Below are 112,538 nucleotides of genomic sequence, written 5' to 3'. Positions count from 1 at the left end.
CGCAGCGCGTCGACGAGCGCCGTGCGGTCGACCGAGTGGATCGCCGACGCGTAGGCTCGCGCCTGCCGGGCCTTCTTGCTCTGCAGCTGCCCGACGAAGTGCCAGCGCAGGTCGAGCTCCGCGAGCTCGGCGGCCTTCGCCTGCGCCTCCTGGTGGCGGTTCTCGCCCACGTCGCGCACGCCGAGCTCCGCGAGCTGCGCCACGAGAAATGCCGGGTGGAACTTCGTGACGACGATCGTCGTGATCTCGGCGGGGTCGCGACCCGCGTCGCGCGCGGCATCCGAGACCCGCCCGGCCACCTCCGCGAGGCGCCCGGCCAGCGAGTCCGCGGCCGGTGTCGCGTCGCTCACTTCAGGAAGTCGGGGATGTCGAGATCGTCGTCATCGGTGTCGAATGCGGGGTCCGAGACGATCTGGTCCGCCGTCGCCGACTCGACCTCGCCCCAGTTCGCCGTCTCGACGAGCTCGTCGATGTCGATCTCGGCGATGACGTCGGCAGCCTCGCTCGAGATGGCGCCGCCGCCGACCGCCGCGCCGACGGCTGCCGGCACGAAGTTCGTGCGACGCGCCTCGACGGGCTTCGCGTTCGGCTCGCCGCCGTCGAATCCGGCGGCGATGACGGTGACCCGCACCTCGTCGCCGAGCGTGTCGTCGATGACGGCACCGAAGATGATGTTCGCCTCGGGATGCACGGCCTCCTGCACGAGGCGGGCCGCGTCGTTGATCTCGAAGATGCCGAGGTTCGAGCCGCCCTGGATCGAGAGCAGCACGCCGTGGGCGCCGTCGATCGACGCCTCGAGCAGCGGACTCGCGACCGCGAGTTCGGCGGCCTTGATCGCACGATCGGCGCCCCGTGAGGAGCCGATGCCCATGAGCGCCGAGCCCGCGCCCTGCATGACGGACTTCACGTCGGCGAAGTCGAGGTTGATGAGGCCCGGGGTCGTGATGAGGTCCGTGATGCCCTGGACACCGGCGAGGAGCACCTGGTCGGCCGTGGCGAACGCCTCGAGCATCGAGATGCCGCGGTCGCTGATCTCGAGCAAGCGGTCGTTCGGCACCACGATGAGGGTGTCGACCTCTTCCTTCAGGCGCGCGACGCCCTGCTCGGCCTGGGTCTGGCGCCGCTTGCCCTCGAAGCCGAACGGCTTCGTGACGACACCGATGGTGAGCGCGCCGATCGACTTCGCGATGCGGGCGACCACCGGGGCTCCGCCGGTTCCGGTACCACCGCCCTCGCCCGCCGTGACGAAGACCATGTCGGCGCCGGCGAGCGCCTCCTCGATCTCCTCGGCGTGATCCTCGGCGGCGCGACGGCCCACCTCGGGGTCTGCGCCGGCGCCGAGGCCGCGAGTGAGATCGCGCCCGACGTCGAGCTTCACGTCGGCGTCCGACATGAGGAGCGCCTGCGCGTCGGTGTTGATCGCGATGAACTCGACTCCGCGGAGCCCGAGTTCGATCATGCGATTGACGGCGTTGACACCGCCGCCGCCGATCCCGACGACCTTGATGACAGCGAGGTAGTTCTGGTTTGTCGACATGACCGGCCTTCCGTGCGAACTCTGAACCCTGAACCTCTAGTCGAAGGTTAAAGTTTTGCTGAGTATGCAATTCCTGTGATGACGGTAGGCTCCCCGCGGCCTCTCCCGCGAAAGGATCGCCCGCGTGTCGCGAACCGCCGTGCGATTCGGGGTGGATCCACCCGATTTCCCGGTGCGCGCTACCGTGTCACGGCGCTCGCGGGCGACGACACGTCGTACTCTCCGACCGTGTCGGGCGGCGCCGCGACCATGAGCCTCGCGAGCACCGCCGCCTTCGCGGCGGACTCCTCGGCACTCCCCCACACGACGGTCGCCCCGGTCGACAACTCGAGCCGCACGTCGTCGGCCGTCTCCGCGGACGCGCCGACGAGCTGCCCGCGCACCTCGGCCGGCAGGCTCCGGATCACGGCGGCCGCGGCACGGAAGCCCTCGCCGGCGACGCCGTCGTCGGTGACGATCAACGGCTGCCCCTCGGGGCGCTCCGCCGGTCGGTCGATCACGACGCCGGCGGCGTCGACGAGCTCGAGGCCGGAACCCGTGTCGACGACGCCGACCGGCACTCGCTCGACGATGCGCACGACGAGCGTGCCGGGCGGGATCGTCTCGGTCGAATAGGTCTCGATGAGCGGAAACGCCGAGAGCGCCGCGAGTACGTCGGCGCTCGCGATGAGCGGCAGGGGTGTGCCCAGCGTGTCGTCGAACGCCGCCTGCACGTCGGCGACGGGGATCCGCGAAGCACCCTCGACCCGGACCTCGCGCAACGCCATGAGCGGCGAGTACGCGCCGACTGCGACCACGAGCACGAGCGCCACCACAGAGCCGAGCACGACAGACCACACGATCCGACGCCGACGCGACCGCTTCGTGAACCGTCGCACCTCCTGGCGCTCGTACCTGCGCCGCTCCCGGCTCGCCGCAGCGAGCTCCCGTTTGGCCGCCCTCGCGCTCTTCGGCGCCGCGGGCGCGTTCACGGCCTCGCCGGTCCCGGGCATGGCCGGATGCCCCGTCGCGGCACCGTCGACCGGCGTCCGGGCGGTGCCAGAGGCGAGCGGGACCACGGGCGTCGCGACGACGATCGCGATCGGCTCGGTCGAGACGCGGTCGGGATCAGCCGTTCGCCGCCCATCGGCAGGCTGTGCAGGAGCCGTCGCCGAACTCCGCCCGACGCCCTCCGCCGGCTGGCGCGCCGGACGGGAGGGTGGGGCGGAGCGCACGTCTGACGACCGCGGCCCGGCTGGCCCCACCCCGTCAGCGGCTGGACGCGGTGTGCGCGGCGCACGTGCGGCCGGCCCGTCGAACCCCTGAGGCCGTTTCACTCGTGCTCCGGCGTCATCCGCGCTCGCGCTCGAGGGAGCCGATCAGTTGGGGCACGATGCGGTAGACGTCACCGCAGCCGAGGGTGATCACGAAGTCGCCGTCGCGGGCGATGCTCGCCGTGTAGTCGGCGGCCTGCTGCCAGTCGGGCACGAACGCGACATGGGCGGGGTCGGCGAACCGCTCGCTCACGAGCGCCCCGGTGACGCCCGGCACGGGGTCCTCGCGCGCGCCGTAGACGTCGAGCACGACGGTCTCGTCGGCGTACTGCTCGAGCACCTCGGCGAACTCCTTCGCGAAGGTCTGGGTCCGGCTGTACGTGTGCGGCTGGTGCACGGCGATGATCCGGCCCTCGCCGACCACCGTGCGCGCCGCCGCCAGGGCTGCCGCGACCTCGGTGGGGTGGTGCGCGTAGTCGTCGTAGACGCTGACACCGCCGACCGTGCCGTGCAACTCGAATCGTCGGCCGGTGCCGGCGAACCGGGCGATGCCCTCGAGGGATGCCTCGGGGTCGAAGCCGAGGCCGACGAGCACGGCGAAGGCGCCCGCTGCGTTGATGGCGTTGTGCACCCCGGGGATGCGCAACGTCGCGCGATAGGTCGCGCCGGCGTAGTCCACGGCGAACGCGACGGGGCCCTCGGTCTCGACGGAGTGCACGCGCACCGTGGCATCCGCCGCCTGGCCGAACGTGACCACGCGCTCGTGCGACAGCCGCTCCGTGACCCGCTTGGCGCCCGCGTCGTCGGACGAGACGACGACGAGCTCGCGCGCCCCGTCGCCGAACGAGACGAAGGCCTGCTCGAACGCGTCGCGCGAGCCGTAGTGGTCGAGGTGGTCGGGGTCGACGTTCGTGATGAGGGCGACCGAGGTGTCGTACAGCAGGAACGAGCCGTCGGACTCGTCGGCCTCGACGACGAAGAGCTCGCCGTCGCCGGCAGCCGACGAGACGCCGAGCCCCTCGATGACGCCGCCGTTGACGAAGTTCGGGTCCTCGCCGAGGGCGAGGAGGCCGGTGACGATCATGCCGGTCGACGTGGTCTTGCCGTGCGCGCCGGCGACCGAGACGAGGCGACGCCCGGCGATGAGCGCGGCGAGAGCGAGGGAGCGGTGCAGCACGGGCAGACCGCGCTCGAGTGCGAGGCGGTACTCGGGGTTGTCCTCCCACAGCGCGCCGGTCACGACCACCGTGTCGATGTCGTCGGCGAGGTTCGCGGCATCGTGGCCGATCGAGATCTCGGCGCCGAGTTCGCGGAGGGCGGCGATGTTGGCGGAATCGCGGACATCGGACCCGGTGACCCGATGGCCGTCGCCGAGCATCAGGCGGGCGATGCCGCTCATGCCGGATCCCCCGATGCCGACGAAGTGCACGGCGCCGAGTTCGGCGGGGATCTGGGCTGAGAGGTCGGGCTTGATCGTCACGATTGCTGCGGTTCTTCCTGGCTGCGGTCGAGTGCGGACGGGTTCGAGGCGCCGGGGCGCCGGTTCGTGCGAGCGGATGCCGCGGCATCCGCTCACTCAACGTTACGCGCCTTGCGGGCCGGCGCCGCCTGGCTCGCCGAGCGCTTCGTCGACGAGGGCGACCATGCGGTCGGTGCCGTCGCGGAAGCCCACCGAGCTCGCCGCCGCCGCCATTGCCCGGAGGCGCCCCGTGTCCGAGAGCATCGGCAGCAGGGCGGCGTCGACCCATTCGGGCACGAACTCGGCGTCGTCGACGAGCACCGCACCGCCGGCGGAGACGACGCCGGCGGCGTTGAACCGCTGCTCGCCGTTGCCCACCGGGTACGGCACGAAGACCGCGGGGATGCCGAGCGCCGAGAGCTCGCACACCGTCGCGGCTCCGGCGCGGGAGACGGCGGCGTCGGCGACGGCGAGGGCGAGGTCCATGCGGTCGGCGTATTCGACCATTCGATAGTCGGCGACGCCGGGATCGTCGACCTCGGAGTTGGCGCCAGTGACGTGCAGCACCTGCCAGCCGGCTGCCGTGATCGCGTCGGCCGAGTCGACCATCGTGCGATTGATGCGCCGGGCGCCGAGCGAGCCGCCGGTGGCGAGGAGCACCGGCCGCGTTGCATCCAGGCTGAAGTGGGCGGCGGCCTCCGCCCGAAGCGCAGCCGGGTCGAGTGTCTCGATCTCACGTCGGAGCGGCATGCCCACGAGTCGCGCCCGTGGCAGCGGGGTGCCTTCGAAGGCGATGCCGACGGTCGCGGCGAAGCGCGCGCCGAGCCGGTTCGCGAGGCCGGGGCGGGCGTTCGCCTCGTGGATCGCGACGGGGATGCCGGCGCGTCGTGCTGCGAGATAGGCCGGGGTCGACACGTAGCCGCCGAAGCCGACGACGACGTCGACGTCGCGCTCCTCGATGATTCCGCGGACCGCCGCGATCGACGCCCGGAACCGTGCGGGGAACGCCACGGCCGCGCGGTTCGGCCGACGCGGGAACGGCACCTTCGCGATCGTCAGGAGCTCGTAGCCGCGAGCCGGCACCAGCCGAGCCTCGAGGCCCTCGGCCGTGCCGAGCACGAGCACGGATGCCTCGGGGTCGCGTTCGCGCAGGCGGTCGGCGACGGCGAGCAACGGGTTGACGTGGCCGGCGGTGCCCCCGCCGGCGAGGAGGTACGTGGTCATCGGGCGGTCCGCGATGCCGCCGGGCGGCCGCTCTTGCGGGCTGCGGCCCGGGCGGCGGCCCGCGCCGGGGCCTCCGGGTCGCGCGCGACCGACAACACGATGCCGATCGCGAAGAGCGTGGTGAGCAGCGCCGTGCCACCCGCGGAGACGAGCGGCAACGGCACACCGAGAACAGGGAAGACGCCGAGCACGACACCGATATTGACACACGCCTGGCCGATGATCCACACGAGCACCGCGGCGGAGGCCGCGCGACCGAACGGCGTGCGCGCCCCGCGGAGCACGCGGCCGAGCGCGACGGCGAGCACGACGAACATCGCGATGATCACGATCGCGCCGATCAGTCCGAGTTCCTCGCCGATGATCGCGAAGATGAAGTCGTTGTCGGCCGCGGGCAGCCACGACCATTTCGCAGCGGAGTTGCCGAGGCCCACGCCGAAGATGCCGCCGTTCGCGAGAGCGAACGACCCGTGCTGGATCTGCCAGCAGTCGCTGATCGCGTCGCCCGTGCCGCCGCTCTCGCAGTTCGCGTCGAGGAAGGAGGTGATGCGCCGCATGCGGTTCTCGCTGGAGACCGCGACGATCACGAACAGCACGATGGCCGCGAAGATCGGAGGAAGCAGCAGCCGCAGGCGAACGCCGATGAGGAACAGGGCGCCGAGCAGCATCGACCCCATGATCATGACCGTGCCGAGGTCGCCGCCGAGGAGGACGAGGCCGATGGCGCCGCCGCCGACGAGCACGATCGGCAGCACGCCGTGCACGAAGTCGCCGAGCAGCGCCTCCTTCTTGGTCACGATGAGGCCGAGCCACATGACGAGGGCGACCTTGATGAGCTCCGACGGCTGGAACTGCATCGGGCCGAGCTGGATCCAGTTCGTGTTGCCGCCGACCTCGATGCCGAGCGGGGTCGCGACGACGAGGAGCTGCAGGGCGCACGCGAGGATGAGCGTCGGCCAGGCGAGCCGCATCCAGAACTTCTCGGGCATGCGGCTCGCGATGAGCATGATCGGGATGCCGAACACCGCGAAGAGGCCCTGTCGCAGCGCCTGAGCGAAGAAGCTCTCGTCTTCGAGGTGCGACTGCACGACGGAGGCGGAGAGCACCATGACGAGGCCGAAGACGACCAGGAAGAGCGTCGTGCCGAGCAGCAGGAAGTAGTCGGCCGACTCGACGCGGAAGACACGACCGAGGCGGATCCTGGAGGCCGAGACGCCGGTGGGCTCAGGCTCCGGGTTGCGGTTCGCGCGGGGCGGAGTCGCCATCCGCCTCACCTCCCAGCATCGATCCGACTGCGTCGTGGAACCGCCGTCCGCGATCGCCGTAGTCGGCGAACTGGTCCATCGACGCCGCAGCGGGCGCGAGGAGTACGGTGTCGCCCTCTTCAGCGACCGCCGCGGCCAGTGCGACCGCGTCGGGCATCACCGTCTCAGTGTCATCCGTGACGACTTCGAAGAGCGGCAGCTCGGGCGCGTGTCGGCGGAACGCCGCGACGAGCGCTGCGCGGTCGACGCCGATCACGATCGCGGCTCGGAGCCGTGCGGCGTGGGCCGCGACGAGCGCATCCGCGTCGACGCCCTTCAGGAGTCCGCCCACGATCCACACGACCGTGCCGAAGGCGCGCAGCGAGGCCTCGGCCGCGTGCGGATTCGTCGCCTTCGAGTCATCGACCCACCGGATACCGCCGGACACGGCGACCGTCTCGATGCGGTGCGCGTCGAGACGGAACGTGCCGAGCGCGTCGTGGATGACGCCCACGGGCACGCCGAACGAGCGCGCGAGCGCGGAGGCCGCGAGGATGTTCGCCACCACGTGCGGTGCTGTGAGCCCTCGCGGCTCGAGCTCGTCGAGCGTGATCAGCTCGAGAGCGGCGGAATGACGGTCGTCGAGGAACGCCCGATCGCAGAGGATGCCCTCGACGACGCCGAAGTCGCTCGGCCCCGGCACGTCGAGTCCGAAGCCGATGGCGCGCGCGCCCTCCTCGACCTCGGCGTCTTCGACCATGCGACGCGTCGCGTCGTCGGCGCGGTTGAACACGCACGCGACCTTCGTGTTCTCGTAGACCGTCGCCTTGGCATCGCGGTACGCCTCGAACGAGCCGTGCCAGTCGAGGTGGTCGTCGGCGATGTTCAGCACGGTGCTCGCCCACGGGTGCAGCGCGCCGGGCCCCGCCTTCGGGAGGTGGTGCAGCTGGTAGCTCGAGAGCTCGACGACGAGCACGTCGAACCCGCCGGGGTCGCGCACCGCGTCGAGCACCGGCACGCCGATGTTGCCGCACGGCGCGGCGCGCAGGCCGTTCGCCGCGAGGAACGTCGCCGCCATCTGCACGGTCGTCGTCTTGCCGTTCGTGCCCGTGACGAGGATCCACTCGGCGGTGTTCACCTTGTCGCGCACCCGCCAGGCGAGCTCGATGTCGCCCCAGACGGCGATCGATGACTCGGCCGCCCATGCCAGCACCGGGTGATCGGGATGGAACCCGGGCGAGGCCACGATGAGCTCGGGAGCGAAGTCCACGACCTCGGCCGGCACCGAGTCGAGCGGATGCCGCAGCAGACCGGCCCCGATGACCTCGAGGATCCGCGCACGGTCGTCGTCGACCTCGGGCGCGGCGACGAGCACCGAGGCGCCCAGTTCGGTCAGGGTGTCGGCGACGGCGAACCCCGTGACGCCGAGACCCATGACGACGACGCGGAGGCCGCGCCAATCGGCATTCCAGCTGGTCAGGGCATCGAGACGATCGGAGAGGGCGGCAGCGGCATCCGTCATCAGCTCTGCAACCACTCGAAGTAGAACGCGCCGACGCCGGCCGCAACGAGGAGTCCGCCGATGATCCAGAAGCGCACGACGATCGTGACCTCGGCCCAGCCCTTCAGCTCGAAGTGATGGTGGATCGGGCTCATGAGGAAGATGCGCTTGCCGCGGGTGAGCTTGAAGTAGGCGCGCTGCACGATGACCGAACCGGTCTCGATCACGAAGAGGCCGCCGATGAGGAGCAGCAGCAGTTCGGTGCGGCTGACGATCGCGAGGGCGGCGAGGGCGCCGCCGAGCGCCAGGGAACCGGTGTCGCCCATGTAGATCTTCGCCGGGTTCGTGTTCCACCAGAGGAAGCCGATGAGGCCGCCGACGATCGCGGTCGCGACGATCGCGATGTCGAGCGGGTCGCGAACGTCGTAGCAGCGGTACTGGTCGTCGGGGTTCAGTCCGGGCGAACCGCACGCCTGGTTGAACTGCCAGAAGCCGATGATGACGAACGAGCCGATCGCGAGGATCGAGGCGCCGCCCGCGAGTCCGTCGAGTCCGTCGGTGACGTTCACCGCGTTCGACGTGCCGACGGCGAGCAGGCAGATCCAGACGACGTAGAGGATGATGCCGACGACCGCGCCGAAGACCATGAAGTCGAGCGGGAGGTCCCTGATGAACGAGATCTTGGTGTCGGCGGGCGTGACCCCGCGATCGTTCGGCCACTGGATCGCGAGCAGGGCGAACGCGCCGGCGATGATGACCTGCCCGACGACCTTCGCCCAGCCGCCGAGCCCGAGGCTCTGCTTCTTACGGGTCTTCAGGAAGTCGTCGATGAAGCCGACCACGCCGAGGCCGACCATCATGAACAGCACGAGCAGGCCCGACGCCGTCGGTTTCTCGTCGCTCACGAGGAGCGTCGCCACGAAGTAGCCGAACAAGGTGCCGAGGATGAAGATGATGCCGCCCATGGTGGGCGTTCCGCGCTTGACGTGATGGCTCTGCGGCCCGTCGTCGCGGATGAACTGCCCCCAGCCGAGCCGTGTGAACAGCCGGATGAACAGCGGGGTCAGGAACAGCGTGAAGGCGAGCGACAACGCCCCAGCGGTCAGCAGCGCTCTCATGCGAACCATTCTCCCAGTCGGTCGCCCAATAGGCGGAGACCCGCCGAATTCGACGATTTCACCAACACCGTGTCACCGGGGCGCACGGACGACGTGACGAGGTCGAACGCCTCGTCTGCGGACTCGACGAAGGCTGATTCGCCGTCCCACGAGCCCTCGTTGATCGCCGTGATGTGCAGGCGCCGAGCGCCCGCTCCCACGACGACGAGCTGCGAGATGCCGAGTCGCACCGCGAGCAGGCCGATGCGATCGTGCTCCTCGCCCGAGAACTCGCCGAGCTCGCTCATCTCGCCGAGCACCGCGATCGTGCGCGCCTCGGGGTTCTTCACCTGGGCGAGCGTCTTCAGCGCGGCCGACATCGAGTCGGGGCTCGCGTTGTAGGCGTCGTTGATGATCGTGACGCCGTCGCGACCACCCATGACCTGCATGCGCCAGCGCTCGGCGAGGGTCACCTGCTCGAGTGCGGCGACGGTGTGGGCGAGCGGCACGCCGAGTTCGACGGATGTCGCGATGGCCGCGAGTGCGTTCATCACGTGATGCTCCCCCAGCACCGCGAACTGCACGTGCGCCGTCTCGCCTCCGGGGATCGTCACGGTGAAGTCGGTGCCCCTGGCGTGGGCGCGGATGTCGGTGGCGCGCACCTCGGCGGACTCGCCGAATCCGAACCAGACGACGCGCGCCGCCGTGAGACCGGCCATGGGCACCACGCGCGGGTCGTCGGCGTTCAGCACCGCGACATCCGTCTCGAGCAGGTCGGTGACCATCTCGGACTTGGCGCGCACGGTCTGCTCGATGCCGCCGAACTCGCCGGCGTGCGCGAGGCCCACCTTCAGGACGATGCCGACATCGGGCCGGGCCATGCGCACGAGCCGTGCGATCTCGCCGACGCCCGATGCGCCCATCTCGGCGACGAGGAACTCGGTCTCGTTCGTCAGCTCGAGCATCGTGATCGGAGCGCCGACCTCGTTGTTGAACGAGGCGCGTGCGGCGACCGTCGGACCGACCTGTTCGAGCACGGCGCGGAGGAGGTTCTTGGTCGTCGTCTTGCCGTTGGAGCCGGTGACGCCCACGATCCGCAGTCGGCCGAGCGCGCGCACCCGGCGCACGACCTCGGTCGCGAGGGCGCCGAGGGCGTCGACCGAGTCGGCGACGACGATCTGGGGAACGGGCAGTTCGAGGGGGTGCTCGACGATCAGGAGCGCGGCGCCCTGCTCGCTCGCAGTGGGCGCGAACCGGTGGCCGTCGTCGAACTCGCCGCGCTTGGCGACGAAGACGCCGCCGGGCTCGATCTCGCGGGAATCGGTCGTCACGGCACCGTCGACGACGGTGTCGTGGGCCGCCGAGGTGCCGTCGAGTCGGAGCACGCCGTCAACGGCCGAGGCGATCTCGGCCAGGGTCAGTGCGATCATGCGAGCCACCCCGCGTCGCGCAGCGCCTGTCGGGAATCGTCTCTGGCGGAGTACGCGATCTTGATGCCCTTCACCTCGTGGTAGTCCTCATGGCCCGGGCCGGCGTACAGGATCGCGTCCCCTTCACCGGCGAGGGAGAGCGCGGCGCGGAACGCCTCGCGTGGATCGGCGATCTCGTGGATCTCGCGGTCGGGGACCGCCTCGCGTGCACCGGCGATGAGCGCGGCGCGAATCGCAGCCGGGTCCTCGAACCGCGGGTGGAAGTCCGTGATGACGACCACGTCGGCGCCGCGTGCGGCGATGGCGCCCATCTCGGCGCGCTTCGTCGTGTCGCGGTCGCCGTCGGCGCCGAACACCATCACGACGCGGCCGTCGGTCGCACGACGGATCGCGCCGAGCGTCTGCAGGAACGCGTCGGGGCTGTGGCCGTAGTCGATGTACACGACCGGGCCGCGATCGCCGGAGATGCGTTCCGCCCGACCGGGGATGTACGCGTCGACGCCGACGTCGCGTTCGAGCGCCGCAGCGATGAGGTCGAGGTCGTATCCGGCTTCGACGAGCATGACGATCGCGAGTGCGGCGTTCGCGGCCATGTACCAGCCGAGGAGCGGCACCTGGGTCTCGAGACGCCGGCCACCGGGGCCCTCGAGGAGGAACGAGGTGTGGTCGGCGCCCTCGTCGAGCACGGTGATGCGCCAGTCGGCGTCGACGCCCGCCACCGAGGCGAGCGTCGTCACCGGGATGCCGGACTCGGCGAGGAGGCGGCGACCCCACTCGGAGTCGACCGTGACGACGCCTCGTCGCGCGCGCTCGGGCCGGAACAGTTCCCGCTTGGCCTCGAAGTACTCGTCCATCGACGTGTAGTCGTCGAGGTGGTCGTGCGTGAGGTTCGTGAATCCGACGACATCGAAGACGAGGCCGTCGACGCGGTGGCGCGAGAGCGCCTGCGCCGAGACCTCGATGCCGACCGCGCTCACGTCGACCTCTCGCATGCGCGCCAGCAGGGCGTGCAGCTCGCTCGCCTCGGGGGTCGTCAGCGAACTCGTGACGGCCTCGTCGCCGATGCGTCGCTCGGCGGTCGAGGTGAGACCCGCGACGACGCCGAGCTGCCGGAGGATGCCGTAGAGCAGGTACACGACGCTCGTCTTGCCGTTGGTGCCGGTGACCGCGAACATCGTGGCGGGGTTGTCGGCGGTGCCGTGGATCCAGGCCGCGACGTCGCCGAGCGCGGCGCGCACGTCGTCGGTCACGAGGATCGGCAGACCAGCGTCGGCGGCGCGCTCGGCTCCGGCGGGATCCGTCAGCAGCGCGACGGCGCCGGCATCACGAGCCGCAGCGGCGTAGTCGGCGCCGTGGGCGTTGCGCCCGGGAACTCCGACGTAGAGGTCGCCGGGCTCCACGCTCTTCGAGGAGAGGCCGGCGCCGGTCACCTCGAGACCGTCGATCTCGCCGAGCACGGAGAATCCGAACGCTTCGGCGAGGCCGGGAAGCGATCGAGGACTCGGGTGCTTCGGCCGGAGAGCCGTGAGAGGCGATCCGGTCACGAACCCAACTTTCTCACCAGGTAGCTGGCAGCTCGGGCGCCGGGGCGCCGGATGGAACTGTCCGGTACTTCTTCAGCACCTGGCTCATCACCTCTTGGAAGACGGGAGCGGATGCGGCGGACGAATTCATCTTAACGGGATTCATGATGCTCACCGAAACGACGAACTGCGGATCGTCGGCCGGGGCGAAGCCCGACACCGAGACGAGGTAGCCCTTCAGGTAGCCGCCGTCGCCGTCGGGAACCTGAGCGGTTCCGGTCTTCGCGGCGACCCGGTACCCCGGGATGTTCCACTTGTCGGAGAGCCAGGCGTCCTGGTAGACGCGCTCGAGCATCTGGCTCGTCTCGGCGGCGGCTTCCGCCGAGATCACCTGCTCCCCCTGCGTCGGCGGGGTCGTCTCCGTGCCGTCGTCGTTCTCGCAGCCGTCGACGAGGGTGACCGGCATCCGGACGCCGCCGTTCGCGATGGTCTGGTAGACGCTCGCGATCTGCACCGCGGTGGTGGTCAGGCCCTGGCCGAACATGGTGGCGTACTTGGTCTGGTTGTCCCAGTCGTCGTCGGGGTCGCCGTGCAGGTCGCCGCTGGCCTCGGCCGGGAAGCCGACCTCGGTCTCGGAACCGAGGCCGAACTTCAGCATGTCGTCGTAGCGGGCCCGGTCGCTCATGAGCTCGCCGAACTGCGACATGCCGGTGTTGGAGGACTCGATGAGCACGCCCGTGAGTGTGAGCTGCTGGTCGTCATGACGGGCGCTGTCGTTGACGTTGGCCCCGTTCGGGAAGATGATCCGGTAGGGCGCCACGATCTTGCTGAACGGATCGGCCAGGCCCGCATTGATCACGGATGCCGCGGTGAGCGCCTTGAACGTCGAGCCCGGCTCGAACGGGGCGGTGAACGAGCGCGATCCCCGATCGTCCTCGTCGATCGCCGAGGGATTGTTCGGATCGACCGTGGGCACATCGGCCACGGCCAGCAGCCGTCCGGTCTTCGCCTCCATCACGGTCACGGTCGCCCAGTCTGCGCCGGTCGCCTGACGCTGCGCCTCGGCGATGCGCTGCACCTCCCATTGGAGGTCGGTGTCGATCGTGAGGTTCAGCGTGCCGCCGTCGTGCGCCTGCTTGTGCACGATCTCGGTGCCGGGGATCTTCACCCAGTCCTGCAGGCTGTGCAGGTAGCTGACCTCGCCGTTCTCGCCGGCCAGGCACTCGTCCTCGCCCAGCTCGAGCCCCGCGCCGGGGTTTCCGTCGGAGTCCATGAAGCCGATGAGGTTGCCCGCGACCGCGCCGTTCGGATAGCGGCGGCTCGGATGCTCGTCGGCGTACACCCACGGGATGCCGAGCTCCTTCACCCGCTCGTAGGTCTCCGTGTCGACGAGTTTGGCGACGTAGGCGTAGTCGGAGTTCGGATCCTCGGCGAGCTCCGCCGTGATGATCCCCTGCACCTGGTCGCCCGTCAGCCCGACGACGGCACCGAGCTCGGCCGCGAGTTCCGGAAGGGGTACGACGACGTCCGTCGTCTTCTCGGGATCCGCCGGATCGGGGACCTCGCGTTCCACGACCGCCTTCGAGGCCTGCTTGGGCGAGAGCACGATGTCGTAGCGCATCACGCTGTCGGCGAGCACCTTGCCGTTGGCGTCGACGATGTCGCCTCGCGCTCCGTACACGGTGACCGGCTGCGATCGCGCCTCCTGCGCCTGTTCGTTCAGCTCGGCCGCGCGCACGATCTGAATGTCGACGAGTCGCACGACGAAGACGCCGACCAACGCCACGAGCACGGCGGCGGAGAGCAGGATCCGACGCATCGGGTGGCGGCTGGTGCGGTTCATCGAGTGGGTCCTCGCAAGCGGTCGAGCGGTCGAGCGGTCAGTGCGTGGCGGGTGTCGGCAGGCCGCCGTCGACGGGCGCCGGGGCCCCGGCAGGAGCCTTGGTCGCTGCGTCGCCGGAGTGACCGGGACTCCCCTCGAGCGGAGTCTCCCCCGCCTTCGGTCCGTCGCCGAGCGGCACGCCGTCGATCAGCGCATTCGGGACGAGCGGCGCGGATGCCCCCGCGCCGCCCTCGGCCGCCGTCGGCTGCCCGAGCACCGCGCCGTCGGAGAGCCGGAGATAGACCGGGTCCGAGTTCGGAACCATGCCGAGTCCTTCCGCCTTCGTGGCGAGGAACTGGGGCGACTCGACGCGATCGAGGTCTTCGGAGAGCTTCTGCTCGTCACGCGTGAGCGTGGTCTGCTGCATCTGCAGGGCGTCGATCTCGTACGCGCCCTGCGTCACCGCGATCGAGAGCAGCAGCTGGGCCACGATGATGACGGCGACGCCGCCCAGAGCGATCACGGCGTAGGCGAGCCGCGGCTTCGCTCGGGCGGCCCGCTCGGGCGCCGGCCGGAGCCGTCGCTGCGGGCGCTCGTGATCGATCCGCCGGGGGGCGGGGAGGGACTGGGCCTGCACTGCGCTCACGATGCCCTCCTCAGTCTCTCGGCGGCCCGGAGCCGCACGGGCTTGGCCCGCGGGTTCTCGGCCTGCTCGTCTTCGCTCGCGAGTTCGGCGCCTCGCACCAGGAGCTTGAACTCGGGCCGGTGCTCGGGCAGCTCCATCGGCAGTCCGGCGGGAGCCGTCGAGCTCGACGCCGCGGCGAGCGATCGCTTGACGATCCGGTCCTCGAGCGATTGGTAGGCCAGCACGACGATGCGGCCGCCGACGGCGATCGTGTCGAGCGCGGCGGGCATCGCCCGCTCGAGCACCGACAGCTCTTCGTTGACCTCGATGCGAAGTGCCTGGAACACCCGCTTCGCAGGGTGACCCTGACGCTGGATCGCGACCGGGGTCGCCGCCTGGATGATGGTGACGAGCTCGCCGGAACGCGTGATCGGGGCATCCGCTCGCGCCCGCACGATCGCCCTCGCGTACCGCGCGGCGAGCTTCTCCTCGCCGTAGTCGAGGAAGATGCGGCGGAGCTCCTCTTCGCTCTCCTCCGCGATGACGTCGGCAGCGGTGCGCCCGCTCGTGAAGTCCATGCGCATGTCGAGCGGCGCATCCTTCGAGTAGGCGAAGCCGCGCTCGGCCCGGTCGAGCTGCAGGGAGGAGACGCCGAGGTCGAAGAGCACGCCGTGCACCTCGCGAAAACCCTCGCTGCGAACCGCGTCGACGATGCCGTCGTAGACCGTGTGCACGAACCGGGCCCGGTCGCCGAACTTCGCGAGTCGTTCGCGGGCGATGCCGAGTGCGTCGGTGTCGCGGTCGAGGCCGATGACGGTGAGCTTCGGGAAGCGCTCGAGGAAGGCGGCCGTGTGGCCGCCCATGCCGAGGGTCGCGTCGACCATCACGGCGCCGTCGGCCTCGAGGGCCGGGGCCAGGAGCTCGAGCGTGCGCTCGAGCATGACCGGGGTGTGAATGCGTTCGATGTCCATGATTCCGCCTTGCCTTCGTGGCCTCGGGTTCCGATCCCCATCCGTTCGTCCTGATGCGGGGAAGTGCACCAGGCGCGGCCGGCTGGGGGTCGGAGCCCGAGGACTAGAAGAGTCCGGGGATCACCTCCTCCGCCGTATCCGCGAAGGCCGCCTCCTGCTCGGCGAGGTAGGTCGCCCATGCCGTCGCATCCCAGATCTCCACCCGGCTGCCCGTTCCGATGACCGTGAGGTCGCGGTCGAGGCCCGCGTAGGCGCGGAGCGTGGCGGGGATGGTGACGCGATGCTGCTTGTCGGGGGTCTCCGCGGAAGCCCCCGAGAGGAAGACGCGCATGTAGTCGCGCGCCTGCTTGCTCGTTACCGGGGCTTGGCGGATCTTGTCGCTCATGCTCTCGAACTCCCGCGCGCTGAACACGTAGATGCAGTGTTCCTGCCCGCGCGTGAGCACGAGACCGCTCGAGAGCTCCTCCCGGAACTTCGCCGGAAGAATGACGCGGCCCTTCTCATCGAGCTTTGGTTCGTAGCTACCGAGGAACACCGCACCACCCCCTTTCCTCCGGCCAGAATCCAGGTAACCCCACTTTACTCCACTCTCATCCACCGATCAACGACATTCGCTCGTTTCAGCGTGTCGACGCCCGTGAAAGTGCCGTGAATGCTGGCATTCGAGCGGTGGAGCGGAGTGGAGGGATTCGGCTCGGAATGGCCGCGCGCGTTGCGCCGCGTCACCCTTCGATCAGCGGATGCCGCGTGCGGCACGGGCGATCGGCAGCGAGCCCGTGCCGGGGCGCACGAAAAACGGGCCGATCCGAAGATCGACCCGTTCAGGTGGTGCGAAGTGGAGGGATCAGCCCTGGTCGTCCTGACGACGGTCCCAGCGCTCGTTCATGCGATCCATGAAGCCGCCGCCCGAGGTGCTGCGGCCTCGTCGACCCGCGGCCGAGGGCTCTGCAGGCGGGGCAGCTGCGGCGCCGCGCTTGGAGGGCGTGATCGCGACGAGCACGCCGGCGAACATGAGCGCGAACCCGACGACTCCGATGATGAGGAGCTGCGAGGCCACGCCTGCGATGAGGGCACCGGCACCGGCGACGGCGAGCAGGACTCCGAGCACGATGGCCCGGTAGTTCGGTCGTCGACCACGAACACCGCCGACTGCTTGCACGAAGTCGGCGTCATTGCGATAGAGGTTCCGCTCCATCTCCTCGAGAAGACGTTGCTCCTGCTCTGAAAGCGGCATCTCATTCCCCTCAGGCTCGGGATCGACGCATCCGAGTCCATTCTAGCCCTGCTCAGCCTCGCTAGGCTAGGCGGGTGGCTCACGGTTCCCGACTGGTCGATTTGGTGCACGAACGCATCGAGGATTTCCTCGCCGAACGCACTTCCATTCTCCGCGAGATCAGCCCCGACCTCGAACCGCTCGACGCGTTCTCAAGGCGATTTCTCAGCGGGGGCAAGCGCTTCCGGGCCCTGTTCTGCTACTGGGGCTGGGAAGCGGTGGGCGGACGCGGTTTCGACCCGTTCGCCGAAGAGGGCGGGCGGGACAAGTTCCCGGTCGTCTCCGCGGCATCCGCGCTCGAACTCTTCCACGCCGCGGCGCTGCTGCACGACGACATCATCGACAACTCCGACACCCGACGGGGCGCCCCCTCGGGGCATCGCCTCTTCGAGCAGCTGCACGCCGAATCGGGCTGGGCTGGTTCCTCGCCCGAGTTCGGCCGCGCTTCGGCGATCCTCCTGGGCGACCTGCTGCTCGGCTGGAGCGACGAACTGTTCGACGAGGGTCTCGCGGCCCTCCCCGACCGCGACGCCGCACGCACCGCGCGCGCGGAGTTCATGCGCATGCGCACCGAGGTCACGGCCGGCCAGTACCTCGACATCCTCGCGGAGCGCGCGTGGCGGAGCCAGGCCGAATCCGAGCAGCGCCTGCGCGCCGAGCGCGTCATCGTCTACAAGTCGGCCAAGTACAGCGTCGAGGCCCCGCTCGTGATCGGCGGCGCCATCGCGGGCGCCTCGACGGCGCAGTTCGACTCGCTGCGCGCCTTCGGCCTGCCGCTCGGCATCGCGTACCAACTGCGCGACGACCTGCTCGGCGTGTTCGGCGACCCCGAGGTCACCGGCAAGCCGAGCGGCGACGACCTGCGCGAGGGCAAGCGCACGATGCTCATCGCGATCGCCCGCGAACGGCTCGCGCCGGGTCAGCGACGCCTGCTCGACGAACTCCTCGGCGACCCCGAGCTCGCGCCCGAACAGGTCAGGATGCTCCAGCAGACGATCCGCGAGTGCGGCGCCGTCGACGAGGTCGAGGCGCTCATCACGTCGAACGTCGCGACGGCGACGGCGGCGCTCGAAGCGGCCCCGATCAGCAGGGACGCCCGCACAGAGCTCGGCTCACTCGCCAGGGCCGTCACCCGCCGCACGAGCTGACCCCGGCGCCGCTCGCGAGCCGCCCAGCAGGGTCTGGTTCCGCAGGGGCTCGGCCGTGACGCGGCTCAGCCGGTCAGGCGAGCGCCTGCGCAACGCGGCGCACCTCGGCCTTGCGACCGGCGAGCAGCGCGGCGATCGGCGAGGTGCCGAGGCTGTCTTCCTCGGCGAGCATCCACTCGAGCGCCTCTTCGTCGGTGAAGCCGTTGTCGGCGAGCACGTTCGCCGTCCCGTAGAGCTCGGGCAGCGGGGCGCCGTCGCGGAGGAACACCGCCGGCACCTTGAGCACGCCGTCGACGCGGGCGGCGAGCAGGTGCCGGTCGTCGATCAGTCGACGGATGCGACTCGGGCTCTGCCCGAGCATCTCGACGAGGTCGGGAACGGTCAGCCAGTCGGTTTCGGCAGCATCGGTCACGTCTCAAGACTGCCACGAGCCGGGCATCTTGCGGAACCATCGGTCGCGACACGCCCCCGCCTGCATCCACCGTCCGCCTCACGGGACTCGCGTCGAGGTGTTTGACTCCCCCATTCCGCTATGCGACGGTTGCCGCGGGGGCCGGGAGCACTATGCCGGGCGAAGGGGGCAACGATGACGTACGACGCCGAGACCGCGAACGAGGCCGTCGACCATCCGCGTCGACAGGCGCGTGGCGCGAACGACCGTCGCCGGGGCATCCGTCGCCTCATCACCCTGCCGCTCGCCGTCGTCTCGACCATCGCGGTCACGCTCGGCATCGCGCAGCCCGCAGAGGCGGCCCCGCAGTCGGCCAAGCGCATGCCCAAGCCCAAGGCCTCGAACGACGGCCCCGACCGGCACGCCTCGACGACCGCGTCGACGGGCTCGGTGCCCGCGGAGGTGACGGTGGGCGACGGCGACACCGTCAGCGGCATCGCCGAACGATACGGCGTCCCCACCGCCGACATCCTCGCGCTCAACGGCCTGGGCTGGTCGAGCCTGATCTTCCCGGGGCAGCGACTCGCACTCCCCGGCAGCGGTGCTGCAGCGCCGGCACCGGTCCCGGTCGCCGCCGAACTCCCCCGTCACACCGTCGTCGCGGGCGACACCATGAGCGGCATCGCCGCCGCGTACGGCGTCGCGCTCGACCAGATGCTGAGTGCCAACGGCCTCAGCCGGCAGAGCCTGATCTTCCCCGGGCAGTCGATCGTGCTGCCCCCCGGCGGTACGGATGTCGCGGCTCCCGCCCCCGCAGCGCCGGCGCCGGCGCCCGTGCCCGCCGCGCCGAGCGGCGGTGAGGACTACACCGTCGTCGACGGCGACACGCTGTGGGACATCGCCGCACGGCACGAGCTCCAGGTCTCCGAGCTCGCCGCGATCAACGGGATCGACGTGTCCGCGGTGATCCGCGCCGGCCAGGTGCTCCGGGTCGCGCGGCCCGTCGCCGCGGTCAGCGTGGCCTCGGTCAGCGTCGCGCTCACCGAGGAGATGCGGGGGAACGCCCGCATCATCGTCGACGTCGGGCGGGCGCTCGGAGTCCCCGAACAGGGAATCGTCATCGCCCTGGCCGCCGCCGCGCAGGAATCGGGCCTGAAGAACCCGGAGTACGGCGACCTCGACTCGCTCGGACTCTTCCAGCAGCGCCCGAGCCAGGGCTGGGGCACCGTCGAGGAGGTGCTCGATCCCGTCCGCTCCGCGACGGCGTTCTACGGCGGCGCCGACAACCCGAACGCCGGGCGCACGCGCGGGCTGCTCGACATCCCCGGTTGGGAGTCGCTGACCGTCACCCAGGCCGCGCAGGCCGTGCAGTTGAGCGCACACCCCGACCACTACGCGAAGTGGGAGGCGTCCGCACGGGCGTGGCTCTCCGAACTCGGGTGAGCCGCGGCATCCGCTCATCACGATGGGATTGCGATCGGCGCGCCGTCGGCGTTTGCAACGGTTGCGGCATATAGCTCTTCGTAGACTCTCAGAGTGACCACTGCGCCCGTCGACCCCATGATCGGCCGTCTCATCGACGGCCGCTATCAGGTGCGCTCCCGCATCGCGCGGGGCGGCATGGCGACGGTGTACCTCGCGACCGACCTGCGCCTCGAGCGCCGCGTCGCGATCAAGATCATGCACGGCCACCTCGCCGACGACAACACCTTCAAGACCCGGTTCGTCCAGGAGGCCCGCTCGGCGGCCCGTCTTGCGCACCCGAACGTCGTGAACGTCTTCGACCAGGGTCAAGACGCCGACATGGCGTATCTCGTGATGGAGTACCTGCCGGGCATCACCCTGCGCGAGCTGCTGAAGGACTACAAGAAGCTCACCCCCGAGCAGACCGTCGACATCATGGACGCCGTGCTCGCAGGCCTCGCGGCCGCGCACAAGGCCGGCATCGTGCACCGCGACCTGAAGCCAGAGAACGTGCTGCTCGCCGACGACGGCCGCATCAAGCTCGGCGACTTCGGGCTCGCCCGCGCCGCGAGCGCCAACACGGCGACCGGTCAGGCGCTCCTCGGCACGATCGCCTACCTCTCCCCCGAGCTCGTCACCCGCGGGGTCGCAGATGCCCGCAGCGACATCTACGCCGTCGGCATCATGATGTACGAGATGCTCACCGGCGAGCAGCCCTACGTCGGCGAGGCGCCCATGGCGATCGCCTACCAGCATGCCAACGACCAGGTCCCGACGCCGAGCTCGAAGAACCCGGCGGTCCCCGTCGAACTCGACGAACTCGTGCTGTGGGCGACCAACCGCGATCCCGAAGCCCGCCCCGACGACGCCCGCGAGATGCTCGAGCGTCTGCGCGAGGTCGAACCGGGCATCCGTTCCTCCCACCGACCGCTGCAGACCCAGGCGACCATGGTGCTGCCCGGCGGCGCGATGCCGGCCGGGGCCGCGACCGCCGAGACGCGCGTGATCGGCGCGGGCGGATCAGTCGCCGCGGCGACCTCGACCCTCGAGGCATCCGATGGCGACGACACCGAGGCGCTCGCGAAGAGCGCCGAACGGCGCAAGCGCCGCGGCTACTGGATCATCGCGCTCGTGCTCTTGCTGACCGGACTCGCCGCAGGCACCGGCTGGTACTTCGGAGCCGGACCGGGGGCGCTCACCTCGGTGCCCGAGACGGCGACGCTCGCACCGGCTGTCGCGACCGCCGCGCTCGAAGAGGCCGGATTCGCGGTCGAGCCAGCCGAGCGCAACGATCCCGTCGTGCCGGCCGGCCAGGTGTCCGGCACCGACCCGGCGGGCGGCGCGCAGGCGCAGCGCGGATCGACCGTGACGCTCTTCGTCTCACTCGGCCCGCAGATCCTGCCGGTCCCCGAGGTTCGAGGCACGCCGTCGGCCGATGCACGTGCGGCGCTGAAGGACTTCACCGTCGTCGATCCGAACGTCTTCCAGTTCTCCGGCGACGTCCCTGCCGACACGGTCATCGACGTGCTCGATGTCGAGGGCAACCCGGTCGGAGCGGAGTACCCCGAACTCGGCGAGCTGACGCTCGTGGTCTCCGCCGGGCCGCTGCCCGACGTCGTCGGAATGTCGGCTGCCGACGCCGAGGCGGCATTGGCCGCCGTCGAGCTCCAGGTCGCCTATGGCGAACCCGAGTTCAGCGATGAGGTCGCGGCCGACCTCGTGCTGTCGCAGGCCGCGACGACCGACCCGGTGCGACCCGGCGACACCCTGACCCTCGTCATGTCGAAGGGCCAGGACCTCGTCGAGGTGCCGAACGTCATCACGGGCCAGACGGTCGCCCAGGCGCGCGAACAGCTCGAGGCGCTCGGGTTCACCGTGGCATCCAACGTTCCCGCCTTCCTCGAGGGCGCCGTGGTGGCATCCGTGCAGAGTCCGGCTGCCGGCGAGAAGATCAAGCGCGGTTCCGAGGTCACGGTCAACTTCGGCTGACCGGCCGATCATCCGGCGCGAGGACGACGAAGGCGCGGGACATCCGAACCGGATGCCCCGCGCCTGAGGCCCGTCAGCGGGCCGCGAGCTCCTCGGCCACGAGGAACGCGAGCTCGAGCGACTGCATGTGGTTCAGCCGCGGGTCGCAGAGCGACTCGTAGCGGGTCGCCAGCGTCTCTTCGTCGATGTGCTCCGAGCCGCCGAGGCACTCGGTGACGTCGTCGCCCGTGAGCTCGACGTGGATGCCGCCCGGGTGCGTGCCCGCGTCGCGGTGCGCCTCGAAGAAGCCCTTGACCTCGTCGACGACGTCGTCGAACCGACGCGTCTTGTAGCCGTTGGGGGTCGTGATGCCGTTGCCGTGCATGGGGTCGGTGACCCACAGCGGGTTGGCATCGCTCGCCTTGATGGCCTCGAGCAGCGGCGGCAGCGCGTCGCGGATCTTGCCGGCGCCCATGCGGGTGATGAAGGTCAGGCGCCCGGGCTCGCGCTCGGGGTCGAGCTTCTCGACCAGCTCGAGCATCGTCTCGGGCGTCGTCGTCGGGCCGAGCTTGACGCCGATCGGGTTGCGAACCCGCGACAGGAAGTCGACGTGCGCGCCGTCGAGCTCACGAGTGCGCTCGCCGATCCAGATGAAGTGGCTCGACGTGTCGTACGGCGTGCCCGTGCGCGAGTCGATGCGGGTCATGGGGCGCTCGTAGTCCATGAGCAGGCCCTCATGGCCCGTGTAGAACTCGGTGTGCTTGATCGCCTCGAAGTCGGCGCCGCAGGCCTCCATGAACTTGATCGCGCGGTCGATCTCGCGCGCCATGTTCTCGTAGCGCGCGTTCGCGGGGTTCGACGCGAAGCCCTGGTTCCACGAGTGCACCTGGCGGAGATCGGCGAACCCGCCCTGCGTGAACGCGCGGATGAGGTTCAGCGTCGATGCGGCCGTGTGGTAGCCCTTGATCAGGCGGTTGGGGTCGGCCGCGCGCGACTCGGGCGTGAAGTCGTAGCCGTTCACGATGTCGCCGCGGTAGGCGGGCAGGGTGACGTCGCCGCGCGTCTCGGTGTCGCTCGAGCGCGGCTTCGCGAACTGGCCCGCCATGCGGCCCATCTTCACGACCGGCATCGAGGCGCCGTAGGTCAGCACGACGGCCATCTGCAGCACGGTCTTCACGCGGTTGCGGATCTGGTCGGCCGTGGCGCCCGCGAAGGTCTCGGCGCAGTCGCCGCCCTGCAGCAGGAACGCCTCACCGCGCGACGCGGCGGCGAGCCGGTCGCGCAGGATGTCGACCTCGCCCGCGAAGACCAGAGGAGGCAGGGTTGCGAGCTCAGCGGATGCCGCGTGCGCGGCTTCGAGGTCGGGCCACGTCGGCTGCTGCTTGATGGGGAGGGTCCGCCAATAGTCGAGGCCGGCAATCACGGAGGGATCTGCATTCACGACCGGCTCGACGAGCTGTACCACGGGGAACGTCCTGAGGGTTCGGGGCGCACACGGCGCCGAAAAGAGAAACGGCGACGCACGTCGCGTCCCCGCGGAACGAGCCTATCGCGATTGAGAGGCGCGCTTCTCCTTCACCGAACTGGCGTAGACGTCGACGTATTCCTGGCCGCTCAGGCCGCGCAGATCGTAGACGAGCTCGTCCGTCACGGAACGCAACACGAAGCGATCGCCCTCGAGTCCCTCGAAGCGACTGAAGTCGACCGGCTCGCCGAGGATGATGCCGATGCGTCGCACCTTGGGCAGTCGTGAGCCGATGGGCATCACGTGCTCGGTGCCGATCATCGCGACGGGGATCACGGGGACTCCGGCTTCGAGCACCATGCGCGCGACGCCGGTGCGGCCCCGGTACAGCTTGCCATCGGGGCTGCGGGTGCCCTCGGGGTAGATGCCGAGGATCTTGCCCTCGCCGAGCACCCGGAGGCCCGTCTCGAGCGATGCCTCGGAGGCCTTGCCGCCCGAGCGGTCGATCGGCAGCTGGCCCGCCGCTTGGAAGAAGACCTTCGTCGCCCAGCCCTTCAGGCCCTTGCCGGTGAAGTACTCGCTCTTCGCGAGGAAGACGACCGGGCGGTCGACGATGAGCGGCAGGAAGATCGAGTCGATGAACGAGAGGTGGTTCGAGGCGAGCACGACCGCCCCCTCTTTGGGCACGTTCTCGAGGCCGACGACCCACGGCCGGAAGATCGAGAGGAGGATCGGACCGATCACGAGGTTCTTCATGATCCAGTAGAACAACACGGACCCCCTTCCCTCTGCAGCACCCGACTCAGCCTAGCGTCGCGGGGTTCCGGCGTGCTCGGCGACCCACACGCGGGCGAGGTCGGCCGCGCCCACGACTCCGGCGTCGTTGACGAGCTCGGCGATCACGAAGTCGGGCTCGGGGTGGTAGCCGCGTGCCGGGAGGTGCTCGAGATAGGCCGCGCGGATCGGCTCGAGCAGGAGCTCTCCCGCCACGGAGACGCCGCCGCCGAAGACGAAGCGCTGCGGGTCGAGCACGGCCGAGAGGCTTGCGGCGGCCTGGCCGAGCCAGTGCCCGAGCTGACGCAGGGCGGCGATCGCGCCGGCATCGCCCGCGGCGATCTGCTCGCCGACGAGTCGCCCGTCGAGTTCGCCGTGCTCGGAGCGCACTCGGGCCAGGCCCTGACCGATGCCGCCCGCGTCGGCGATCTCGTTGGCCATGCGCAGCAGCGCCCGCCCGGATCCGTACTGCTCGATGCATCCGCGCTGGCCGCACCCGCATGCGAGTCCGTCGGGGACGACGCGCAGGTGGCCGAGCTCCGCGCCCGCGCCGAAGCCGCCCCTGAACAGGCGGTCGCCTGCCACGATCGCGCCGCCGACGCCGGTGCCGATCGTGAGCATGACCATGTCGCTCACGAGCCGTCCGGCACCGAAGCGGAACTCCGCCCAGCCCGCCGCGTTGGCGTCGTTGTCGACGACGACGGCAGTACCGACCCGTGCCTCGAGCTTCTCGCGGAACGGCTCGTTGCGCCAGTCGATGTTGGGCGCGTAGTAGACGGTCGACTGGGCGGCGTCGACGAAGCCCGCCGCCGCGACGCCGATCGCGACGATCTCTTCTTCGGCTCGTGCCCGGAGCGAGTCGATCATCTGCACGACCGCGTCCTCGAGGAGTGTCGAATCACCTGCGGGCGTCGGCACGCGGTCGCTCGCGACGATGTTGCCGAGCTGGTCGACGATCGCGCCCGCGATCTTCGTTCCACCGATGTCGATACCGATCGCATGCACCGGGAGGCTGCCTTTCAGAAGGGGACGAAGCGTGATGGAGCTGAGACCTGGGGCGGTCGTGAGCAACGACTAGAGTGTAATGGACCCCAATGCCGAGGTTCGCGCTGGTGCCCGAGCCGCGCGCAACCCTCCCGGTGCCGAAGGAGCTACCGTGATCGAATTCGCCACCCCACCCGTGGTCGCAGCTGACCCAGAAGCGAACACCACCGACCTGCTCGTCGACCGCGTCGCCGCGACTCCCGATTCCGTCCTGTTCTCGCTCCCTACTGCCGACGGCGGTTGGTCCCCGGTCACCACGAAGGAGTTCTACGACCAGGTGATCGCCCTTTCCAAGGGCCTCGTCGCGGCCGGCATCCAGCCGGGCGACAAGATCGGCCTGATGTGCAAGACCCGCTACGAGTGGACCCTGATCGACTTCGCCACGTGGTTCGCCGGCGCAGTGCTCGTGCCGATCTACGAGACCAGCTCCCCCTCGCAGGTGCGGTGGAACCTGAGCGACTCCGGCGCGATCGCCGTCATCGTCGAGACCCCCGACCACTTCGCCCGGTTCGACGAGGTGCACCCCGACCTCCCGGCCATCCGGGGCGTCTGGCAGATCGACCTCGGCGACCTCGACAAGCTCGTCGCCGGCGGCACCGAGGTCCCCGACGAGGAGATCGAGCGACGTCGCAACCTCGCCGTGGGCTCCGACATCGCGACGCTCATCTACACCTCGGGCTCGACCGGCAAGCCGAAGGGCTGCGTGCTGACGCACTCGAACTTCGTCGAGCTGTCCCGCAACGCCGCGGTCGCCCTCAACGAGGTCGTGCTCGACCCCAACGGAGCCTCCACGCTCCTCTTCATCACCACGGCGCACGTGTTCGCCCGCTTCATCGCGGTGCTCTCGGTGCACGCCGGCGTGCGCGTGGGTCACCAGGCCGACACGAAGCAGTTGCTGCCCTCGCTCGCGAGCTTCAAGCCGACCTTCCTCCTCGCAGTGCCGCGCGTGTTCGAGAAGGTCTACAACGCGTCCGAGCAGAAGGCCGAAGCCGGCGGCAAGGGCAAGATCTTCCGCGCCGCCGCCGAGACCGCCGTCGCGTACTCCATGGCGAAAGAGGCCGGCTCGGTGCCGCTGGGCCTCAACCTCAAGTTCAAGGTGCTCGACCGACTCGTGCTCTCGAAGCTGCGGGCCGCGATGGGCGGCAACGTCAAGTACGCCGTCTCGGGTTCTGCGCCGCTCGGTCCGCGACTCGGGCACTTCTACCACGCGCTCGGCATCACGATCCTCGAGGGCTACGGCCTCACCGAGTCGACCGCGCCAGCCACGGTGAACCTGGCGAACAAGTCGAAGATCGGCACCGTCGGCCCCGCCCTCCCGGGCGTGGCAGTGCGCCTCGCCGACGACGGTGAAGTGCAGATCAAGGGCGTCGACGTCTTCAAGGAGTACTGGAAGAACCCCGAGGCCACGGCCGAGGCGTTCGACGGCGAGTGGTTCAAGACCGGCGACATCGGTTCGTTCGACGCCGACGGATTCCTCACCATCACCGGCCGCAAGAAGGAGATCATCGTCACGGCCGGAGGCAAGAACGTCTCCCCTGCTGCGCTCGAAGACCCGATCCGCGCGAATCCGCTCGTCGGCCAGGTCGTCGTGGTCGGAGACAAGAAGCCGTTCATCTCGGCCCTCATCACGCTCGACCCCGAGATGCTCCCGGTGTGGCTCAACAACAACGGCGAAGACGCCGGCATGAGCCTCGAGGAGGCCACGGTCAATCCCGCGGTGCTCGCCGAGGTGCAGCGGGCCATCGACGCGGCCAACGAGACGGTCTCGCGAGCGGAGTCGATCCGCAAGTTCACCCTCCTCGCGACCGAGCTCACGGAGGCGAGCGGTCACCTGACGCCGAAGCTCAGCATCAAGCGCAACATCATCCTCGAGGACTTCAGCCCGAACATCGAGGCGATGTACTCCGGTGCCCCGGCGACCGAGGGTCACTCGATCGTGCACTGAGCACGTCAGACGCATTGAAGGCCCCGCGGGTTCCGCGGGGCCTTCGAATGCATCCGAGCTCAGAACCAGTCGGACTCGCGCACTTCTTTCATCGCGAGGCGGCGTTCATCCTTCTCGAGCCGGTCGAGGTAGAGCAGCCCATCGAGGTGATCGGTCTCGTGCTGGAGGGCCTGGGCCATGAGCCCGGTGCCCGAGAGCTCGATCTCGTTGCCGTCGAGGTCGATGCCGCGCACTCGCGCGAACGGATGCCGCGGCGTCTTGTGCCAGAGACCCGGGACCGACAGGCATCCCTCGTCGATCAGTTCCTTCTCGCCCGTGACCTCGAGCTCGGGATTCAGGATGTACCCGACCTCGCCGTCGACGTTGTAGCTGAACGCGCGCAGGTTCACCCCGATCTGGGATGCTGCGACACCGGCACGGCCGGGCAGCTTCACGCTGTCGATGAGATCGGCGACGAGCCCGCGCACACGATCGTCGACCTGTTCGACGGGGGCGGAGACGGTCTTCAACACGGGGTCGCCGAACAGGCGAATGGGGCGTTCCGGCAACAGTTCTCCGTTTCAGTGCTCGCGCTCGGCGGGCATGCCTTCCACCACGAGCGCCGCGAGCTCTCGAGCCGCGTGCTGGGTGACGGGTCGCAACTCGTGCCAGTTCACGACGGAACCGGCGGCGAGCTGGGGGTCGTACGGGATGCGCACGATCTCGCGCACCCTCGATTGGAAGTGGGCCTCGATCTCGTCGACCTTCACGAGGTGCGTGCCCTGCGTGGCGAGGTTGATCGCGACGACCGCATTGCGCACGAGTTCGCCGTATCCGTTGGCCTCGAGCCAGGTGAGGGTCTCCGACGCGAGTCGCGCCTCGTCGACGCTGCCGCCCGAGACGATGACGACGGAGTCGGCGCGCTGCAGCGTCGCACGCATGACGGAGTGCACGATGCCCGTGCCGCAGTCGGTGAGCACGATCGAGTAGTAGCGAGCCGCGAGTCCGGCGACGACGTTGTAGTCGTTGTCGTCGAACGCCTCGGAGAGGGTCGGGTCGGTGTCTGACGCCAGGATGTCGAGGCGCGTCTCGTCACGCGAGACGAAGCGCGAGAAGTCGGTGTAGCCGCCGATGGACGAGGCCTTCGCCACGACGTCGCGCACGGTCTCACGGGTCTGCCGATCGACACGCTCGGCGAGGGTGCCGCGATCTGGATTCGCATCGATCGCGATGATCCGGTCGTCGCGGGCGTCGGCGAGAGCCATGCCGAGGAGTGCGGTGATCGTCGTCTTGCCGACGCCGCCCTTGCGCGTGAGCACGGGCACGAATCGAGCGCCGCCCTCGAATCGTCGCTGGATGCGCTGGCTCATGGCCTTGTACGCCTGAACCTTCGGCGAGTCGCCGAGATTCACCAGGTGAAGGGATGCCTCGTAGATGAGGCGGTTGAACCCGCCCTGCGGCGCCGGCCGGGTCGTGCGGTTCAGATCGATGAGGCGGTCGGCCGTGAGCGAATCCGCCGTCTCGGGTACCTCAGCGGGCAGCGCGGGCTCGCCCGGCACGTCGACGATCGCGACATGACTGCCGGTATCGGTGCTCACGCGCTCACGTCGGGTCTTCGTCGCATCCGACGCGAGCAGCGCACTGTAGGGCGACGGCTCGCGCCGCGACCCGCCACGGTAGCCGGAACCGGCCAGCGCCGGAGTGATGACCTCGACCGAGGTCGTGCTCGCACCGCCGCCGACGAGGCTGCCGGGATTGACCGCGACGTCGTCGATGGCCACCGCCACCTCGTCGTCGGGCATCTCGTGCACCGGCGCGGGGGGCAGATCGACCCGGACGCTCGGGTTCGCCGCAGCGTCGTCTGCCGAGTGCGCGCCGGACGCCGCCGCCCTGCGCGCGCGGTCGAGAGCGGACGTGCCCGCTCCCGACGCACGACGCGACGCCGTGCCGTCGTTGAAATCGTCTTCAGTCACCGATACCCCTCCTCATCAGTGCCAACCGCTCCAAGCCTAGCGCGGCGCACCGCCGAGAGCGGTCGCACCGCCTAACGAGGGCGGACCACGACCAGCAGGTCACCCGCTTCGACCTGCTGCGTCTTGGGGATGGCGACGCGCTCGACGACACCCGCGATGGGCGAGGTGATGGCAGCCTCCATCTTCATCGCCTCGATGGAGGCGACGCTCTGTCCGGCTGCGATCTCGGCACCGGCCTCGACCTGGAGGGTCACGACGCCGGAGAACGGCGCCGCGATCTGCCCGGGCTGCGAGGCATCCGCCTTCTCGGCTGCGCGAGTCTCGACGACGATGGATCGGTCGCGGACGAAGACCGGGCGGAGCTGCCCGTTCAGGATCGTCATGACGGTGCGCATGCCCTTGTCGTCGGCCTCGCCGATCGCCTCGAGACCCGCGTAGAGCTTCACACCGGTCGCGATCTCGACGACGTGCTCGGCGCCCTGACGGAGTCCGTACAGGTAGTCGGCGGTGTCGACGACCGAGAGGTCGCCGAACAGCTCCCTGATCTGCTCGTACTGGCGGGTCGGCGCCGGGAAGAGGAGCGCGTTCAGCATCGCGCGTCGGGTCGTGCTGTCGGCCTCGAGTGCCTCGCGCTGCTCGGCCGTGAGCTCGGTGACGCCGATGCGGACGTCTTTGCCGGCGAGCACCTTCGTGCGGAACGGCTCGGGCCATCCGCCGGGCAGGTCGCCCAGCTCGCCGGCCATGAAGCCGATCACCGAGTCGGGCACGTCGTACTTCTCGGGGTTCGCCGCGAAGTCGTCGGGGTCGGCCTTGACGGCCGCGAGGTGCAGGGCGAGGTCGCCCACGACCTTCGACGACGGAGTGACCTTGGGCACCCGGCCGAGGATCCGATCGGCTGCCGCGTACATGTCCTCGATGAGCTCGAAGTCGTCGGCGAGGCCCAGTGCGATCGCCTGCTGGCGCAGGTTCGACAGCTGTCCGCCGGGGATCTCGTGATGGTAGACGCGGCCGGTGGGGCCGGGCAGGCCCGACTCGAAGGGGCGGTACAGGCGACGCACGGCCTCCCAGTACGGCTCGAGGTCGGAGACGGCGTCGAGCGAGATGCCGGTGTCGCGCTCGGTGTGCGCGAGCGCCGCGACGAGCGAGGAGGCGGACGGCTGGCTCGTGGTGCCGGCCATCGGCGCGCTCGCGACGTCGACGGCGTCGACGCCCGCACGGCTCGCGGCCAGGAGCGTGGCCAGCTGGCCGCCTGCCGTGTCATGCGTGTGCAGGTGCACGGGCACGTCGAACCGCTCCCGCAGGGCGCCGACGAGCTTCTCGGCGGCCGCGGGGCGGAGCAGACCCGCCATGTCCTTGATCGCGAGCACGTGCGCGCCCGCCCCGACGATCTGGTCGGCGAGCCGGAGGTAGTAGTCGAGCGTGTACAGATCTTCGGCCGGATCGAGCAGATCCCCCGTGTAACACAACGCAACCTCGGCCACCGCGTGGCCCGTCGAGAGCACCGAGTCGATCGCCGGACGCATCTGCGAGACGTCGTTCAGCGCATCGAAGATGCGGAAGATGTCGACACCCGTCGCGGCGGCTTCGCGCACGAACGCATCGGTCACCTCGGTCGGGTACGGGGTGTAGCCGACCGTGTTGCGCCCGCGCAGCAGCATCTGGATGTTGATGTTCGGCAGTGCCTCGCGAAGGGCGGCGAGACGGTCCCACGGGTCTTCGCCGAGGAAGCGGAGGGCGACGTCGTACGTGGCACCGCCCCAGGCCTCGACCGAGAGGAGTTCGGGTGTCATGCGTGCCACGTAGGGCGCGACGGCCACGAGGTCGCGCGTGCGCACCCGGGTCGCCAGCAGCGACTGGTGCGCGTCGCGGAACGTCGTCTCGGTGACGGCGAGCGGCGTCTGGTCGCGGAGTGCCTTCGCGAAGCCAGCCGGGCCGAGCTCCAGCAGACGCTGGCGCGAGCCTGCCGGGGCCGGAACCGAGAGGTCGATCACGGGCAGCTTGTCGGCGGGGCTGACGCTCGTCGGCGCCGGTCCGTTCGGCTGGTTCACCGTGACATCCGCGAGCCAGTTGAGGATCTTGGTGCCGCGGTCCTTCGAGACGCGACCGCGGAGCAGTTGCGGCCGCTCGTCGATGAACGACGTGCTGAGGTCGCCCGCGACGAACGCCGGGTCCTCGAGCACGGCCTGGAGGAACGGGATGTTCGTCGAGACGCCGCGGATGCGGAACTCGGCGAGGGCGCGCTTCGCCCGGGCCACCGCGGCCGGGTAGTCACGTCCACGGCAGGTCAGCTTGGCGAGCATCGAGTCGAAGTGCGGGCTGATCTGCGCGCCCGGGTTGATCGTGCCGCCGTCGAGACGGATGCCGGCGCCGCCCGGCGAACGGTACGTCGTGATCTTGCCCGTGTCGGGGCGGAACCCGGCAGTCGGGTCCTCCGTCGTGATGCGGCACTGGAGCGCAGCGCCGCGGAGCCGGATCGACGACTGCTCGAGGCCGAGCTCGGCGAGGGACTCCCCCGCCGCGATGCGGATCTGGGAGACGACGAGGTCGACGTCGGTGACCTCCTCGGTCACCGTGTGCTCGACCTGGATGCGCGGGTTCATCTCGATGAACACGTGCTCGCCGGCGCGCTCGCCTGCGGTGTCGAGCAGGAACTCGACGGTGCCGGCGTTGACGTAGCCGATCGACTTCGCGAAGGCGATCGCGTCGCGGTAGAGCGACTGCCGCACGTCGTCGGAGAGATTGGGGGCGGGAGCGATCTCGATGACCTTCTGGTGCCTGCGCTGCACCGAGCAGTCGCGCTCGAAGAGGTGCACGGTCTCGCCCGAGGCATCCGCGAGCACCTGGACCTCGATGTGGCGCGGCCGGAGCACCGCCTGCTCGAGGAACATGGTCGGGTCGCCGAATGCGCTGTCGGCCTCGCGCATGGCCTCTTCGAGGGCGGCGCGCAGGTCGTCCTTCGTCGCGACGCGGCGCATGCCGCGGCCGCCGCCGCCGGCGACCGCCTTGGCGAAGATCGGGAAGCCGACCTCGTCGGCCTGGGCCACGAGTTCTTCGATGTCGCGCGACGGAGGCGTCGACTTCAGCACGGGGACCCCCGCGGCGATCGCGTGCTCCTTGGCCGTGACCTTGTTGCCCGCCATCTCGAGCACGCGCTTGGGCGGGCCGATGAAGGTGATGCCGGCCGCCTCGGCGGCCTGCGCGAGCTCGGGGTTCTCGGAGAGGAACCCGTAGCCGGGGTAGATCGCGTCGGCGCCCGACAGCTGCGCGACGCGGATGATCTCGGCGACATCGAGGTAGGCGCGCACGGGGTGGCCCGGCTCACCGATCTGGTACGCCTCGTCGGCCTTCAGCCGGTGCAGCGAGTTGCGGTCTTCGAACGGATACACCGCGACCGTCTTCGCACCGAGTTCGACGGCGGCTCGAAACGCTCGAATGGCGATCTCGCCGCGATTGGCAACCAGGATCTTCGTGAACATGCAGACCTTTCAGACTGGATTCCCCACAGCGAACGTTTAGGTTTCGCCCAAGCAATAGAGGTAGCGTATCTGTTCGTGCACGTACTCAGCGTCAGTTCCCTCAAGGGCGGTGTCGGCAAGACGACCGTCACCCTCGGACTGGCGTCGGCCGCGTTCGCCCGTGGTGTCCGGACGCTCGTGGTCGATCTCGACCCGCAGTCCGACGTCTCCACCGGCATGGACATCCAGGTCGCCGGACACCTCAACGTCGCCGACGTGCTCGCCTCCCCCAAGGAGAAGATCGTGCGCTCGGCGATCGCGCCGAGCGGTTGGGCCCGCTCCAACCCGCAGTCGACGATCGACGTCATGATCGGCAGCCCGTCGGCCATCAACTTCGACGGACCGCATCCGTCGATCCGCGACATCTGGAAGCTCGAAGAGGCTCTCGCCAACGTCGAGGCCGACTACGAACTCGTGCTCATCGACTGCGCGCCGTCGCTCAACGCGCTGACCCGCACCGCGTGGGCCGCGAGCGACCGTGTGGCCGTCGTGACCGAGCCGGGGCTCTTCTCCGTGGCCGCGGCCGACCGCGCGCTCCGGGCGATCGAGGAGATCAGGCGAGGCCTCTCACCGCGACTCCAGCCGCTCGGCATCATCGTGAACCGGGCGCGCGTGCAATCGCTCGAGCACCAGTTCCGCATCAAGGAACTGCGCGACATGTTCGGCCCGCTCGTGCTCTCCCCCCAGCTGCCCGAGCGCACCTCGCTCCAGCAGGCGCAGGGCGCCGCGAAGCCGCTGCACATGTGGCCCGGCGAGAGCGCTGAAGAGATGTCGTCGAACTTCGATCAGCTGCTGGAGCGCGTGCTGCGCACGGCCCGCATCGGGGAGTTCGCGGGCTTGCCGCTCGAAGCGCCGAGCCCCACCGCCTGAGAGCCCGCACGAACGTCGTCGTCGTCGTCGGACGATGCGTCGACCGTTCGACCGAGCCGTCGAATGACCGGCGAATCAAGTCGTTTTATGACAGACGAGCGAGTCGGCGCCTGACCGACGGGTCGACTGAGACGCGACTCAGGAGATCTTGCGAGAGCGCACGCCGCGACGCGCAGCGAGTTCGTCCATCGGGTCGGCCGGCTGCGTACCGATCTCGACGAGGGTCGATTCCACCTCGCGGAGCACCTTGCCGACGGCGATGCCGAACACGCCCTGGCCGCGATTGACGAGGTCGATGACCTCGTCGTCGGAGGTGCAGAGGTAGACGCTCGCACCGTCGCTCATGAGCGTCGTCTGGGCGAGGTCGTCGATTCCCGCCTCGCGCAACTGCGTCACCGCCGTGCGGATCTGCTGCAGGGAGATGCCCGTGTCGAGCAGTCGCTTGACGAGCTTCAGCACGAGGATGTCGCGGAAGCCGTAGAGGCGCTGCGTTCCCGAACCGGCGGCGCTGCGCACCGTCGGTTCGACGAGTTGCGTGCGCGCCCAGTAGTCGAGCTGGCGATAGCTGATCCCGGCGGCCCGGGCCGCGACCGCGCCCCGATACCCCGTGGCATCGTCGTGCTCGGGCATGCCGTCGGTGAACAGCAAACCGAGGTCGTACCGCGAGCGTGGAGTCCGGTCGAGCTCACTCATCCGATTCGCCCCTCACTCTCGCACCCCGTCGGCGCGAGTTCCACGCTACCGAGGGCGGCAGGCTCTGTCGAACACATCCGGCCGAACGTCACGGCGTGTCGCGAGATCATCGTGCGAGTCGGCCGAGCGAGGCCCGTACGACGCTCGCGTGCACGGCCTCGAGATGTCCGGCGAGTTCGAGCCCGCGCTCGGCAGCACGGGCCTTGTCGGCGGCATCCGCCCGTCGTGACGGCGCGATCGCGCGCTCGACGAGCGCCGCTTCGCGTTCGGCTGCAGCACGGACGCCGCGAAGGTGCCGCGGTTCGATGCCGACGGCCCGGAGCGCGACGAGCGAGCGGAGCACGCCCAGCGCCTCGTCGCCGTGGTACTCGGCGGCGGGCAGGAGCGAGGCCGAGACGGCGTCGTCGAGCAGGGCGGCCGTGGCACCGGCCTCGGCGATGAGTTCGTCGCGGCGGTACCTGCGCGCTCCCGCGAGGAACGCGGCGGCGCTCGTGGCGCCCGGCAGCGCCGGCGTCTCACCCGCGTCGACGGCCTCGAGGTGAGTCCTGATGACCTTCAGCGGCAGGTAGTGGTCGCGCTGCATGGAGAGGACGACCGTGATTCGCTCGACGTCGGCCGTCGAGAACTTCCGGTACCCGGCCGCGGTGCGGGCGGGCGAGACGAGTCGCTGCTCCTCGAGGAAGCGCAGCTTCGATGGGGTCAGGTCGGGGAACTCGGGCTGAAGCCGTGCCAGCACCTGACCGATGCCCAGCAGTGGCGCCTGACCGCTCGCGCGCGTGGACGCAGCGGGAGCTGCCACTATTCGCTCGCCACCGGAGCCAGGTCGCGCCGCGAGGCGTAGAACGTGAGCCGGAACTTGCCGATCTGCACCTCTGCACCGTCGCTCAGGAGCGCCGTCTCGATGCGGACCCCGTCGTAGTAGGTGCCGTTCAGCGAGCTGAGGTCGCGCACCTCGAACGCGGAACGGTGCCGCACGAACTCCGCATGCTTGCGCGAGACCGTCACGTCGTCGAGGAAGATGTCGGCGTCGGGATGACGACCCACCACGGTCACGTCGGTGTCGAGGAGGAATCGGGCCCCGCTGTTGGGGCCGCGGCGCACGATGAGCAGCGCGGAACCCGAGGGCAGCGCGGCGATCGCCTCCTGCTCTTCAGCCGTGACGTCGGCATCGAGCGCGCTGAGTTGTGCCGCTGCCTCTCGACTGAAGCCGATGGTCGTGTCGGTGGCCCCGCCGACCGCGGCGTGCGTCGACGTGGTCGTCGCAGGCTCGCCCCCGGTCTCAGTACCGCCGGCCTGAGTGTTGTCGCTATCCGCCACACTAACCTCCCTGTTCCAGCGTATCCGATCGCGGCTCCTCCGCCACCCGCGGGATGCGGATGACGCGAGCCGTCTCGATCGCGTAGATGATGCCCGCCCACCAGTACAGGAACGCACCCCAGAGGGTGATCGCCCAGCCGACCGGCTGACTGACGACGGCGACGCTCGGGAACGCGAGTCCGAGCATGATCACCGGCAGGCCGAAGAACAGTGCGAATGTCGCGACCTTGCCGAGCTGATGCACGGGCAACGGACCGAAACCGTGGTTCGCGAGCACGACGCCGAGCACCAGCAGGAGGACGTCACGGGCGACGATGACGACGACGATCCACCACGGTACGAGTCCCTGTGCGGCGAGACCGACGAGCGCGGCGAAGATGTACAGCCGGTCGGCGGCCGGGTCGAGCAATTGCCCGAGCCGGGTCACCTGCCCGAGGCGCCGCGCGAGGTAGCCGTCGAGCAGGTCGCTCAGGCTCGCGACGACGAGGACGACGAGCGAGATCACGTAGTCGCCGCGCACGATGAAGACGAGGAAGACCGGAACGAGTGCCAGCCGGAGCATGCTGAGGATGTTCGGGATCGTCCAGATCTCCGAACCGACCTCCCCCGAGCGTTCCCCAGCCACGTTCCGATCCTATCGATCCGTAGAATGCCGACATGGGTCCGCTCATCGTGTGTCTCGTCATCTGCGCTTCGATCACGCTCGCGACGTGGGTCGCCTCGGTCGTGACCCGCGAATACTCGTGGGTCGACCGCATCTGGTCGATCGCACCGATCGTCTACGTGTGGGTGTTCGCGGTCGCGTCGGGGTTCGACGGACGACTCGTGCTCATGGCGGTGCTGGTCTCGGCATGGGGCATCCGCTTGACCTTCAACTTCGCACGAAAGGGCGGCTACCGGCCCGGCGGCGAGGACTACCGGTGGGCAGTGCTCAGAGGGCGGATGTCTCGAGCCGGGTTCGCCGCGTTCAACCTGCTGTTCATCTCGGTCTACCAGAACGCGGTCATCCTGCTCTTCTGCCTTCCGGCCGCCACGGTGTTCGCCGCCGGCGGCGTGCCGCTCGGTCCGGCCGACGTCGCGCTCGCCGTCGTCTTCCTCGCCCTCCTCGTGGGCGAGGGCGTCGCCGACCAGCAGCAGTGGACGTTCCATCAGTGGAAGGCGGCAGAGCGGGCGGCCGGCCGCACCCCGCAGCCCGGCTTCCTGCAGACCGGGTTGTTCCGCGTCTCCCGGCACCCGAACTTCTTCTTCGAGCAGGCCCAGTGGTGGGTCTTCTACGGCTTCGCGGTCGCGGCGACCGGCATCTGGCTGCACTGGTCCGTCGCGGGGGCGGTGCTGCTCACGACGCTCTTCATCGGCTCGACGATCTTCACCGAGTCGATCTCACGCGGGCGCTACGCGGACTACGACGACTATCGGGCCCGCACCTCGCCGATCGTTCCGTGGTTTCCGCGGCGGGCGTCGGCGCCGATCGGCGAGCCCACCGCCTGACGGGCACCAGCTTGACGGCGAAGCGCTTCAGAGGCGCTCCGCGAGTGCGGTCCAGCCTTCGGCGAATCGCGGATGCAGCGGCATCTCGGTGACCCGATCGATCGCGATCCATCGCAGCTCGATGCTCTCGGGGTCGCTGACCACCGGTGCGAACCGTTCGGCGGCATCGGCAACGACCGTCGTGTACGACCAGTAGCCGAGGTCGAGTACGGTGCTGAACCGCACCTCGACGAGCGCCGGCGGCACGCCCGCCTCCTCGCCGGCCTCGCGGACGGCCGCCTCCACAGCGCTCTCGTGCTCGTGACGAGCGCCGCCCGGCATGCCCCAGGTGCCGCCGAAATGACTCCACAGCGCCCGATGCTGGAGCAGGACCTCGCGCTGCGGACTGACGACCAGCAGCCCGGCCGCCCCGAACCTGCCCCAGTACTTCGAACCATCGGGGCCCACGACCCATTCGTCGCCGCTCGCTCCGCTCATGAGTCCAGCATGCCGCACGAACCTCCCCGCTTCGTCACGGCCGTAGGCTGTTGTCATGAACGGCGAGTCCCCCGTGCGCGTCGACGCCTGGCTCTGGGCGGTGCGGCAGTTCAAGACGAGGTCCGCGGCCACGGCGGCGTGCAGGGCCGGGCATGTGCGGGTCAACGGCGAGCGGGCGAAGGCGGCCCAGTCCGTGCGCCCCGGCGACGAGGTGCGCGTGCGCGTCGACGGGTTCGACCGGATGCTCGTGGTGCGGCAGACGCTCGTCAAGCGGGTGTCGGCGACGGTCGCGGCGACCGCGGTCGACGACCGCACGCCTCCCCCGCCGCCTCGCGAGACGGTCGCGATCGTCGCCACACGCGATCGCGGTGCCGGACGCCCGACCAAGCGCGAACGACGAGACCTCGAGCGCCTTCGCGGTCGCTGACCGCCCGCGGCGTAGCCTGATCACGTGCACACCGAACTCACCCACGAACCCGACGCCCGCCGATACGTGCTGCGCGTCGACGGGGACATCGCGAGCGTGCTCGACTACCGGGAGCTCGGCGATTCGGTCGCATTCACCCGCACGTTCACGAATCCGCCGTACCGCGGCAGCGGCCTTGCCGGCGAACTGGTCGCGTTCGCGGTCGACGACGTCGAGGCGAACTCCACCAGACGCATCGTGCCGAGCTGCTGGTACGTGGGCGAGTGGTTCGACCGGCATCCCGATCGGGCGGGTCTACTCGACCCGCGCACCGTCTGAACACGGCGCCTGACGCCGGAGCGACGCCCGGCTCGCGACGGGCAACCCATCGCTCAGCTCAGGCGCCGCTGCGGTTCAGCGCTTGCGGTGCGTGGCCTCGGTCACCGCGTCACTGCTCGACCGGTTCTCGACCTTGGCCTTCTTGTCGGCGCGCTTCTCTTTGAGGGTCTTGCTGGCAGCCGTCTTGGACGACGACTTCTTCGGCGACTTGTCTGACATGGATTCGCCCTTTGATCGGAGACCTGGACGGCCTCGTGCCGGCAACCCTACGCGAGATCCCCCGGGGTCAGTACCAGTTCATCGACTGCGAGTGCGACCACGCACTGCAGGGCGTTCCGTAGCCGCGTGCGATGTAGTCGAGGCCCCAGCTGATCTGCGTCGCGGCGTTCGTCTGCCAGTCGGAGCCGGCGGAGGCCATCTTGCTGCCCGGCAGCGACTGCGGGATGCCCGTTGCGCCGCTCGATGCGTTGTAGGCGGTGTACGACCAGCCCGACTCCTTCTGCCAAAGCTGGTTGAGGCACTGGAACTGCGAATCGTTCCAGCCGTACTTCGATGCGGCGAGGGCGCGCGCGGTCGCCCGGGCGCCGTCGGGCGTGTTCGCCTGGGCGAGGGCGGCGGCGGCGGCTGCCGCCTGCTCGGCCTGCACGCGATCGAACTCGGCGGCCGCGGCCGCCGTCTTCTCGGTCTCGGCGCGGGTCTGCTTCGTGAGGTCGACGATCGAATCGATCGGCAGGCGCTCGTAGTCGCCGAGCGAGGCGACGGAGGCGGCGAGGCCGCTCGAGTCGACCTTGCCGCCGACCGCGGCGAGCGTGGCGTTCGCGGCCGTGAGGGTGTCCTGTGCGCTGTGACGCGTGCGAGCCTCGGCGATCGCGCTGTATGCGCCGAGCTGGTCGGAACGCACTCCCGTCGACTCGGTGAGCGCGGTCGTCGCGTCGATGCTGGCCTGGGTGCTGATCGCCGACTGGACGGTGAATCCGGTGCCGACGATGAGGCCGACGGCCATGACGGCGCCGACGGCGACGAGCCGCTTGCGTCCGAGACGGCGCTTGCGGATGCTGCGGCGCGGGTGGAGTGCTTCGGGGGCGGTTTCGGTTTCGGGCGTGGTGATGTCGTTGCGCATAGGTTCTCGGGTGCTCGGTCAGGATGGGGGACGCCCCCGAGCGAGGGCAGAAGTCAGACACTCTGCCCCGAGTTTCTGAAGGGTTCCTCATTTCTTCCTGTGCAGACCATGAAGATGGCCCTCGGAGACCGCGATACTGGGAGGATGCCCAGCCACACCCCTCCCCTCCGGCCGACCGCGGACGAGCGGTGTCCCTGCCGCAGCGGGAACACCTTCGGGGACTGCTGCGGTCCGCTCCTCGCTCGCATCGCCGTGGCGCCGACCGCGGTGCAGCTCATGCGATCGCGCTACACCGCATTCGCGGTCGGCGACGTCGACTACCTCCGCGCGACGTGGCATCCCGACACGCGCCCGCGCGACCTCGATCTCGACGACGAGACGCGGTGGATCACCCTGGAGATCGTCGCGACCGAGCGCGGCGGCCCGTTCGACCGTGACGGCGAGGTGGAGTTCCGTGCGTCGTATCGTTCGCCCGACGAACGCGGCGTGCTGCACGAGCGGAGCCGCTTCATCCGAGAGGGCGGCAGCTGGTTCTACGTCGACGGCGACGCCTGAACCTGCGATTCGTCAGTCGCGCTCGGCCTCGGTGCCGAAGCCGTCGCGAAGCGCTCGCTCCTCCGACCCCTCGAGCTCCTCGAAGACCGTGATCTGGAGGCCGGCCGGGGCGTCCAGACGTGAGTTGAGCGAGCGCCACGGCGTCTCCACCGGTTCGGCGACGACCGCGGCCCCGGCACCGGCGAGGCGCCGGGTCGTGCCCGCCGCGTCCGTGACCTCGAAGGCGAGGCGGATGCGCTGGCTCGGGCGCCCATCGGCTTCGAGCTCGTCGATCACCCGCTTGTGCGTCGGGTTCGCGATCTCGATGGTCGCCCGGCCGGCCTCGAGGATCGTCACCCGGTCGTCGCCGCCCTCGGCGTAGGCCATGAGCTCCGGCATGCCGAGCGCGTCGCGGTAGAACGCAACGGCCCGTTCGTAGTCCTCCGCCTCGATCACGACTCGGAGTTGCAGGACCGGTGGCTGCGCGGCATCCGTCATGTCCGCATCATCCCAGATGGTCGCACGGGTGTCAGGCCTGGTCGCGAGCGACGGGCCAGCACCGCGTCGTCACGCCGATCGCGTCCCACACGTTGATCACGATGATGAGCGACACGAGTGCCGCCGTGCGCTCCTCGCCGAAGCGGGCGGTCACCGCGGCGAGGTCCTCCTCGGGCACGTGCGTCTCCGAGAGGCGCGTGATCGACTCGGTGAGGTGGAGCACCGCACGCTCCGCCGCGGTGAACAGCCCGGAATCGCGCCAGACCGCGATCGCGTGCAGCTTCTGCTCGGTGACGCCGGCGGTGCGCGCATCCTTCGAGTGCAGGTCGACGCAGTAGACGCATCCGTTGATCTGCGATGCCCGGAGCCGCACCATCTCCCGCAACTGCCGGTCGATGCCGACGCGATCGAGCTCGGCGGTCGCGGCGTGATCGAGCGAGGCGACCGCACGCGAGAACCGCGGGACGATCGCGTCGAAGTCGAGGCGGACGGGGATGTCGACGAGTGCATCGGTGAGGGTCATGGCTCCACGCTACGGAGCCATCGGCCCACTGCTACAGTCCAATCCCATGGGTGAATCATGGGCCATTCGCGGCCTCGACCTGCACCTCGACCTCGATGGTCGCCGGAAGGCGTCGTCCCTCGAGGAGGCGCTCCGCAGAGCCGTGCGCGACCGGCGCATCGACGCCGGCACCCGGCTGCCCGCGAGCCGCACGCTCGCCGCCGACCTCGGCATCGCCCGCAACGTCGTCGCCGAGGTGTACGGGCGACTCGCCGCCGAAGGGTGGCTCGAAGCGCGCGTCGGGGCGGGCACCTGGGTCGCCGGCCGCCCGGGTCGCGATGCACCGGTGACGGGTGCCGACTCGGCGTCGCCGGCCCTGCACCTCGGTCTCGACCTCCGCGGCGGCATTCCGGATGCCTCGTCGTTCCCGCGACGCGAATGGGCGACCGCGGCACGGCGCGCGACCCTCGACCTCCCGGCCTCCGCATTCGGCTACGGTCCGCGCCGGGGCTCGCCCGCCCTGCGGTCCACGCTCGCCGAGTACCTCGCCCGCACCCGTGGCGTCTGGGCCGAGAGCGAGCGCGTCGCCGTCACGCGAGGATTCGGCGCCGCCCTGGCGACCGTCGGTCGAACCCTCGTGGCCGAGGGTGCGCGGCGCATCGCCGTCGAGGAGTTCGGTCACGAGGCGCATCGCGGCATCCTCCGCGCGGCGGGCCTCGACGTGGTGGCGCTCCCGGTCGATGCCGACGGCGCCGTCGTCGACCGACTCGGCGACCTCGCGGTCGACGCCGTGCTCCTGACCCCGGCCCACCAGTTCCCGACCGGTGCGGCGCTCTCCCCGGGCCGGCGGATCGAGGTCGTCGCGTGGGCCGAGCGGAGCGGCGCCTTCATCATCGAGGACGACTACGACGGCGAGTTCCGCTATGACCGCCGAGCGATCGGCGCGCTGCAGTCGCTCGCACCCGGCCTCGTCGTCTACCTCGGCACGGCGTCGAAGAGCCTCGCCCCGGCCGTGGGGATCGGATGGGCCGTGATCCCCGAGCGACTGGCCGGGGGCTTCGAGGCGCAGACCGTCGCCGTGAACGGCATCCCCGATGCCCTGAACCAGGCTGCCCTCGACGCCTTCATGCGGGCGCACGAGTACGACAGGACCGTGCGCCGCCGACGCGCCGAGTATCGCGCCCGTCGCGAGCGGGTCGAGTCGCGGGTCGCCGCCGAACTCGACGGCTGCCGCGTCAGCGGGATGCGAGCGGGCCTGCACTGCCTCCTCGAGCTGCCGACCGGCCTCGACGAGCGTTCCGTCACCTCGACCGCCCGGCGGCTCGGCGTCCGGTTCGACGGACTCGGCTCCTTCCGGCTCGGGGCATCTTCGGCACCGCGAGCCCCCGCGATGGTCGTCGGCTACGGAGCGCCGCCGCCGCATCGCTTCGAGGCGGCGCTCGACCGTGCCATCGCCGCGGTCCGTGCGGAGCTCGGGATCTCGATGGCGGCGGATCCCTCCTGACGTGAACGGCGGGCGCCGGCCCGCACCGGGGTCGTTCGGTCAAATCTCGCGCGGGCGACCGAGCTCGCCGAAGAACGCGGCGAGGTGACCCGCGAGCAGTTCGGGTTCCTCATGCGCCATGAAGTGACCGCCCACCGTCGCCGGGTGCCAGGCCCTGATGTCGCTGCAGGCGCGTTCGGCGATGCTCCTCGGAAGGTCCCGTATGATCGCCTCTGCGCTGAGAGTGAAACCAGCAGGCACCCGGATCATGGGTCGCGGCGCGTTCGCCGGGAAGTCGAAGTACTGGCGGAACGAGGTGCCGATCGAACCGGTCGACCAGTACAGGGTCGCGAGGGTGAGGAGCGTCGCGCGATCGAATCGGCGCTCGAGGTCGCCGCCGGCGTCGCTCCAGTCGCGCAACTTGTCGATGATCCATGCGAGCAGCCCCGCGGGTGAGTCGATGAGCGCCGCCCCGATCGTATCGGGCCGGGTGATCATGATGGCGCTGTAGCCCCCGTCGCCCTCGTCGAACTCGGCTTCGGCCTCGAGCAGCGCGCGCTCTGCCGGCGTCAGCGGTTCCGTGAACTCCGCAGGGAACGGCGGATGGATCATGTACAGCCCGAGCACCCGGTCGGGATGCTTCGCGGCGATCCATGCGGCCACGGTGCCGCCGATGTCACCGCCGAAGACGCCGAACCGTGCATCCCCCACGACCTGGCGCATCAGCTCGCACATCAGGTCGGCCATGACCTCCCGCGTGAGCGGGGCCTCGGGCAACTCCGAGAAGACGAAGCCCGGCATCGAGGGGATCACGAGGTCGAATCGGAGTCCGTGCCGCTCACCCTCCGCCTGGAGCGCGTCGGCGAGCGGCAGCATCTCGAGGAAGCTCGACGGCCAGCCGTGCATGAGGAGCAGCGGGACGACCACGCCATCGGCTGCACCTGCGCTCGCCCGGACGAAGTGCACCCGGGTCCCGTGCACGAGTGCCTGCCGGTGGTCGAGCCGGTTCAGGCTCGACTCGACCGAACGCCAGTCGAAGGTCTCGGCCCACTCGGAGACGAGGCCCGCGAGGTAGCCGGGATCGACGCCGCCGGCCCAGGAGCGGCTGCTGCTCGCCTGGACGAATCGGGTGCCTCGGAGTCGCCGGCGCAGGTCGTCGAGCTCGGCATCCGGGACGTGGATCGTGAACGGATCGCCTGCAGCGCTCACACCCGTGCCTCCCCCTGCGCATCGAGTGCGCGATACGCGCGCTCGACCGCACCGCCGAGCGCGTCGACCGGGATCGACCAGTCGTCGTGCGCGTCGAGCGCCTCGGCCGGAGTGAGGCCCGCCGCGTGCGCTGCACGGAAGCGATCGGCGATGAGCCCGAGTTCCGCGGCCTGCCGCTCGACGAATGCCCGGTCGACCACCCGGCCGTGCCCGGGCACCACGGGATCGCTCGGCCGCATCGAGGCGGCGAGGTCGACGAGCACCCCCGGCCATCCGAGCGGGTAACTGCCCGATCCGTACATCACGGGGCCCGATTCCTCGATCAGGTCGCCGAGGATCCAGACCCGCTCGTCGGGCACGAAGAGCACGAGATCCGTGTCGGTGTGCGCGGGCGACTGCGGGCGCAGTTCCACCAGTCGGTCGCCGAGGTTCAGCACCAGGGGTTCGACGAGCGGATGCGTCGGCGGCGTCAGCACGACGTCGTCCCACTGGCGATCGGGCTCACGGCCCGGATCGGCACGCCACGCGGCGAGGCGCGGCCCCTCGAACTCGGCGAAGTGGGCGGCGATGTTCGCATGGCCGTAGATCGCGGCATCCGTGGCCGTTCCCGGCCCGAAGACCTGGTTGCCGAAGGCGTGGTCGAAATGCGCATGGGTGTTCACGACCCAGCGCACCGGGCGGTCGAATCGCGTCGCGATGTCGTCGGCGAGTTCGAGCGCTTCGCTCGGTTGCACGCGCGTGTCGACGAGCAACAGGCCGTCGGAGCCCTCGATCACGACGATCGAGATGTCGAACGGGTCGTACCGGCGTTGGTGGATGCCGGGTGCCACGGTGAGCCACTGGGTCATTCCTCGAGCGTAGCGACGCGCCGAGCGGGGCCCGCTGCGCTCGGGGCGAACGCGGTCGCAGATCAAAGGAAATGCAGAGCTTCGCGCCGTAGCGTGACATCCGTGACCCCGCTCGACGGCACCCCGCCCACCCGGCATGCCACTCCCCCCATGCTCACCGCGCGCGCACAGCGAACGCTCGAGACCATCGACGGCCAGACGCTCGACGAGATGCGCGCGCTCCGCGACGAGACCGAGCGGTTCATGCTGCGCTACAAGTTCGGCATGGACGAGGTGATCACGAAGCTCTCGATCCTCCGCGAGGAGTTCAACCAGACGCACGACTACAACCCGATCGAGCACATCTCGAGCCGACTGAAGAGCCTCGACAGCGTCGTCGAGAAGATGCAGCGGAAGGGCATCGATCCCACGTTCGACACCATCCGCGAGACGATCACCGACATCGCCGGCGTGCGCGTGACATGCAGCTTCGTCTCCGACGCCTACCGCATCTTCGAACTGCTGACCGCGCAGCGCGACATCAAGGTGCTTCGGGTGAAGGACTACATCGCCGAGCCGAAGTCGAACGGCTACCAGAGCCTGCACGTCATCGTGGAGGTGCCGGTCTTCCTCTCCACCGGCGCGCACCCGGTCGCCGTCGAGGTGCAGATCCGCACGATCGCGATGGACTTCTGGGCCAGCCTCGAGCACAAGATCTACTACAAGTACGACCGGCAGGTGCCGCAGGAACTGCTCGACGGGCTGACGGACGCAGCACACACCGCTGCCGAACTCGACACCCGCATGGAACGGCTGCACCGGGAGGTGCATGGCGCGCCGCGGCCCCCGATCGGCGCCGACGTGCACCCGGTGCCCGGACGGCCCGGCAACCGGGTCTGACGGCAGGTCCGGCTCAGCCGCGCGCGAGCTCGTCGAACTCCCGGGCGCCCTGTCCGGTCACGCGGAGCGAACGATCACCCCGCCGACGCTCCACCCAGCCCTCGGCGATCAGGCGTTCGAGCACGTGCGCGCCGAGTCGACCGGCGACGTGCGGGCGTCGCTCGGTCCAGTCGAGGCATCCGCGCAGCATCGGACGTCGAGAAGAACCCGCTCTCGCGATGCCCTCATCGATGCCGAGCCGCTCGGCGAGCGGCGTGCCCGGGTCGAGCACTCGCCCCGGCTCTCCCGCGACGAGCGGGGTGATTGCGCCTTCGTGCACGAGCGCATCGGCCAGGTCGAGGGCCAGCCGGCCCGCGAAGTGGTCGTAGCACGAGCGCGCGAGGGCGAGTCGCTCCGCGGAGGCCGACTGGGCGTACGAGGAGACGCTGCGGCGGGGCGCGATCAGTTGCAACGCCTCCACCGCGTTGGCCACGTCGGCGCTCGCGAGGGTGAAGTACCGGTGGCGGCCGAGCCTGCGGTCGGTCACGAGCCCGCCAGCGAGCAATTGCGCGAGGTGCGTGCTCGCGGTCGACGCTGTGACTCCGGCCACGCCGGCGAGCTCGCTCGCCGGCAGCGACCGGCCGTCGAGCAGTGCCACGAGCATTGCGGCCCGGGCGGGCTCGCCCATGAGACGGGCGGGTTCAGCGAGATCGGCGTCTCCGTGCATGCCTTCACGATACGTCGAGGACACTTCGCCCTGCATCGAAGCGTCCCGGGCGTAGCGTCGAACCATGATCGACATCATCGAGCGGGCCGAGGTCGAACGCATTCTCCGCGACCCCGAGTCACGGGTGCCGTCGGCGTCGGCCCCCATCACGGCCATGACCGCCGCGTCACCGCTCGGTGCCTTCCGTGCCGGCGCCTCGCGCTTCGTGAACGGCGCCGAGCACGCCGCCAGGCGGGAACACCTCGACATGCTGCTCGACGAGCTCGACCCTAACCTCCTCGTCGCGGCCGCCGTAGCGCGCACCCGCGAGAGTGCCATCCCCCGGGACATCCCCGTCGCCGTGCTCGCGGAAGCGCTCGGGTTCGCGCGACCCGATGCGCTGCCGCCGCTCGTCGAGGTGGTCGCGGCCGCCTACCCGACCGGCGAGTCGTCGGACCCCGATGAAGCGGATGCCGCGATCATCGCCCTGCTCGAGGCATCCGGTGCCGCAGACGCCGACGAGCGCGTGCTGCGCGTGCAACTGCTCGTGCAGGCGCACGCGGCGACCGCCGCCCTCGTCGAGCGGGCGATCGTGCTGGCGCGATCGCGAGACGCTTCCGTGTCGACCCGGGCACTGCTCGAGACCGTGCTCCGCGACGACTCGCCGGTCCCGCTGACGCGCCGGATCATGCCCGCCCGACCCCGTCACGGCGAGACCCTGGTCACCCTCCACCTCGACGGACCCGACCGCGAGGCGACCCCCGAGCGCCCCGCACGCATCCTCGCATTCGGCGCCGGGGACCGAGCCTGCCCGGCGCCCCACCACGCCCTGGCGATCGCCGCCGCGATCGTCGAGACGACGCGCGACGAGACGACGCACCGCGACGCCGACCGAGAAGAGGTCCCCCACGATGCTGACGCCCGCTGAGTTCCACGCCCTCCACCGACCGGGCAGCCCCATCCTCCTGCCGAACGCGTGGGACCTGGCCTCGGCGCGCTGGCTCGCTGCCGCCGGGCACCGCGCCATCGGCACCACGAGCCTCGGCATCGCCGTCGGCGCCGGGAAGCGCGACGGGGCCGGTGAGATCGCTGCGGAGTCGCTCGCGCTCGCGCTCGAAGCCGCACGTCACGGCATCGCCCTCAGCGTCGACCTCGAAGCCGGGTTCTCGGACGACCCCGACGAGGTCGGCCGGTTCGTCGCCGAACTCGCGGCGATCGGATGCATCGGGGTGAACATCGAGGACTCCACCCCTGCCGGCGAACTCGTCGATGTCGAGCTCGCCGCGGCGAAGGTCGCCGCCATCGCCGCGGCAGCGCCGCGGCTCTACCTGAACGCCCGCACCGACGGGTACTGGATCGACGCCGACGACGACGCCGACCGCCGCCTCGACGAGGCGGCGGCCCGTGCCGACCGCTACCTGGCGGCCGGTGCATCGGGAGTCTTCGTGCCCGGCGTGCTCGACCCGGCCACGATCTCCGCCCTCGTCGGTGCCGTCGAGGCGCCGCTCAACGTGCTCGTGCAACCCGACCTGCCGATCTCCCGGCTCGCCGAGCTCGGGGTCGCGCGCGTGAGCACCGGGTCGCTGTTGTTCCGCACCGCGCTCGGGTCGATCTCCGCGGCGGTCGAGGCCATAGCCGGCGGGCGCGGTGGGGCGAGCGTCCAGCCGGCTGTGCCGCTCGAAGTGCCGTCCTACCCCGACGTCGCCGGGCTGCCGCCCGCCGCGAGGTGAGTCAGGGCTGCTGCTTCGCGCGGCTCGGCTGCACGCGCATCGGCTCGCCCGGCATTTTCGGGAAGTCGGGAGGGAACGGCAGCTCGCCGAGCCCGTCGTCGAGATCTCGCTGCCACCACTCCAGCAGGGTGTCGATGCGGCCCGGTGCGTCGTGCATGCCGTGCCACGGGTCGCCGACCCGCTGCAGCCGCTCCGGAACCGTGCGCACGGTGTGGTCGGCGGGGTCGGTGGAGTCGAGCTCGTCCCACTCGAGCGGGCACGACACCGAGGCCTTCGGCAACGGGCGCGGGCAGTACGCGCCGGCCATCGTGCGGTCGCGATTGGCCTGGTTGTAGTCGATGAAGATGCGGTCGCCGCGCTCCTCCTTCCACCAGTTGGTGGTGACCTCGTCGGGCATGCGGCGTTCGAGTTCGCGCCCGAGGGCGATGACGGCGTGCCGCACGTCGAGGAACTCGTGCTCGGGCTCGATGGGCGCGAACACGTGGATGCCGCGGCTGCCCGAGCTCTTCACGAACGCCGTCAGGCCGACTTCGCCGAGCAGCTTCCGCAGCTCCACCGCGACGGGCGCCGCCTCGGCGAAGCCCGTGCCGGGCTGCGGGTCGAGGTCGATGCGCAACTGGTCGGGGTTGTCGGGGTTCCCGGCCCGGGACGCCCACGGGTGGAAGACGATCGTGTTCATCTGCGCCGCCCAGACCGCACCGGCCGGCTCGTCGATCACGAGCTGCGGGTGCGTGCGCCCGCTCGGGTAGGTGACGGGCACGGATCTCACCCAGTCGGGTGCCCCCTTCGGCGGGTTCTTCGAGAAGAACTGCTCGCCGTCGACGCCACCGGGGAATCGCTGCAGCGATACCGGCCGGTCGCCGTTGGCCTCGACGAACGGCGTGCCGACGGCGATGAAGTACTCGGCGAGCTCGAGCTTGGTGATGCCGGCCTCCGGCCAGATCACGCGCGTCGGACTCGAGATCCGCACGTCGCGATCGCCGTGCGGACCTGGGACGGTGAGAGTGACGGCATCTGCCATGGAGGCGACGCTACTCCCCTCGCGGGTGACCCGCTCGGGTGCCGCGGCGCGTCACGCGATCTGCGCCGTCGCCTGCGTCGCGTACCGTCGGGCTGCCCGCTCCCGGGCCTTCGCGGCCTCCTCGTCGCGGTTCTTCGGCGGCGCGGTGGTCACGAGGTCGTCGAGCAGGTGACGGGTCACGTGCGCGATCTCGGCCACGGCGCGGTCGAACGCCTCGGCGTTGGCCTTCGAGGGTTTCGTCGAGCCGCTCACCTTGCGCACGAACTGCAGCGCGGCCGCGTGCACCTCGTCGTCGGTCGTGGCCGGCTCGAAATTGTGGAGGGTGTGGATGTTCCTGCACATGCCACGAGCCTAACCCGCAGCGTCGAGGATGTCTCGGATCAGCGCTGTTCGTCGCGGGCGGCGCGCGCCGCCTCGCGGGCCGCGTCCCGAGCGGCATCCGCCGCGGCGGCCGCTTCGGGCGTCGGTGCGGTGCCGCCGAGCGAGCGCGGCTGCCACCACGCTCCCGTGCCGTCGACGGGGTACTCGGCCTGCAGCCGGTCGACCATCCGCTGCAGGGTGGCGCGCAAGCGCTCGGTCACGGTGTGCGGATCCTCACCGGCGGCGACCATGATCGGCTCGCCGAACGCGAAGCTCACCGGCACGCCGAACCGCCCGAAGAACTTCACCTTGCGACCCTTGGTCATGAGCCGATGCCCGCCCCAGACGGCGACGGGGATGATCGGCACTCCAGCCTCGGCCGCGAGCCGCGCCGCGCCGGTCTTGAGCTCGCGCACGGTGAACGACGCGCTGACGCCAGCCTCGGGGAACACGCCGAGGAGTTCGCCGTCGCGGAGCGCCGAGACCGCCTTCGCGTAGGCGGCGGCACCCGCCTTCATGTCGACCGGGATGTGCTTCATGCTGCGGAGGAGCGATCCGACGACCGGCTTGTCGAACACGCCCTGCTTCGCCATGAAGCGGATGCGCCGGCGGTTCGCGAGCCACGTCGCCCACTCGACGAGCGCGAACTCGAAGTAGCCGAAGTGCGTCATGGCGACCACGGCGCCCCCGGTGACCGGGACATGTTCCGCACCCGTCACGTGGCGCTTCAACCCCCAGAAGCCGAACAGCGCGCGCCCGGCGATGATCGCCGTGCTGTAGATCGGGTCACTCCGGCGTCGCGTCATACGCCCAGCGTAGGCCGTGGCGCTGAGCGCGGCCTGCGACCGCGCAGGCCGCGTCGAGACGTCACATCGACGCGTGTTGCACGTCGGCGACCGGCTGCAGGAGGAAGAGGCGCACGACCCGACCCGACTCCCGTTCGTAGGCGCGGTAGCCCGGCCACTGCGCCTCGATGCGCGCCCAGGCTGCGTCGCGCTCGTCATCGGCGATACGGCTCGCCCGCACGGGCATGGTCCTCCCCCGGACCGTGATCGCGGCATCGGGATGCGCGATCAGGTTGTACGTCCACCCGGGATGACGATCGCGGGCGAAGCTCGTTCCGGCGACGATCGCGCGCCCGTGCCCGTCGGGCGTGTACATCAGCGCCGAGTCGCGCGGTTCGCCCGATCTCGCGCCCGTGGTGTGGAGCACGAGCGACGGCACGAGCAGGGCGCTGAGTTGCACCCGCCCGCCCGAGACGGCGGCGATCACGCGCTCGACCGCCGGGAGCACGCGCGGGGCGCACCAGCGGAAGAAGCGGGTGCGCGTCAGCGGGGACACCACGGAACGGACGAGATGCAGCACGGTCGGCATCCATCCATTCTGTCGCGAGAGCCGCTCGCCGTCACGAACCGTGATCGAGGGCGCGCACGGTTGTCACGAGCTCTCGGCGCGCTCCTTCTCGACGGCCTCCCGCGCGGAGACGACCTCCGCCGCGGCGTCCGTCGCCCGGCGCTCCGCTCGCTGCAGCCGCCGGATCGCGAACGTCGGGGCGCCGTACTTCGCATGCACGCGATCGTGCTCGTCGTCGACGCCGGTCACGATGTACGCCCCCGCGATGAGGATGACCTGGCTCGAGAGGTTCAGCCAGATGAGCAGGGCGATGAGCGAACCGAACGACGCGAGGAGCGGATTGCTCGTGGCGCCGCCCACGAAGAGGCCCGAGAGCACCTGCAGCACCGAGAGCCCGACGGCGCCGAGCAGCGCACCGCTCCAGAGCGAACGGGCGCTCGGCCGCATGCCGGACAGCACGCGGAACATGACCGCGATCAGGAGCGCATCGATCGCGAAGGTGACCGCGATCGACACGAATCGGGACGATGCGTCGAGAACCGCGTCGCGGCTCGAGATGCCGAGCCAGCCGAGCAGGGTGCCGAGCGCGCTCGTGCTGAAGACGGTGACCGCGGCGGCGGCGGCGAAGGCCGCGCCGAACCCGATCGCGAGGAGGAGGTCGCGGAGCATGACCCAGATGAAGAAGGTCTGATCGTCGGGCTGCGATCCCAGCCTGCGGAAGGCGGTGCGCAGCGACCCGATCGCACCGATGGCTGCGCCGACGAGACCCACGAGCGCGAGGATGCCGGCGATGCTGAGCGTCAGCGGTTGCACGAGGTCGTCCGGGGCGATCAGCCCGCCTTCGCCGAACAGGCCTGGGATGGCGGCGTCGATCGACTCGACGAGCGCCTCGAGCGCGTCGGGATTGCCCGAGAGCCACACGCCCGCGATCGCGAACCCGAGGAAGACGCCCGCGAAGATCGAGAAGAGCACGCGATAGGTGACGCTGTCGGCGAGCATCGCACCGTGCCGCTCGAGGTACAACAGGAACGCGCGCACCGGCTTCAGCTGGAGGGCCCATGCCGTCACCCGGGCGCCGAACGCGATGATTCCGGCGAACAGCCCTCGTTTCGCGGCCTTCCCGGCCGTTCCCCCGCGCTCGTCCATGGCGTCAGGCTATCGAGGCGCCCAGGTTTTCCGGCAGTGGTTGACACGCCGAACCGGCCCGCGCACGCGAAACGGCGGCGCCGCGGGCCTCAGCCCGACGTCGCCGCCGTCTCGTCGATCGAGCGGGATCAGTACCAGCCGGACGACTCCGACTTGTCCCACGCGGCGCACGGCGTGCCGTAGCGGCCCGCGATGTAGCCGAGACCCCAGGTGATCTGGGTGGCGGGGTTGGTCTGCCAGTCGCTGCCGGCCGAGCCCATCTTGCTGCCGGGCAGTGCCTGCGGGATGCCGTAGGCGCCGCTCGAGGAGTTGGACGCGTAGACGTTCCAGCCCGACTCCTTGTTCCACAGCGAGACGAGGCATCCGAACTGGTCGTCGCCCCACCCGTACTGCGCGGCCATGAGGTCGCGGGCGATCGCCTGGGCACCGCTCGGGTTGGCCGGTCCGGACGGGCGGGATCCGGTCGACGGCGCCGACGATTCCTCCGCCTGTGCGGCGGCAGCGGCGGCAGCCGCGGCGGCAGCCGCAGCAGCGGCGGCCTGCTCGGCAGCGATGCGATCGGCCTCGGCCACGGCGGCGCGCACCGGCGCTGCATGCGCCTCGATGCGGTCGGCGAGTTCGAAGACGCGCTCGGGTGCCAGGAGTCGGTAGTTGCCGAGTGCGGCGGCCGAGGAGGCGAGCTGCGAGGCATCCGTCTTGCCCTGTGCGGCGACGATCGTGTCGTTCGCTGCGGCGAGCGTCTCGTTGGCCGTCTTGACGGCACGCGCTTCGAGGATGCCGGCGTGGGACCCGAGCTGCTCGACATCGAGGTTCGCGGCGTCGCGCAGGGCATCGGTCTCGGCGATGCTGTCGTTCGTGGAGGCGACCGCGGACTGCACGGCGAATCCCGTGCCGACCATGGCGCCGATGGCGACGACGGCGCCCGCTGCGAGCATCGGACCGCTCCTCCAGAGCGGGTGATTCCGACGCGCCCGTGGGCGGAGGGCTTCGGTCTGTCGGGCTTCGGACGAGGTGTTTTCAGAAGATGAAGGCTGGTTCTGCATGACTTTCACACGGCGGATCGTCTCGGCGCAGAGCGCTGGACGACCCTTGATCGACGTTCCACGAGCGGGGGCGCCCGGGCGAAGTGGCCAGTCTGCCGAGGCCTTCTGGACAGAACCTCAGCTTCTCCTGTGAAAGTCATGCGAATGGACGACCGTTCGCGACGGCTGCGGTAGCGGATCCGCCAGCACGATCAGTACCAGTTGTTCGCCTGGAAATGGGCCCATGCTCCGCACGGCGTTCCGTACCTTCCGGCGATGTATCCGAGCCCCCAGCTGATCTGCGTGGCCGCGCTCGTCTGCCAGTCCGCGCCCGCCGACGCCATCTTGCTGCCGGGGAGGGCCTGCGGTATCCCGTAGGCCCCGCCCGGGCTGCCCGCGGTGACGTTCCACCCGGATTCCTTGTTCCAGAGCGCCACGAGGCAGCCGAACTGATCATCGCCCCACCCGTAGCGGGTCGCCATCATGTCGCGTGCGATGACCTGCGCCTCGCTCGGGTTCGCAGGCGCCGCCGGTGCCGGGCCGGTCGCCGGCGGCGTCGCTGCGTCGCGCTCGGCCGCAGCGCGTTCAGCGGCCGCACGCTCGGCGGCGGCCTGCGCTGCTGCTGCCGCTGCAGCCTGCTCCGCCGCGATGCGGTCGAACTCGACGACCGCGGCCTGGACCGTGACCGCGTGCGCCCGTGCCGCATCGGCGAGCTCGAAGACCCGCTCGGGCGCGAGCAGCTCGAACGATCTCAGCGCGGCGACGGATGCCTCGAGGTTCGAGGCATCCGATTTGCCGCCGGCCGCGGCGATCACGGCCTCGGCCTGGTTCAGCGCGTCGACCGCGTCCTGCGCGGCCCGGGCCGTGAGGATGCCCTCGTGCGCGCCCAACTGGCTCGCGTCGAGGTCGGTGGCCGCCGACAGCTCTGCGGTCTCGGCGACCTGCTCCGCCGCCAGTTGCGCGCGCTCCGCCACGGTGTCGGTCGAGATCACGCCGGTGCCCGCGACGGCTGCGAGTGCCAGCACCGCCGCTCCGGATGCCACGGCGCGCCAGCCCCCGGCTGCCCGAGGGCGTTGCCGTGGGACCCGTGGTCCGGTCGATCCGCCCGCTCTTGACCGTGCGGTGGTCGTGACTCCGGACGCTTCGCTCATGCTTCTCCCCAGCGGGGACGCGACTCACCGGCCGATCCCCATCGTGCGAGATCCGCGAGCGCCTTCCGCCCGCGGGAAGTTGCCAATCCGCACAGACTAACCCAAGGGTTCCTCGGGTTCGCAAGTGGTTCGTGACACCTGTCACATCCGTTCATGTCGGGTTGTTTCACGCGTTGAAGCCCCTGTACCGAGCATCGGTAGGGTGGTCGGCGTGCGATCCCCCCTCATCTCCCTCCTCCTCGTCGGTGTCTTCGCGTTGAGCGGTTGCGCCGCTGCGACACCTGCCCCGACCGCCGATCCGACACCGGCGGCGAGTGCTGAAGCCAGCGCCGACAGCGGCGCCGAGTGCGACGGCGTCGCCGTCATCGTCGACTTCGGCACACTCGACGCCGAGGGCGAATCGGCGTGCGTCGACGCGACGTCCGCGATCGCTGCAACGGCCGCGCTCGACGAGGCCGGCGTCACGACCGAGGGCTCGGTGGAGTGGGGCGACCAGATCGTGTGCCGGGTGAACGATCGACCCGGGCCCGACGAGACCGTCGACGTCGAGGGCGAGGCGTCCTTCGTCGAGTCCTGCCAGTCGATGCCACCCGCCTACGCCTATTGGGCGCTCTGGGTGAAGCCCACGGCCGACGGCGAGTGGGAGTACGCACAGGAGGGACTCGGCACGCTCCAGGTCGAGCCCGGACAGAGCGTCGGCCTCGTCTACACGACCGGCACGGAGACTCCGACCCCGGCCGGATGATGCGGTTCCGCGCGGCACCACTGCGGGCGGCGGCGATCGTCGCGGCGGTATTCGTGGTGTCGCGTGTGCTCTACCGCATGGTGTTCGGCGGGGCATCCGGTGGCGGATCGCTCCTGTTCGACCTCCCGAAGGTGCCCCTCAGCGGCCCCTTCGCGCACATCACGCTCTTCGGGCCGATCACGACCGGCGGCATCTGGAACGCGGCGGTCAGCGCCCTGCCGTTCGCGGCCGTGATCCTCGCCTTCGGCGTGCTCAACGCAGTCATCGACGTGCAGCGCCTCTTCGTGCGCGGCTCGACCCGCGGCCCGATCCGCGCTGTCTCGCGCGCGCTCGTCATCGCCTGGGCCACCGCGCCGGCGCTCGCGCAGTCGGTGCGGCGGATGCGTCGGGCTGCCGCCCTCCGCGGTGAGCGCGGGCCCGCCGCCCTGCTCGTGCCGGTGTTCGAGCACACGGTCGAGCGAGCCCTCGCCCTCGCCGCCTCGATGGAGGTGCGAGGCTTCGCCGCATCCGACAGACCGGCGGGAGACGTCGAGCACCCGGTGCGGTTCACCGCGGCATCGCTCGACCAGGGCGGCGCCTGGCGACTGACCGGCGCCGATCTCGAACTCGCGCCCGGCACCCTGACGATCGTGTCGGGCGCGACCGGCTCGGGCAAGTCGAGCCTGCTCGATGCGATGAGCGGGCTGTTCCAGCACTTCGAGGGCGGACATCAGACCGGGCGCATCGAGGTCGGCGGGCTCGATCGGCGTCGGCACCCTCCGCGAGAGACGGCAGGCTTCGTCGGGGTCGTCGCCCAGCAGGTTCGGCTCTCGTTCGTCGCCGAGACGGTGCACGACGAGATCGGCTTCGCGCTCACCACGCAGGCCCTCGACGCCGAGGCCGTCGACGCCCGGGTGCGGCAGACGGCCCACGAGCTCGGCATCTCCCGACTGCTCGACCGGCCCGTCACGGCGCTCTCCGCGGGCGAGGCGACCCTCGTCGCGATCGCCGCGGCGCTCGTCTCCCACCCAGTCGTCCTGCTCGTCGACGAGCCGCTCGCGGAGCTCGACGCGGCAGCGCGGCGTCTCGTGTGCGAGGTGCTCGACCGGGTCGCTCATGAAACCGGCACCTGCGTCGTCGTCGCCGAGCATCGGACCGCGGAATGGCGTGGACTCGCCGACACCTGGCTCGAGATCGACGGCGGGTACGTCGCGCTCGGCGAGGCCCCCGAGCCAGAGGCGATGCCGACGACGACGCGGGCCTCGGCGCGAGCAGCCGATGAGATCGGTGAGCCAACAGCAGCGGGTCCGGGGCATCCGCTCGTCTCAGTGCGGGGGCTCGACGTGCGGCACGGCGACGCCGTCGCGGTGCGCCAGGCGCGGTTCGCGCTGCACGCCGCCGAACTCGTCGCGCTCACCGGCGCGAACGGGGCGGGCAAGAGCAGCCTGCTGGGCGCGATGGCGGTGCCGGATGCCGCGGGCGCCGTGCTCATCGACGGCACCGATGTCGCAGCGCTCGACCCCGCTGCGCGCCGTCGAGCCGTGGCGCTCGTGCCCGAGCAGTTCGACGACCTCTTCTTCGCGACGACCGTCGCGGCCGAGTGCCACCGCGCCGACCGCCGGAATCGGCCGTCGACGCCGACCGACGAGACCTTCGCAGCGCTGCTCGGTCGCGAACTCTACGAGGGCATGCTGCTGCGTCACCCCCGCGACCTCTCGGCCGGTGAGCGGCTGTGCCTCGCGATCGCCATCCAGCTCGCTCCCTCGCCGGCGGTGCTGCTCGTCGACGAGCCCGCCCGCGGTCTCGATGCGGCGGCGCGGCGCCTCGTCGGCGAGGCCCTCGTCACCATCGCCGAGGCCGGGCGGGTCGTGCTGTTCGCCACGCACGACCGCGAATTCGCCGCTCGCTTCGCCGACCGCGAGCTCACGCTAGAACACGGCATCGTGTCTGCCGTGGCCCGCACAACCGCCGAGTTGAGCTCGTGACCGCCGTCGAGTCGCCCGCCGGCCGGTCCGACGCTCGCGGCGACCGCGACCGCGACCGCGACGACCGTGCCGCTCAGCGGCGCGAGCGCGCCACCACGGTCGCGCTCCTGGCCGGCAGCACCCTCGCCCTCGCCGCGTTCGGCTGGCCGCTCGTGGCCACGGCGGTGCCGGCCGATGCGCAGCGCGCCGCTCCGTTCGTGGCGTTCGCCGTGCTGCCGGCCGTCATCGCCGTCGTGCTCGGTGTCCTCGATCGGCAGATGCACTCGGCGAAGGCGGTGGCACTCCTCGGCGTGCTCGCGGCGATCGGTGCCGGCATCCGAATCGCGGGCGCCGGAGTGGGCGGCATCGAAGCCGTCTTCGTCCTGCTGATCCTCGCCGGTCGGGCGTTCGGCGCACGATTCGGGTTCCTCCTCGGCATGATCACCATCGCCGTGTCGTCGGTGCTCTGGGGCGGCATCGGCCCGTGGACCCCGTTCCAGATGTTCGCGTGCGCCTGGGTCGCGGCCGGTGCGGGCCTGCTGCCGGCGATCCGCCCGCGAGCGGCGACCGTCGCGGCCGTGCGCCGGGCGACGGCCCTCGAGATCGCCATCCTCGCCGCGTACGGCGTGGCGGCCGCATACGCCTTCGGGCTCGTGATGAATCTCTGGTTCTGGCCGTTCGCGGTCGGCATGGGCACCGACATCTCCTACGACGGGTCGGCGCCGATCAGCGAGAACCTCGCCTCGTTCGCGCTCTACTCGCTCGTGACCTCGACACTCACGTGGGACACCGTTCGCGCGGTCACGACCGTGGTCGGCATCGCTCTGATCGGCCCGGCCGTGCTCGCCTCGCTCCGGCGCGCGAAGCTGCCGTCGCAGGGCGCGCCCGCCGTGCGCGGGTCGGCCCGCTCTTAGACCGAGAAGTACTTCGCCTCGGGGTGGTGGAAGACGAACGCGTCGGTCGACTGCTCGGGGTGAAGTTGCAGTTCCTCGGAGAGCACGACGCCCATGCGCTCAGGCTTCAGCAGCTCGACGACCTTGCGGCGGTCCTCCATGTCAGGGCAGGCGGGGTAGCCGAGCGAGAAGCGCGCCCCTCGGTAGTGCAGTTTGAAGAGTCCGGCGACGTCGTCGGGGTCCTCTCCGCCGAGACCGAGTTCGTCGCGCACCCGCGAGTGCCAGTACTCGGCGAGCGCTTCAGTGAGCTGCATCGCGAGGCCGTTGAGCTCGAGGTAGTCGCGGTAGCGGTTCTCGGCGAAGATCTTCGCGGTCGCCTCGCTCACACGCTGGCCCGCCGTCACGAGCTGCACGGCGACGACGTCGACCTGCCCGGCATCTCTCGAGCGCACGAAGTCGGCGAGGCAGAGGTGGCGGTCGCGGCGCTGCCGCGGGAAACGGAATCGCAGCCGGTCGCTGCCGATCGCACCGCCCGAGCCTCCGTCGGGGGCGAGCAGCCCCGCAGCTCCGAGCAGCCCGTCGGGGTCGTCGCCGTGGTGCAGCACGACCATGTCGTCGCCATCGGCGACGACCGGGAAGTAGCCGTAGGCCACCGACGCGTCGAGCAGTCCCTCGGCGAGGATGCGGTCGAGCCAGTACCGCAGGCGCGGTCGCCCCTCGGTCTCGACGAGCTCGTCGTAACTCGCGCCGTCGTCGGCGCGACTCGGTTTCAGGCCCCACTGCCCCATGAAGGTGGCGCGCTCGTCGAGGAACGCGGAGTACTCGGCGAGCGCGATGCCCTTGACGATGCGGGTGCCCCAGAACGGCGAGGTCGGCACGGGGTTGTCGGCCGCGACATCCGATCGTGCCGGCATCTGCTCTGGCTCGGTGACGGTGAGCAGCCCTGGCCGATGGATGCGCTTCTTGAGGGCCGGCAGGCCGACGGTCGTCGGGTCGGCGCCGCGGGCGATGGCCACGAGCGGTTCCATGAGCGCGAGCCCCTCGAAGGCGTCGCGGGCGTAGCGGACCTGGCCGTCGAAGATGCCGGCGAGGTCGTCTTCGACGTAGGTGCGGGTGAGGGCGGCGCCGCCGAGGATGACGGGCCAGCGCTTCGCGAGCCCACGTGCATTGAGTTCGAGCAGGTTCTCCTTCATCACCACGGTCGACTTGACGAGCAGTCCCGACATGCCGATCACGTCGGCGTCGTGCTCTTCCGCCGCCTTGATGATGTCGGCGATGGGCTGCTTGATGCCGAGGTTGATCACCTCGTAGCCGTTGTTCGAGAGGATGATGTCGACGAGGTTCTTGCCGATGTCGTGCACGTCGCCGCGCACGGTGGCGATGACCATCGTGCCCTTGCCGCCGGCGGCCGACTTCTCCATGTGCGGTTCGAGCAGGGCCACCGCGCTCTTCATGACCTCGGCCGACTGCAACACGAACGGCAGTTGCATCTCGCCTGAGCCGAAGCGCTCGCCGACGACCTTCATGCCCTCGAGCAGGTGCACGTTGATGATGTCGATCGCGCTGAGCCCGCCGGCGCGCGCGAGGTCGAGGTCGGCTTCGAGCCCCTTGGCCTCGCCGTCGATGATGCGGCGCTCGAGTCGCTCGCCCACGGGCAGCGCCGCGAGCTCGGCGGCGCGCGCGTCGCGGATCGCGGCCATGTCGACGCCGGCGAAGAGGTCGAGCATAGCCACGAGGGGGTCGTACGTCAGGGTGCCCTCCGCGTCGTACTCGCGCCGGTCCCACACGAGGTCGAGGGCGACCTTGCGGCGGTCCTCAGGCACCGAGGCGAGGGGCACGATCTTCGCCGCATCGACGATGGCGCTCGTGAGGCCGGCTTCGACCGCTTCGTGCAGGAACACCGAGTTCAGCACCGACCGTGCAGCGGGGTTCAGCCCGAACGACACGTTCGAGACGCCGAGGGTCGTGTTGATGCCCGGGTACTTCGCGGTGATCTGCTTGATCGCCTCGATCGTCTCGATGGCGTCGCGCCGGGTCTCCTCCTGCCCGGTCGCGATCGGGAAGGTCAGTGCGTCGACGATGATGTCGTCGACGCGCATGCCCCACTCGCCCACGAGCGTGTCGACGAGCCGCGAGGCGATGCGCACCTTGTTCTCCGCGGTGCGCGCCTGCCCCTCCTCGTCGATCGTCAGGGCGATGACCGCCGCGCCGTGCTCCTTGACGAGCGGCATGATGCGGGCGAAGCGGCTGGTACCGCCCTCGCCGTCCTCGAAGTTCACGGAGTTGACGACGGGCCGACCGCCGATGAGCTCGAGCCCGGCCTGCAGCACCGCGGGCTCTGTCGAGTCGACCACGAGCGGCAACGTCGAGGCGCTCGCGAGCCGTGAGACGACCTGGCGGATGTCGGCCACCCCGTCGCGGCCGACGTAGTCGACGCAGACATCGAGCAGGTTGGCGCCGTCGCGCACCTGGTTGCGGGCGATGTCGACGCAGTCGTCCCACCGCTCGTCGAGCATCGCCTCGCGGAACGCCTTCGACCCGTTGGCGTTGGTGCGCTCGCCGATCGCGAGGTAGGAACTCTCCTGCTCGAAGCTGACGTGCTGGTAGAGGCTCGCGACACCGGGGTCGGCCTCGATACGGCGAGCGGATGCCTCGGCGCCCCGCAGCCTCGCGACGACGGCGCTCATGTGCGCCGGCGTGGTGCCGCAGCATCCGCCGACGAGGCCGAGGCCGAACTCGCGCACGAACTGCTCGTGCGCGGTCGCGAGTTCCTCGGGGGTGAGCGGATAGCTCGCGCCGTTCGCGCCGAGCACCGGCAGGCCGGCGTTCGGCATGCACATGACGGGCACGTTCGAGAACTTCGAGAGGTGACGCAGGTGCTCGCTCATCTCGTCGGGACCGGTCGCGCAGTTCAGGCCGATCGCATCGACGCCGAGCGGTTCGAGCGCCGTGAGGGCCGCGCCGATCTCGGAGCCCATGAGCATCGTGCCGGTCGTCTCGACGGTGACCTCGACGAAGATCGGCAACCGCACCCCGGTCGCCGCGATCGCCTGCTTGCAGCCGTTCACGGCGCTCTTGGTCTGGAGCAGGTCCTGCGAGGTCTCGACGAGGAACGCGTCGGCCCCGCCGCGGATGAGGCCCTCGGCCTGCAGCGCGAAAGTCGACTTCAGGTGGGCGTACGTCGTGTGACCGAGGCTCGGCAGCTTCGTGCCCGGCCCCATGGAGCCGAGCACCCAGCGCTCCCGGCCGTCGCGTGCCTGCCATGCCTCGGCGCGCTCGCGGGCGATCGCCGCGCCCGCCGCGGCGAGCTCCTCGATACGGTCGTCGATGCCGTAGTCGGAGAGATTCGACCAGTTCGCGCCGAAGGTGTTCGTCTCGACGGCGTCGATGCCGGTCTCGAAGTAGGCGTCGTGGATCTGGCCGATGATGTCGGGGCGACTGACGTTCAGGATCTCGTTGCAGCCCTCGAGCTGCTGGTAGTCGTCGAGGGTCGGGTCGTGCTCCTGCAGCATCGTGCCCATCGCTCCGTCGGCGATCACGACGCGCGCCGCGAGCGCTTCGAGCAGGTGCACCGATCGCTCGGGTCGCACGGCGCCCTCGATGTCGGTCGAGGCGGGGTCCGTCTGCGCTGAGGCCTGAGTCACCCGGCAATCGTAACGATGCCGGGTGCGGGCCGCCCCGCGTATGACGACCCCCGCGTCATGTGCGAGACGGGTGCGCCCGCGAGGCATCCGCTCACAGGGAACCCACAGCTGGCAGCCTGTGCGCGCGGAACAGCACCGGCTCCCCCACTGTTCTTCTCAGTGGGCGTCGCAGCCGGCGGCGCCGAACAGGAGGACCACGTGTCACAGGACTACCGGAAGACTCCCGAGGCCATCGCCCGCCTCACGCCGAAGCAGTACTTGGTCACGCAGGAGGACGGCACCGAGCCGGCCTTCCGCAACGAGTACTGGGACAACCACGAGCCCGGCCTTTACGTCGACGTCGTCTCGGGGCAGCCGTTGTTCGCCTCGACCGACAAGTACGACAGCCGTTCGGGCTGGCCGAGCTTCACGAAGCCGATCGAGCCCGACGCGGTGACCGAGAAGACCGATCGATCGCTCTTCATGAAGCGCGTCGAGGTGCGGTCGAGCGGCGCCGACAGCCACCTCGGCCACGTCTTCGACGACGGACCGAGCGAGGCCGGAGGGCTTCGCTACTGCATGAACTCCGCGGCCCTGCGGTTCGTTCCGCTCGCCGAGCTGGACGAGGCGGGCTACGGTCGATACCGCGCACTGTTCGAGAACCAGGAGAACGCACGATGACTGCACGAACCGAGACCGCGATCCTCGCCGGCGGCTGTTTCTGGGGCATGGAGGACCTGATCCGCAAGCGCCCCGGAGTGATCAGCACCCGCGTCGGCTACACGGGCGGCGACGTGCCGAACGCGACGTACCGCAACCACGGCACGCACGCCGAGGCGATCGAGATCGTCTTCGACCCCGAGGTCGAGTCGTTCCGCGACCTCCTCGAGTTCTTCTTCCAGATCCACGACCCGTCGACGAAGAACCGCCAGGGCAACGACATCGGCACGAGCTATCGCTCGGCGATCTTCCCGACGAGCGACGAGCAGGAGGTCGTCGCGCACGAGACGATCGCCGACGTCGACGCCTCGGGCCTCTGGCCGGGCCCGGCGACGACCGAGGTCTCGCCCGCCGGCCCGTTCTGGGAGGCCGAGCCCGAGCACCAGGACTACCTCGAGAAGTACCCGAACGGCTACACGTGCCACTTCGTGCGGCCGGGCTGGAAGCTGCCGAAGCGCGACAGCGAGCCCGCGGCATAGTCCGCAGTGCACACGGGCCCCGGCGATCGATCGATCGCCGGGGCCCGACTGTGTCCGCCGCCGTCTCTAGCGCCGACGGTGTCCGACCGGCAGGATGAGCTGGTGCAACCACTCAGCGACGAGCGGGCACCCCTCGAGGGTGTCATCGAGATCTCCACGGGCGCCTTACGCGGCGAGACCCGCGACGGCGTCGCCCGGTACCTGGGCGTCCCCTACTCCGCGGCGCCCTTCGGCGACCGCCGGTTCCGCCTTCCGGCCCCGGTCGAACCGTGGGAGGGAGTGCGCGACGCGACGGCCTTCGGCCCGACCGCTCCGCAGTCGCCCTACGCGGGCGCGCTCGGCGAACTGCTGCCGACGGTCGCGATACCGGGCGACGAGATCCTGCACGTCAACATCTGGGCGCCATCGGATGCCGCGGGCGCGCCGTACCCCGTCATGGTCTGGATGCACGGCGGCTCGTTGAAGCACGGCTCGAACGCGCTGCCCGGCTACGACGGCGCGACGTTCGCCCGCGATGGAGTGGTGTTCGTCTCCGTGAACTACCGCTTGGGCGCCGAGGGATTCTCGGTGCTCGGCGGTGCTCCCCTGAATCTCGGCCTGCACGATCAACTCGCCGCACTCCGCTGGGTGCAGGCCGAGATCGCCGCGTTCGGCGGTGATCCTCGCCGCGTCACCGTGTTCGGCCAGTCCGCCGGTGGCGCGACGGTGGCTGCCCTCGCGGCATCGCCCGTCGCGGGCGAGGTCATGCGGCAGGCCCTCGTCATGAGCGGGCCGCTCGAGGCGAAGGATCCAGCCGATGCCGGCAGGATCACCGCACTGATCGCCAGGGAGCTCGGGGTGGAGGCGACGCGCGACGCCTTCGCGGCGGTCGACCCCGACCGGCTGGTGGCGGCGCAGGCGAAGGTGCTCGCGGGCAGCTCGCCCCTCGGCGGCGGCCCCGCCTACGCCGTCGCGATCGACGACGACCTCGTGCCGGTCTCCCCCGGCGACGGATTGTCAGCCGGAGCCTCGTCGAACGTGCCGCTCGTGATCGGCACGACGACCGAGGAGTACCGCCTGTGGCTCGTGCCGAGCGGCGCGGTCGACAGGATCACGCGCCTGCACCTCGCCATCGGCCGTCGCGCCGCGAAGATCTCCGCAGCCGCGGTGCGACGCTATCGGGCCAATCGGCCCGGCGCGAAGCACGGCGAGGTGTTCGGCGCGATCCTCACCGACGTGCTGCTCCGCCGTTCCGAGTACCGGGCGGCCGATGCACGTGCAGCGGCCGGCGCCCCGACGTGGGTCTACGAGTTCGCGTGGCGGAGCCCGGTGCGCGAACTCGGCGCGGCGCATGCCGTGGAGCTCGGCTTCGTCTTCGACGGACTCGCGGGTGCCGACTCGGTGGCACTCGCCGGGGCATCCGCTCCCCAGTCGCTCGCCGCGGAGATGCACGGGGCGTGGGTCGCCTTCGCGACGACCGGCGATCCCGGGTGGCCGAAGTGGAGCACAGAACGCACCGTGCGCGTCTTCGGCGGGGCTGGCGGCGGCGCGACCGTCGTGCCGGCACCCCGACTCGACGAGCTGCAGGAGCTCGGCGGCTGATGCGTCACGGCTCGGTCGCCCCGCGAGACGGCCGCGACGTTGCGCAGCCCACGCGTCAGGCGGGCGCCGAACGGACCCGGTCGTGCAGCAGTTTCGCGGCGAGGCCGAGGGCCTGCTCGGCGGCGGGTTGACGCTGCGCCGGAACGGATGACTCGCTGAGCACGGCGATCGCGATCGCGCGACCGTCCGCGTGCTCGAGCACGCCGATCTCATGGCGCAGGTGCAGGAACGTGCCCGTCTTCGAATGCCACACCGCATCGTCGGATTCAAGGTCGGGAGCGAGACGCTGCCGCATGACGTTCATCGCCAACAGGCCGCGCAGCCGATCCCGCTGGGGAGCGAGTGCCGGTGCGCGCCAGATGCGGTCGAGGAGCTCGACGCAGGCGTTCGCGGTGCCCGCGTTCGCACTCGAGACGTCGAGCTGCGGAATCAGGTGACCGCCGCCCCGGGTGGACGCGCGGATGGCGAGCGCGAGCGCCTGCGGCATCTGCTCGGGCGGCAGCACGCTCGCGAGGGTGCGGTGCAGCTCGCGGATCGAGTGCCGCACGGTGATGCCGGTGATCCCCGTCTCCCGGAGCGACGCCGTCACCGCGGCAGGCGCACAGAGGTCGAACAGGGCATCGGCCGCCGTGTCGTCGCTGAGGCAGACGGCCATGTAGAGCAGGTCCTCGACGGAGACGGTGGTCGGGTGCTGGAAGCGGCAGTAGCCGACCAGTCCGGGTGTTCGATCGTCGGGTCTGAGCGTCACCGGCCGGGCCGGGTCGAGCCGGCCCTCGTCGATGCGCTGCAGCACGGCGAGCGCGAGTGGGAGCTTGACGACCGAGGCGAGCGGGTAGTCGTCGTCGCCCGCGATCGACAACTCGCGTCCGCTCCCAAGGTCGCGCACCACGATCGAGGCGCGAAGACCCGCCGAGCGGAGGACCTCGGCGGCGTCGCGCAGCAGGGCGCGGTCAGTCTGCATGCGTCCCGCCGTGCGCCGATCGAGTCTCGCGCGCGATGCCGGTGACCGGTTCGGAGTGCAGCAGATCGACGAGCCGCGGTCCCGCGAATTCGAGGAACCGGGACGAGACGTCACGCTCGCGTGCCGCGAGGGCGTACCCGCGCACGAGACGCAGGTCGCCGAGCGCCCGCCACCGCAGGCCGAACGCGTCGGCTTCTGCGCTCGTGCAGAGCACCAGGTCGTCACTGCTGAGAGCCGCGGCCATCGCGGTGATGAGCGACGCCGCCGTTCGAAGCTGGGTCGGCGCGAGCCCCGCGCCGTTCCGCACCAGCTCGAGTCGGTCGCGCACGTGCGGCGCGTCGTCCTCGGGCACCAGCCAGAGCCTGACGAGCGAGCGGATGCCGCGGTGCGGCCGGAGTTCGGTGAAGTAGAAGTCGTCATCAGGTCGGCCGCGGTCCCCGCAGCCGACCCCGAGCGGGGCCGCCCACCGTGCACGATCCGGCGCGACCGGCTCGAGGTTGAGCGAGACGCGTCCCGCCGCGAATGCCGCCTCCCGTTCCTGGGGCAGTCCGGGAACGAACTCGACGTTCATCGAACCGTCCGACCCGGCCGCCGCGATCCTCGCGGCCGCGGCCGGATCGTAGGCATGGGGCACCCCGAGTGTCACAGGCAGTCGATGCGATCGCTCGGCATCCTCGGAGAGTTCGAGCGACGCGTCGACGAGCTTGATCGCGCTCGGCAGGACGCCGCGCCCGAACTCGGTCAGCACGACGCGGCGCGACGTGCGCTCGAACAGGCGCGCCCCGAGGTGCTGCTCGAGCGCTGCGATGCGCCGGCTCGCGACGGACTGGGTGACGCCGGCGCCGACGGCTCCGGCGGTGAAGCTCTCGCGTTCGGCGACGGAGACGAAGGCCTCGCACGCCGCTCGCAGGTCGAGATTGCGTGCCATGCATTCGATTCTTGCATCGATCGGGTCGATTCGGCCTTTGCATGCATCGACAGGTCACCGACAGACTCCCGGCTATGACTGATCGACCGACATCCAGCCAGCTCTCCCGACGATCCCTGCTCGCCATCGGCGGCCTCACCACCGCCGGCGCGGCGGCCACCGCGTTCTCGTCAGCGCCCGCCGTCGCGGCACCGTCCGCCTCGGCCGTCGGTGGCCACCGGCGGCTGTCCGACGCCATCGCGGAGCTCGAGCAGGCGACATCCGTCACCATCGGCGTCACCGCGATCTGGCACGACTCGCGACGCGCATTCCGGTACCGCGGCGACCAGCGCTTCCCGATGTGCTCCGTGTTCAAGACGCTCGCGGCCGGCGCCCTCGTGCAGGCGCGGGGCTACGACGAGGCGTACTGGGCGGGACCCATCCCGTTCACCTCCGCCGACGTCGTCGGCGACTCGACGAAGCTCGACACCACGACCTGGACCGCGACGCCGGAGCAGATGGCCGATGCCGCGCTGCGGTTCAGCGACAACACCGCCGGCAACCTGCTGCTGCGCGAACTCGGCGGGCCGCAGGCCGTGACCGCCTTCGCCCGCTCCCTCGGGGCGACTCGAACGCGCCTCGACCGGCCGGAACCGGAGGTCAACGAGGCGACGCCCGGGGATGAGCGCGACACCTCCACGCCCGACGACATCGCGTTCCTCTTCCAGAAGCTGCTCATCGACCAGGGCGCCGGCGCCCTCACCACGGCGCGACTGCAGGAGTGGATGCTGCGGAACACGACCTCGGGCAAGCGCATCCTCGCTGGCCTGACGTCGCCGTTCGAGCTCGCCGACAAGACCGGGCTCGGAGGCTACGGCGTCGTGAACGACGCCGGCGTGATCTGGCGCCCGGGCGAGGAGGCGTTGACGCTCGCGATCCTCACCCGCACCGACCGCGCCGACGCTCCGAGCAACCACGACGTGCTCGCCGACGTCACGCGTCTCGTCGTCGCCGCCTGACGGACCGGGTGGCCCGAGGCGGCGAACGCCCGCGTCGCTCGAACTCCGACGACGGGCTCAGAGCCGCTGCGGCCCCGCTCCGTGCTCGCCGAGCTCGTCGTCGGGGTTCAGCAGCCGGCAGGCCTTCATCGAGAGGCACCCGCAGCCGATGCATCCGGTGAGCTCGCGTTCGAGCTGTTCGATGCCGAGTCGTCTCAGTTCGAGCTGCCGCTTCCAGCGGCGCGACGCCGCCTGCCAGTCCTCGTGACTCGGGGTCGTGTCGAGCGGCACGTTCTCGAACGCCGTCTGCACGTCGGAGAGCGGGATCCCGAGCCGTTTCGCCACCGAGATGAGCGAGACCCGGCGCAGCATGTGGCGCGGGTAGCGCCGTTGGTTGCCGCCGGTGCGGTGCGAGGCGATGAGCCCGAGGTCTTCGTAGAAGCGCAGCGCCGACGGGGCCACCCCGGTGCGGCGGCTCATCTCGCCGACGGTGAGCAGTTCGTCGGGCGCGTGCTTGCCGGTCGGGCCCGGCTCGGCCTCGATCTCCATTTCGTCGTGCTGCGACATCCGCACCCCTCGTTTTGACTTCAAGGGTACTTGAGGTTTTACGGTGGAGGCATGCGAATCGTGAAGTCGGTGGTCGCCCCGTGACCTATGTGATCGCGCTGCCCTGCGTCGACGTCAAAGACAAGGCCTGCATCGACGAGTGCCCCGTCGACTGCATCTACGAGGGTGAGCGCTCGCTCTACATCCACCCCGACGAATGCGTCGACTGCGGTGCGTGCGAGCCCGTCTGCCCCGTCGAGGCCATCTACTACGAGGACGACCTTCCCGACATGTGGGCCGACTACTACAAGGCCAACGTCGAGTTCTTCGAGATGGCCGCCGGCGGGGCATCACCGCTCGGCTCGCCCGGCGGTGCCGCGAAGACCGGCATGCTGCCGTTCGACCACCCGGTCGTCGCAACCCTGCCCCCGCAGGAGGCGCACGCATGACGGATGCCGCGACCGCGCGCCCGGCCCTCGCCACCACCGATGCGTTCAAGGCCGCGTTCCGCGACCATCCGGCCGGCGTCGCGCTCATCACGGGCATGACGCCCGAGGGGCCCGTGGGCCTCACCGCTTCGAGCGTCGCGTCGGTCTCGGCCGAACCGGCCGCCCTCTCGTTCTCGGTGACGCGGGCGACGGGCTCGGCGGGCGCGCTGCTGGCGGCCGACAGCGTGGTCGTGCACTTCCTCGGATCCCAGCACGTCGATGTCGCACGTGCCTTCGCCCGATCGGGCCAGCCGCGCTTCACGCCCGAACAGGGCTGGTCGCAGCTCGAGACCGGTGAGCCCTGGCTCGCCGACTCCCCCGCGGCGCTGCGCTGCCGTACGCTGCACGTGGTGCAGGTCGGCGGGTCCTCGCTCGTCGTGGCCGAAGTGCTCGACGTGTTCCTCGGCGACCAGGCGCCGGCGCTCGTCTACCGCGATCGCCGATTCCACCGCCTCGACCACGCCGCCCCCGAACTCTGACTCCCGCCACCCGCCGCACCGCACCCGCGGTCGGCACACCGAAAGGAAGCATCCGGATGCCCGCCTATTCACTGCCCGAACTGCCGTACGACTACTCCGCACTCGAGCCGCACATCTCGGCGACGATCATGGAGCTGCACCACTCGAAGCACCACCAGGCCTACGTCACGGGCGCGAACACGGCGCTCGACCAGCTCGCCGAGGCACGCGAGAGCGGCAACCTCGCGAACGTCAACAAGCTCGAGAAGGACCTCGCGTTCAACCTCGGCGGCCACATCAACCACAGCGTCTTCTGGCAGAACATGTCGCCCGACGGCGGCGGCTCCCCCGAAGGCGAGCTCGCGGCGGCGATCGACGACGGCTTCGGCTCGTTCGACGCCTTCCGCGCGCACTTCACGGCGACGGCGCTCGGCGTGCAGGGCTCGGGCTGGGCGGTGCTCGCGTGGGACAGCGTGGGCGCTCGCCCCGTCATCTTCCAGCTCTTCGACCAGCAGGGCAACGCGCCGCTCGGCGTCACTCCGCTGCTGCAGCTCGACGTCTGGGAGCACGCGTACTACCTCGACTACCGGAACGTGCGTGCCGACTACGTCAAGGCCTTCTGGGAGATCGTGAACTGGGCCGATGTGCAGGCCCGGTTCGCTGCTGCCAGCGCCGCCACCAACGGCCTCATCGTGCCGAGGGCCAGCTGAGCACTCCGCCCGACCCCCCACGCGCGCCGCGGCGCCGGCGGAGACCGCGTCGGCGCCCGTCGGTCGCGCTCCTCGCCGTGCAGCTCCGACGCTACGGACTGCTCGGCCTCATCGTCCTCACCGCGATCGGCACGCTGATCGCCTGGTTGAGCCAGTAGAGGCCTGCGCGGGCAGCGGCTCGACTAGACTGGGAAGTTCTTTGCCAGACGGCCCGAGAGGGTCGCCGAGAGGGAGGAACTCCCCGATGACCACGGAATCCGTGTGGATGACCCCGGCCGCGCTCGAGCGGCTCGAAGCCGAGCTCGCCGAGCTCTCACGACCCGGCCGAACCCTGACCGACACCGAGCAGGCACGCGCCACCGAGCTTCGCGCGATGGTGCGCAACGCCGAGGTCGGCCTGAAGCCCGACGACGGCCTCGTCGAACCCGGCATGCGCATCACGGTGCGGTTCGACGACGACGCAGAGCCCACGAGCTTCCTGCTCGGCAGCCGTGAGCTCGCCGACCTCGACGACAGCGTCGACCTCGACGTCTACTCGCCCACCTCGCCGCTCGGTTCCGCGATCACCGGCCGATACGTCGGCGACGCCGTCACCTACCAGGCGCCGAACCGCGCCGTGCAGGTCACGGTGCTCGAGGCGGTGCCGTTCGGCTGAGCCGCAGCGATCGAGCGGATGCCGCGGGCGCACGTCGCCCGCGGCATCCGCTCGTTCGACCCGCCGTTTCGCACGCCGTTCGTCGTACGCCGGGTCTAGCGTGGGGTCATGCCCATCGAAGAGCTCCACGGAGTGCGCGTCGATCGCCTCGACGTCGACGGACCCGCGATCGCGACCGACGACGACACCTCCGACCTGATCGGCGGCGCCTGGTCCAACCGGGTGACGCTCATCGCCATCCCGGTCGAGCGACTCGACGAGCGATTCTTCGACCTCTCGAGCGGGTTCGCCGGCGAGATGCTCGGCAAGCTCGGCAACTACCGCCTGCGGATCGCGATCGTCGGCGACGTCTCGGAGCACACGGCGGCGAGCAGCGCCTTCGCCGCACTCGTTCGGGAGTCGAACCGCGGCGACGGCGCCTGGTTCCTGCCCGATGCCGCGGCGCTCGAGACCAGGCTCGCCGACCGCGCGCGACGCTGAGCACTCACCCGCGCTGAGCTCGGCCGAGTTCTGCCAGCGCGGTGCTGATGGTGTGCTCGATGAGCTCGCTGTCGATCACCTGGAGGCCCGGAAGCAGCGCCCGCATGAGGAGCGGTCCGGTCAGGAGATCGCTGATCCACTCCACATCGACGGATGCCGCGACCTCCCCTCGGTCGATCGCGCGCTGAACGGCGCGCGTCGTCGCCGTTCGCCGGGGCCCGAGGAACTCCTCAGAGAAGTGCCGTGCCGCTTCGGGTTGGAGCGAGAGGTCGTCGATGAGCCCCGGGAGGCCGCGCACGATGAGCGGGTGGGCGAACAGTTCGAGGCGATGCTGCTGGATCGTCCGGAGATCGGTCTCGAGATGCCCCGTGTCGACGCCGGGGTCGGTGCCGAACCGGTCGCCGAGCACCGCGATCGCGAGCTCGGCGGTCGTTGCGAACCGCCGGTACACGGCGGCACGCGTGGTCGCGGCGTCCTGGGCCACCCGGCCGATCGTGAGCGCCCGGTAGTTCTCGACCTCGATGATCCGCGCCGCGGCGTCGAGCACGGCGCGGTCGATGCTCTCGTGCCGGGGTCTGCCCAGCGTGGTTGCCACCATACGATACATTCTGTACCGTAAAGCTACGAGCCCGCCATCCCACCATCCGGCGGCCTCGCCCGGCCGGGGACACGATCGAGACGGCCACCAGATCTCCTTCGTTCCCCGACATCGCCCGGTGAGGTACCCATGCCCGTCGCAGCACTGCTCCCCCGCCCGTCCCGACGCTCCGGCGGCACGACCCGGTCCCCGGTGCGCGACCTCCTCGCACTGACCGAGAATCCCGACGTCATCTCGTTCGCCGGCGGACTGCCGGCGCCGGAGCTCTTCGACCTCGACGGACTTCGGCGCTCGTTCGATGCGGCGCTGCGAGCGCCCGCCGGCCTGCAGTACTCGACCAGCGAGGGAAACCCGGCACTCCGGGAGTTCATCGCCGATCGCTACACGGCCCACGGGCTGACGACCACTCGCGACGAGATCCTCGTCACGACCGGGTCGCAACAGGCGCTGAGCCTCTTGGCGACGACGCTGCTCGATCCCGGTGACACCGTCTTCGTCGAGCGCCCGAGCTACCTCGCCGCGCTCCAGGCGTTCACCCTCGCCGGCGCGCGGATCGTCAGCGTGCCGATGGTGGCCGGCGGCGTCGACCTCGACGCACTCGGTGCGCTCGCCGAGCAGCACCGCCCGAAGCTCATGTACACCGTGCCGACCTTCCAGAACCCCACGGGCACGAGTCTCGACGTCGCGAACCGCGACGGCCTCGTCGCGCTCGCGACCGCCCACGGCTTCCGCATCGTCGAAGACGAGCCCTACCGCGAACTGCGGTACTCGGGCGACCCGCTGCCCTACCTGGCTTCGTTCGCCGCCGAGCACGTCGTCACGGTCGGCAGCTTCTCGAAGGTGCTCGCCCCCGGGCTCCGCCTCGGGTGGATCCGGACTCGAGGCGACATCCACTCGACGGTGGTCGTGACGAAGCAGGCCGCCGACCTGCACACGTCGACCGTCGACCAGGCCGCCGCGGCGCACTACCTGACGAGCGGTGGTCTCGAGACCGCGCTCGACCGCATCCGCGCGGCGTACGGCGAACGTCGCGACGCGATGCTCGCGGCCCTGCCCGACGCCCTCCCGGCCGGCAGCAGCTGGAGCACCCCGCACGGCGGCATGTTCGTGTGGGCCGCGATGCCGTCGGGGTACGACAGCACCCGGCAGCTGTCGGCGGCGATCGAGCACTCGGTCGCCTTCGTGCCGGGGGCGCCGTTCTACGCGGAGCATCCCGACCCCGCCACCATGCGCCTCTCGTTCACCACCTACGAACCGTCCACGATCCGCGAGGGGCTGCGCCGCCTGGAGCGCTCGTTCGCTCGGTCGTGACAGCCAGGGCTCAGCGTGCGGTCGAGCCACCGACGCGCACGAGCATCTTGCCGGTGTTGGCACCGCGCATCATGTCGAGGAACGCGTCGACCGTGCTCTCGATGCCGTCGACGATGGTCTCGTCGTAGGCGATGCGCCCCTCCGAGAACCATCCGGTCATGTGACCGTTGAACTCCGGTGCCAGGTGGAGGTACGCCGCGAGCGTGAACCCCTTCACCGAGAGGCCGCGCGTGATGATGTTGGCCAGGTTGTCGGGTCCGGCGACCTTCTCGGTCGTGTTGTAGCTCGTGATCGCCCCGCAGAGGGCGATCCTGCCGCCGTCGTTCATGACGTCGAGCGCAGCCTCGAGGTGATCGCCGCCGACGTTGTCGAAGAACACGTCGACGCCGTCGGGAGCGAGCTCCGCGAGCTGCTCGCGCACCGGGGCATCCTTGTAGTTGAACGCGGCGTCGTAGCCGTACTTCTCGGTCAGGAGGCGCACCTTCTCGGCCGAGCCGGCCGAGCCGATCACGCGACCGGCGCCGAGGAGCTTCGCGATCTGGCCGGCGGCGGTGCCGACAGCGCCGGCAGCACCGGAGATGAAGACGGTGTCGCCGGGCTTCATGCCCGCGATGGCGGTGAGGCCGACGTAGCCCGTCAGCCCCGTCATGCCGAGGGTGCCGAGATACAGCGAGAGCGGCACTCCGGGGAGCTCGGGAACGACGCGGAACGTCGTCGCCTCGCCCTGCACGAGGTCGGACCATCCATGCTGGTGCAGCACCACGCTGCCGACGGGGATCGCGTCGGCCTCGGATGCCACGACGCGGCCGATCGCCCCGCCGCCGATGGTCTCGCCGAGGGCGTAGGGCGCGACGTAGCTGCGCACGTCGTTCATGCGGCCCCGCATGTACGGGTCGACCGAGACGAACTCGTTCTGCACTCGGATCTGACCCGGCTGCAACTCACCATATTCGACGGTCGCGATGCGGAAGTCGGCCGGCGTCGGCCATCCCTCGGGGCGGGCGATGAGCTGGACGTGCGTGCTGGTCGTGTTCGACAAGTGCTGCTTCGCTTTCCCGGCCTCGTGGGCCGTGTTTCATGTAACGATCGTTCTAATATATACTGGAACGACCGTTCCGCAAAAAGGAAGCCACCACATGGGTCGCCATCAGACGTTCGACACCGCCGAGGTCGTTCGCGCCGCTCGAAAGGTGTTCTGGGAGCACGGCTACGAAGACGCCTCGATCCCCGACCTCGAGGCGGCGACCGGGCTCAAGCGGTCGAGCATCTACCATGCGTTCGACAGCAAGCGCGGCCTCTTCGATGCCGCCGTGAACAGCTACCTCGACGAGGTCGTCCGCCCGCGGATCCGCCCCCTCATCACCGAGCCCGTCTCCCCCGACGCCATCGTCGAGTACCTCGCCGGGCTTCGAGCTGCACTCCGACAGGCCGGTTCGTTCCACGCCGAGAACGGCTGCCTGCTCATCAACGCCGCCGGCGCCCCGATCGCTCACGACGCGGCCGTCCGCGAGTCGGTCGCCGCCTATCGCGCCGAACTGCACGCGGCCATCCGCAGCGGCATCGCGGCCAGGTTCCCCGAACGACCGGCAGGCGAGGTCGATCGCCTCGCCGAGACCTGCACCGCCCTCGTCGTCGCGACCTTCGCGCTCACCCGTGTCGACGCCGACGCGGCGGTCGGCAGCCTCGACGCGGCGGTCCGCCTCCTCGGCTGACCGCCGGCCGCCGTGCCGTCTCGGGCGGCCTCGTCCACCGATAGCCTCGAAGGCGACGATGCATCCGCTCGTCGAGGAGGGATGACGATGGAGCACGTCGACACGATCGTGATCGGTGCGGGGGTGGCGGGCCTGACCGCGGCCCGGCTGCTGGCAAGGGCCGGCCGACGCGTCGTCGTGCTCGAGGCTCGCGATCGCGTGGGCGGCAGGGTCTGGACGGATCGGAGCGACGGCCTCATCACCGACCTCGGCGCCTCCTGGATCCACGGCGTCACCGGCAGCCCGGTCGCCGCGGCGACCGAGGCGTTCGGCATGCGATCGGTGGAGTTCACGGTCGGCGGGTACCAGCCCGACGGTCGTCCGATGGCGTACTACGGCCCCGATGGCGAACGACTCCCGGATGCCGCGGCGCAGCGATTCGCCGGCGACATCCGCTTGGTCGACGCCGCACTGCTCGAGGTCGTCGCCGCATCCGAACCGGATGCCTCGTACCGCGACGTGACCGAATCGGCGCTCGCCCGCCAGGACTGGGACGACGATCGAACGCAACGCGTGCGGGAGTTCCTGGAGCACCGGGCCGAGGAGCAGTACGGGGCATGGATCGAGGATCTCGCTGCGCACGGACTCGACGACGACTCGATCGACGGCGACGAGGTGGTCTTCCCCGATGGGTACGGCCGATTGCCCGAGCACCTCGCGGCCGGACTCGACGTCCGTCTCGGACACGTCGTCTCGCACGTGCGGTGGTCGACCGACGGAGTCGCCGTCACGAGCGATCAGGGCGAGTTCACCGCGGCGAGCGCGGTGCTGACGGTGCCGGTGGGCGTGCTGCAGGCTGATGACTTCGTGATCGAGCCATCGCTGCCGGAGCCGGTCGCGGGCGCGCTCGGCCGGCTCGCGATGAACGCATTCGAGAAGGTCTTCATGCGGTTCCCGACGAGGTTCTGGGACGAAGGGGCCTATGCGATCCGGCAGCAGGGGCCCGAGAGTCGATCGTGGCACTCCTGGTACGACCTCACCGAGCTCCACGGCACTCCCACGCTCCTCACCTTCGCTGCCGGCCCGACTGCCAAGGAGACGCGCGAGTGGAGCGAGGAGCGGATCGTCGATTCCGTGCTCGCGCAGCTTCGCAGGCTCTACGGCGAGCGCGTGGAAGATCCGAGTCACGTGCACGTGACGGCGTGGCAGGATGACCCGTTCGCCCGTGGTTCCTACGCGTACATGACCCTCGGCTCGACGACCGCGGACCACGACGATCTCGCGACCCCGGTCGGCGGGGTGCTCCACCTCGCCGGTGAGGCGACGTGGACGGACGACCCCGCCACCGTTCCCGCCGCCTTGTTCTCCGGGCACCGGGCGGCTTCGAACGTCCTGGGGCGTGAGATCGCGATCGACGAGGTGTGGGCTGCCCGCTGATCGGTCACTGCTGCATCCTCGGATCCTCGGTGGGGTCGAAGTACTTCGCCGGGCACCCCTGATCGATCGCCTCCGGGTGCAGCTCGAAATGCCACGGCTCGTTGTCGTAGATGGGGCAGAGGCCGTACCCGGCACCGTGTTCGGACAGCCAGTCGGTGGCATCGTAGGAGCCGACGTCGACGGCACTGCCGGCGACGTGCGCAGAGGTCTCCGCCGTGGCGACCCATCGAGCGGCCTCCTCTTCCGACCCGTACTCGTCCACGGCGTCGCGGAGCAACTGCTGCTGGTAGTCCGGTGAGCGCCAGCCGCTGTTGACGACGAACTCGACGCCGTCCTCGCGCGCATCCGACGCCGCGTCGCGCAGCGCCCGGAGCAGGTCGGGGTCGAGGTTGACGATTCCGGGATGCTGCTCGTCGAAGGCGGACGCCCCGACGGGCATCGCTCCATCGGCTTCGGTGACGACGCCGTCGGCAGCGGTCATCGCCGAGGCGTCCTGCGCCTGCGTGCCGGCCGATCCGACGGATGGCGCGGCGAGCGATCGGGCGAGGGATCCGACCATCATCGTGATCGCGACGACGATCGCGACGAGGACCACCGCAGCCCAGAGGATCCTGCGATTCCGAATTCGGATTGGTGCATCGTGACTCATGATGCCCAGTCAACGCAGCCAGGTGTTGCCCGCCCGTATCCGGTTTCGGATACGCCCGCGATATGCGCGGGCTTCTAGCATTGCCAGCATGCGTGTGCTGGTGGTTGAGGACGAACCCTTCATGGCTGAGGCCATTCGCGATGGGTTGCGCCTCGAGGCGATCGCCGCCGACATCGCGGGCGACGGGCACACGGCGCTGGAACTGCTCGGCATCAACTCCTATGACATCGCCGTGCTCGACCGCGACATCCCCGGCCCGTCTGGCGACGAGATCGCCGAGCGCATCGTCGCCTCCGGCAGCGGCATCCCCATCCTGATGCTCACGGCGGCCGATCGGCTGGACGACAAGGCGTCCGGGTTCGGTCTCGGTGCCGACGACTACCTGACGAAGCCGTTCGAACTGCAGGAGCTCGTGCTGAGGCTGCGGGCGCTCGACCGCCGTCGCGCGCACAATCGCCCGCCAGTGCGCGAGATCGCGGGGCTTCGTCTGGACCCCTTCCGCCGGGAGGTCTACCGCGACGGCCGGTACGTCGCGCTGACCCGCAAGCAGTTCGCCGTGCTCGAGGTGCTCGTCGGCGCGGAGGGCGGCGTGATCAGCGCCGAGGAGCTGCTCGAGCGGGCGTGGGACGAGAACGCGGACCCCTTCACGAACGCCGTGCGCATCACCGTCTCGGCACTGCGGAAGCGGCTCGGCGAGCCCTGGATCATCGCCACGGTGCCCGGTGTCGGCTATCGCATCGATCCCGGGACAGCCGATGCGGAAGGTCGGACGACGTGACCCGTGCTCCCGGAATGAGCGTTCGGCTGAAGCTCACGCTCAGTTACGCAGCCTTCCTGATGGTGGCGAGCGTGCTGCTATTGGCCGCGGTCTGGCTCTACCTCCTGCGGTACGTGCCCGCGCGTGCGAGCCAGACGATCGGCGGATTCGTGCCCGGGCGGGACGATCTCATCCGCGCGTTCGGCCCGGTGGTGACCGTGGTCCTGTTGTTCCTGCTGGTCGTCGGCCTGGTCGGTGGGTGGTTCCTCGCCGGCCGCATGCTCGTGCCGCTCGATCGCATCACGGAGGCCACGCGCAGGGCGGCAGAGGGGTCGCTGTCGTATCGCATCCGATTGGAGGGCCGGAACGACGAGTTCCGCGAACTCGCCGACAGCTTCGACGCCATGCTCGCCCGGCTCGAAGCGCACGTGGCCGAGCAGCAGCGGTTCGCCGCGAACGCCTCGCACGAGCTGCGAACCCCGCTCGCGATCACGCAGACCATGCTCGAGGTCGCGCGCAACGACCCGGGCCACACCGACGACGCACTCGTCGAACGACTCACGGCCGTCAACGCGCGCGCCATCGACCTCACCGAGGCGCTGCTCCTGCTGAGCCGCGCCGACCAGCGGTCGTTCACGCGAGAGGTCGTGGACCTCTCGCTCCTCGCGGAGGAGGCCGCGGAGACGCTCCTGCCGATGGCGGAGCGGCGCGGCGTCACCATCGAGACATCCGGCGACATCGCTCTCACCCTCGGTTCGCGGGCGCTCCTGCTGCAGCTGACCACGAACCTGCTGCACAACGCGATCGTGCACAACCTGGCCGAGCGCGGCACCGCACGGGTCGTGACGAGTCTCGAGAGCGGCTCCGTCGCGCTCGTGGTCGAGAACACCGGGGAGCAGGTCCCGGCTCAGTTGCTCTCCACGCTCACCGAGCCGTTCCAGCGGGGCGCGGAGCGCATTCGCGGCGATCACGGCGGGGTGGGCCTCGGCCTCGCGATCGTCAAGAGCATCGTGAACGCGCATGACGGCACCCTCACCGTCATCGGCCGCCCCGAGGGCGGCATGCTCGTCACGGTGCAGCTGCCCGCCGTGCCGTCGGGCGATGCCCGATGAGCGTCGAAGACCTGCCGCGTTCATCGACGGCGCATGGCAGCGGGGCCGACGGCGAGCCGACTCGCGGCGCACGGCGGTTCGTGCTGCCCGCCTTCTTCGCGCTGTATCTCGCGCTGCTCGCCTGGATCGTGATGTGGAAGCTCGAGGTGCCCTACCTCGGCATGGGTGAGCTGCGTCAGGTCAAGCTCGTGCCGTTCGTCTCAGATGACTGCAACGGTGCCAGCGCGCCATCCGAAGTGGTCGCGAACGTCGTGTTCTTCGTCCCGTTCGGACTCTACCTCGGGCTGCTCGCGCCGGCGTGGCCGTGGTGGAAGGCCACGGTCGCGATCGCCGGGGCGAGTCTCACCCTCGAGGTCGCCCAATACGCGCTGGCGGTCGGCAGCACCGACATCACCGACCTCGTCACGAACACGGCAGGCGGCCTGATCGGGCTCGCCCTGCTCGCCATGGTGCGCCGCCGGCTCGGCGAGCGAACCACCGCGGTCATGACCCGAGTCCTCTCGGGCCTGACGGTGCTCATCCTCATCGCGACGGCAGCGTTCGTCGCGTCGCCGATGAGCTTCGCGCCGCAACGGGACGTCTGGGTCTCCGGGCCTGGCATGCCGGTAACGAGCCCTGGCACGGGCGGCGACGTGCGCGATCGGATGGATCCTGAGGCGCGCGACCGGCAGTGCTAGCGCACTACCCGGTGCCGGAGGAAGACGACTCCCGAGTCGAAAGTGCGACTCTCGAGGAGCTCGAGGTCGACCTGGCGTTCGTGCTGGGCGAAGAGCGGAATGCCGCCGCCGACGAGCACCGGATACACCCTGACCCGGTACTCGTCGATCAGGTCGTGCGCAGCCACCTCAGCGGCGAGCGTCGCCCCGCCGATCGCGATCTCACTGTCGCCGGGCTCGGCCCGGAGCCGCTCGATCTCCTCGGCGACGCTGCCGGTCGCCAGGCGGGCGTTGCCCTGCACCTCGGAGAGCGTGGTGGAGAACACCACCTTCGGCATCGGGTTCCAGAGGGTGGTCCACTCGCGCTCGGCATCATCGAGCGTGCGCGGATCGACGGTCTCCCAGTAGAGCATCGTCTCGTAGAGCTTGCGTCCCAGCAGGTGCACCCCGACCTGCTGGATCTCGTCGAGCGCGAGCTGGAACACCTCTGGATCGGGGACACTCCAGTCGAATCCGCCGTCGGGCCCCACGATATAGCCGTCCAGCGAGGCGCTCATCGAATAGGTGACTCTGCGCATCGGATGCCCTCCTCAGTCACTGCTTCGACGATACGACGCCTGCCGTCGTGATGTCACCCTCGGTCGCGTCAGTCGAACGCGGCCGGAGTCTGGCGTGGATACTCTCCCCCGGCCAGCTTCACGAGGCGCGCATGCGCGTACTCGCACACGAGCGCATGCCGATAGACCATCCGCGGCACGTCGACGTTCGAGTCCATCCAGAGGCTCATGCCCGCCAGCTTCCAATGGCGGAACGTGTCATCGTCGGTGACGAGGGCGAGGATCTCGAGGAACGAGTCGTCGAACCGGATGGAGTGCACGGCGCGTCGGTACTCCTCGACCGTGAGCGCCATCGAGAACGGGATGTTCATGAAGCAGAGGGCGGTCTGGATGTCGAGGCGGACGAACCGACGGCGCCCTCGTTCGGCATCGAGCGGCGGGATGTCGAGCTGGGCGAAGTCGAGCTTCTCGGGCCGCGTCAGCTGCACCGCGTCGAGCGCGATGAGCACGTCGTAGACGTTGACGTCGTGCTCGACGACGGCCTGGTCGCCGAGCCCCGAGAGCGCCTCGGGCCGCAACGTGACCGGTTCCATGTCGACTGGGGTGTTGCGGATGATGAAGTTGACGAGATTCGTCTCGACGACGAAGTGCCGGATGAGCAGCTCGACGGCGTCGGGCGACACGAACCGCCGGAGGAACCAGACGCACAGCACGTCCATCGTGTGGAGCGGCATCCACCGGAATGGCAGCACGCGCTTCACGATCGAGATGATCGCGACGAGAATGCGTGAGACCACCCGTGCGATCGGGTAGAGCCAGCGCCGCGAGAGACGTCGCTGGTCGTCGATGATCAGTCGCACGAGCGCACGGTCGAGGGGCACGGATGGATCGGCGTACACCGCCTCCCACATGCTCGGGTCCGAACGGACGAACTCCGCCATGTCAGCGATCCAGCTCTTCGAGTTGCAGCGCGTAGAGGCGGGCGACGACCTGTGCGCAGCGCACGATCTCGTCGGCCGCAGCGTCGTCGATCATCCCGGAGGTGAGGATCGCCTCGAGGTCGCCCGTGTGCTCACTGTCGGCTTCCTGGTGGTACTGCATGAAATGCACCTGGCTGTCGGCGAGGCCCAGCACCTCCTGGAACCTGCCGGCCCAACCCGCCGCCCGCTTCGCGCCGAGACCCTCGATGATGAACATGGCGCCGAGCAGCCCCACCGGGTTCGGCTGGTCCGCATAGTGGAACATGTAGCCCGAGAGCGCCTCGGAGCCGAGGTTCTTGCGGCCGGCGCGCAGCTCGGCGAGCGACCCGCCGATCGCGACGTAGTCGCGTTCGAGCATCAGGTAGTCGCGGTGCTCCTCTTCGGCGTGCTTGATCGCCGCGGCCCGCAGCTCGAAATGATCGATGTCGAAGTTGGAGGCGGCACGGGAGATCCACGGCGAGCCGTCGACCACCTGCTGGCGGAGGTTGAAGAGCAGGCGGCGATAGTCGTCGATCGTGACCGTGCCGTCGCCGAGTCGGCGGAGCACGGGCACGCGCTCGAGGTACTCTTCGAGCTCGACCCAGACCTCGCCGAGCCGCTCGAAGAGCGTGGAGACATCCGCAGATCGCAGGTCGTCGGCAGCGGTCGTCGTGTCGATGGTCATTTCGATGCTCCTTGCTGATCGGGTGGGGCGACCACGGTGAGGTGGGCGAAGGCGAACGAGAATCGGCCCGACTCGGGCACCGCCAACAGGATCGTCTCGCCGGGACGGAAGCGCCCCGTGCTCCAGGCCTCCTCGAGGGCGATGAAGATGCTCGCCGCCCCGGTATTGCCCCGGGTCTCGAGGTTCGAGTACCACTTGTCGGTGTCGAGCGACGGGATGCGCCGTCGGAGCCCGTCGAAGGCGGCATCGCGGAACGCATTCGTGCTGTAGTGGCAGACGACGTGATCGAGATGATGGACGTCGACGAGGCCGATGTCGACGAGCTCCTCGAACTGCCGGATGCCGGCTTCGGCGAGGTCGTCGAGCACGGTGACATCCTGCCGCAGCACGAACATGCCGCTTGCTTCGGCCTGGGCGACGCCGACATCCTGCCAGGTGCCGCCCACGACTGGCTCGGTGCCGTCCATGCCGGCTCGCATGCATACGTCGTGCTCGTGCGCGAGCGAGACCTGGCGCACCCAGTCGACGCGGAGGGACGGCCTGCTCGGGTGCGGCTGGAACTCGACGACGACCGCGCCGGCGCCGTCGGACAGCATCCACCGCAGGAAGTGGGAGTCCATGCCGGCCCGGATGTGGTCGAAGCGGCGCTGCCGAAGGCTCCGGCTCGCCAGTTCCGAACCGACGACGGCGACGAGCGGGTGGTCTCCGAGCCTGACCTTGCTCACGGCCGCGTCGAGCGCCGCGAGACCCGACGCGCAGACGCCCGAAGCCGACAGCAGCTGCATCGGCCCGCCGCCGAGCCGCCCGTGCACCATCGACGCGAAGCCTGGCACCAGCACGTCGCCCATCGTCGTCGCGCACGCCAGCATCCGCACCTCGGATGCGTCGATCCCGCGGTCGTCGAAGGCAGCGCGAAGCGCCTTGACGGCGAGCTCCTCGTTGAGCTCGGTCGGTTCGCCGTGCTCATCGAGCGCGTAGTGCCGCTGCCGGATGCCGTTGGCGTCGAGGATGCGACGCCGGATGCGCTCGGTGACGGCATCGTCGCCGCCGAGCCGCGCCGCGATGCCGTCGTTGTCGACGGGATCTCCGGGGAGGTACCGGCCGAAACCCGTGAGGTACGCCGTCGCAGTCGAGCCCATGGAGACGACCATAGGGCACCCCCGTCGATTGCGGTCCGGAAGCTGTGGAGAGGGCTCCAGCGGAGAGGTCAGACGCGACGGCGGCGAGCGGCTGTGTACACGCGCTCGGCGATCCACAGCACGACCCCGATGCCGAGGAGCGCCAGCGCGATGCCGTATTGGCCGGCCGGACGACCGGAGGTCCACGGGAATACGAGGTACAGGCACGTGATCGCACCGATCACCGGCAGCACGTTGGGCGTGCGGAAGTGCTTGTGCTCGACCGGCTGGCGCCGGAGCACGAGCACGGTCACGTTGACGATCGCGAACACGGTCAGCAGCAGGAGCGACGTCGTGCCGCCGAGCAGGGCGACGATCGAGCCCTCGGCGTCGAGGGAGACGTAGACGATGAGGCCCGCGGCGAGCGCGCTCGTGAACAGGATCGCCGCCCAGGGCGTCTGCCGCCGCGGCGCGACCTTGCCGAGGAACGGCGGCAGCACCTGCTGCCGGCTCATGCCGTAGAGGAGGCGGCTCGCCATCATCATGTTGATGAGCGCGGTGTTGGCGACCGCGAACATCGAGATGAACGGCAGCAGGTCGTTGATCGGGAATCCGGGGGCTGCAGCCTCGACCGCGGTCACGAGCGGCGTCTCGCTGCCGACGAGTTGGCCGATCGGCACCAGTGCGACCACCGTGATCGACACCAGCACGTAGATGACCGCCGCGATGCCGAGCCCGCTGAGCATCATCTTCGGGAAGATCCGGCTGGGGTCCTTCGTCTCCTCCGCCATGTTGACCGAGTCCTCGAAGCCGACCATTGCGAAGAATGCGAGGGATGTCGCGGTGCTGACCGCGAGCAGCACGCCCTTGTCTTCAGGCGTCTCGAACGCCACCACCTGCGACCAGTCGGCGTTGCCGCCGGCGATCGCCCACATGCCGATGAGGATCACGAGGAGCAGTCCCGAGAGCTCCACGAGCGTCAGGAAGACGTTCAGCCAGACGCTCTCGCTCACGCCGCGGAGGTTCACCAGCATGATGAGCACGATGAACGCGAGCGCGATGAGCATCGTCGTCACCGTGGCATCCGGAATTCCGAAGGCGACCAGCAGGTTCGCGGCGAACGCGCGCGATGCCGTCGACGCCGACGTGATGCCGGAGGTCATCACGATGAAGCACACGATGAAGGTGAAGAAGTGGATGCCGAACGCCTTGTGCGTGTACAGCGCTGCACCGGCCGCCTGCGGGTACTTCGTCACGAGCTCGAGGTAGGAGAACGCGGTCACGGTCGCCACCGCGAACGCGAGGAGGAAGGGCAGCCACGCCGCTCCGCCAACCTCCGCGGCCACCTGCCCCGTGAGTGCGTAGATGCCCGTGCCGAGGATGTCCCCGACGATGAACAGGAGCAGCAGACCGGGGCCGAGTACCCGCTTGAGCTGAGGCTGCTCCGGCTCGACGGCCTGCACGACTTTGGTCCACGACGGGTCGTCGTTCATCTCGCACCCCTTCCCCCGAGGCCAGCCGACCACATCTCGTTCGCCGGCTCAAGTGCGCGCTCGCGTGTCGCGCCTCGTGAGCGGGACCGAGACTCATGCGATCCGCATGACGGGGTCTTCGCCATCCACTGGCACAATCACCCGGGTAACGACCGACGAGGGGGCTCAGCGTGACGATCGAACACACCATCGGGGCACGACCGACGAATCAGCAACTGGCAGAGGAAGTGGCGCACATCTCGACACCCGACCGGATGTCGACGCCGTTCGGCGAGTTCGAGTTCTTCGACGGCGTGCCGAAGCCGGAATCGGTTCAGTCGATCTTCGACGGCCTCGATCTCGTACGCGGGATCACCGCGTTCCTGGACACGGTTCCTGGCGCATCGCTGGTGGCCATGCGGCGAGGCCTCCGAACCGCGGGAGTCGACTCGCCCGACAAGATCGGGTTCACCGATCCGAGGTGCACCTCCACCCCCATCTTCCTCACGCCGAACACCGAGACGACGTACGGCATCACGTTCCTCGACCTGAAGACGTGGGGGCCGACGGTCGTCGAGGTGCCGCCGCAGTCCCTCTGCGTCGTCGATGACTTCTGGTTCCGCTACGTCGCCGACATGGGGATCGCGGGCCCCGACCGGGGCGCTGGAGGCAAGTTCCTCTTCCTGCCGCCGGGCTACGACGGCGAACGGCCCGACGGCTACTACACCTACGACTGCCCGACGTTCACGAACTTCGTCGTGATCCGCGCGCTCGGTGGGGTTCCCGCCATCAAGGAGTCACGGATCTACCGGCTCGACGATGCCGCCGCCGCGCCGGAGAACACGTTCGTGAACGTCGGCGATCAGGCGTTCAACACCGTCCACTCGAACGACTTCTCGTTCTTCGAGGAGATCGCCGAGCTCGTCGCCGAGGAGCCCATCGGCGCACTGGATCCGGAGCGAGCCGGCACTCTCGCCTCGCTGGGAATCGCGCACGGAACGCCGTTCGAACCCGACGAGCATCGGCGCGGCATCCTCGACGACGCGGCGCGGATCGGCGCGGCCATGGCGCGGGCCACGCTCTATGCGGCACGGGATCCCCAGTCGTTCCGTTGGGAGGGATCCTCGTGGAAGAACGGGTTCGTGGGAGGCAGCTACGAGTTCCTGAACGACGGCGCTCGCAACCTCGACGCGCGCACGCTCTTCCACTACGCGGCGACGGTGATCACCCCGGCTATGGCGCATGCGCAGGTCGGAGCAGGGTCCGCCTACATGTACACGGCGGAGGACTCCGAGGGCGCGCTGCTCGACGGAGGCGCCACGTACTCGCTGACGATTCCCGCGAACCCGCCGGCGAAGAACTTCTGGTCGATCGACATCTACGACACCCAGACCCGATCGCTCCTGCAGTCGGCCGAATACCCGGCGGTGTCGAGCTTGTCAGGAGACCTGCAGCTCGAGGCCGACGGGTCGTGCGTGCTGTGGTTCGCCCCGACGGCGCCCGAGGGCAAGGAGTCCAACTGGATTCCCACGCTTCCGGGCAAGTCGTGGTGGCCGCTGCTGCGCCTCTACGGCCCGCTCGAACCGTGGTTCGACCTCTCGTGGCAGCTGCCCGAGTTCGTGCGTGCACCGCGATGACAGCGGCAGCGCGGCATCCCTGACCGCGTTGTGACCACGAGAGACGGGTCGACCCTGCAGGTTGGCCGCCCTCACTCCCCGAGGAGCCCGACGGCGATCGCCCGTTCGACGGCTGCGCTGCGTGTGGTCGCGTTGAGCTTTCGATAGATGGAGCCGACCTCGGAGCTGACCGTGTTCCGCGAGATGAACAGTCGGGTTCCGATCTCGCCGATCGTCAGGTGCGTCTGGAGGTAGGGCAGCAACCGCAGTTCTGCCGGCGTGAGGGGGATCGCGCCGGTCCAGCCCGACATGCGATCGATCCGAAGCTGCAGGACCTCGATCTCCTCGACGAGGAGTCCGAGGTGCGGGCGCCTGCGGATCAGCTCATGCATCTCGCGGACCAGGTGCCGCGCAGTGACGTGATCGCCGAGTTCGATGTTCGCCGTGGCGAGTTGCAGCCGCACCTTCAACGAGACGAAGGGAAGCACGAACGTGCACTGCACCCGCGCGCGCATGCCGCGCGCCAGGTATCGTTCGGCGCGGTCGCCGTCGCCGGCATGGATCGCGATGCGTGCCGCAACCGCGAGGGCGAGCGCAGACGTCGAGTAGCCCTCCATATGGTTGGCGTCGATGGCGTCCAACGCGACGCGTGCGTGCTCTTCAGCCGCGCGCCAGTGGCCGGCTTCGATCGCGAGAATCGCCGACTCGGCTTCGGCCAGGAGCAGCGCACCCGTATTGCCCGACGAGGGCGCGAGAGCGGATGTCTCGGCGAACGCGCCGCGGGCGGAGTCCACGTCGCCCACGAGCAGGCAGATCGACCCGTAGAGCTGCAGTGCCAGCGCCCGCCATGGCCCCCACGTCGGCTCGTTCGCGACCGCGAACGCGGCATCCGCCAACGCCGCTTCGGGACCGTCGGCGCACATCGCCGCGCGGAGCATCGCGCGTGAGGAGTCCAACGCCAGTCGTTGCTCGACCGATGCTTCAGTCCATTCGATCCGCTCGAGCGTCTGCATCCAGCGTTCGGCCTCGGCGGTCGCCCCCAGCAGGGCGCATTTCCAGGCCGCCATCACGACGAGCGGAGGATACGTCGCCACAGCGGCATCGCCGATCTCGGAGATCCAACGTTCGACGACGGCCACCTGACCCGACTGGTACGTCGGCAGCGCGAGTTTCGCGACCAGCTGGGCGGAGCGGTCGCGATCCCCTGCGGTCAGCAGATGCTCGATGGCGTGGGCAGGCAGCCCGTTGGCTTCGAACCAAGCGGCTGCTCGCAGGTTCAGCTCGACGAACGCCGCCGCCTCGACCACCTGCAGTTCGGCGAGGAGGAAGTCCCGGAACAGCGAGTGATATCGGTACCAGCCGCGCCTGCGATCGAGTGGGATGAGGAAGAGGTTGAGGGACTCGATCTCTCGCAGGCGCGCGGCGGAGTCCCCCGTTTCGAGCACGGCATCGCAGACGGCGCCTGACAGCTGCTCGAGCACCGCCGTCCGGCGGAGGAATCGCTGCGTCACGTCCGGCAGTCGCCCCAGGCACTCGCGGTAGAGGTAGTCGGCGACGAACCGGTCGTCTCCCGTCACCGCGAGGGCCTGACCGCCAGAACGCTCGACCAGTGCGCAGAGGAACACGCCCGTCGGCCATCCCTCGCACCGCTCCACGATCTCGGCGAGTTGATCATCTTCGACGTCGATGCGAGCACGGTCGAAGATCATGCGCGCCCCCTCGACCCCGATCCGGAGATCCGCGATTCCGATGTCGACCGCCTCGCCGCTCGCGCGCAGGCGGGCGAGGTGCGGTTGCGCGTGCCGGCTCGCGAGCACGATCTGCGAGCCCGCGGGAACACCCGTGAGCACGATCTCCAACGCATCCTGACAGCTCAAGGAGTCCGCGAGGTGGAGATCGTCGACGAACAGCACGAACGGGACCGGCGTGCTCGTGAGCGCGGCTGCGAGCAGCGGTGCCGACCGTCCGAGCGTCGAGGCCCCGACCCCCCGCATCTCCAACGCGACCTCCGAGACCGGCGCGGAGATCGTCGCGCACGCGGAGGCCAGGAGCGACAGCAGGGCCGCCGGATCGTCGTCGAGCCGGTCGATCGAGGCCCACGCGACCGGGCGATCCTCGATCTCCGCCCATTCCGCGAGCAATGTGGACTTGCCGTATCCGGCCGGTGCCGTGATTCCGATCACGCGTGAGCTGCTCGCCCGTGCTCGCTCGATGAGCTCTCGACGGCTGACTCCACCGCCGGTCGGCGCCGGAACGCGGACCTTTCCCCCGAGCAGGAGCTGCTGCAGATCGAGACGCGACCCCACCGACTCCGGATTCCCCTCGATCACCGTCGAAGCATATGGGGCACGAGCATGGCCGCTCACGTCGACCCACCGGTGTTCCAGAGACGGACACCGCGGCGAAGGCCGCCATCAACCTGCCGGACCGACAGGGGCTGAACCTGCGCCCCCTTGGCCCACCGTCCGCGGCACGGACGTCGGCCGCGAGTGCCATCTAGACTCGGCGAGGTGAGCGAGCGTCCCGTCTTCCGCCTCCCGTTCCAGTTCGAGGAATCTCTCACCGAACGCCTCCGCCTCCGCACCATGCGTGAGGCGGACCTCGGTGACATCCTCGCCTACCAGTCCCGGGCCGACGTCTGCGAGTACCTCCTCTACGAGCCGCGCGATCGCGAGACGCTTGCCGCCAGGATCGCGAAATGGTCGGAGCAGTCGACCCTGGCATCCGATGGCGACTTCCTCGAACTCGCGGTCGAGCACCGGAGTGAGGCGCGCGTGATCGGCGACCTCTACTTCATGCTCGAGCGCGCCGAACACGGCTGCGCGGCGATCGGCTGGGCCTTCCACCCCGGGTACTCCGGTCAGGGATACGCCACCGAGGCTGCGATGGAGGTGCTCCGGCTCGGATTCGACTCGATCGGCCTGCATCGCATCGTCGCCGAGGTGGATCCTCGGAATGCGGCATCCGTCGCGCTCTGCCGGCGACTCGGAATGCGCAAGGAGGCGCACCTGATCGAGAACATCTGGTTCAAGGGCCGTTGGGCCGACACGGACGTCTACGCACTGCGCGAGACCGAGTGGCGCGACCGGCCCGATGCGACGCCACCGCCTTCCCCTCGATCACCGTCGAATCACGTGGGGCACGAAGGTCACGGCTGACGCTGACGCTGACGCGTTCACACCGGAGTGGCGATTCACGCCGAGCGACGGCCTCGTTCGCCGAAGTGCTGCCGACAGCGTGCCTGGTACGACTCGATCCCGCCCACGTGCTCGGCGGTCGCGAGGCGAGCGTCCGCGACGTCGTCGGCGAGCACGCGCTGATGGAACGCGGCATCCTGCCCGCAGACAGCGCACACGGCTGTGAGCTTCGTGACATCCTCGGCGAGCGCCATGAGCGATGGAAGCGGCTCGAAGGGGCGGCCGTCGAAGGTCACGCAGAGACCGGCGACGACGACCGACATTCCAGTGAGCACCAGCCTGCTCACCGCCGGGACGAGCTCCGTCCCGAAGAACTGGGCCTCGTCGATCGCGAGCAGGTCCAGCTCGCGATCACCGACCAGCTCCACCAGCGAGCCGACGTCGGGCACCGATCGGGACGCGATGCTGAGCCCCGAATGCGAGGCCACCCGGCCCCCGGCGTGCCGATCGTCGAGCGCGTGGTTGACGACCTCGACGGCGAGTCCGGCGAGTTGCGCGCGACGCACGCGCCGCAGCAGCTCCTCGGACTTGCCGGCGAACATCGGCCCGCAGACCACCTGGAGCCGGCCGTTCGGGATGCTGCGCATGGAGAGAGCTTACGAGGCCGTCATCAGGCGGAGAAGACCGGATGCCCCGACGCCGTCGCTCTCCGACCGGCGGCGTCGGCCCGTCCCGGAGTGAGTGGATGCCACGCGGCATCCACTCACCCCTCGCGCGTCAGCGCGTCAGTCGAACCCGAGCCCGTGGCCGAACGGGTACAGCACGCCGGTGCGGTCGGCCGTCGGGATCGTGACCGGCAACCTGCCGACCGGTTCGTTCTCGCCGAAGAGCACACGCGTGAGCGACTCGAGCGACGCCGCCGTGTAGCCGTAGGTCGCGAGTGCCGTCGGCACGTTCGTCATGACCGAGATGTCGTACGGGTTGCGCATCGCCGACACGACAACGGGCGTGCCACTCGCCAGCAGCGCCTGCACGAAGGCCTGCTGGGCTGCGGCCGACGCGGTCGGCAGCCCGGTCGTGGCCGAGACGTTCGACGCGTTGTTCGTCGAGACCACGACGAGGTCGTGGTCCGCAGCCGCCGCGGCGACCTCGGCGATCACGGCCGCACTCGGCGTGAGCCCCGTTTCGCGCACCGTGATGCTCTGCCCACGGGCGGCGATCGCGCCTCCGAGCGTCGACGTCGTCCCGACGCCCCAGCCGGTGACGAGCACCTCGCGCGGCTCGCTCGAGAGCGGCAGCACGCCGGCGTCGTTCTTGAGGAGCGTGGTCGTGTCGTCGGTGATCGTCTGCGCGTCGGCGACATGAGCGGGTGCGCCGACGATCGATGCCGCGGCCGCGGCATCGACGAACGGGTCCGCGAAGAGGCCGCGCTGCATCTTGAGCCGCAGGATGCGGTACACCGACTCGTCGAGCCGCTTCTCGGAGATCTCACCGCTCAGCACCGCGTCGAGCACGGCGTCGTAGGCGACATCCATCTGGGGTGCGAGCACCAGCATGTCGGCGCCCGCCTTGAACGCCTCGACGGGGGCGACGTTCGGCGGATACGTGCTCGTAGCACCCTGCATGTCGAGCGCATCGGTGACGATGAGGCCGTCGTAGCCGAGCTCTTCGCGCAAGAGGCCCGTGAGGATCGGCTCCGACATCGTGGCGGGGGCGCCGCTCGGGTCGATCGAACGCAACACGACGTGAGCGGTCATGATCGTGTCGACGCCTTCGGCGATCGCGGCCCGGAACGGAGGCAGGTCGATGGCCTCGAGCTGCTCGCGCGTGTGCGTCACCTCGGGGAGCCCGAAGTGGCTGTCGGTCGCCGTGTCGCCGTGTCCGGGGAAGTGCTTCGCGACGGCCGCGATGCCGCCGTCGTGGAAGCCGTCAACCTCTGCGGCGACGAGTTCGGCGACGAGCTGTGGGTCTTCGCCGATCGAGCGGATGCCGATGACCGGGTTGGCCGGGTTGACGTTGACGTCGGCGACCGGCGCGTAGTCCTGGTTGATGCCGACCGCGGCGAGCTCGGTGCCGATCACCTCGGCCGAGCGGTGCGCGTGCTCCGCCGAACGGCTCGCGCCGAGCGGCATCTGCCCGGGCATCTGCGTCGCCGGAGCGCCGAAGCGCGCGACCAGCGCGCCGCCCTCCTGGTCGGTCGAGATGAGCAGTGGGATGCCGGCCGACTGGTTTGTCGCCGCCGTCTGCAGCCCGTTCGAGAGCGTCGCAACCTGGGTCGGAGTGCCGAAGTTGTCGGGCCCGCGGGTCGTGAAGTAGATAACGCCGCCGGGCTTGTACTTGTCGATGACCTGGGCCGGAGTATCGACGCCGTACAGCCGCCGGTTGTTCGCGGCGGCGGTGTCGCTCACGGTTGTGGCGTCGCGCCCGTACACCTCGACGACGAAGAGCTGGCCCACCTTCTCTTCGACGCTCATGTGCTGGAGCATGCTCACGATGCGCCCGCGGTACGGAGCATCGTCCGAGTGCCCCGGACCTGCAACCGCGGCCGGAGTCACCGCGAATCCCAGCATCCCCATGACGGCGGCGGCCGTGACCAACGACCTCCTGCCGATTCCGTGTGCCATGTCGACCTCCTTGTCGCACACCGGCCATTGTGACCGTCTCCGCGGATGCTATCGAGTGTCTCCGCCCGTGTCACCCCTCCGGGGGGCACCTGGCTGGTACCACACGGCCGGCCGGTTCGGCTCGTCCGTCACCCCTGTCACCTGGCTGCGACGTTGAGTTCCACAGCCTCAGCCACGAGCGCCTTGACCGCCGCTTCGTCCACGCGGTCTCCATCGAAGTAGTCGATGGCTCGAACGCCCTTGCTGTCCAGCCGTGTGTTGAAGAGATCGCTGCTTTCCATGCGGGCACCCTTCGCGAACGTCAGCCTCACGGCGCTCTTGAGCACATCTACGAAGCAGACGTCTCCGTCATGCGTCCAGAACGGAACTCCCTCGGGCTTGGAGGGCTTCTTGTACTTGACCACCTCGACGGCAGCCGGGTCGGCGGCTGTGATCGCAGCTCGGAGCGCGACGAGCACGTCCTGCTTCCAGCCGCTCTGTTGCGCGATGATGTCGTCGATCTGCTCGGAATCGGACTTGTCACTCATGCGCGAATACTCGCGAAGAGAACTGACGAAGTCAACAGCCGAAGTCGGTCGCAAACGCGGGTGGCAGGATCCCTCACCGACGGACCGCGTCGGCCTTATGTGGAGATCGGCGTACTGCGTCAGCGTGCCCATAGGATCGCTGCGTGGACCCGAACACTGCGAGATCGACGCTAGGGATGAGACGCCTGCCTCGACGAAACAGGGCACGCCTCGATCTGCAAAATGCGTGGGGTCGCTGGGCGGCTAGGACGGTGGAAGCGCGAGCTCGACGCTGAGAGGTCGAAGGACGCCCTGCCGCGGCGAGATGTTTGGTCGTTGAACCATGTTCCCAGGCGGCGTTTCAGCACGCGTCGTCTGCTGTGTTCGAGGCACCTTCACCGGCCATTATCGCGGGCAGGCAATACGGGAACCGGAGAGTTGCCGGATGCGGCCCCTCAAAGCCCGCCTTGAGGACGAGTCGAGCGTTTCGGTCGGCGACGGCTTGAGGGGCGCCGGGCGTGAAGGCACCTACTAGGTTGTGGAGGATGACAGATCTCCACACTGGGGTGGGCGGGCAAGGTGCCTGAGGACATCCACGGCGGATGGGCCACCCGCGAACTTGAGCTGCTGTACGACAACGTCCTCTCAGAACTGGACAATCAGAACTGGGCCAGCAACTTGGGTCTGACGAGCGCGGCGCTGGAGCAGCTCGCGTGGGCAGTCACCGCTTCGATCGATTATGCGTTCGACGTCCGCTGGTGCCCCGACTGGGTGAGGCCGGCGCGCCTCACGTCTGGCACGATGACGACGGCTGGCACGCTCGCTGCAACGTCTGCCTGGCTGAGAACCCGGCATCGACGGATGAAGACGCGGTGCGAGGGTGGTTCACCCGCCATGCACATGAAAAGCATCCCGAGAACTCTTAGGGATTCCGGTGAGCGACTGCCAATCGGGCGGTCGCCGTTGTGAAGCCGAAGGCCGACACCGCCGAGGCTCGATATCTATCTGTCGCTGCGCTCGCAGTGGACACTGCACTGAGGCAGGACACCGACGGATCGGCTAAGTCACCAGCGCGGCGACTTGCACCTGACGGTACTGCTGATAGGCGCCAAGGTGGATCGCGTGCAGCCCGCCAACTGAGGCTACCGGGATCAGATAGAAAGCAAGGCTCCCATCGATGACGAAAAAGTCATCGATCTCGTCGGGATCGTATCCCCTTCTCTCGCGACCTGAGGTGGAGAGATAGACCTTCCAGCTACCGCCCGCGCGCACCGTCGTCGTCTTCACTTGGACGCGGCGAATACCCGCCTCGGTGCAGACAAGCAGATCATAACGACTGGGTTCAAGCGGCCACGAGACATCCTGCCCGCACAGGGCAAACCAAGAGGCCGCGAGAAGTGAACCAGCGCGGCTGAGATGACCGAGGTCCGGTGTGAAGCCCATACTTGGCAGATCCTGCTGCTGCCTTGTTAGATGGGCGACGTCGAGTCCGAGTCGTAATGCGTGCCCTTTCAGCGTCGTGATCACTGAGGCATCCTGAAGATTCAGAAGCGCGCCCACTTCCGACCACGTCGTGGCGTTCGCGACTGCCGCTCGCAGGTCCTCCTCCGCCCAGCGGCGTTGACCCGAGAAATGACCATAGTCGGCACCGAGACGGTCGGCCTGCAAACGAACAGATCTCATCGCCCCGGAAGATGTGGCAACAAGACCCAGCTCACGCAGCAACCCTCGCCATGAATTTGAGACGGCGACCGCCTTGACGAGCTGTTCGTCGGTGTACGCCCGCTCACGCTTCATGATCTGAACGTACGACCGCCCACTGACGTTCGAACGCCCGCTACCCAGAGATACGCATGGTCCTGTCCGGGCACTTGGATGCACGCGAAGGTTTACGGACCCATCGACGTAGATACCGTCGGCAATGCCACATCTGGGACCAAGCTATTGCCGGCTACTGCCTGGCCCGCCTCGCCCGGTGCACCTGGGTCACCTGAATCGGCGACGCTGAGTCCTGCTCCACGTTCACAAAACGTCCCAAATACAGGAACGACGAAGCCCTGATGAGATGCATCATCTCATCAGGGCTTTTCTGTCGGGCTGACAGGATTTGAACCTGCGACCCCCTGACCCCCAGTCAGGTGCGCTACCAAGCTGCGCCACAGCCCGATGCCACCGGATTTCTCCGAAGACAACTTGACCATCATAGCGGCATCCGAAGGGGTGCTCGTGACACACGGGCGACCACGAGGCATCCGCTCGGTGCGAATTCAGCCGGCGAACCCACGCACGCCGGCTCGACGTCAGATGTACTTCCGCACCTCGTCCATGAACGCAACCGGGTCGTCGACCCAGATGCGCAGTGCCGTCACCGACTGATCGCCGCCGGTCTTGCCGTGTCCGGGCAAGGTCACGAGCTTCGGCCCCTCGAGCTCGATCTCGAGGTTCGTCTCGTCGGTCATGCGCAGCATGAGGGTGCGCGAGGCATCCGTCTCGACGATCTTCGGCGACCTGGGCTCGTCCACCCGCAGGTTGCGCGCAACCGACGCGATGTCGTCCCAGCTGAGCGCGATGTCGAGCTCGAGCCCGCCGCGCACGCGGATGCCGTCGGGTCCGACGGTGTGCGGCCGCATGAGGTAGGCGCACAGGAGCCCGAACATCCACGTGAGCCCCCAGATGCCGAGCACGAGCAGCGTGATGCGCACGGCGGGCCAGCGATGCACGATGAGGTCGAAGATCGGGATCTCGACGGCCGACAGCACGATGAAGATCATGAGGATCGTCATCACGGGCTTGTGGAAGCCGAACCCCTTCGCGCCGGGCGCGATCGCCGGGCGGCGCGCGATGAACCGCCCGATGCTCGCGTAGATGCTGAGCTCCATGATCAGCGCGCGCTTCAGGAACCATCCGACGCGTCGCCAGACGGATGCCTCGGCGCGCGTCGCCGTCGCGGTGCTCATTCCCCCACCGCCTGAGACTGCTCAGCGCCTCGGCGCTGCTCGTCGGCTTCGATAAGTTCGCGCAGACGCCCGGCGATCGCCTCGATGCCGCGCAGCAGCGCGTCGCGGTCGGCGGGAGCGACGGCGCCGAGCAGTTCGGCCGAGAGCTCGGCATGGTCGCGCTGCATGTCGCGCATGAATTCCTCAGCGGATGCCGCGAGCGACACGACGATCGCCCGCCGATCGCTCGGGTGGCGCGAGCGGGTGACATAGCCGCCTGCCTCGAGCGCGTCCACGAGGCCCGTGATGTTGCGGGGGCTCACCTCGAGTCGGGCAGCGAGGGCGTGCTGGGTCGACGGACCGGTCGCCGCGAGTTCCCAGAGCAGCCTCGTGCGCGCCGGCGTCAGCGGGGTACCGGCGAAGGCGTTGGCCATGTCCTTCTGGAAGAGCTCGCTGACCTCGAGCAGCCGGTCGAGAACGGTGATCTCGGGAGTCATATCATGATGATACTGCATTGTTACCTATGTTCACGATCTCACGCGACGCGATCAGGGCGACCGCTGCGGATGTCGGTGGTCGGCGCTACATTCGAACCGTGATCACCGACGTGACCGAAGATCTCGAGCCGCTCAGGCTCCGCGTCGCTCCTGCGAGCGAAGTGCCGTTCACCGATGTCGAGGCCGTCTTCGGCACTCGAGGCGACCCTGCGCACTGCTGGTGCCAGTGGTACAAGATCCCCGGCAGCGACTGGCGGCGGTTCGGCGACGACGGCCTGCGTGACCGGCTGCAAGAGCAGTTGAACGCATCGGGCATCGGGCGCGGGCTCATCGCGTACGACGGCGAGACGCCGGTCGGCTGGTGCGCCGTCGAACCTCGCACCGATCTCCCCAGGGTTCGCCTGAGCACCATCGTCAAGGGCGGCACCGCGCATCCCGACTTCGACGACGACGCCGTGTGGGCCGTCTCCTGCTTCGTCGTTCCGCGCGACCACCGGGGCCGGGGCGTCGCCCGCGCTCTCGCCGAAGCGGCCGTCGACTTCGCCCGCGCAGGCGGTGCCGTCGTCGTCGAGGCCTACGCGGTCGACCCGAAGATCCGCGCCAAGGTGTCGGCCGACGCGCTCTTCCACGGCACGGTCTCGATGTTCACGCACGCGGGCTTCACCGAGATCGCCCGCCCCCGGCCAGACCGCGCGATCATGCAGGTCGAGCTGGTCGAGTCGTCGCGCTGAGTGAGTGAGGGTGAGTAACGGGGCTTGAACCCGCGACCTCCACTCAGTCGTCGATTTGCACCCGCTTCACCCGTGCTGACTCCCCTCGCAGGATGCGCACGCGGCTGCGCGGCACACCGTAGTGGGCCGCAAGGGCCTCGATGACGCCGACGTTCGCGGCACCGTCCACGGCGCGCTCCCGCACGAACACCGTGAGCGAGGCCGTGGGGTCACCCTCGACCGCCTCCACGAGCGGTCCCTTGCGGCTCCCGGGCTTGACCCTGATCGTGACGTCCATCACATCGTGGCGCGGCTGGAGAAACCACGAACGCCCGAGCCTGCTCCCTCGCGGGAACGACTCGGGCGCCGCGACATCCGTTGCCTACTTCGAGCGGTCGCGCTTCTCGCGCACACGCATGTTGATGACGATGGGCGAACCCTCGAAGCCGTAGATCTCGCGCAGGCGTCGCTGGATGAACCGGCGGTAGCCCGGGTCGAGGAACCCGGTCGTGAAGAGCACGAATGTCGGCGGGCGGCTGGCCGCCTGGGTGCCGAACAGCACGCGGGGCTGCTTGCCGCCGCGCACGGGGTGCGGGTGCTCCTGCGTCAGCTCGGTGAGGAACGCGTTGAACTTGCCCGTCGGGATGCGGGTGTCCCACGACTCGAGCGCGGTCTCGAGCGCAGGAACGAGCTTCTCGAGGTGACGGCCCGTCTTCGCCGAGATGTTGACGCGCGGCGCCCATGCGACGTGATGCAGGTCCTGCTCGATCTCGCGCTCGAGGTAGCGACGACGTTCGTCGTCGAGCAGGTCCCACTTGTTGAAGGCGAGCACGAGCGCCCGGCCCGATTCGAGCACGAGGTCGATGATGCGCACGTCCTGCTCGGAGAGCGGCTGCGAGACGTCGAGGAGCACGACGGCCACCTCGGCCTTCTCGAGCGCCGCCTGGGTGCGGAGCGAGGCGTAGAAGTCGGCGCCCTGCTGCAGGTGCACGCGGCGGCGGATGCCGGCGGTGTCGACGAAGCGCCAGATCTTGCCGCCGAGCTCGATCTGCTCGTCGACGGGGTCACGCGTGGTGCCGGCGAGCTCGTTGACCACGACGCGTTCTTCACCCGCGGTCTTGTTGAGCAGGCTCGACTTGCCGACGTTCGGGCGACCGAGGATCGCGACACGACGGGGGCCGCCGAACTCGTCCTTCGCGACCGCGGAGACCTGCGGCAGCACCTTGAAGACCTGCTCGAGCATGTCGGCGACGCCGCGGCCGTGCAGCGCCGAGACCGGGTGGGGTTCGCCGAGTCCGAGGTTCCAGAGCGCGGCGGCCTCTGACTCCTGGCGGGCGTCGTCGACCTTGTTGGCCAGCAGGAAGACCGGCTTCTTCGTCTTGCGGAGCAGCCGCACGACGTGCTCATCGGTGGACGTCGCGCCGACCGTGGCGTCGACGACGAAGAGCACGACGTCGCAGAGCTCGATGGCGACCTCAGCCTGCAGGGCGACCGAGGCGTCGATGCCCTTCGCGTCGGGCTCCCAGCCTCCGGTGTCGACGAGCGTGAAGCGGCGGTCGAGGTACTCGCCCTTGTATGAGACGCGGTCGCGAGTGACACCAGGGGTGTCTTCGACGACGGCCTCACGCCGGCCGAGGATTCGGTTGACGAGGGCGGACTTGCCGACGTTCGGTCGACCGACGATCGCGATGACCGGCAGCGCGGGGAGGTAGCGGATGGCCTCCTCGCCCTCTTCCGAGAGCTCGAGCACGTCGAGGTCGTCGTCGTCGAGTGCGTAGTCGGCGAGTCCCGAGCGGAGCGTTGCTGCGCGCTGCTCGGCGAGGTCGTCGTCGACGTCGGCAAGACGCTCGACGAGGTCGTCGTCGGGAGCGTCGTACTCTTCGCTCTGGTCGGTCATGGTGTCTCCTCTGAAATCTGTGCGCCCCTGGCGACGTGCTCGGGGGCGAGGAAGGGCGCCGCTTCGCGGATCACGCCGATCACCGCTTCGACCGTCTGGTCGAAGTCGAGCTCCGTCGAATCGACGGTCGTGACGCCGTCTGCCGCGGTCATGAAGTCCACGACCTTGGAATCCGCCGCGTCGCGCTTCCGCAGCTGCTCCCCCACAGCTTCGACCGACGATCCGGTCAGCTCAGCGGAGCGCCTGCCCATTCTAACCGCTTCCGATGCTGTGAGGAGTATGCGAACGGGGGCGTCGGGAGCCACGACGGTCGTGATGTCTCGGCCCTCGACGATGATGCCGGACGCATCGACCGCAGCCATGATCGACCGGAACAGTTCGATGAGATGGCGCCGCACCTCGGGCACGCGCGCCACGGCGCTCACGACCGCGGAGATCTGCGGGTCGCGGATCGCCTCGGTCACGTCGACCGCTCCGACCTGCACCGAGTAGCCGGTCGGGTCGGTGCCGATGCGGTAGTCGAAGGAATCGAGGCACGAGACGACGGATGCCGCGTCGTCGGTGTCGATTCCGGATGCCTCGGCGTGCCATGCCAGGGCGCGGTAGGCGGCACCCGTGTCGAGGAAGCCGAAGTCGAGCCGTCGCGCGACCTCCTTGGAGACGCTCGACTTGCCGCTGCCGGCCGGACCGTCGACGGCCACGACGAACGGGATGACGGGTGACACGTTCAACCTGCAATCCGCCAGCCGCGTGCGGCCAGCTCATCGGTGAGGTGCTGCTGCACCTCGGGGAGCACCGAGATCTCGGCGAGGCCGATCTGCGCGCCCGGCGAGTGCTCGAGCCGGAGGTCCTCGATGTTGGCGCCGGCCTCGCCGACGTCGTTGAAGAGCCGCGCGAGCTGGCCCGGCCGGTCGTCGATCATGACGATCAGGCTCGAATAGCGACGGTCGACGCCGTGCTTGCCCGGCAGCCGTTCGACGCCGGTGTTGCCGCCGAAGAGCTCCTCGGCGACGCGACGACGTGCCCCCGGTGCATCCATGTTGTCGAGCGCGTCGATGAAGCGGTCGAGGTCGTCGCGGTAGCCGCGCAGGATCTCGGCGACGGGCTCGGAGTTCTGCCCGAGGATCTGCACCCAGAGCTCGGGGTCGCTCGCCGCCACGCGGGTGACGTCGCGGATGCCCTGCCCGGCGAGGTTGACGGAGGCGTGCGGTGCGTCGATGAGGCGCCGGGCCATGAGGCTCGAGACGACCTGCGGTACGTGGGAGACGAGGGCGACGGCGGCATCGTGCTGCTCGGGCGTGAGTTCGACGAGCGTCGCGCCGAGGTCGAGGATGAGGTCGTCGATCGCCGAGCCGTCCTGGTACGAGATGCCGCCGTGCGCGGCGACGACCCACGGGCGGCCGACGAAGAGGTCGGCTCGGCCCGACATGGGGCCGCCGCGCTCGCGACCGGCCATGGGGTGAGTGCCGATGTAGCGCGAGAGGTCGGCGCCGCGCGCCTTCAGGTCCTCGTAGACGGCGAGCTTCACGCTCGCGACATCCGTGACGATCGCCTCGGGGTACGCCTCGAGTTCGGCCGCCACGACGTCGGCCGTGACGTCGGGCGGCACGCATACGACGATGAGCTGCGGGCGGTCGCCTGCAGCTGCCGCCCGTCCGGCGCCGTAATCGACCGCGATCGCGAGGTGCGTCGGCGAGGCGTCGGCGAGGATCACCTCGACGCCCTTGGCACGCAGGCCGAGGCCGATGCTCGCGCCCAACAGTCCCACACCGACCACGCGGACGGGGCCGGTCAGCCGTGATTCGGTCACGACTCGCCTCCCTCGCGATCGGCTTCCGCCGCGCGGGAGATGGTGAGCAGTTGGCCCCGCTCCTCCTTCGTCAGCTCGCGCATCTGGCCAGATCGGAGCGTGCCGAGGTTGAGCGGGCCGAAGCTCCGACGCACGAGGTCGACGACCGGATGTCCCACCGCGTCGAGCATGCGGCGCACGATGCGGTTGCGGCCCGAGTGGAGCGTGAGTTCGACCATCGAGTGCCGGTCATCGCCCTGCTGCTGCAGGATGCGCGCCTTGTCGGCCTTGATGGGGCCGTCGTCGAGTTCGATGCCGTTCTTCAGCTGCTGGATGACCTGCGGCGTGACCCGGCCGGTGACCTTCGCGATGTACGTCTTCGAGACGCCGAACGACGGGTGGGCGAGCACGTGCGCGAGGTCGCCGTCGTTCGTGAGCAGCAGCAGTCCGCTCGTCTCGGCGTCGAGGCGGCCGACGTTGAACACCCGCTCCTCGAGGCCGTCGGTGAAGCGCGTGAGGTCGGGGCGTCCCTGCTCGTCGCGCATCGACGAGACCACGCCGCGCGGCTTGTTCAGCATGTAGTAGCGCTTCGCGGGGTCGAGCTGCACGGCGACGCCGTCGACCGCGACGAGGTCGGTCTCGGGGTCGATGCGGCGGCCGAGCTCGGTCACGATCTCCCCGTTCACCTCGACGCGACCCTCGGCGATGTACTGCTCCGAGACCCGCCTGCTCGCGACGCCCGCCGCGGCGAGCACCTTCTGCAGTCGTACGCCCTCAGGGGCGGGTTCGCCGCCCCAGCCGGTTGCGTCAGTCAAAGTCGAATCCTTCCTGGCCGTCGTCGAGCAACGGCGAGATGTGGGGCAGCTCGTCGAGCGAGTTGATGCCGAGGTTCGTGAGCAGCAGCTCGGTCGTTCCGTAGAGGATCGCGCCGGTCTCGGGGTCGGTGTCGACCTCGGTGACGAGGCCGCGCCCGAGGAGGGTGCGCACGACGGAGTCGACGTTCACCGCACGGATCGAGGCGACCTGGGAGCGCGAGATCGGCTGCTTGTAGGCGATCACCGAGAGTGTCTCGAGCGCCGCCTGGGAGAGCCGGGTCGACGACTGCGTGAGCACGAAGTCGGCGACGAGGGTGTCGTACTCGGCACGCACGTAGAATCGCCAGCCGCCGCCGACCTCGCGGAGTTCGAACCCGCGACGGATGCTTCGTGGCTCGGGCTCCCCCGCGACATCCGTTCGCGGCTCGCCCGACGCCCCGGCGCCGTCGTAGTCGGCACGGAGCCGGGCGATCGCGGCGCGCACTTCGGCGACCGGACGCGCGACCGCAGCCGCGAGCGAGACGACGCTCTGCGGCTCGTCGGCGATGAAGAGGATCGCCTCGAGGGCACGGTCGAGGTCGAGGCGGGGCTGGCCGGGCACGTCGAGCGGGGTCACGATCGACAGCTCAGGGCCGTCGGTCTCGGTCTCGCCCACTGCCTCGGTCTCGCCCACTGCATCGGGCTCGTTCACCGCGGTGACGAGCTGCTCGTCGGGCACGTCCGTCGCCGCGACATCCGTCTCATTCGTCATAGTCAGCCCCCAGGCTCTCGAGGTTCTCGTCGGACCAGTTCTCGGCCGACCAGCGCAGCGTCAGCTCGCCGAGCGGCTCGAGCTGCTCGAAGCCGATCGCGGCATGCCGGTAGAGCTCGAGCACGGCGAGGAAGCGCGCGACGACGACTCCCGACTGGCCGACGCCGGCGATGAGCTGGCGGAACGTCACGGGATCGCCGCGCCGGAGCACCGCGACGACGTGCGCCGCCTGCTCGCGGATCGAGACGAGCGGTGCGTGCAGGTGGTCGAGGCCGACGACCGGGATCTCGCGCGGCGTCAGCGCCAGCGTCGCGAGCGCGGCGAAATCCTCGGCCGACAGGGTCCAGACGAGCTCTGGAGCGCGCCGGCGGAACTTCTCCTCGAGCCGTACATTGCGGGCATGACGCAGCGACTCGCGCTCGAGGTTGCCCGAGAACCAGCGCGCCGCCTCCTTGAAGGCCCGGTACTGCAGCAGCCGGGCGAACAGCAGGTCGCGGGCCTCGAGCAGGGCGACGTCTTCAGCGTCGACGAGCTCCCCCTGCGGCAGGAGCCCCGCCACCTTCAGGTCGAGCAGCGTCGCCGCGACGACGAGGAATTCGGAGGCGCGATCGAGCTCCTCCTCGGAGTCGAGGCCGCGCAGGTACGAGATGAACTCGTCGGTGACCGCCGACAGCGACACCTCGGTGATGTCGAGCTCGTGCTTCGTGATGAGCGAGAGCAGCAGGTCGAACGGGCCCTCGAAGTTCGTGAGCGCGACGCGGAAGCCGCCCTCATCGGCCGCGGGCACGTCCGACATCGGCGCGGCCGACGCCGTCATGGCCGAGTCGTCCGACCGCGCTGGCGCGTCATCTCCTTCGGCCGACACCCTCGCGTCGGACGCGTGCTGTTCGGGGGCCGACGCCGCCTCAGGCGACCGCGCCACGGAAGACCAGCTCCCTGGCGAGCTGGCGGTACGCCCGCGACGCCTGGTGCTCGGGTGCGAACTCGGTGATGGGAGTCCCGGCGACGCTCGCATCGGGGAACTTCACGGTGCGGGTGATGACCGTCTCGAGCACCTCGTCGCCGAACGCGTCGACGACGCGCTCGAGCACCTCACGGGAGTGCAGCGTGCGGGAGTCGTACATCGTCGCGAGGATGCCGTCGAGCTGGATCGCCGGGTTCAGGCGGTCGCGCACCTTGTCGATGGTCTCGATGAGCAGCGCAACGCCGCGCAGCGCGAAGTACTCGCACTCGAGCGGGATGACGACGCCGTGGCTGGCCGTGAGCGCGTTCACGGTGAGCAATCCGAGCGACGGCTGGCAGTCGATGAGGATCACGTCGTAGTCGGCGGAGACGCGGCGCAGCACACTCGCGAGGATCTGCTCGCGGGCGACCTCGGTGACGAGGTGCACCTCGGCGGCCGAGAGGTCGATGTTGGCGGGGATCACGTCGAGCCCCTCGACGCTCGTCTTCTGGATCACCTCGGCCGGGTCGAGCGTGCGCGAGAGCAGCAGGTCGTAGATCGTGGGCACGTCGTGCGTCGGCACGCCGAGGCCCGCCGAGAGCGCGCCCTGCGGGTCGAAGTCGACCGCGAGCACCCGGCGGCCGTACTCGGCGAGCGTCGCGCCGAGGTTGATCGTCGTGGTCGTCTTGCCGACGCCGCCCTTCTGGTTGCAGAGGGCGATGATGCGCGCCGGGCCGTGGGAGGTGAGCGTGACGGGCTCGGGAAACTCGCGAGAGGGGCGACCAGTGGGACCGAGCTCTGGCGGAGTTGCGATTCCGTCCGCTGAGTGGTTCGTCTGGTGCGTCACGTGGCGTCTTCTCTCCTGGGGCCGGGCGGGTGCTTGGTCGATTCTAGCGAGCACGCGGGTGGGCCGCGGTGTACATCTCCCGGAGTGTGTCCGCTGTGACGAGTGTGTAGATCTGGGTGGTGGCGACCGAGGAGTGGCCGAGGAGCTCCTGCACGACGCGCACGTCGGCGCCGCCTTCGAGCAGGTGCGTCGCGAACGAGTGCCGCAGGGTGTGCGGCGAGACGGATGTCGCGAGCCCCGCCGTCTCGGCGGCGTCGCGGAGCGCCTCCCACGCGGCCTGCCGCGACATCCGCTTGCCGCGCACGCCGAGGAAGAGCGCGGGCGTCGCCGTGCCGCGTGCGGAGAGCAATGGCCGGGCACGCACGAGGTAGGCGTCGACGGCCCGGCGCGCGTAGCTGCCGAGGGGCACGATGCGCTGCTTGCCGCCCTTGCCGAAGAGCCGCACGACCTCCTGGTCGACGAGGTCGTCGACGTTCAGCGACACCGCCTCCGAGACGCGCGCACCGGTCGCGTAGAGCACCTCGAGCAGGGCGGTGTCGCGCAGGTCGGTCGGCTCGTCGCCGCCAGCTGCCGCGATGAGCGCCTCGACGTCGTCGACCGGGATCGCCTTGGGCAGGCGCATCGGCAGCTTCGGAGGGCGCAGTTCGCGCGAGACGTCCGTCGGCACGAGCCCCTCCTCGGCGAGGAACCGGTGCAGGCCGCGCACAGCCGACAGCACGCGGGCGATCGACGAGGTCGCGAGCGGAGGCACCCGTTCGGCGCCGAGGAAGCGCACGAAGTCGCCGAGGTCCTGCTCGGTCGCCGCCGAAGGCCCGGCGATGCCTCGGGAGGCGAGCCAGTCGGCGTAGATCGCGAGGTCGCGTCGATACGACGAGATCGTGTTCCGCGCGAGCCCCCGCTCCACGACGAGATGCCGCAGATAGTCGTCGACGGGGGTTCCGGTCATCGTTGCGAGCGCTCCGTGCGGCCGACGGCCTGCCCGGGCCACGGGGCATCCGCTGGGCCGAGACTCGACCAGTCGCGGGCGCGGGCCGCCATGGCCGCGAGCACCGCGATCGCGAGCGGCGCGTTGTGGATGCGTCGCTCGAGGACCGCGTCGACGCACTCGTCGAGCGGCACCCAACGGGTCTCCATGTCGGCCTCCTCGCCCTCGCGGGCGAACGCCTCGGCCGTGACCGAGAGTCCGCGCGCCAGGTACACCCGGATCAGCTCGTCGCTGCCGCCTGGCGACGTCGCGATGTCGGTCAGCACCGCCCAGTCGGATGCCTCGAGGTCGGCCTCTTCGGCGAGCTCCCGCTTCGCGGCGGCGAGCGGCGGTTCGCCGTCGACGTCGAGGAGGCCGGCGGGGATCTCCCAGTCGCGCATGCGCACCGGGTGGCGGTACTGCTTGATCAGCAGCACGTTGTCGTCGTCATCGATCGCGAGGACGCCGACCGCACCCGTGTGGTCCATGTACTCGCGCACGATGGTCTCGCCGCCGAATTCGAAGGCGTCGCGGCGGATGTCCCAGACCCGACCCTCGAAGACCCGTTCGCTCGAGACGACGGGCACCACGACCCGTTCATCGGCGAGCGGCTCGCGCCGCCCGCCGATGCCGGAGCCGAGGGAATCAGCCATTGCTGACGTCGTCGAACAGCTTGCTCGCCTGCTGGCGCTCGAGCGCCGCACCGACGAGGCCGCGGAAGAGGGGGTGGGCATCGTTCGGGCGGCTGCGCAGCTCGGGGTGAGCCTGCGTGCCGACGTAGAACGGGTGCACCTCGCGCGGCAGCTCGACGAACTCGACGAGGTGACGGTCGGGCGACATCCCCGAGAACGAGAGGCCCGCCTCGGCGATGCGGTCACGATAGGAGTTGTTGACCTCGTAGCGGTGACGGTGACGCTCGGAGACCTCGGTCGAGCCGTACAGCTCGGCCGCGATCGAGCCCTCCGCGAGCTTGGCCGGGTAGAGGCCGAGACGCATGGTGCCGCCGAGGTCGCCGCCGGCGATGATCTCGACCTGCTCCTCCATGGTCGCGATGACCGGGTACTGCGTGTCGGGGTCGAACTCGCTCGACGAGGCGCCGGGCAGGCCCGCGACATTGCGCGAGTACTCGATGACCATGCACTGCAGGCCGAGGCAGAGGCCGAGCACCGGGATGGCGTTCTCACGCGCGAAGAGCAGGGCGCCGAGCTTTCCCTCGATGCCGCGCACGCCGAAGCCGCCCGGCACGCAGATGCCGTCGAGGTGCGCGAGGTGCTTCTGCGCCCCCTCGGGGGTCTGGCACTCGTCGGACGGGATCCACTCGATGTTGACCTTGGAGTCGTTCGCGAAACCGCCGGCGCGCAGCGCCTCGGTGACCGAGAGGTAGGCGTCGGGCAGGTCGATGTACTTGCCGACGAGCCCGATCGTGACCTCGTGCTTGGGGTCATGGACGACGTCGAGCAGGCTGCTCCAGCCCGACCAGTCGACGTCGGCCGCCTTCTCACCGAGACCGAGGGTGTCGATGATGTAGGCGTCGAGGCCCTGGTCGTGCAGCATCGTCGGGATGTCGTAGATCGACGGCACGTCGACGGCGTTCACGACGGCCTGCTCGTCGACGTCGCACATGAGCGCGATCTTGCGCTTGTTCGACTCGGTGACGGGCCGGTCGCTGCGGAGCACGAGCGCGTCGGGCTGGATGCCGATGGAGCGGAGCGCGGCGACCGAGTGCTGCGTCGGCTTGGTCTTCTGCTCGCCCGACGCGCCCATGAAGGGCACGAGGGAGACGTGCACGAAGAAGACGTTCTTGCGGCCGAGCTCGTGGCGCACCTGGCGGGCCGACTCGATGAACGGCTGCGACTCGATGTCGCCGACGGTGCCGCCGATCTCGGTGATGATGACGTCGGGCTTCGGCGACTCCGAGGCCTGCAGCCGCATGCGCCGCTTGATCTCGTCGGTGATGTGCGGGATGACCTGCACGGTGTCGCCGAGGTACTCGCCGCGGCGCTCCTTGGCGATCACCGTCGAGTAGATCTGGCCGGTGGTGACGTTCGCCGCCTGGCTCAGGTTGATGTCGAGGAACCGCTCGTAGTGACCGATGTCGAGGTCGGTCTCAGCGCCGTCGTCGGTCACGAAGACCTCGCCGTGCTGGAAGGGGTTCATCGTGCCCGGATCCACGTTCAGATATGGATCGAGCTTCTGCATGACGACTCTGAGGCCCCTGGCAGTCAGGAGGTTACCGAGACTCGCCGCCGTGAGTCCCTTGCCCAACGAAGAAACGACACCACCGGTCACGAAGATGTGCTTGGTCGTGTCGTTCTGATTGTCTGTTCCGCGTTCATCCACCACGGGCTTATAGCCTAACCCACGTTCCTGATCATTCGACCCGACATGCCCCACGCGCTCCCCCATTTTCTCGGGATCCACTCGATCCCGTTCGTTCGCGGCCGGCGACCGCGCGTCACGCCGCGCGGTCGGCGGCGATCTCCAGCAGTTCCCGGGCGTGCGCGAGCCCGCTCTGCGAATCGGCGAGCCCCGACAGCAGCCGCGCCATCTCGGCCTCCCGTTCGGCCCCGGCGAGCTGGCGGACGCTCGAGGAGGTGACCTGCCCGTCGGTGCCCTTGACGACGCTCAAGTGGTTCGTCGCGAACGCGGCGACCTGCGCGAGGTGGGTCACGACGATGACCTGCGAGCGCTCGGCGAGTCGCGCCAACCGCCGCCCGATCTCGATCGCGGCGGCGCCGCCGACGCCGGCGTCGACCTCGTCGAAGACGAACGTCGGCACGGGGTCGCTGCCGGCGATGACGACCTCGATTGCGAGCATCACTCGCGACAGCTCGCCGCCGGAGGCTCCGCGCGACACCGGCCGCGGCTCGGCACCGGGATGCGGTCGGAGCAGGATCGACACGGCATCGCTGCCGTGCGACGTCGCTTCGGCGGTCGGCTCGATCACGACGGCGAGCTGGGCATCGGGCATCGCGAGTGCCGCGAGCTCGGTGGTGACTGCGGTCGCGAGCCGCCCGGCCGCGTCGGTACGCAGCTCGGTGAGTGAACCGGCGAGCCGGTCGACCTCGGCTTCGAGCGACGCGACGGATGCCTCGAGTCCCTCGATGCGCTCGTCGTCGCTGTCGAGTTCGACGAGCCTGAGACCGCCGTTGCGGCGGAACTCGAGCACCTCTTCGAGGCCGCCGCCGTGGCGACGTACGAGACCCCCGAGCACGGCGCGGCGCTCCTGCACGATCTCGAGCTCGCGCGCACCGTCGGCGTCGAGCCCGGCGAGATATCCCGACAGCTCGGCCGCCGCATCGGCGAGCAGGAACCCCGCGTTCGTCAGCATCTCGCCGATGGGCTGCAGCGCTGCGTCATGCTCGGCGACGCGCTCCAGCTGCCGTCGAGCGCCGTCGACGAGCGCGACGGCGTCTGGGACGTCGTCGACAACGTCTTCGGCCGAGATCAGGGCACGAGCCTGTGCAGCTGCGAGGCGCAGCTCTTCGAGGTTCGAGAGCCGGTCGGCACGCTCCTGCAGTTCGAGGTCTTCACCGGGTTGCGGGTCGGCGGCTTCGACCTCGTCGAGGGCGGCGCGCAGCTCTTCGGCCTCGCGCACCCGCGACTCGTGATCGGCGCGGAGACGCTCGAGCTCGGCGGCATCCGTTCGCCAGGCGTTGAAGGCGACTCGATACTCGTCGAGCACGGCCTGAAGCTTCGATCCGGCGAAGCGGTCGAGCGCCTCGCGTTGCGCGACCGCTGAGCGGAGCCGCTGCTGGTCGGCCTGGCCGTGCACGACGACGAGTTCGTCCCCGAGCTCGGCGAGCACGCCGACGGGGGCGCTCCGTCCGCCGACGACGGCCCGGCTGCGTCCCTCTGCGGAGACCGACCGGCCGAGCAGCAGCTCACCGGCTTCGATCTCCCCGCCCGTCTCGGCGACGCGCTCGGCGACGGTGCCGTCGTCGGGCACGAGCCAACGGCCCTCGACCCACGCCTGCTTCGCGCCGGCACGCACGGCGCCGGCATCGGACCGCGAGCCGAGCAGCAGACCGAGCGCGGTCACGACCATGGTCTTGCCCGCGCCCGTCTCGCCCGTCACGGCCGTGAATCCGGCCCCGAGCGGAAGGGTGGCCTCGGCGATGACGCCGAGATCGCGGATGCCGAGTTCCTCAATCAATACAGCCCTCGATCACTGCAGCCCTCGATCACTCTCTGACTATTCACGCCCGACCGGCCCCCTCCACCCGGTGACCGGGAGCTGGAACTTGTTGACCAGGCGGTCGGTGAACGGCGCCTCGTGCAGTCGCGCGAGGCGGACCGGCATGGGCGACCTGCGCACGATCACGCGTGAACCCGGCGGAAGGTCGAACGTGCGCCGGCCGTCGCACCAGATGACGGCGGATGCCTCGGTGCGCTGGAGGATCTCGACCGCGAGCGACGACTCGGGACCGACCACGAGGGGCCGGGCGAAGAGCGCGTGCGCGCTGAGCGGCACGAGCAGCAGCGCTTCGAGGCTCGGCCAGACGACGGGGCCGCCGGCGGAGAACGAATAGGCGGTCGACCCGGTCGGCGTCGACATCACGACGCCGTCGCAGCCGAAGGAGGAGAGCGGTCGACGATCGACCTCGATGACGACCTCGAGCATGCGCTCGCGTTCGGCCTTCTCGACGGTGACCTCGTTGAGCGCCCAGCTCTCGTAGACGACGTCGTCGCCGACCTTCGCGCGCACCGCGAGCGTCATGCGCTCCTCGACCGTGTAGTCGCGTGCCAGCGCGCGGCCGATCGTGTAGCCGAGATCGTCACGCTCGCTCTCGGCGAGGAATCCCACGTGGCCGAGGTTCACGCCGAGGAGCGGCACCGGGTAGTCGCGCATGATCTCGGCGGCCCGGAGGATCGTGCCGTCGCCGCCGAGCACGATGACGAGCTCGATGCCCGTCGGGTCGGTCTCCTCGAAGCGCTCGACCGAGCCGTTGAGCTCGGGCACGAAGTCGTGCACCTCGTCCCAGTGCTCTGCCGCGATGACCGGCACCGCGCCGGCGGCCAGGAGCTGGGTGCAGACCTCGCTCGTCGCCTCGAGGGCGGATTGCCGGCCCGTATGTGCGACCACCAGGAAGCGCCGTGCGTCACTCACGCCTTCGCCCTCCCCGTCACTTCGTCTACCCGACCTGACCATTCTGTCGGATTCACTCCGCGCGCGGCGCTCAGATGCACGAGGTACTCGAGATTTCCGTGGCCGCCCGCGATTGGGGAGGACAGGACGCCTGCGGTGCCGAGCCCCGCGTCGAATGCCGCCCACAGCACGTTCGCGACGGCCTCGGCGCGGAGTCCGGCGTCACGCACGACGCCCTCGCGCACTCCCCCGCGCCCGACCTCGAACTGCGGCTTGACGAGCAGCACGAAGTCCGCGTCATCGGTCGCACTCGCACGCAACGCCGGCAGCACCACGGTGAGCGAGATGAACGAGAGGTCGGCGACGACGAGCGACGGCCGCTCGTCGACCCCGGTGAGTTCTGCGAGCCGCGCGGCGTCGAGATGCCGCACATTGCACCCCTCGACGAGCACGAGGCCGGGAGCCTCCGCGAGTTCGGGCGCGAGCTGATCGTGTCCGACATCGACGGCGAGCACCCACCGGGCGCCGCGCTCGAGGAGCACCTGGCTGAACCCGCCAGTCGAGGCGCCCGCGTCGAGCGCGATTCGACCGGCGACGTCGACGCCGAAGCCGTCGAGACCGGCGATCAGCTTGTGCGCCGCACGGCTCACGTAGTGATCGGATGCCGCGACCTCGAGCAGCGCGTCATCGCCGACCTTGGCCGCCGCCTTGACGACCGGACGACCATCGACCGTCACGACGCCCGCGGCGATGAGTGTCGCGGCGTGCGTGCGCGAGCGGGCGAGTCCGCGCGCCGCGAGCGCCGCGTCGAGTCGTTGTTCGGTCATGCGTTAGTTGCGCAGCGACGGGTCGGACTGCTCGAGCTGCGTGCGCAGCTCGCCGGCGAGGGTCTGGTACGCCTCTGCACGTTCGGCGAGCGGTCGCGACTCGACCTCGGCGAGCACGGCCGACACCGACGAGGAGGCCGCATCGGCCGCGGGCGGGATCGTCGCGGCCGCTTCTGATCGATCGGGTTCAGTGCTCACGTGTCAACGCTACCCCGAGCCGCCGACGCCGGGCCGACGACCGACCGGTCAGCTGTAGAGCCGGGCCGGAACGTCGAGCACGTGGATGCCCATGCCCGATCCCCAGATCGCCGCGCACGCGGCACGCAGCAGGTCGAGCCGGTCGTCGCCGTCGTCGACGATCTCGACGCGGTTGCCCGACATGCGCACCCGGGCGGAGCCGACACGGGTCACGCCGCCACGCACCTGCTCCGTGGCCGGATACGGGGCGTGCAAGCCGTCGAGGTCGGCGAGGATGAAGTCGGGTCGACTCGATTCGGGAGCCGCGAGCACCTGCTTGGCCGTGTCGATGCCGGTGAGCACGAGAGCGCTCAACATGCCGGCACGCCGCGCGCCCAGGATGTCGGTGTCGAGGCGATCGCCGACCATGAGCGGCTGCTCGGCGCCGAACCTGCGGCGCGCCTCGTCGAAGATCGGCGTCTCGGGCTTGCCCGCGACGAGCGGGAACCGGCCGACCGCCGTGTGAACCGCCGAGACGAGCGTGCCGTTCCCCGGCGCGATGCCGCGCGCGACCGGGATGGTCCAGTCCATGTTCGTCGCGATCCACGGGATCCCCGTGCTCGCGCCGTCCGGGCCGCCGGTGGCGGTCAGCGCGAAGGATGCCTCGGCGAGCTCACGCCATCCGAGCTCGGGTGCGAAGCCCTGCACGACCGCCTCGGGCGCGTCGTCCGCCGAGCGCGTGATGCGGTAGCCCCGCTTCTCGAGTTCTGAGGTGATGCCCTCTCCGCCCACGACGAACACGAGCGCGCCCGGCGCGACCTGTTCGGCGAGCAGTGCCATCGCGGCCTGCGGCGAGGTCACGACATCGGCTGCGACGACGTCGAGGCCGAGCTCGGCCAGGTGACCGGCGACGGATGCATCGCTTCGCGACGCGTTGTTCGTGATGTAGCCGACAGCCCGATCGCGCTTCGCGAGGTTCAAGCTCTCGACGGCGCGCGGGATCGCGTGGGCGCCGGCGTAGACGACGCCGTCGAGGTCGGCGAGCACCGCGTCGACGCCGTCGAGCGGCGTCGGGTGCTCAGTCTTCGCGCGGAACAGTCCCACCGGACGTACCCTCGCTCTCGTCGACTTCCAGGGCGGCGAGCACCTCGCGCACGTCGTCTTCGAGCACGTCGCGCGGGTCGCCGTCGAAGGCCTCCTCAGCGTCAGCCTCTGCGGGCGCCTCTTCGTCGGCGTCGCCGAGCTCCCCGGCATCCGCTGCCTCGGTCTCGGCCACGACGGCCTCGTCCGTTGCTGCGCCCTCGCCGGTATCGTCGACGGACTCGTCCTCGACGACCTCGCCCGCGTCCTCGGGCTCGTGAGTCTCGTCGGCTTCGTCGGCGAACTCCTCGAGCTCCACCTCGAAGATCTCGATCGACTCCGCCTCAGCCGGACCACCCAGCGCCGCTTCGGCACGGTCAGCACGGGCCCGCCACTTCGCGGCCTCGTCAGCGCGACCGAGCTCCTCGAGTACCTCGGCGTACGCCGAGAAGAGAGCCGGACTGTACGAGAACGCCCGATCGGGGTCGAGCTGGGGAATCTCGAGCTCGGCGAGGGCGATCTCGGGTTGGCCGAGGTCGAGACGGGCCCCCGACATGGCGATGGCGAGGCCGACCTGCACGGCCGGAGCGAGCGTCGAGCGGTCGACGGCGCGGCCGACCTCGAGGGCACGGTCGGGTCGGCCGACACCGCGCTCGCTGTCGACGAGCAGCGGCAGCTGGTCGTTGCTGCCCGAGATGCGGCGGTACGTACGCAGCTCGCGGAGCGCGAGCGCGAAGTCGCCGGTCGCGTAGGCGGTGATCGCGAGCGTCTCGCGCACGACGGCGATGCGGCCGGCACGGCGCCCTGCCGAAAGTGCGTGCTGGTGCGCGAGCTCGGGGTCGTCCTCGAGGAGTTCGGATGCCGCGACGAGGTGCCGCGCGACCCAGTCGGCGTTCTCCTTGCTCAAGGTCTTCAGCTCGGCGCGAGCGCCCTTGTCGAGGTCGCGTGCCTCGATCGACTCGGGAATGAACGGGTCGTCGTGGCGCGGACGCACCTGCAGGTCGGCCGCACCGTAGTTCTCACGGGGAGGTGCATCGCGCTGGTCGTCGCTCCCGCCTGGGCGTCCGCCCCGGGGCGAATCGCCATAGGGCTTGCGGTTGTCGCGGTCCCCGTACGGCTTCTTCGCGTCACGGTCGCCATACGGCTTCCGGTTGTCGCGGTCCCCGTACGGCTTCGACGCTCCGCGGTCGCCGTAGGGCTTCGCGTCGCGATCGCCATACGGCTTCCGGTTGTCGCGGTCCCCGTACGGCTTCGACGCACCGCGGTCGCCGTAGGGCTTCGCGTCGCGATCGCCATACGGCTTCCGGTTGTCGCGGTCCCCGTACGGCTTCTTCGCGTCACGGTCGCCATACGGCTTCCGGTTGTCGCGGTCCCCGTACGGCTTCTTCGCATCGCGATCGCCGTACGGCTTCGACGCACCGCGGTCGCCGTAGGGCTTCGCGTCGCGATCGCCATACGGCTTCCGGTTGTCGCGGTCCCCGTACGGCTTCTTCGCGTCACGGTCGCCATACGGCTTCCGGTTGTCACGATCACCGTACGGCTTCTTCGCATCGCGATCGCCGTAGGGCTTCGCGTCGCGATCGCCATACGGCTTCCGGTTGTCTCGGTCCCCGTACGGCTTCTTCGCGTCACGGTCGCCATAGGGCTTGCGGTTGTCACGGTCCCCATACGGCTTCGACGCTCCGCGGTCCCCGTAGGGCTTCGCGTCGCGATCGCCATACGGCTTCCGGTTGTCACGGTCCCCATACGGCTTCTTCGCATCACGATCGCCATACGGCTTCTTCGCGTCACGATCGCCATACGGCTTCCGGTTGTCGCGGTCCCCGTACGGCTTCTTCGCTGGAGCGCCGTCTCGAGCGGTGGAACCGGAACGCGCACTCGCCGGCCGGCCGGCTCCGTTGCCGCCGCCGCTGTGCTGATCGCGTCGCTCAGGTCGCCCCTGGTCTGCCGAGCCGTGCTTGGAGTCGCTCACGATATTCCCGTCGTGTGTGGAGTCCTCATGGGACTCAACCGTAATGGGGCACCTTGTGAAGTACCCCGTTAACGAAGAAAGGCCACCCGTCTTCGGGTGGCCTCTCTCCTCAATGTTTGTCCGGCGGTGTCCTACTCTCCCACAGGGTCCCCCCTGCAGTACCATCGGCGCTGCGAGTCTTAGCTTCCGGGTTCGGAATGTGTCCGGGCGTTTCCCTCGCGCTATGGCCGCCGAAACTCTAGAACCAATCGCACCCTGGTTGGGGTGGTTGGTGGTCTCGGTGACCGCACCAACCCAGACCCTGTTACAGGGTGTGGTGGTGCGGGTGTGTTCTCAGTGTTGAGTTTTTGGGTTTCCCGTCTGAAGGGAACCACAGAGTGGACGCGAGCGTATCTTTGGCCACTCACACGGCCTTT

112 protein-coding genes, 1 tRNA gene and 1 rRNA gene (1 of these 114 running past the window's edge) are annotated in these 112,538 nt (G+C 69.8%); 35 read left to right on the top strand and 79 right to left on the bottom strand.

All coding sequences use genetic code 11. From position 1 onward, the window contains the following. The 15 genes from ESP57_RS00565 to ESP57_RS00495 form a co-directional block, all read right to left on the bottom strand. Window positions 1-350, bottom strand: partial view of a YggS family pyridoxal phosphate-dependent enzyme gene (locus tag ESP57_RS00565; protein WP_165877347.1) — the 5' portion only. Its footprint begins 343 nt before the window's first position; only the first 350 of its 693 coding nucleotides appear in the window; its start codon is at window positions 348-350; its stop codon lies beyond the left edge, outside the window. Then, on the bottom strand, window positions 347-1,537 hold the full coding sequence (gene ftsZ, locus ESP57_RS00560) for a cell division protein FtsZ (protein ID WP_056008275.1): 1,191 nt from the start codon (window positions 1,535-1,537) through the stop codon (window positions 347-349). Before ftsZ ends, ESP57_RS00565 begins: the two co-directional genes overlap by 4 nt. A 179-nt stretch (window positions 1,538-1,716) precedes the next feature. After that, complete coding sequence (locus tag ESP57_RS00555; protein ID WP_129230161.1) at window positions 1,717-2,529, bottom strand: cell division protein FtsQ/DivIB; 813 nt, start codon at window positions 2,527-2,529, stop codon at window positions 1,717-1,719. Between the two features lie 337 nt (window positions 2,530-2,866). Next, on the bottom strand, window positions 2,867-4,270 hold the full coding sequence (murC, locus tag ESP57_RS00550) for a UDP-N-acetylmuramate--L-alanine ligase (protein ID WP_129230159.1): 1,404 nt from the start codon (window positions 4,268-4,270) through the stop codon (window positions 2,867-2,869). 102 nt (window positions 4,271-4,372) lie between these two features. Next, on the bottom strand, window positions 4,373-5,473 hold the full coding sequence (gene murG / locus ESP57_RS00545) for an undecaprenyldiphospho-muramoylpentapeptide beta-N-acetylglucosaminyltransferase (protein ID WP_129230157.1): 1,101 nt from the start codon (window positions 5,471-5,473) through the stop codon (window positions 4,373-4,375). Beyond that, the gene (gene ftsW / locus ESP57_RS00540) at window positions 5,470-6,738 is read right to left on the bottom strand and encodes a putative lipid II flippase FtsW (protein WP_056008260.1); all 1,269 of its coding nucleotides are present in this window, start codon (window positions 6,736-6,738) and stop codon (window positions 5,470-5,472) included. The genes murG and ftsW overlap by 4 nt, the downstream gene beginning before the upstream one ends. Then, window positions 6,698-8,239: a UDP-N-acetylmuramoyl-L-alanine--D-glutamate ligase gene (gene murD, locus ESP57_RS00535; protein WP_129230837.1), complete on the bottom strand. Its 1,542-nt coding sequence runs from the start codon at window positions 8,237-8,239 to the stop codon at window positions 6,698-6,700. The genes ftsW and murD overlap by 41 nt, the downstream gene beginning before the upstream one ends. Next, window positions 8,239-9,336, bottom strand: a complete 1,098-nt coding sequence (mraY, locus tag ESP57_RS00530; RefSeq protein WP_056012634.1) for a phospho-N-acetylmuramoyl-pentapeptide-transferase — start codon at window positions 9,334-9,336, stop codon at window positions 8,239-8,241. Before mraY ends, murD begins: the two co-directional genes overlap by 1 nt. Next, entirely contained in the window at window positions 9,333-10,745 is a 1,413-nt protein-coding gene (locus ESP57_RS00525; protein ID WP_129230155.1) for a UDP-N-acetylmuramoyl-tripeptide--D-alanyl-D-alanine ligase, read from the bottom strand. Before ESP57_RS00525 ends, mraY begins: the two co-directional genes overlap by 4 nt. Next, the gene (locus tag ESP57_RS00520) at window positions 10,742-12,289 is read right to left on the bottom strand and encodes a Mur ligase family protein (RefSeq protein ID WP_129230153.1); all 1,548 of its coding nucleotides are present in this window, start codon (window positions 12,287-12,289) and stop codon (window positions 10,742-10,744) included. The genes ESP57_RS00525 and ESP57_RS00520 overlap by 4 nt, the downstream gene beginning before the upstream one ends. 13 nt (window positions 12,290-12,302) lie before the next feature. Next, the gene (locus tag ESP57_RS00515) at window positions 12,303-14,111 is read right to left on the bottom strand and encodes a peptidoglycan D,D-transpeptidase FtsI family protein (RefSeq protein WP_082571277.1); all 1,809 of its coding nucleotides are present in this window, start codon (window positions 14,109-14,111) and stop codon (window positions 12,303-12,305) included. A 37-nt stretch (window positions 14,112-14,148) separates the two neighbouring features. After that, complete coding sequence (gene ftsL, locus ESP57_RS00510) at window positions 14,149-14,736, bottom strand: cell division protein FtsL (protein WP_056008242.1); 588 nt, start codon at window positions 14,734-14,736, stop codon at window positions 14,149-14,151. Next, on the bottom strand, window positions 14,733-15,686 hold the full coding sequence (rsmH, locus tag ESP57_RS00505; protein ID WP_129230151.1) for a 16S rRNA (cytosine(1402)-N(4))-methyltransferase RsmH: 954 nt from the start codon (window positions 15,684-15,686) through the stop codon (window positions 14,733-14,735). The genes ftsL and rsmH overlap by 4 nt, the downstream gene beginning before the upstream one ends. 103 nt (window positions 15,687-15,789) lie before the next feature. Next, window positions 15,790-16,221: a division/cell wall cluster transcriptional repressor MraZ gene (mraZ, locus tag ESP57_RS00500; protein ID WP_115958231.1), complete on the bottom strand. Its 432-nt coding sequence runs from the start codon at window positions 16,219-16,221 to the stop codon at window positions 15,790-15,792. A 309-nt stretch (window positions 16,222-16,530) separates the two neighbouring features. After that, the gene (locus tag ESP57_RS00495; protein ID WP_129230149.1) at window positions 16,531-16,920 is read right to left on the bottom strand and encodes a DUF3040 domain-containing protein; all 390 of its coding nucleotides are present in this window, start codon (window positions 16,918-16,920) and stop codon (window positions 16,531-16,533) included. 74 nt (window positions 16,921-16,994) lie between these two features. On the opposite strand from ESP57_RS00495, the gene ESP57_RS00490 reads away from it, so the two are divergent. Beyond that, window positions 16,995-18,107 (top strand): polyprenyl synthetase family protein, encoded by a 1,113-nt coding sequence (locus ESP57_RS00490; protein ID WP_129230147.1) that lies wholly within the window; start codon window positions 16,995-16,997, stop codon window positions 18,105-18,107. Window positions 18,108-18,180: 73 nt separating this feature from the next. Here the strand turns inward: ESP57_RS00490 and ESP57_RS00485 are convergent, their stop codons facing one another. Next, window positions 18,181-18,519 (bottom strand): Rv2175c family DNA-binding protein, encoded by a 339-nt coding sequence (locus ESP57_RS00485; RefSeq protein ID WP_129230145.1) that lies wholly within the window; start codon window positions 18,517-18,519, stop codon window positions 18,181-18,183. Window positions 18,520-18,693: 174 nt separating this feature from the next. Here ESP57_RS00485 and ESP57_RS00480 point away from each other — a divergent pair, with 174 nt between their 5' ends. Continuing rightward, complete coding sequence (locus ESP57_RS00480; RefSeq protein ID WP_129230143.1) at window positions 18,694-19,941, top strand: LysM peptidoglycan-binding domain-containing protein; 1,248 nt, start codon at window positions 18,694-18,696, stop codon at window positions 19,939-19,941. 117 nt (window positions 19,942-20,058) lie between these two features. After that, window positions 20,059-21,951 (top strand): Stk1 family PASTA domain-containing Ser/Thr kinase, encoded by a 1,893-nt coding sequence (gene pknB / locus ESP57_RS00475; RefSeq protein ID WP_424219336.1) that lies wholly within the window; start codon window positions 20,059-20,061, stop codon window positions 21,949-21,951. 73 nt (window positions 21,952-22,024) lie between these two features. Here the strand turns inward: pknB and ESP57_RS00470 are convergent, their stop codons facing one another. From ESP57_RS00470 to ESP57_RS00460, 3 genes are all read right to left on the bottom strand, one after another. Next, window positions 22,025-23,353 (bottom strand): class II 3-deoxy-7-phosphoheptulonate synthase, encoded by a 1,329-nt coding sequence (locus tag ESP57_RS00470; RefSeq protein WP_115958539.1) that lies wholly within the window; start codon window positions 23,351-23,353, stop codon window positions 22,025-22,027. A gap of 123 nt (window positions 23,354-23,476) precedes the next feature. Then, a complete protein-coding gene (locus ESP57_RS00465; RefSeq protein ID WP_056008212.1) occupies window positions 23,477-24,166 on the bottom strand; it encodes a lysophospholipid acyltransferase family protein in 690 nt (229 codons plus the stop codon). A 36-nt stretch (window positions 24,167-24,202) separates the two neighbouring features. After that, entirely contained in the window at window positions 24,203-25,174 is a 972-nt protein-coding gene (locus ESP57_RS00460; RefSeq protein ID WP_056008209.1) for an ROK family glucokinase, read from the bottom strand. Between the two features lie 151 nt (window positions 25,175-25,325). Between ESP57_RS00460 and ESP57_RS00455 the strand changes: the two genes are divergently transcribed. Next, window positions 25,326-27,158: an AMP-dependent synthetase/ligase gene (locus ESP57_RS00455; RefSeq protein WP_129230139.1), complete on the top strand. Its 1,833-nt coding sequence runs from the start codon at window positions 25,326-25,328 to the stop codon at window positions 27,156-27,158. A 59-nt stretch (window positions 27,159-27,217) separates the two neighbouring features. On the opposite strand, the gene def is transcribed toward ESP57_RS00455, so the two are convergent. From def to ESP57_RS00440, 3 genes are all read right to left on the bottom strand, one after another. Beyond that, window positions 27,218-27,706, bottom strand: coding sequence for a peptide deformylase (gene def / locus ESP57_RS00450; RefSeq protein ID WP_056008202.1), 489 nt, complete (start codon window positions 27,704-27,706; stop codon window positions 27,218-27,220). 12 nt (window positions 27,707-27,718) lie between these two features. Next, window positions 27,719-29,110: a MinD/ParA family ATP-binding protein gene (locus tag ESP57_RS00445; protein WP_056008199.1), complete on the bottom strand. Its 1,392-nt coding sequence runs from the start codon at window positions 29,108-29,110 to the stop codon at window positions 27,719-27,721. 71 nt (window positions 29,111-29,181) lie between these two features. Continuing rightward, entirely contained in the window at window positions 29,182-32,586 is a 3,405-nt protein-coding gene (locus tag ESP57_RS00440; RefSeq protein WP_129230137.1) for a pyruvate carboxylase, read from the bottom strand. 75 nt (window positions 32,587-32,661) lie between these two features. Here ESP57_RS00440 and ESP57_RS00435 point away from each other — a divergent pair, with 75 nt between their 5' ends. Further along, the gene (locus tag ESP57_RS00435; RefSeq protein ID WP_115958241.1) at window positions 32,662-33,495 is read left to right on the top strand and encodes a ParA family protein; all 834 of its coding nucleotides are present in this window, start codon (window positions 32,662-32,664) and stop codon (window positions 33,493-33,495) included. A gap of 138 nt (window positions 33,496-33,633) precedes the next feature. Here ESP57_RS00435 and ESP57_RS00430 read toward each other — a convergent pair whose 3' ends face one another. From ESP57_RS00430 to ESP57_RS00415, 4 genes are all read right to left on the bottom strand, one after another. After that, window positions 33,634-34,188: a MerR family transcriptional regulator gene (locus tag ESP57_RS00430; RefSeq protein ID WP_056008190.1), complete on the bottom strand. Its 555-nt coding sequence runs from the start codon at window positions 34,186-34,188 to the stop codon at window positions 33,634-33,636. Between the two features lie 106 nt (window positions 34,189-34,294). Continuing rightward, window positions 34,295-34,990 carry a transcriptional regulator FtsR gene (gene ftsR, locus ESP57_RS00425; RefSeq protein WP_199470597.1) on the bottom strand — a complete coding sequence of 232 codons (696 nt, stop codon included), beginning with the start codon at window positions 34,988-34,990 and terminating at the stop codon, window positions 34,295-34,297. Next, window positions 34,987-35,400: an FHA domain-containing protein gene (locus ESP57_RS00420; RefSeq protein ID WP_165877380.1), complete on the bottom strand. Its 414-nt coding sequence runs from the start codon at window positions 35,398-35,400 to the stop codon at window positions 34,987-34,989. The genes ftsR and ESP57_RS00420 overlap by 4 nt, the downstream gene beginning before the upstream one ends. Window positions 35,401-35,506: 106 nt before the next feature. Continuing rightward, on the bottom strand, window positions 35,507-36,130 hold the full coding sequence (locus ESP57_RS00415; RefSeq protein ID WP_056008186.1) for a CDP-alcohol phosphatidyltransferase family protein: 624 nt from the start codon (window positions 36,128-36,130) through the stop codon (window positions 35,507-35,509). A 32-nt stretch (window positions 36,131-36,162) separates the two neighbouring features. On the opposite strand from ESP57_RS00415, the gene ESP57_RS00410 reads away from it, so the two are divergent. Then, complete coding sequence (locus tag ESP57_RS00410) at window positions 36,163-36,993, top strand: DUF1295 domain-containing protein (protein ID WP_129230134.1); 831 nt, start codon at window positions 36,163-36,165, stop codon at window positions 36,991-36,993. Window positions 36,994-37,020: 27 nt separating this feature from the next. Here the strand turns inward: ESP57_RS00410 and ESP57_RS00405 are convergent, their stop codons facing one another. Further along, the gene (locus tag ESP57_RS00405; RefSeq protein ID WP_056008179.1) at window positions 37,021-37,470 is read right to left on the bottom strand and encodes an NUDIX domain-containing protein; all 450 of its coding nucleotides are present in this window, start codon (window positions 37,468-37,470) and stop codon (window positions 37,021-37,023) included. A gap of 55 nt (window positions 37,471-37,525) precedes the next feature. On the opposite strand from ESP57_RS00405, the gene ESP57_RS00400 reads away from it, so the two are divergent. Further along, window positions 37,526-37,897 (top strand): RNA-binding S4 domain-containing protein, encoded by a 372-nt coding sequence (locus tag ESP57_RS00400; RefSeq protein WP_056008175.1) that lies wholly within the window; start codon window positions 37,526-37,528, stop codon window positions 37,895-37,897. Between the two features lie 24 nt (window positions 37,898-37,921). Next, window positions 37,922-38,215: a GNAT family N-acetyltransferase gene (locus tag ESP57_RS00395; protein ID WP_129230132.1), complete on the top strand. Its 294-nt coding sequence runs from the start codon at window positions 37,922-37,924 to the stop codon at window positions 38,213-38,215. Between the two features lie 75 nt (window positions 38,216-38,290). Here the strand turns inward: ESP57_RS00395 and ESP57_RS18340 are convergent, their stop codons facing one another. Both ESP57_RS18340 and ESP57_RS00390 read right to left on the bottom strand, forming a co-directional pair. After that, on the bottom strand, window positions 38,291-38,434 hold the full coding sequence (locus ESP57_RS18340) for a hypothetical protein (RefSeq protein WP_165877346.1): 144 nt from the start codon (window positions 38,432-38,434) through the stop codon (window positions 38,291-38,293). A gap of 67 nt (window positions 38,435-38,501) precedes the next feature. Further along, the gene (locus ESP57_RS00390) at window positions 38,502-39,335 is read right to left on the bottom strand and encodes an aggregation-promoting factor C-terminal-like domain-containing protein (protein ID WP_243648358.1); all 834 of its coding nucleotides are present in this window, start codon (window positions 39,333-39,335) and stop codon (window positions 38,502-38,504) included. A 144-nt stretch (window positions 39,336-39,479) separates the two neighbouring features. Here ESP57_RS00390 and ESP57_RS00385 point away from each other — a divergent pair, with 144 nt between their 5' ends. Further along, window positions 39,480-39,890, top strand: a complete 411-nt coding sequence (locus tag ESP57_RS00385) for a YchJ family protein (protein WP_129230130.1) — start codon at window positions 39,480-39,482, stop codon at window positions 39,888-39,890. 12 nt (window positions 39,891-39,902) lie between these two features. Here ESP57_RS00385 and ESP57_RS00380 read toward each other — a convergent pair whose 3' ends face one another. Next, on the bottom strand, window positions 39,903-40,367 hold the full coding sequence (locus ESP57_RS00380; protein WP_129230128.1) for a VOC family protein: 465 nt from the start codon (window positions 40,365-40,367) through the stop codon (window positions 39,903-39,905). Window positions 40,368-40,398: 31 nt separating this feature from the next. After that, window positions 40,399-40,890 carry a carboxymuconolactone decarboxylase family protein gene (locus tag ESP57_RS00375; RefSeq protein WP_129230126.1) on the bottom strand — a complete coding sequence of 164 codons (492 nt, stop codon included), beginning with the start codon at window positions 40,888-40,890 and terminating at the stop codon, window positions 40,399-40,401. Between the two features lie 46 nt (window positions 40,891-40,936). Between ESP57_RS00375 and pdxR the strand changes: the two genes are divergently transcribed. Continuing rightward, complete coding sequence (gene pdxR / locus ESP57_RS00370; RefSeq protein WP_129230123.1) at window positions 40,937-42,373, top strand: MocR-like pyridoxine biosynthesis transcription factor PdxR; 1,437 nt, start codon at window positions 40,937-40,939, stop codon at window positions 42,371-42,373. 39 nt (window positions 42,374-42,412) lie between these two features. Here the strand turns inward: pdxR and ESP57_RS00365 are convergent, their stop codons facing one another. Together ESP57_RS00365 and ESP57_RS18550 are read right to left on the bottom strand one after the other, a co-directional pair. After that, a complete protein-coding gene (locus tag ESP57_RS00365) occupies window positions 42,413-43,561 on the bottom strand; it encodes an epoxide hydrolase family protein (RefSeq protein ID WP_207904451.1) in 1,149 nt (382 codons plus the stop codon). Then, the gene (locus ESP57_RS18550) at window positions 43,558-44,409 is read right to left on the bottom strand and encodes an MBL fold metallo-hydrolase (protein WP_207904449.1); all 852 of its coding nucleotides are present in this window, start codon (window positions 44,407-44,409) and stop codon (window positions 43,558-43,560) included. The genes ESP57_RS00365 and ESP57_RS18550 overlap by 4 nt, the downstream gene beginning before the upstream one ends. A 150-nt stretch (window positions 44,410-44,559) precedes the next feature. Here ESP57_RS18550 and ESP57_RS00355 point away from each other — a divergent pair, with 150 nt between their 5' ends. Then, the gene (locus ESP57_RS00355; protein WP_129230835.1) at window positions 44,560-45,288 is read left to right on the top strand and encodes a GTP pyrophosphokinase; all 729 of its coding nucleotides are present in this window, start codon (window positions 44,560-44,562) and stop codon (window positions 45,286-45,288) included. A 13-nt stretch (window positions 45,289-45,301) separates the two neighbouring features. On the opposite strand, the gene ESP57_RS00350 is transcribed toward ESP57_RS00355, so the two are convergent. Further along, window positions 45,302-45,994 (bottom strand): ArsR/SmtB family transcription factor, encoded by a 693-nt coding sequence (locus tag ESP57_RS00350; protein WP_129230117.1) that lies wholly within the window; start codon window positions 45,992-45,994, stop codon window positions 45,302-45,304. Between the two features lie 64 nt (window positions 45,995-46,058). Here ESP57_RS00350 and ESP57_RS00345 point away from each other — a divergent pair, with 64 nt between their 5' ends. Together ESP57_RS00345 and ESP57_RS00340 are read left to right on the top strand one after the other, a co-directional pair. Further along, window positions 46,059-46,901, top strand: a complete 843-nt coding sequence (locus ESP57_RS00345; RefSeq protein ID WP_129230115.1) for a hypothetical protein — start codon at window positions 46,059-46,061, stop codon at window positions 46,899-46,901. Next, complete coding sequence (locus ESP57_RS00340; RefSeq protein ID WP_129230113.1) at window positions 46,885-47,703, top strand: isocitrate lyase/PEP mutase family protein; 819 nt, start codon at window positions 46,885-46,887, stop codon at window positions 47,701-47,703. Before ESP57_RS00345 ends, ESP57_RS00340 begins: the two co-directional genes overlap by 17 nt. 1 nt (window position 47,704) lies before the next feature. Here the strand turns inward: ESP57_RS00340 and ligD are convergent, their stop codons facing one another. The 7 genes from ligD to ESP57_RS18545 all read right to left on the bottom strand — a co-directional run bounded on the left by ligD (window position 47,705) and on the right by ESP57_RS18545 (window position 53,648). Beyond that, on the bottom strand, window positions 47,705-48,724 hold the full coding sequence (gene ligD, locus ESP57_RS00335; RefSeq protein ID WP_115958267.1) for a non-homologous end-joining DNA ligase: 1,020 nt from the start codon (window positions 48,722-48,724) through the stop codon (window positions 47,705-47,707). A 51-nt stretch (window positions 48,725-48,775) separates the two neighbouring features. Then, the gene (locus tag ESP57_RS00330; RefSeq protein WP_056008142.1) at window positions 48,776-49,066 is read right to left on the bottom strand and encodes a DUF2277 domain-containing protein; all 291 of its coding nucleotides are present in this window, start codon (window positions 49,064-49,066) and stop codon (window positions 48,776-48,778) included. 38 nt (window positions 49,067-49,104) lie between these two features. Further along, on the bottom strand, window positions 49,105-49,890 hold the full coding sequence (locus ESP57_RS00325) for a lysophospholipid acyltransferase family protein (RefSeq protein WP_129230111.1): 786 nt from the start codon (window positions 49,888-49,890) through the stop codon (window positions 49,105-49,107). Window positions 49,891-49,951: 61 nt separating this feature from the next. Beyond that, entirely contained in the window at window positions 49,952-50,458 is a 507-nt protein-coding gene (locus tag ESP57_RS00320; RefSeq protein ID WP_129230109.1) for a nitroreductase family deazaflavin-dependent oxidoreductase, read from the bottom strand. A 63-nt stretch (window positions 50,459-50,521) separates the two neighbouring features. Then, a complete protein-coding gene (locus ESP57_RS00315; RefSeq protein ID WP_115958273.1) occupies window positions 50,522-51,583 on the bottom strand; it encodes a YihY/virulence factor BrkB family protein in 1,062 nt (353 codons plus the stop codon). A 128-nt stretch (window positions 51,584-51,711) separates the two neighbouring features. Continuing rightward, the gene (locus ESP57_RS18660; protein ID WP_056008133.1) at window positions 51,712-52,518 is read right to left on the bottom strand and encodes an aggregation-promoting factor C-terminal-like domain-containing protein; all 807 of its coding nucleotides are present in this window, start codon (window positions 52,516-52,518) and stop codon (window positions 51,712-51,714) included. Between the two features lie 299 nt (window positions 52,519-52,817). Further along, window positions 52,818-53,648, bottom strand: coding sequence for an aggregation-promoting factor C-terminal-like domain-containing protein (locus ESP57_RS18545; RefSeq protein ID WP_199470579.1), 831 nt, complete (start codon window positions 53,646-53,648; stop codon window positions 52,818-52,820). Between the two features lie 319 nt (window positions 53,649-53,967). Here ESP57_RS18545 and ESP57_RS00300 point away from each other — a divergent pair, with 319 nt between their 5' ends. The 3 genes from ESP57_RS00300 to ESP57_RS00290 are packed head-to-tail and all read left to right on the top strand — an operon-like array spanning window position 53,968 to window position 57,358. Further along, window positions 53,968-54,501: a hypothetical protein gene (locus ESP57_RS00300; RefSeq protein ID WP_243648357.1), complete on the top strand. Its 534-nt coding sequence runs from the start codon at window positions 53,968-53,970 to the stop codon at window positions 54,499-54,501. Beyond that, a complete protein-coding gene (locus ESP57_RS00295; protein WP_129230106.1) occupies window positions 54,498-56,465 on the top strand; it encodes an ATP-binding cassette domain-containing protein in 1,968 nt (655 codons plus the stop codon). Before ESP57_RS00300 ends, ESP57_RS00295 begins: the two co-directional genes overlap by 4 nt. Then, on the top strand, window positions 56,462-57,358 hold the full coding sequence (locus ESP57_RS00290) for an ECF transporter S component (protein WP_129230104.1): 897 nt from the start codon (window positions 56,462-56,464) through the stop codon (window positions 57,356-57,358). Before ESP57_RS00295 ends, ESP57_RS00290 begins: the two co-directional genes overlap by 4 nt. Here the strand turns inward: ESP57_RS00290 and metH are convergent. Beyond that, window positions 57,355-60,927: a methionine synthase gene (gene metH, locus ESP57_RS00285; protein WP_424219332.1), complete on the bottom strand. Its 3,573-nt coding sequence runs from the start codon at window positions 60,925-60,927 to the stop codon at window positions 57,355-57,357. The two genes, ESP57_RS00290 and metH, sit on opposite strands and share 4 nt — an antisense overlap. Before the next feature lie 252 nt (window positions 60,928-61,179). On the opposite strand from metH, the gene msrB reads away from it, so the two are divergent. The 3 genes from msrB to ESP57_RS00270 all read left to right on the top strand — a co-directional run bounded on the left by msrB (window position 61,180) and on the right by ESP57_RS00270 (window position 63,740). Further along, window positions 61,180-61,641 (top strand): peptide-methionine (R)-S-oxide reductase MsrB, encoded by a 462-nt coding sequence (gene msrB, locus ESP57_RS00280; RefSeq protein ID WP_129230100.1) that lies wholly within the window; start codon window positions 61,180-61,182, stop codon window positions 61,639-61,641. Further along, entirely contained in the window at window positions 61,638-62,159 is a 522-nt protein-coding gene (gene msrA, locus ESP57_RS00275) for a peptide-methionine (S)-S-oxide reductase MsrA (protein ID WP_115958281.1), read from the top strand. The genes msrB and msrA overlap by 4 nt, the downstream gene beginning before the upstream one ends. Window positions 62,160-62,261: 102 nt before the next feature. Then, window positions 62,262-63,740 (top strand): carboxylesterase/lipase family protein, encoded by a 1,479-nt coding sequence (locus ESP57_RS00270; RefSeq protein WP_207904447.1) that lies wholly within the window; start codon window positions 62,262-62,264, stop codon window positions 63,738-63,740. Window positions 63,741-63,795: 55 nt separating this feature from the next. On the opposite strand, the gene ESP57_RS00265 is transcribed toward ESP57_RS00270, so the two are convergent. Both ESP57_RS00265 and ESP57_RS00260 read right to left on the bottom strand, forming a co-directional pair. After that, window positions 63,796-64,701: a serine hydrolase gene (locus ESP57_RS00265; protein ID WP_129230098.1), complete on the bottom strand. Its 906-nt coding sequence runs from the start codon at window positions 64,699-64,701 to the stop codon at window positions 63,796-63,798. Further along, window positions 64,691-65,629 (bottom strand): LysR family transcriptional regulator, encoded by a 939-nt coding sequence (locus ESP57_RS00260; RefSeq protein ID WP_129230096.1) that lies wholly within the window; start codon window positions 65,627-65,629, stop codon window positions 64,691-64,693. The genes ESP57_RS00265 and ESP57_RS00260 overlap by 11 nt, the downstream gene beginning before the upstream one ends. A 74-nt stretch (window positions 65,630-65,703) precedes the next feature. On the opposite strand from ESP57_RS00260, the gene bla reads away from it, so the two are divergent. Next, window positions 65,704-66,627, top strand: coding sequence for a class A beta-lactamase (bla, locus tag ESP57_RS00255; RefSeq protein ID WP_165877345.1), 924 nt, complete (start codon window positions 65,704-65,706; stop codon window positions 66,625-66,627). A gap of 57 nt (window positions 66,628-66,684) precedes the next feature. On the opposite strand, the gene soxR is transcribed toward bla, so the two are convergent. Beyond that, entirely contained in the window at window positions 66,685-67,173 is a 489-nt protein-coding gene (gene soxR / locus ESP57_RS00250) for a redox-sensitive transcriptional activator SoxR (RefSeq protein ID WP_082571267.1), read from the bottom strand. Between the two features lie 80 nt (window positions 67,174-67,253). Here soxR and fdxA point away from each other — a divergent pair, with 80 nt between their 5' ends. The 5 genes from fdxA to ESP57_RS00225 all read left to right on the top strand — a co-directional run bounded on the left by fdxA (window position 67,254) and on the right by ESP57_RS00225 (window position 69,943). Further along, a complete protein-coding gene (fdxA, locus tag ESP57_RS00245) occupies window positions 67,254-67,601 on the top strand; it encodes a ferredoxin (RefSeq protein ID WP_056008090.1) in 348 nt (115 codons plus the stop codon). Further along, window positions 67,598-68,119, top strand: a complete 522-nt coding sequence (locus ESP57_RS00240) for a flavin reductase family protein (RefSeq protein ID WP_056008087.1) — start codon at window positions 67,598-67,600, stop codon at window positions 68,117-68,119. The genes fdxA and ESP57_RS00240 overlap by 4 nt, the downstream gene beginning before the upstream one ends. 56 nt (window positions 68,120-68,175) lie before the next feature. Beyond that, window positions 68,176-68,808 carry a superoxide dismutase gene (locus tag ESP57_RS00235; RefSeq protein WP_129230092.1) on the top strand — a complete coding sequence of 211 codons (633 nt, stop codon included), beginning with the start codon at window positions 68,176-68,178 and terminating at the stop codon, window positions 68,806-68,808. Window positions 68,809-69,052: 244 nt separating this feature from the next. Continuing rightward, entirely contained in the window at window positions 69,053-69,463 is a 411-nt protein-coding gene (locus ESP57_RS00230; protein ID WP_056008081.1) for a GreA/GreB family elongation factor, read from the top strand. Between the two features lie 108 nt (window positions 69,464-69,571). Next, window positions 69,572-69,943 (top strand): DUF4180 domain-containing protein, encoded by a 372-nt coding sequence (locus tag ESP57_RS00225; protein WP_129230090.1) that lies wholly within the window; start codon window positions 69,572-69,574, stop codon window positions 69,941-69,943. A gap of 4 nt (window positions 69,944-69,947) precedes the next feature. Here the strand turns inward: ESP57_RS00225 and ESP57_RS00220 are convergent, their stop codons facing one another. After that, a complete protein-coding gene (locus ESP57_RS00220; RefSeq protein WP_165877344.1) occupies window positions 69,948-70,541 on the bottom strand; it encodes a TetR/AcrR family transcriptional regulator in 594 nt (197 codons plus the stop codon). Window positions 70,542-70,670: 129 nt separating this feature from the next. Between ESP57_RS00220 and ESP57_RS00215 the strand changes: the two genes are divergently transcribed. Further along, window positions 70,671-71,852 carry an aminotransferase-like domain-containing protein gene (locus ESP57_RS00215; RefSeq protein WP_129230086.1) on the top strand — a complete coding sequence of 394 codons (1,182 nt, stop codon included), beginning with the start codon at window positions 70,671-70,673 and terminating at the stop codon, window positions 71,850-71,852. Window positions 71,853-71,862: 10 nt separating this feature from the next. Here ESP57_RS00215 and ESP57_RS00210 read toward each other — a convergent pair whose 3' ends face one another. Beyond that, window positions 71,863-72,891 (bottom strand): NADP-dependent oxidoreductase, encoded by a 1,029-nt coding sequence (locus ESP57_RS00210; RefSeq protein WP_129230084.1) that lies wholly within the window; start codon window positions 72,889-72,891, stop codon window positions 71,863-71,865. 97 nt (window positions 72,892-72,988) lie between these two features. Between ESP57_RS00210 and ESP57_RS00205 the strand changes: the two genes are divergently transcribed. Both ESP57_RS00205 and ESP57_RS00200 read left to right on the top strand, forming a co-directional pair. Further along, on the top strand, window positions 72,989-73,564 hold the full coding sequence (locus ESP57_RS00205) for a TetR/AcrR family transcriptional regulator (protein WP_129230082.1): 576 nt from the start codon (window positions 72,989-72,991) through the stop codon (window positions 73,562-73,564). An 87-nt stretch (window positions 73,565-73,651) separates the two neighbouring features. Continuing rightward, window positions 73,652-74,980 carry a flavin monoamine oxidase family protein gene (locus ESP57_RS00200; RefSeq protein ID WP_129230080.1) on the top strand — a complete coding sequence of 443 codons (1,329 nt, stop codon included), beginning with the start codon at window positions 73,652-73,654 and terminating at the stop codon, window positions 74,978-74,980. Window positions 74,981-74,984: 4 nt separating this feature from the next. Here the strand turns inward: ESP57_RS00200 and ESP57_RS00195 are convergent, their stop codons facing one another. After that, a complete protein-coding gene (locus ESP57_RS00195; RefSeq protein ID WP_243648355.1) occupies window positions 74,985-75,575 on the bottom strand; it encodes a M15 family metallopeptidase in 591 nt (196 codons plus the stop codon). A 142-nt stretch (window positions 75,576-75,717) separates the two neighbouring features. On the opposite strand from ESP57_RS00195, the gene ESP57_RS00190 reads away from it, so the two are divergent. The 3 genes from ESP57_RS00190 to ESP57_RS00180 are packed head-to-tail and all read left to right on the top strand — an operon-like array spanning window position 75,718 to window position 78,175. Continuing rightward, window positions 75,718-76,407, top strand: coding sequence for a response regulator transcription factor (locus ESP57_RS00190; protein WP_129230831.1), 690 nt, complete (start codon window positions 75,718-75,720; stop codon window positions 76,405-76,407). Between the two features lie 14 nt (window positions 76,408-76,421). Continuing rightward, on the top strand, window positions 76,422-77,498 hold the full coding sequence (locus ESP57_RS00185; protein ID WP_279387787.1) for a sensor histidine kinase: 1,077 nt from the start codon (window positions 76,422-76,424) through the stop codon (window positions 77,496-77,498). After that, window positions 77,495-78,175: a VanZ family protein gene (locus tag ESP57_RS00180; protein WP_129230075.1), complete on the top strand. Its 681-nt coding sequence runs from the start codon at window positions 77,495-77,497 to the stop codon at window positions 78,173-78,175. The genes ESP57_RS00185 and ESP57_RS00180 overlap by 4 nt, the downstream gene beginning before the upstream one ends. Here the strand turns inward: ESP57_RS00180 and ESP57_RS00175 are convergent. The 5 genes from ESP57_RS00175 to ESP57_RS00155 all read right to left on the bottom strand — a co-directional run bounded on the left by ESP57_RS00175 (window position 78,172) and on the right by ESP57_RS00155 (window position 82,966). Beyond that, entirely contained in the window at window positions 78,172-78,732 is a 561-nt protein-coding gene (locus tag ESP57_RS00175; RefSeq protein ID WP_129230073.1) for a dihydrofolate reductase family protein, read from the bottom strand. The genes ESP57_RS00180 and ESP57_RS00175 overlap by 4 nt on opposite strands. Before the next feature lie 68 nt (window positions 78,733-78,800). Next, entirely contained in the window at window positions 78,801-79,652 is an 852-nt protein-coding gene (locus ESP57_RS00170) for a DUF6999 family protein (protein WP_115958311.1), read from the bottom strand. A gap of 1 nt (window position 79,653) precedes the next feature. Continuing rightward, window positions 79,654-80,355: an iron-containing redox enzyme family protein gene (locus ESP57_RS00165; protein ID WP_056008050.1), complete on the bottom strand. Its 702-nt coding sequence runs from the start codon at window positions 80,353-80,355 to the stop codon at window positions 79,654-79,656. Beyond that, window positions 80,352-81,494 carry a 3-oxoacyl-[acyl-carrier-protein] synthase III C-terminal domain-containing protein gene (locus ESP57_RS00160; protein WP_158556685.1) on the bottom strand — a complete coding sequence of 381 codons (1,143 nt, stop codon included), beginning with the start codon at window positions 81,492-81,494 and terminating at the stop codon, window positions 80,352-80,354. Before ESP57_RS00160 ends, ESP57_RS00165 begins: the two co-directional genes overlap by 4 nt. 68 nt (window positions 81,495-81,562) lie before the next feature. After that, window positions 81,563-82,966 (bottom strand): APC family permease, encoded by a 1,404-nt coding sequence (locus ESP57_RS00155; RefSeq protein WP_129230071.1) that lies wholly within the window; start codon window positions 82,964-82,966, stop codon window positions 81,563-81,565. A gap of 170 nt (window positions 82,967-83,136) precedes the next feature. On the opposite strand from ESP57_RS00155, the gene ESP57_RS00150 reads away from it, so the two are divergent. Then, window positions 83,137-84,582, top strand: coding sequence for a DUF1254 domain-containing protein (locus ESP57_RS00150; RefSeq protein ID WP_243648354.1), 1,446 nt, complete (start codon window positions 83,137-83,139; stop codon window positions 84,580-84,582). 71 nt (window positions 84,583-84,653) lie between these two features. Here the strand turns inward: ESP57_RS00150 and ESP57_RS18655 are convergent, their stop codons facing one another. Beyond that, a complete protein-coding gene (locus tag ESP57_RS18655; protein ID WP_243648353.1) occupies window positions 84,654-86,744 on the bottom strand; it encodes a winged helix-turn-helix domain-containing protein in 2,091 nt (696 codons plus the stop codon). 327 nt (window positions 86,745-87,071) lie between these two features. Between ESP57_RS18655 and ESP57_RS00140 the strand changes: the two genes are divergently transcribed. After that, window positions 87,072-87,719 (top strand): GNAT family N-acetyltransferase, encoded by a 648-nt coding sequence (locus ESP57_RS00140; protein WP_243648352.1) that lies wholly within the window; start codon window positions 87,072-87,074, stop codon window positions 87,717-87,719. A 35-nt stretch (window positions 87,720-87,754) separates the two neighbouring features. Here ESP57_RS00140 and ESP57_RS00135 read toward each other — a convergent pair whose 3' ends face one another. The 3 genes from ESP57_RS00135 to ESP57_RS00125 form a co-directional block, all read right to left on the bottom strand. Then, entirely contained in the window at window positions 87,755-88,345 is a 591-nt protein-coding gene (locus ESP57_RS00135) for a thymidine kinase (RefSeq protein ID WP_129230069.1), read from the bottom strand. Window positions 88,346-88,483: 138 nt separating this feature from the next. After that, window positions 88,484-90,322 carry a glycoside hydrolase family 3 protein gene (locus ESP57_RS00130; RefSeq protein WP_129230067.1) on the bottom strand — a complete coding sequence of 613 codons (1,839 nt, stop codon included), beginning with the start codon at window positions 90,320-90,322 and terminating at the stop codon, window positions 88,484-88,486. Window positions 90,323-90,459: 137 nt separating this feature from the next. Then, the gene (locus ESP57_RS00125; RefSeq protein ID WP_129230065.1) at window positions 90,460-90,849 is read right to left on the bottom strand and encodes a DUF1801 domain-containing protein; all 390 of its coding nucleotides are present in this window, start codon (window positions 90,847-90,849) and stop codon (window positions 90,460-90,462) included. A 558-nt stretch (window positions 90,850-91,407) separates the two neighbouring features. Between ESP57_RS00125 and ESP57_RS00120 the strand changes: the two genes are divergently transcribed. After that, window positions 91,408-91,797 carry a hypothetical protein gene (locus ESP57_RS00120; protein WP_129230063.1) on the top strand — a complete coding sequence of 130 codons (390 nt, stop codon included), beginning with the start codon at window positions 91,408-91,410 and terminating at the stop codon, window positions 91,795-91,797. Between the two features lie 90 nt (window positions 91,798-91,887). Here ESP57_RS00120 and ESP57_RS00115 read toward each other — a convergent pair whose 3' ends face one another. From ESP57_RS00115 to ESP57_RS00100, 4 genes are all read right to left on the bottom strand, one after another. Further along, the gene (locus ESP57_RS00115) at window positions 91,888-92,625 is read right to left on the bottom strand and encodes a group I intron-associated PD-(D/E)XK endonuclease (RefSeq protein ID WP_129230061.1); all 738 of its coding nucleotides are present in this window, start codon (window positions 92,623-92,625) and stop codon (window positions 91,888-91,890) included. 295 nt (window positions 92,626-92,920) lie between these two features. Next, a tRNA-Pro gene (locus ESP57_RS00110) sits at window positions 92,921-92,994 on the bottom strand. Window positions 92,995-93,128: 134 nt separating this feature from the next. Continuing rightward, window positions 93,129-93,785: a hypothetical protein gene (locus ESP57_RS00105; protein WP_129230059.1), complete on the bottom strand. Its 657-nt coding sequence runs from the start codon at window positions 93,783-93,785 to the stop codon at window positions 93,129-93,131. After that, window positions 93,782-94,261: a MarR family winged helix-turn-helix transcriptional regulator gene (locus ESP57_RS00100; RefSeq protein WP_129230057.1), complete on the bottom strand. Its 480-nt coding sequence runs from the start codon at window positions 94,259-94,261 to the stop codon at window positions 93,782-93,784. The genes ESP57_RS00105 and ESP57_RS00100 overlap by 4 nt, the downstream gene beginning before the upstream one ends. Before the next feature lie 98 nt (window positions 94,262-94,359). Between ESP57_RS00100 and ESP57_RS00095 the strand changes: the two genes are divergently transcribed. Then, complete coding sequence (locus ESP57_RS00095; RefSeq protein ID WP_165877343.1) at window positions 94,360-94,992, top strand: GNAT family N-acetyltransferase; 633 nt, start codon at window positions 94,360-94,362, stop codon at window positions 94,990-94,992. 43 nt (window positions 94,993-95,035) lie between these two features. Here ESP57_RS00095 and ESP57_RS00090 read toward each other — a convergent pair whose 3' ends face one another. The 18 genes from ESP57_RS00090 to rrf form a co-directional block, all read right to left on the bottom strand. After that, a complete protein-coding gene (locus tag ESP57_RS00090) occupies window positions 95,036-95,269 on the bottom strand; it encodes a DUF167 domain-containing protein (protein ID WP_129230053.1) in 234 nt (77 codons plus the stop codon). 84 nt (window positions 95,270-95,353) lie between these two features. Next, window positions 95,354-96,868 (bottom strand): ribosome biogenesis GTPase Der, encoded by a 1,515-nt coding sequence (gene der, locus ESP57_RS00085; protein ID WP_056008017.1) that lies wholly within the window; start codon window positions 96,866-96,868, stop codon window positions 95,354-95,356. Further along, on the bottom strand, window positions 96,865-97,599 hold the full coding sequence (cmk, locus tag ESP57_RS00080) for a (d)CMP kinase (protein ID WP_243648350.1): 735 nt from the start codon (window positions 97,597-97,599) through the stop codon (window positions 96,865-96,867). The genes der and cmk overlap by 4 nt, the downstream gene beginning before the upstream one ends. Next, window positions 97,596-98,678: a prephenate dehydrogenase gene (locus ESP57_RS00075; RefSeq protein WP_056008014.1), complete on the bottom strand. Its 1,083-nt coding sequence runs from the start codon at window positions 98,676-98,678 to the stop codon at window positions 97,596-97,598. The genes cmk and ESP57_RS00075 overlap by 4 nt, the downstream gene beginning before the upstream one ends. Next, window positions 98,675-99,472, bottom strand: a complete 798-nt coding sequence (locus ESP57_RS00070) for a pseudouridine synthase (RefSeq protein ID WP_056008011.1) — start codon at window positions 99,470-99,472, stop codon at window positions 98,675-98,677. Before ESP57_RS00070 ends, ESP57_RS00075 begins: the two co-directional genes overlap by 4 nt. Then, on the bottom strand, window positions 99,465-100,223 hold the full coding sequence (gene scpB / locus ESP57_RS00065) for an SMC-Scp complex subunit ScpB (protein ID WP_129230051.1): 759 nt from the start codon (window positions 100,221-100,223) through the stop codon (window positions 99,465-99,467). The genes ESP57_RS00070 and scpB overlap by 8 nt, the downstream gene beginning before the upstream one ends. Beyond that, on the bottom strand, window positions 100,213-101,040 hold the full coding sequence (locus ESP57_RS00060; RefSeq protein ID WP_129230048.1) for a segregation and condensation protein A: 828 nt from the start codon (window positions 101,038-101,040) through the stop codon (window positions 100,213-100,215). Before ESP57_RS00060 ends, scpB begins: the two co-directional genes overlap by 11 nt. Window positions 101,041-101,128: 88 nt before the next feature. Continuing rightward, window positions 101,129-102,013 (bottom strand): ParA family protein, encoded by an 885-nt coding sequence (locus tag ESP57_RS00055; RefSeq protein ID WP_056008004.1) that lies wholly within the window; start codon window positions 102,011-102,013, stop codon window positions 101,129-101,131. Window positions 102,014-102,056: 43 nt separating this feature from the next. Further along, window positions 102,057-102,959, bottom strand: coding sequence for a site-specific tyrosine recombinase XerD (xerD, locus tag ESP57_RS00050; protein ID WP_115958347.1), 903 nt, complete (start codon window positions 102,957-102,959; stop codon window positions 102,057-102,059). Next, window positions 102,956-103,630, bottom strand: coding sequence for an NUDIX domain-containing protein (locus ESP57_RS00045; protein WP_056007998.1), 675 nt, complete (start codon window positions 103,628-103,630; stop codon window positions 102,956-102,958). The genes xerD and ESP57_RS00045 overlap by 4 nt, the downstream gene beginning before the upstream one ends. Continuing rightward, window positions 103,623-105,383: a CTP synthase gene (locus tag ESP57_RS00040; RefSeq protein WP_129230827.1), complete on the bottom strand. Its 1,761-nt coding sequence runs from the start codon at window positions 105,381-105,383 to the stop codon at window positions 103,623-103,625. Before ESP57_RS00040 ends, ESP57_RS00045 begins: the two co-directional genes overlap by 8 nt. 49 nt (window positions 105,384-105,432) lie before the next feature. Further along, window positions 105,433-107,133, bottom strand: coding sequence for a DNA repair protein RecN (recN, locus tag ESP57_RS00035; protein WP_129230046.1), 1,701 nt, complete (start codon window positions 107,131-107,133; stop codon window positions 105,433-105,435). A gap of 39 nt (window positions 107,134-107,172) precedes the next feature. Beyond that, window positions 107,173-108,087 (bottom strand): NAD kinase, encoded by a 915-nt coding sequence (locus ESP57_RS00030; protein ID WP_129230044.1) that lies wholly within the window; start codon window positions 108,085-108,087, stop codon window positions 107,173-107,175. After that, a complete protein-coding gene (locus ESP57_RS00025; RefSeq protein ID WP_129230042.1) occupies window positions 108,084-108,893 on the bottom strand; it encodes a TlyA family RNA methyltransferase in 810 nt (269 codons plus the stop codon). Before ESP57_RS00025 ends, ESP57_RS00030 begins: the two co-directional genes overlap by 4 nt. A 3-nt stretch (window positions 108,894-108,896) precedes the next feature. Continuing rightward, window positions 108,897-109,091 carry a hypothetical protein gene (locus ESP57_RS00020; RefSeq protein ID WP_115958355.1) on the bottom strand — a complete coding sequence of 65 codons (195 nt, stop codon included), beginning with the start codon at window positions 109,089-109,091 and terminating at the stop codon, window positions 108,897-108,899. A gap of 48 nt (window positions 109,092-109,139) precedes the next feature. Next, window positions 109,140-110,174, bottom strand: a complete 1,035-nt coding sequence (locus ESP57_RS00015; protein WP_207904443.1) for an HAD-IIA family hydrolase — start codon at window positions 110,172-110,174, stop codon at window positions 109,140-109,142. Further along, window positions 110,149-112,122: a primosomal protein gene (locus tag ESP57_RS18650; RefSeq protein WP_243648349.1), complete on the bottom strand. Its 1,974-nt coding sequence runs from the start codon at window positions 112,120-112,122 to the stop codon at window positions 110,149-110,151. Before ESP57_RS18650 ends, ESP57_RS00015 begins: the two co-directional genes overlap by 26 nt. Before the next feature lie 118 nt (window positions 112,123-112,240). Continuing rightward, window positions 112,241-112,357 (bottom strand): 5S ribosomal RNA (gene rrf / locus ESP57_RS00005). Window positions 112,358-112,538 lie beyond the last annotated feature (181 nt).

The sequence above is a fragment of the Agromyces fucosus genome (assembly GCF_004134865.1).
Taxonomy (GTDB): Bacteria; Actinomycetota; Actinomycetes; order Actinomycetales; family Microbacteriaceae; genus Agromyces; species Agromyces fucosus.
Note: the sequence above shows the minus strand (reverse complement) of the source record. Positions and strands in the feature narration are given on the sequence as shown.

Bases quoted from the DNA above. Each gene is read 5' to 3' on its own strand.
- ftsZ (WP_056008275.1), bottom strand. From the start codon at position 1,537: ATGTCGACAAACCAGAACTACCTCGCTGTCATCAAGGTCGTCGGGATC.
- ESP57_RS00555 (WP_129230161.1), bottom strand. From the start codon at position 2,529: ATGCCCGGGACCGGCGAGGCCGTGAACGCGCCCGCGGCGCCGAAGAGC.
- murG (WP_129230157.1), bottom strand. From the start codon at position 5,473: ATGACCACGTACCTCCTCGCCGGCGGGGGCACCGCCGGCCACGTCAAC.
- ftsW (WP_056008260.1), bottom strand. From the start codon at position 6,738: ATGGCGACTCCGCCCCGCGCGAACCGCAACCCGGAGCCTGAGCCCACC.
- murD (WP_129230837.1), bottom strand. From the start codon at position 8,239: ATGACGGATGCCGCTGCCGCCCTCTCCGATCGTCTCGATGCCCTGACC.
- mraY (WP_056012634.1), bottom strand. From the start codon at position 9,336: ATGAGAGCGCTGCTGACCGCTGGGGCGTTGTCGCTCGCCTTCACGCTG.
- ESP57_RS00525 (WP_129230155.1), bottom strand. From the start codon at position 10,745: ATGATCGCACTGACCCTGGCCGAGATCGCCTCGGCCGTTGACGGCGTG.
- ESP57_RS00515 (WP_082571277.1), bottom strand. From the start codon at position 14,111: ATGAACCGCACCAGCCGCCACCCGATGCGTCGGATCCTGCTCTCCGCC.
- rsmH (WP_129230151.1), bottom strand. From the start codon at position 15,686: ATGGACATCGAACGCATTCACACCCCGGTCATGCTCGAGCGCACGCTC.
- ESP57_RS00495 (WP_129230149.1), bottom strand. From the start codon at position 16,920: ATGCCGCTTTCAGAGCAGGAGCAACGTCTTCTCGAGGAGATGGAGCGG.
- ESP57_RS00480 (WP_129230143.1), top strand. From the start codon at position 18,694: ATGACGTACGACGCCGAGACCGCGAACGAGGCCGTCGACCATCCGCGT.
- pknB (WP_424219336.1), top strand. From the start codon at position 20,059: ATGATCGGCCGTCTCATCGACGGCCGCTATCAGGTGCGCTCCCGCATC.
- ESP57_RS00440 (WP_129230137.1), bottom strand. From the start codon at position 32,586: ATGTTCACGAAGATCCTGGTTGCCAATCGCGGCGAGATCGCCATTCGA.
- ESP57_RS00430 (WP_056008190.1), bottom strand. From the start codon at position 34,188: ATGAGTGAGCTCGACCGGACTCCACGCTCGCGGTACGACCTCGGTTTG.
- ESP57_RS00410 (WP_129230134.1), top strand. From the start codon at position 36,163: ATGGGTCCGCTCATCGTGTGTCTCGTCATCTGCGCTTCGATCACGCTC.
- ESP57_RS00405 (WP_056008179.1), bottom strand. From the start codon at position 37,470: ATGAGCGGAGCGAGCGGCGACGAATGGGTCGTGGGCCCCGATGGTTCG.
- ESP57_RS00400 (WP_056008175.1), top strand. From the start codon at position 37,526: ATGAACGGCGAGTCCCCCGTGCGCGTCGACGCCTGGCTCTGGGCGGTG.
- ESP57_RS18340 (WP_165877346.1), bottom strand. From the start codon at position 38,434: ATGTCAGACAAGTCGCCGAAGAAGTCGTCGTCCAAGACGGCTGCCAGC.
- ESP57_RS00390 (WP_243648358.1), bottom strand. From the start codon at position 39,335: ATGCGCAACGACATCACCACGCCCGAAACCGAAACCGCCCCCGAAGCA.
- ESP57_RS00385 (WP_129230130.1), top strand. From the start codon at position 39,480: ATGCCCAGCCACACCCCTCCCCTCCGGCCGACCGCGGACGAGCGGTGT.
- ESP57_RS00380 (WP_129230128.1), bottom strand. From the start codon at position 40,367: ATGACGGATGCCGCGCAGCCACCGGTCCTGCAACTCCGAGTCGTGATC.
- ESP57_RS00375 (WP_129230126.1), bottom strand. From the start codon at position 40,890: ATGACCCTCACCGATGCACTCGTCGACATCCCCGTCCGCCTCGACTTC.
- pdxR (WP_129230123.1), top strand. From the start codon at position 40,937: ATGGGTGAATCATGGGCCATTCGCGGCCTCGACCTGCACCTCGACCTC.
- ESP57_RS18550 (WP_207904449.1), bottom strand. From the start codon at position 44,409: ATGACCCAGTGGCTCACCGTGGCACCCGGCATCCACCAACGCCGGTAC.
- ESP57_RS00355 (WP_129230835.1), top strand. From the start codon at position 44,560: ATGCTCACCGCGCGCGCACAGCGAACGCTCGAGACCATCGACGGCCAG.
- ESP57_RS00350 (WP_129230117.1), bottom strand. From the start codon at position 45,994: ATGCACGGAGACGCCGATCTCGCTGAACCCGCCCGTCTCATGGGCGAG.
- ESP57_RS00345 (WP_129230115.1), top strand. From the start codon at position 46,059: ATGATCGACATCATCGAGCGGGCCGAGGTCGAACGCATTCTCCGCGAC.
- ESP57_RS00340 (WP_129230113.1), top strand. From the start codon at position 46,885: ATGCTGACGCCCGCTGAGTTCCACGCCCTCCACCGACCGGGCAGCCCC.
- ligD (WP_115958267.1), bottom strand. From the start codon at position 48,724: ATGGCAGATGCCGTCACTCTCACCGTCCCAGGTCCGCACGGCGATCGC.
- ESP57_RS00330 (WP_056008142.1), bottom strand. From the start codon at position 49,066: ATGTGCAGGAACATCCACACCCTCCACAATTTCGAGCCGGCCACGACC.
- ESP57_RS00325 (WP_129230111.1), bottom strand. From the start codon at position 49,890: ATGACGCGACGCCGGAGTGACCCGATCTACAGCACGGCGATCATCGCC.
- ESP57_RS00320 (WP_129230109.1), bottom strand. From the start codon at position 50,458: ATGCCGACCGTGCTGCATCTCGTCCGTTCCGTGGTGTCCCCGCTGACG.
- ESP57_RS00315 (WP_115958273.1), bottom strand. From the start codon at position 51,583: ATGGACGAGCGCGGGGGAACGGCCGGGAAGGCCGCGAAACGAGGGCTG.
- ESP57_RS18660 (WP_056008133.1), bottom strand. From the start codon at position 52,518: ATGCTCGCAGCGGGCGCCGTCGTCGCCATCGGCGCCATGGTCGGCACG.
- ESP57_RS00295 (WP_129230106.1), top strand. From the start codon at position 54,498: ATGATGCGGTTCCGCGCGGCACCACTGCGGGCGGCGGCGATCGTCGCG.
- msrA (WP_115958281.1), top strand. From the start codon at position 61,638: ATGACTGCACGAACCGAGACCGCGATCCTCGCCGGCGGCTGTTTCTGG.
- ESP57_RS00265 (WP_129230098.1), bottom strand. From the start codon at position 64,701: ATGCAGACTGACCGCGCCCTGCTGCGCGACGCCGCCGAGGTCCTCCGC.
- ESP57_RS00260 (WP_129230096.1), bottom strand. From the start codon at position 65,629: ATGGCACGCAATCTCGACCTGCGAGCGGCGTGCGAGGCCTTCGTCTCC.
- bla (WP_165877345.1), top strand. From the start codon at position 65,704: ATGACTGATCGACCGACATCCAGCCAGCTCTCCCGACGATCCCTGCTC.
- soxR (WP_082571267.1), bottom strand. From the start codon at position 67,173: ATGTCGCAGCACGACGAAATGGAGATCGAGGCCGAGCCGGGCCCGACC.
- ESP57_RS00240 (WP_056008087.1), top strand. From the start codon at position 67,598: ATGACGGATGCCGCGACCGCGCGCCCGGCCCTCGCCACCACCGATGCG.
- ESP57_RS00235 (WP_129230092.1), top strand. From the start codon at position 68,176: ATGCCCGCCTATTCACTGCCCGAACTGCCGTACGACTACTCCGCACTC.
- ESP57_RS00230 (WP_056008081.1), top strand. From the start codon at position 69,053: ATGACCACGGAATCCGTGTGGATGACCCCGGCCGCGCTCGAGCGGCTC.
- ESP57_RS00225 (WP_129230090.1), top strand. From the start codon at position 69,572: ATGCCCATCGAAGAGCTCCACGGAGTGCGCGTCGATCGCCTCGACGTC.
- ESP57_RS00220 (WP_165877344.1), bottom strand. From the start codon at position 70,541: ATGGTGGCAACCACGCTGGGCAGACCCCGGCACGAGAGCATCGACCGC.
- ESP57_RS00215 (WP_129230086.1), top strand. From the start codon at position 70,671: ATGCCCGTCGCAGCACTGCTCCCCCGCCCGTCCCGACGCTCCGGCGGC.
- ESP57_RS00205 (WP_129230082.1), top strand. From the start codon at position 72,989: ATGGGTCGCCATCAGACGTTCGACACCGCCGAGGTCGTTCGCGCCGCT.
- ESP57_RS00200 (WP_129230080.1), top strand. From the start codon at position 73,652: ATGGAGCACGTCGACACGATCGTGATCGGTGCGGGGGTGGCGGGCCTG.
- ESP57_RS00190 (WP_129230831.1), top strand. From the start codon at position 75,718: ATGCGTGTGCTGGTGGTTGAGGACGAACCCTTCATGGCTGAGGCCATT.
- ESP57_RS00185 (WP_279387787.1), top strand. From the start codon at position 76,422: ATGAGCGTTCGGCTGAAGCTCACGCTCAGTTACGCAGCCTTCCTGATG.
- ESP57_RS00180 (WP_129230075.1), top strand. From the start codon at position 77,495: ATGAGCGTCGAAGACCTGCCGCGTTCATCGACGGCGCATGGCAGCGGG.
- ESP57_RS00175 (WP_129230073.1), bottom strand. From the start codon at position 78,732: ATGCGCAGAGTCACCTATTCGATGAGCGCCTCGCTGGACGGCTATATC.
- ESP57_RS00170 (WP_115958311.1), bottom strand. From the start codon at position 79,652: ATGGCGGAGTTCGTCCGTTCGGACCCGAGCATGTGGGAGGCGGTGTAC.
- ESP57_RS00165 (WP_056008050.1), bottom strand. From the start codon at position 80,355: ATGACCATCGACACGACGACCGCTGCCGACGACCTGCGATCTGCGGAT.
- ESP57_RS00160 (WP_158556685.1), bottom strand. From the start codon at position 81,494: ATGGGCTCGACTGCGACGGCGTACCTCACGGGTTTCGGCCGGTACCTC.
- ESP57_RS00155 (WP_129230071.1), bottom strand. From the start codon at position 82,966: ATGAACGACGACCCGTCGTGGACCAAAGTCGTGCAGGCCGTCGAGCCG.
- ESP57_RS00135 (WP_129230069.1), bottom strand. From the start codon at position 88,345: ATGCGCAGCATCCCGAACGGCCGGCTCCAGGTGGTCTGCGGGCCGATG.
- ESP57_RS00130 (WP_129230067.1), bottom strand. From the start codon at position 90,322: ATGGCACACGGAATCGGCAGGAGGTCGTTGGTCACGGCCGCCGCCGTC.
- ESP57_RS00125 (WP_129230065.1), bottom strand. From the start codon at position 90,849: ATGAGTGACAAGTCCGATTCCGAGCAGATCGACGACATCATCGCGCAA.
- ESP57_RS00115 (WP_129230061.1), bottom strand. From the start codon at position 92,625: ATGAAGCGTGAGCGGGCGTACACCGACGAACAGCTCGTCAAGGCGGTC.
- ESP57_RS00105 (WP_129230059.1), bottom strand. From the start codon at position 93,785: ATGAGCACCGCGACGGCGACGCGCGCCGAGGCATCCGTCTGGCGACGC.
- ESP57_RS00100 (WP_129230057.1), bottom strand. From the start codon at position 94,261: ATGACTCCCGAGATCACCGTTCTCGACCGGCTGCTCGAGGTCAGCGAG.
- ESP57_RS00090 (WP_129230053.1), bottom strand. From the start codon at position 95,269: ATGGACGTCACGATCAGGGTCAAGCCCGGGAGCCGCAAGGGACCGCTC.
- der (WP_056008017.1), bottom strand. From the start codon at position 96,868: ATGACCGACCAGAGCGAAGAGTACGACGCTCCCGACGACGACCTCGTC.
- scpB (WP_129230051.1), bottom strand. From the start codon at position 100,223: ATGACGAATGAGACGGATGTCGCGGCGACGGACGTGCCCGACGAGCAG.
- ESP57_RS00060 (WP_129230048.1), bottom strand. From the start codon at position 101,040: ATGACGGCGTCGGCCGCGCCGATGTCGGACGTGCCCGCGGCCGATGAG.
- xerD (WP_115958347.1), bottom strand. From the start codon at position 102,959: ATGACCGGAACCCCCGTCGACGACTATCTGCGGCATCTCGTCGTGGAG.
- ESP57_RS00045 (WP_056007998.1), bottom strand. From the start codon at position 103,630: ATGGCTGATTCCCTCGGCTCCGGCATCGGCGGGCGGCGCGAGCCGCTC.
- ESP57_RS00040 (WP_129230827.1), bottom strand. From the start codon at position 105,383: ATGGGGGAGCGCGTGGGGCATGTCGGGTCGAATGATCAGGAACGTGGG.
- ESP57_RS00025 (WP_129230042.1), bottom strand. From the start codon at position 108,893: ATGACCGAACAACGACTCGACGCGGCGCTCGCGGCGCGCGGACTCGCC.